At 32.2% G+C, this 115,343-nt stretch carries 112 protein-coding genes, 1 tRNA gene and 13 pseudogenes (1 of these 126 only partly in view); 52 read left to right on the top strand and 74 right to left on the bottom strand.

Going from position 1 to position 115,343, the window contains the following annotated elements; translation table 11 throughout:
• Positions 1 to 167: 167 nt before the first annotated feature.
• The 3 genes from ACZZZT_RS08960 to ACZZZT_RS08950 all read right to left on the bottom strand — a co-directional run bounded on the left by ACZZZT_RS08960 (position 168) and on the right by ACZZZT_RS08950 (position 2,267).
• Complete coding sequence (locus ACZZZT_RS08960) at positions 168 to 764, bottom strand: L,D-transpeptidase family protein (RefSeq protein ID WP_463460104.1); 597 nt, start codon at positions 762 to 764, stop codon at positions 168 to 170.
• Between the two features lie 247 nt (positions 765 to 1,011).
• Positions 1,012 to 1,662, bottom strand: coding sequence for a L,D-transpeptidase scaffold domain-containing protein (locus ACZZZT_RS08955; protein ID WP_463460103.1), 651 nt, complete (start codon positions 1,660 to 1,662; stop codon positions 1,012 to 1,014).
• 188 nt (positions 1,663 to 1,850) lie between these two features.
• Positions 1,851 to 2,267: a DUF1573 domain-containing protein gene (locus tag ACZZZT_RS08950; RefSeq protein WP_463460102.1), complete on the bottom strand. Its 417-nt coding sequence runs from the start codon at positions 2,265 to 2,267 to the stop codon at positions 1,851 to 1,853.
• Between the two features lie 172 nt (positions 2,268 to 2,439).
• On the opposite strand from ACZZZT_RS08950, the gene ACZZZT_RS08945 reads away from it, so the two are divergent.
• The 4 genes from ACZZZT_RS08945 to ACZZZT_RS08930 all read left to right on the top strand — a co-directional run bounded on the left by ACZZZT_RS08945 (position 2,440) and on the right by ACZZZT_RS08930 (position 5,204).
• Positions 2,440 to 3,702 (top strand): sensor histidine kinase, encoded by a 1,263-nt coding sequence (locus ACZZZT_RS08945; protein WP_463460101.1) that lies wholly within the window; start codon positions 2,440 to 2,442, stop codon positions 3,700 to 3,702.
• Complete coding sequence (locus tag ACZZZT_RS08940; RefSeq protein WP_463460100.1) at positions 3,699 to 4,382, top strand: response regulator transcription factor; 684 nt, start codon at positions 3,699 to 3,701, stop codon at positions 4,380 to 4,382. The genes ACZZZT_RS08945 and ACZZZT_RS08940 overlap by 4 nt, the downstream gene beginning before the upstream one ends.
• Before the next feature lie 58 nt (positions 4,383 to 4,440).
• The gene (locus ACZZZT_RS08935) at positions 4,441 to 4,686 is read left to right on the top strand and encodes an MBL fold metallo-hydrolase (protein ID WP_463460099.1); all 246 of its coding nucleotides are present in this window, start codon (positions 4,441 to 4,443) and stop codon (positions 4,684 to 4,686) included.
• Between the two features lie 80 nt (positions 4,687 to 4,766).
• Positions 4,767 to 5,204 carry a hypothetical protein gene (locus ACZZZT_RS08930; RefSeq protein WP_463460098.1) on the top strand — a complete coding sequence of 146 codons (438 nt, stop codon included), beginning with the start codon at positions 4,767 to 4,769 and terminating at the stop codon, positions 5,202 to 5,204.
• Between the two features lie 166 nt (positions 5,205 to 5,370).
• On the opposite strand, the pseudogene ACZZZT_RS08925 reads toward ACZZZT_RS08930, so the two are convergent.
• The 4 genes and pseudogenes from ACZZZT_RS08925 to ACZZZT_RS08910 all read right to left on the bottom strand — a co-directional run bounded on the left by ACZZZT_RS08925 (position 5,371) and on the right by ACZZZT_RS08910 (position 9,434).
• Positions 5,371 to 5,684 (bottom strand): annotated as a pseudogene (locus ACZZZT_RS08925) (GIY-YIG nuclease family protein).
• Positions 5,685 to 5,759: 75 nt separating this feature from the next.
• Complete coding sequence (locus tag ACZZZT_RS08920; RefSeq protein WP_463460097.1) at positions 5,760 to 7,994, bottom strand: B12-binding domain-containing radical SAM protein; 2,235 nt, start codon at positions 7,992 to 7,994, stop codon at positions 5,760 to 5,762.
• Positions 7,995 to 8,157: 163 nt separating this feature from the next.
• Entirely contained in the window at positions 8,158 to 9,192 is a 1,035-nt protein-coding gene (locus tag ACZZZT_RS08915) for an MFS transporter (protein ID WP_463462402.1), read from the bottom strand.
• A complete protein-coding gene (locus ACZZZT_RS08910; protein ID WP_463460096.1) occupies positions 9,171 to 9,434 on the bottom strand; it encodes a hypothetical protein in 264 nt (87 codons plus the stop codon). Before ACZZZT_RS08910 ends, ACZZZT_RS08915 begins: the two co-directional genes overlap by 22 nt.
• 272 nt (positions 9,435 to 9,706) lie before the next feature.
• Between ACZZZT_RS08910 and bshC the strand changes: the two are divergent.
• From bshC to ACZZZT_RS08895, 3 genes and pseudogenes are all read left to right on the top strand, one after another.
• A pseudogene (gene bshC / locus ACZZZT_RS08905) lies at positions 9,707 to 11,295 on the top strand (bacillithiol biosynthesis cysteine-adding enzyme BshC).
• A 163-nt stretch (positions 11,296 to 11,458) separates the two neighbouring features.
• On the top strand, positions 11,459 to 12,730 hold the full coding sequence (locus tag ACZZZT_RS08900; RefSeq protein WP_463460095.1) for an acyltransferase family protein: 1,272 nt from the start codon (positions 11,459 to 11,461) through the stop codon (positions 12,728 to 12,730).
• Positions 12,731 to 12,947: 217 nt separating this feature from the next.
• Positions 12,948 to 13,367, top strand: coding sequence for a nucleoside-diphosphate kinase (locus ACZZZT_RS08895; protein WP_031456090.1), 420 nt, complete (start codon positions 12,948 to 12,950; stop codon positions 13,365 to 13,367).
• A 128-nt stretch (positions 13,368 to 13,495) separates the two neighbouring features.
• Here the strand turns inward: ACZZZT_RS08895 and ACZZZT_RS08890 are convergent, their stop codons facing one another.
• Complete coding sequence (locus tag ACZZZT_RS08890; RefSeq protein WP_042565220.1) at positions 13,496 to 13,792, bottom strand: DciA family protein; 297 nt, start codon at positions 13,790 to 13,792, stop codon at positions 13,496 to 13,498.
• Positions 13,773 to 14,213 carry a hypothetical protein gene (locus tag ACZZZT_RS08885; RefSeq protein WP_463460094.1) on the bottom strand — a complete coding sequence of 147 codons (441 nt, stop codon included), beginning with the start codon at positions 14,211 to 14,213 and terminating at the stop codon, positions 13,773 to 13,775. Before ACZZZT_RS08885 ends, ACZZZT_RS08890 begins: the two co-directional genes overlap by 20 nt.
• Before the next feature lie 230 nt (positions 14,214 to 14,443).
• Between ACZZZT_RS08885 and ACZZZT_RS08880 the strand changes: the two genes are divergently transcribed.
• Positions 14,444 to 15,508: a serine hydrolase domain-containing protein gene (locus ACZZZT_RS08880; RefSeq protein ID WP_463460093.1), complete on the top strand. Its 1,065-nt coding sequence runs from the start codon at positions 14,444 to 14,446 to the stop codon at positions 15,506 to 15,508.
• A gap of 198 nt (positions 15,509 to 15,706) precedes the next feature.
• Here ACZZZT_RS08880 and ftsY read toward each other — a convergent pair.
• From ftsY to ACZZZT_RS08825, 11 genes and pseudogenes are all read right to left on the bottom strand, one after another.
• Positions 15,707 to 16,658 (bottom strand): annotated as a pseudogene (ftsY, locus tag ACZZZT_RS08875) (signal recognition particle-docking protein FtsY).
• A gap of 265 nt (positions 16,659 to 16,923) precedes the next feature.
• On the bottom strand, positions 16,924 to 17,076 hold the full coding sequence (locus ACZZZT_RS08870; RefSeq protein WP_007805819.1) for a DUF4295 domain-containing protein: 153 nt from the start codon (positions 17,074 to 17,076) through the stop codon (positions 16,924 to 16,926).
• A gap of 77 nt (positions 17,077 to 17,153) precedes the next feature.
• Positions 17,154 to 17,335 (bottom strand): annotated as a pseudogene (gene rpmG / locus ACZZZT_RS08865) (50S ribosomal protein L33).
• Positions 17,336 to 17,362: 27 nt separating this feature from the next.
• Complete coding sequence (gene rpmB, locus ACZZZT_RS08860) at positions 17,363 to 17,599, bottom strand: 50S ribosomal protein L28 (RefSeq protein WP_008468080.1); 237 nt, start codon at positions 17,597 to 17,599, stop codon at positions 17,363 to 17,365.
• A gap of 71 nt (positions 17,600 to 17,670) precedes the next feature.
• Positions 17,671 to 18,923, bottom strand: a pseudogene (locus ACZZZT_RS08855) (CinA family nicotinamide mononucleotide deamidase-related protein).
• A gap of 226 nt (positions 18,924 to 19,149) precedes the next feature.
• Entirely contained in the window at positions 19,150 to 19,494 is a 345-nt protein-coding gene (locus ACZZZT_RS08850) for an Hpt domain-containing protein (protein WP_463460092.1), read from the bottom strand.
• On the bottom strand, positions 19,494 to 20,105 hold the full coding sequence (locus ACZZZT_RS08845; protein ID WP_463460091.1) for a fumarylacetoacetate hydrolase family protein: 612 nt from the start codon (positions 20,103 to 20,105) through the stop codon (positions 19,494 to 19,496). Before ACZZZT_RS08845 ends, ACZZZT_RS08850 begins: the two co-directional genes overlap by 1 nt.
• A gap of 93 nt (positions 20,106 to 20,198) precedes the next feature.
• Positions 20,199 to 20,969: a 3'-5' exonuclease gene (locus tag ACZZZT_RS08840; RefSeq protein ID WP_073395416.1), complete on the bottom strand. Its 771-nt coding sequence runs from the start codon at positions 20,967 to 20,969 to the stop codon at positions 20,199 to 20,201.
• Between the two features lie 165 nt (positions 20,970 to 21,134).
• Positions 21,135 to 22,514, bottom strand: a complete 1,380-nt coding sequence (locus ACZZZT_RS08835; RefSeq protein ID WP_463460090.1) for a dihydrolipoamide acetyltransferase family protein — start codon at positions 22,512 to 22,514, stop codon at positions 21,135 to 21,137.
• Between the two features lie 84 nt (positions 22,515 to 22,598).
• Positions 22,599 to 23,762, bottom strand: a complete 1,164-nt coding sequence (locus ACZZZT_RS08830) for a glycosyltransferase family 2 protein (RefSeq protein WP_463460089.1) — start codon at positions 23,760 to 23,762, stop codon at positions 22,599 to 22,601.
• Between the two features lie 30 nt (positions 23,763 to 23,792).
• Positions 23,793 to 24,974, bottom strand: a complete 1,182-nt coding sequence (locus tag ACZZZT_RS08825) for a hypothetical protein (protein ID WP_463460088.1) — start codon at positions 24,972 to 24,974, stop codon at positions 23,793 to 23,795.
• A 142-nt stretch (positions 24,975 to 25,116) separates the two neighbouring features.
• Between ACZZZT_RS08825 and ACZZZT_RS08820 the strand changes: the two genes are divergently transcribed.
• Both ACZZZT_RS08820 and ACZZZT_RS08815 read left to right on the top strand, forming a co-directional pair.
• A complete protein-coding gene (locus ACZZZT_RS08820) occupies positions 25,117 to 25,335 on the top strand; it encodes a hypothetical protein (protein WP_463460087.1) in 219 nt (72 codons plus the stop codon).
• An 11-nt stretch (positions 25,336 to 25,346) separates the two neighbouring features.
• On the top strand, positions 25,347 to 25,694 hold the full coding sequence (locus ACZZZT_RS08815) for a hypothetical protein (protein ID WP_463460086.1): 348 nt from the start codon (positions 25,347 to 25,349) through the stop codon (positions 25,692 to 25,694).
• A gap of 7 nt (positions 25,695 to 25,701) precedes the next feature.
• On the opposite strand, the gene ACZZZT_RS08810 is transcribed toward ACZZZT_RS08815, so the two are convergent.
• Positions 25,702 to 26,892: a DUF5009 domain-containing protein gene (locus ACZZZT_RS08810; protein ID WP_463460085.1), complete on the bottom strand. Its 1,191-nt coding sequence runs from the start codon at positions 26,890 to 26,892 to the stop codon at positions 25,702 to 25,704.
• A gap of 147 nt (positions 26,893 to 27,039) precedes the next feature.
• Between ACZZZT_RS08810 and ACZZZT_RS08805 the strand changes: the two genes are divergently transcribed.
• Entirely contained in the window at positions 27,040 to 27,777 is a 738-nt protein-coding gene (locus ACZZZT_RS08805; protein ID WP_463460084.1) for a tyrosine-protein phosphatase, read from the top strand.
• 52 nt (positions 27,778 to 27,829) lie between these two features.
• Here the strand turns inward: ACZZZT_RS08805 and ACZZZT_RS08800 are convergent, their stop codons facing one another.
• From ACZZZT_RS08800 to ACZZZT_RS08685, 24 genes and pseudogenes are all read right to left on the bottom strand, one after another.
• Positions 27,830 to 29,104, bottom strand: coding sequence for a tyrosine-protein kinase family protein (locus ACZZZT_RS08800; protein WP_463460083.1), 1,275 nt, complete (start codon positions 29,102 to 29,104; stop codon positions 27,830 to 27,832).
• A 50-nt stretch (positions 29,105 to 29,154) separates the two neighbouring features.
• Positions 29,155 to 30,033: a hypothetical protein gene (locus ACZZZT_RS08795; protein ID WP_463460082.1), complete on the bottom strand. Its 879-nt coding sequence runs from the start codon at positions 30,031 to 30,033 to the stop codon at positions 29,155 to 29,157.
• Entirely contained in the window at positions 30,000 to 30,242 is a 243-nt protein-coding gene (locus ACZZZT_RS08790; RefSeq protein WP_463460081.1) for a Wzz/FepE/Etk N-terminal domain-containing protein, read from the bottom strand. Before ACZZZT_RS08790 ends, ACZZZT_RS08795 begins: the two co-directional genes overlap by 34 nt.
• Before the next feature lie 14 nt (positions 30,243 to 30,256).
• Complete coding sequence (locus ACZZZT_RS08785; protein WP_463460080.1) at positions 30,257 to 31,048, bottom strand: polysaccharide biosynthesis/export family protein; 792 nt, start codon at positions 31,046 to 31,048, stop codon at positions 30,257 to 30,259.
• Between the two features lie 80 nt (positions 31,049 to 31,128).
• Entirely contained in the window at positions 31,129 to 31,248 is a 120-nt protein-coding gene (locus ACZZZT_RS08780) for a sugar transferase (protein WP_463460079.1), read from the bottom strand.
• Positions 31,233 to 31,613 carry a sugar transferase gene (locus tag ACZZZT_RS08775; protein ID WP_463462401.1) on the bottom strand — a complete coding sequence of 127 codons (381 nt, stop codon included), beginning with the start codon at positions 31,611 to 31,613 and terminating at the stop codon, positions 31,233 to 31,235. Before ACZZZT_RS08775 ends, ACZZZT_RS08780 begins: the two co-directional genes overlap by 16 nt.
• A complete protein-coding gene (locus ACZZZT_RS08770) occupies positions 31,547 to 32,296 on the bottom strand; it encodes a nucleoside-diphosphate sugar epimerase/dehydratase (protein WP_463460078.1) in 750 nt (249 codons plus the stop codon). The genes ACZZZT_RS08775 and ACZZZT_RS08770 overlap by 67 nt, the downstream gene beginning before the upstream one ends.
• A 271-nt stretch (positions 32,297 to 32,567) precedes the next feature.
• Positions 32,568 to 33,311 (bottom strand): glycosyltransferase family 2 protein, encoded by a 744-nt coding sequence (locus ACZZZT_RS08765; protein WP_463460077.1) that lies wholly within the window; start codon positions 33,309 to 33,311, stop codon positions 32,568 to 32,570.
• A 25-nt stretch (positions 33,312 to 33,336) separates the two neighbouring features.
• On the bottom strand, positions 33,337 to 34,164 hold the full coding sequence (locus tag ACZZZT_RS08760; protein ID WP_463460076.1) for a glycosyltransferase family 2 protein: 828 nt from the start codon (positions 34,162 to 34,164) through the stop codon (positions 33,337 to 33,339).
• An 18-nt stretch (positions 34,165 to 34,182) separates the two neighbouring features.
• A complete protein-coding gene (locus tag ACZZZT_RS08755; protein WP_463460075.1) occupies positions 34,183 to 34,761 on the bottom strand; it encodes an LbetaH domain-containing protein in 579 nt (192 codons plus the stop codon).
• 13 nt (positions 34,762 to 34,774) lie between these two features.
• Positions 34,775 to 35,470 (bottom strand): polysaccharide pyruvyl transferase family protein, encoded by a 696-nt coding sequence (locus tag ACZZZT_RS08750; protein ID WP_463462400.1) that lies wholly within the window; start codon positions 35,468 to 35,470, stop codon positions 34,775 to 34,777.
• On the bottom strand, positions 35,434 to 35,928 hold the full coding sequence (locus ACZZZT_RS08745) for a polysaccharide pyruvyl transferase family protein (protein WP_463460074.1): 495 nt from the start codon (positions 35,926 to 35,928) through the stop codon (positions 35,434 to 35,436). Before ACZZZT_RS08745 ends, ACZZZT_RS08750 begins: the two co-directional genes overlap by 37 nt.
• A 36-nt stretch (positions 35,929 to 35,964) precedes the next feature.
• Positions 35,965 to 36,945 carry a nitroreductase family protein gene (locus ACZZZT_RS08740; protein ID WP_463460073.1) on the bottom strand — a complete coding sequence of 327 codons (981 nt, stop codon included), beginning with the start codon at positions 36,943 to 36,945 and terminating at the stop codon, positions 35,965 to 35,967.
• A 246-nt stretch (positions 36,946 to 37,191) separates the two neighbouring features.
• Positions 37,192 to 37,356, bottom strand: a pseudogene (locus ACZZZT_RS08735) (DapH/DapD/GlmU-related protein); the annotation flags it as partial.
• Positions 37,357 to 37,679: 323 nt separating this feature from the next.
• Complete coding sequence (locus ACZZZT_RS08730; RefSeq protein ID WP_463460072.1) at positions 37,680 to 38,471, bottom strand: glycosyltransferase; 792 nt, start codon at positions 38,469 to 38,471, stop codon at positions 37,680 to 37,682.
• 38 nt (positions 38,472 to 38,509) lie between these two features.
• Complete coding sequence (locus ACZZZT_RS08725; RefSeq protein WP_463460071.1) at positions 38,510 to 38,782, bottom strand: hypothetical protein; 273 nt, start codon at positions 38,780 to 38,782, stop codon at positions 38,510 to 38,512.
• 69 nt (positions 38,783 to 38,851) lie between these two features.
• On the bottom strand, positions 38,852 to 40,057 hold the full coding sequence (locus ACZZZT_RS08720) for a hypothetical protein (protein ID WP_463460070.1): 1,206 nt from the start codon (positions 40,055 to 40,057) through the stop codon (positions 38,852 to 38,854).
• 88 nt (positions 40,058 to 40,145) lie between these two features.
• A pseudogene (locus ACZZZT_RS08715) lies at positions 40,146 to 41,998 on the bottom strand (glycosyltransferase).
• 335 nt (positions 41,999 to 42,333) lie between these two features.
• Positions 42,334 to 42,909, bottom strand: a complete 576-nt coding sequence (locus ACZZZT_RS08710) for an acyltransferase family protein (protein WP_463460069.1) — start codon at positions 42,907 to 42,909, stop codon at positions 42,334 to 42,336.
• Between the two features lie 166 nt (positions 42,910 to 43,075).
• Entirely contained in the window at positions 43,076 to 43,984 is a 909-nt protein-coding gene (locus ACZZZT_RS08705; RefSeq protein WP_463460068.1) for a polysaccharide pyruvyl transferase family protein, read from the bottom strand.
• Positions 43,985 to 44,058: 74 nt separating this feature from the next.
• Positions 44,059 to 45,567, bottom strand: coding sequence for an oligosaccharide flippase family protein (locus ACZZZT_RS08700; RefSeq protein ID WP_463460067.1), 1,509 nt, complete (start codon positions 45,565 to 45,567; stop codon positions 44,059 to 44,061).
• 57 nt (positions 45,568 to 45,624) lie between these two features.
• Positions 45,625 to 46,736, bottom strand: a pseudogene (gmd, locus tag ACZZZT_RS08695) (GDP-mannose 4,6-dehydratase).
• A 40-nt stretch (positions 46,737 to 46,776) separates the two neighbouring features.
• Positions 46,777 to 47,727: a GDP-L-fucose synthase family protein gene (locus ACZZZT_RS08690; RefSeq protein WP_463460066.1), complete on the bottom strand. Its 951-nt coding sequence runs from the start codon at positions 47,725 to 47,727 to the stop codon at positions 46,777 to 46,779.
• A gap of 16 nt (positions 47,728 to 47,743) precedes the next feature.
• The gene (locus tag ACZZZT_RS08685) at positions 47,744 to 48,169 is read right to left on the bottom strand and encodes an adenylyltransferase/cytidyltransferase family protein (protein WP_042565194.1); all 426 of its coding nucleotides are present in this window, start codon (positions 48,167 to 48,169) and stop codon (positions 47,744 to 47,746) included.
• A 417-nt stretch (positions 48,170 to 48,586) separates the two neighbouring features.
• Between ACZZZT_RS08685 and ACZZZT_RS08680 the strand changes: the two genes are divergently transcribed.
• From ACZZZT_RS08680 to ACZZZT_RS08665, 4 genes are all read left to right on the top strand, one after another.
• Positions 48,587 to 48,883, top strand: coding sequence for a hypothetical protein (locus tag ACZZZT_RS08680; RefSeq protein ID WP_463460065.1), 297 nt, complete (start codon positions 48,587 to 48,589; stop codon positions 48,881 to 48,883).
• Positions 48,884 to 49,143: 260 nt separating this feature from the next.
• Positions 49,144 to 49,551 (top strand): hypothetical protein, encoded by a 408-nt coding sequence (locus tag ACZZZT_RS08675; RefSeq protein ID WP_463460064.1) that lies wholly within the window; start codon positions 49,144 to 49,146, stop codon positions 49,549 to 49,551.
• A gap of 93 nt (positions 49,552 to 49,644) precedes the next feature.
• Positions 49,645 to 51,507, top strand: a complete 1,863-nt coding sequence (locus tag ACZZZT_RS08670; protein ID WP_042565192.1) for an ABC-F family ATP-binding cassette domain-containing protein — start codon at positions 49,645 to 49,647, stop codon at positions 51,505 to 51,507.
• A 104-nt stretch (positions 51,508 to 51,611) separates the two neighbouring features.
• The gene (locus tag ACZZZT_RS08665; RefSeq protein ID WP_463460063.1) at positions 51,612 to 52,403 is read left to right on the top strand and encodes an O-methyltransferase; all 792 of its coding nucleotides are present in this window, start codon (positions 51,612 to 51,614) and stop codon (positions 52,401 to 52,403) included.
• 55 nt (positions 52,404 to 52,458) lie between these two features.
• Here the strand turns inward: ACZZZT_RS08665 and ACZZZT_RS08660 are convergent, their stop codons facing one another.
• Positions 52,459 to 53,115 carry a DUF6565 domain-containing protein gene (locus ACZZZT_RS08660; protein WP_042565190.1) on the bottom strand — a complete coding sequence of 219 codons (657 nt, stop codon included), beginning with the start codon at positions 53,113 to 53,115 and terminating at the stop codon, positions 52,459 to 52,461.
• A 312-nt stretch (positions 53,116 to 53,427) separates the two neighbouring features.
• Here ACZZZT_RS08660 and ACZZZT_RS08655 point away from each other — a divergent pair, with 312 nt between their 5' ends.
• The 7 genes from ACZZZT_RS08655 (at position 53,428) to ACZZZT_RS08625 (ending at position 63,222) form a co-directional block, all read left to right on the top strand.
• Entirely contained in the window at positions 53,428 to 54,114 is a 687-nt protein-coding gene (locus ACZZZT_RS08655; RefSeq protein WP_463460062.1) for an ABC transporter ATP-binding protein, read from the top strand.
• Between the two features lie 77 nt (positions 54,115 to 54,191).
• On the top strand, positions 54,192 to 54,761 hold the full coding sequence (locus tag ACZZZT_RS08650) for a cob(I)yrinic acid a,c-diamide adenosyltransferase (protein WP_463460061.1): 570 nt from the start codon (positions 54,192 to 54,194) through the stop codon (positions 54,759 to 54,761).
• 263 nt (positions 54,762 to 55,024) lie between these two features.
• Positions 55,025 to 55,246, top strand: a complete 222-nt coding sequence (locus tag ACZZZT_RS08645) for a DUF2795 domain-containing protein (RefSeq protein WP_007138072.1) — start codon at positions 55,025 to 55,027, stop codon at positions 55,244 to 55,246.
• Positions 55,247 to 55,334: 88 nt separating this feature from the next.
• Positions 55,335 to 58,679 (top strand): preprotein translocase subunit SecA, encoded by a 3,345-nt coding sequence (gene secA / locus ACZZZT_RS08640; RefSeq protein ID WP_463460060.1) that lies wholly within the window; start codon positions 55,335 to 55,337, stop codon positions 58,677 to 58,679.
• A 128-nt stretch (positions 58,680 to 58,807) separates the two neighbouring features.
• On the top strand, positions 58,808 to 59,185 hold the full coding sequence (locus ACZZZT_RS08635; RefSeq protein ID WP_463460059.1) for a hypothetical protein: 378 nt from the start codon (positions 58,808 to 58,810) through the stop codon (positions 59,183 to 59,185).
• A 97-nt stretch (positions 59,186 to 59,282) separates the two neighbouring features.
• Positions 59,283 to 61,442: a TonB-dependent receptor gene (locus ACZZZT_RS08630; protein WP_463460058.1), complete on the top strand. Its 2,160-nt coding sequence runs from the start codon at positions 59,283 to 59,285 to the stop codon at positions 61,440 to 61,442.
• A gap of 172 nt (positions 61,443 to 61,614) precedes the next feature.
• Positions 61,615 to 63,222, top strand: coding sequence for a PepSY domain-containing protein (locus tag ACZZZT_RS08625; protein ID WP_463460057.1), 1,608 nt, complete (start codon positions 61,615 to 61,617; stop codon positions 63,220 to 63,222).
• Between the two features lie 76 nt (positions 63,223 to 63,298).
• Here ACZZZT_RS08625 and ACZZZT_RS08620 read toward each other — a convergent pair whose 3' ends face one another.
• The 6 genes from ACZZZT_RS08620 to cysC all read right to left on the bottom strand — a co-directional run bounded on the left by ACZZZT_RS08620 (position 63,299) and on the right by cysC (position 66,640).
• The gene (locus ACZZZT_RS08620; RefSeq protein ID WP_463460056.1) at positions 63,299 to 63,961 is read right to left on the bottom strand and encodes a TrmH family RNA methyltransferase; all 663 of its coding nucleotides are present in this window, start codon (positions 63,959 to 63,961) and stop codon (positions 63,299 to 63,301) included.
• A gap of 59 nt (positions 63,962 to 64,020) precedes the next feature.
• Complete coding sequence (locus ACZZZT_RS08615) at positions 64,021 to 64,302, bottom strand: hypothetical protein (RefSeq protein ID WP_463460055.1); 282 nt, start codon at positions 64,300 to 64,302, stop codon at positions 64,021 to 64,023.
• A gap of 137 nt (positions 64,303 to 64,439) precedes the next feature.
• Positions 64,440 to 64,913 carry a hypothetical protein gene (locus ACZZZT_RS08610; protein ID WP_463460054.1) on the bottom strand — a complete coding sequence of 158 codons (474 nt, stop codon included), beginning with the start codon at positions 64,911 to 64,913 and terminating at the stop codon, positions 64,440 to 64,442.
• A gap of 41 nt (positions 64,914 to 64,954) precedes the next feature.
• Entirely contained in the window at positions 64,955 to 65,398 is a 444-nt protein-coding gene (locus ACZZZT_RS08605) for a hypothetical protein (protein WP_463460053.1), read from the bottom strand.
• Positions 65,399 to 65,406: 8 nt separating this feature from the next.
• Positions 65,407 to 66,090, bottom strand: coding sequence for an aspartyl/asparaginyl beta-hydroxylase domain-containing protein (locus tag ACZZZT_RS08600; protein WP_463460052.1), 684 nt, complete (start codon positions 66,088 to 66,090; stop codon positions 65,407 to 65,409).
• Between the two features lie 16 nt (positions 66,091 to 66,106).
• A complete protein-coding gene (gene cysC, locus ACZZZT_RS08595; RefSeq protein WP_302097261.1) occupies positions 66,107 to 66,640 on the bottom strand; it encodes an adenylyl-sulfate kinase in 534 nt (177 codons plus the stop codon).
• Between the two features lie 121 nt (positions 66,641 to 66,761).
• Here cysC and ACZZZT_RS08590 point away from each other — a divergent pair, with 121 nt between their 5' ends.
• The 4 genes from ACZZZT_RS08590 (at position 66,762) to ACZZZT_RS08575 (ending at position 71,979) form a co-directional block, all read left to right on the top strand.
• Complete coding sequence (locus ACZZZT_RS08590; protein ID WP_463460051.1) at positions 66,762 to 67,463, top strand: SIR2 family NAD-dependent protein deacylase; 702 nt, start codon at positions 66,762 to 66,764, stop codon at positions 67,461 to 67,463.
• Positions 67,460 to 68,152 carry a sterol desaturase family protein gene (locus tag ACZZZT_RS08585; RefSeq protein ID WP_463460050.1) on the top strand — a complete coding sequence of 231 codons (693 nt, stop codon included), beginning with the start codon at positions 67,460 to 67,462 and terminating at the stop codon, positions 68,150 to 68,152. The genes ACZZZT_RS08590 and ACZZZT_RS08585 overlap by 4 nt, the downstream gene beginning before the upstream one ends.
• Before the next feature lie 90 nt (positions 68,153 to 68,242).
• Positions 68,243 to 69,589, top strand: coding sequence for an adenylosuccinate lyase (gene purB / locus ACZZZT_RS08580; protein WP_463460049.1), 1,347 nt, complete (start codon positions 68,243 to 68,245; stop codon positions 69,587 to 69,589).
• Positions 69,590 to 69,741: 152 nt separating this feature from the next.
• Positions 69,742 to 71,979 (top strand): cation:proton antiporter domain-containing protein, encoded by a 2,238-nt coding sequence (locus tag ACZZZT_RS08575; protein ID WP_042565175.1) that lies wholly within the window; start codon positions 69,742 to 69,744, stop codon positions 71,977 to 71,979.
• 85 nt (positions 71,980 to 72,064) lie between these two features.
• Here ACZZZT_RS08575 and ACZZZT_RS08570 read toward each other — a convergent pair whose 3' ends face one another.
• The 3 genes from ACZZZT_RS08570 to ACZZZT_RS08560 form a co-directional block, all read right to left on the bottom strand.
• Positions 72,065 to 72,703, bottom strand: coding sequence for a peroxiredoxin (locus ACZZZT_RS08570; protein WP_463460048.1), 639 nt, complete (start codon positions 72,701 to 72,703; stop codon positions 72,065 to 72,067).
• Positions 72,704 to 72,814: 111 nt separating this feature from the next.
• The gene (locus tag ACZZZT_RS08565) at positions 72,815 to 73,024 is read right to left on the bottom strand and encodes an AEC family transporter (RefSeq protein WP_463460047.1); all 210 of its coding nucleotides are present in this window, start codon (positions 73,022 to 73,024) and stop codon (positions 72,815 to 72,817) included.
• Positions 73,025 to 73,044: 20 nt separating this feature from the next.
• The gene (locus ACZZZT_RS08560) at positions 73,045 to 73,725 is read right to left on the bottom strand and encodes an AEC family transporter (protein WP_463460046.1); all 681 of its coding nucleotides are present in this window, start codon (positions 73,723 to 73,725) and stop codon (positions 73,045 to 73,047) included.
• A 105-nt stretch (positions 73,726 to 73,830) separates the two neighbouring features.
• Here ACZZZT_RS08560 and ACZZZT_RS08555 point away from each other — a divergent pair, with 105 nt between their 5' ends.
• The 5 genes from ACZZZT_RS08555 to meaB all read left to right on the top strand — a co-directional run bounded on the left by ACZZZT_RS08555 (position 73,831) and on the right by meaB (position 77,436).
• A complete protein-coding gene (locus ACZZZT_RS08555; RefSeq protein ID WP_463460045.1) occupies positions 73,831 to 74,397 on the top strand; it encodes a Crp/Fnr family transcriptional regulator in 567 nt (188 codons plus the stop codon).
• 53 nt (positions 74,398 to 74,450) lie between these two features.
• Positions 74,451 to 74,915, top strand: a complete 465-nt coding sequence (locus ACZZZT_RS08550) for a DoxX family protein (protein WP_463460044.1) — start codon at positions 74,451 to 74,453, stop codon at positions 74,913 to 74,915.
• A 143-nt stretch (positions 74,916 to 75,058) separates the two neighbouring features.
• On the top strand, positions 75,059 to 75,403 hold the full coding sequence (locus tag ACZZZT_RS08545; RefSeq protein ID WP_463460043.1) for an Rrf2 family transcriptional regulator: 345 nt from the start codon (positions 75,059 to 75,061) through the stop codon (positions 75,401 to 75,403).
• A gap of 117 nt (positions 75,404 to 75,520) precedes the next feature.
• The gene (locus tag ACZZZT_RS08540) at positions 75,521 to 76,162 is read left to right on the top strand and encodes an NAD(P)-dependent oxidoreductase (RefSeq protein WP_463460042.1); all 642 of its coding nucleotides are present in this window, start codon (positions 75,521 to 75,523) and stop codon (positions 76,160 to 76,162) included.
• 176 nt (positions 76,163 to 76,338) lie between these two features.
• Positions 76,339 to 77,436, top strand: a complete 1,098-nt coding sequence (meaB, locus tag ACZZZT_RS08535) for a methylmalonyl Co-A mutase-associated GTPase MeaB (protein ID WP_463460041.1) — start codon at positions 76,339 to 76,341, stop codon at positions 77,434 to 77,436.
• Between the two features lie 60 nt (positions 77,437 to 77,496).
• Here the strand turns inward: meaB and ACZZZT_RS08530 are convergent, their stop codons facing one another.
• Both ACZZZT_RS08530 and ACZZZT_RS08525 read right to left on the bottom strand, forming a co-directional pair.
• Positions 77,497 to 79,434 (bottom strand): LTA synthase family protein, encoded by a 1,938-nt coding sequence (locus ACZZZT_RS08530; RefSeq protein WP_463460040.1) that lies wholly within the window; start codon positions 79,432 to 79,434, stop codon positions 77,497 to 77,499.
• 47 nt (positions 79,435 to 79,481) lie between these two features.
• Positions 79,482 to 79,709, bottom strand: coding sequence for a hypothetical protein (locus ACZZZT_RS08525; RefSeq protein WP_017495128.1), 228 nt, complete (start codon positions 79,707 to 79,709; stop codon positions 79,482 to 79,484).
• A gap of 368 nt (positions 79,710 to 80,077) precedes the next feature.
• On the opposite strand from ACZZZT_RS08525, the gene ACZZZT_RS08520 reads away from it, so the two are divergent.
• Positions 80,078 to 80,596, top strand: a complete 519-nt coding sequence (locus tag ACZZZT_RS08520) for a hypothetical protein (protein WP_042565167.1) — start codon at positions 80,078 to 80,080, stop codon at positions 80,594 to 80,596.
• Between the two features lie 219 nt (positions 80,597 to 80,815).
• On the opposite strand, the pseudogene ACZZZT_RS08515 reads toward ACZZZT_RS08520, so the two are convergent.
• Positions 80,816 to 81,696: pseudogene (locus ACZZZT_RS08515) on the bottom strand (PPK2 family polyphosphate kinase).
• Positions 81,697 to 81,831: 135 nt separating this feature from the next.
• Here ACZZZT_RS08515 and ACZZZT_RS08510 point away from each other — a divergent pair.
• The 9 genes from ACZZZT_RS08510 to ACZZZT_RS08470 all read left to right on the top strand — a co-directional run bounded on the left by ACZZZT_RS08510 (position 81,832) and on the right by ACZZZT_RS08470 (position 90,515).
• Positions 81,832 to 82,668: a DUF6929 family protein gene (locus tag ACZZZT_RS08510; protein ID WP_463460039.1), complete on the top strand. Its 837-nt coding sequence runs from the start codon at positions 81,832 to 81,834 to the stop codon at positions 82,666 to 82,668.
• 88 nt (positions 82,669 to 82,756) lie between these two features.
• Positions 82,757 to 83,389: a hypothetical protein gene (locus ACZZZT_RS08505; RefSeq protein ID WP_463460038.1), complete on the top strand. Its 633-nt coding sequence runs from the start codon at positions 82,757 to 82,759 to the stop codon at positions 83,387 to 83,389.
• 219 nt (positions 83,390 to 83,608) lie between these two features.
• Positions 83,609 to 84,109, top strand: coding sequence for a sigma-70 family RNA polymerase sigma factor (locus ACZZZT_RS08500; RefSeq protein WP_115846903.1), 501 nt, complete (start codon positions 83,609 to 83,611; stop codon positions 84,107 to 84,109).
• Between the two features lie 2 nt (positions 84,110 to 84,111).
• Positions 84,112 to 85,077, top strand: a complete 966-nt coding sequence (locus ACZZZT_RS08495) for a hypothetical protein (protein WP_463460037.1) — start codon at positions 84,112 to 84,114, stop codon at positions 85,075 to 85,077.
• An 81-nt stretch (positions 85,078 to 85,158) separates the two neighbouring features.
• The gene (locus ACZZZT_RS08490; protein WP_463460036.1) at positions 85,159 to 87,324 is read left to right on the top strand and encodes a vWA domain-containing protein; all 2,166 of its coding nucleotides are present in this window, start codon (positions 85,159 to 85,161) and stop codon (positions 87,322 to 87,324) included.
• Positions 87,325 to 87,559: 235 nt separating this feature from the next.
• Positions 87,560 to 88,261: an SIMPL domain-containing protein gene (locus tag ACZZZT_RS08485; RefSeq protein ID WP_463460035.1), complete on the top strand. Its 702-nt coding sequence runs from the start codon at positions 87,560 to 87,562 to the stop codon at positions 88,259 to 88,261.
• A 37-nt stretch (positions 88,262 to 88,298) separates the two neighbouring features.
• The gene (locus ACZZZT_RS08480; protein ID WP_463460034.1) at positions 88,299 to 88,886 is read left to right on the top strand and encodes an LURP-one-related/scramblase family protein; all 588 of its coding nucleotides are present in this window, start codon (positions 88,299 to 88,301) and stop codon (positions 88,884 to 88,886) included.
• 115 nt (positions 88,887 to 89,001) lie between these two features.
• A complete protein-coding gene (locus ACZZZT_RS08475; RefSeq protein WP_463460033.1) occupies positions 89,002 to 89,718 on the top strand; it encodes a 3-ketoacyl-ACP reductase in 717 nt (238 codons plus the stop codon).
• A gap of 287 nt (positions 89,719 to 90,005) precedes the next feature.
• Entirely contained in the window at positions 90,006 to 90,515 is a 510-nt protein-coding gene (locus ACZZZT_RS08470) for a hypothetical protein (protein ID WP_463462399.1), read from the top strand.
• 102 nt (positions 90,516 to 90,617) lie between these two features.
• Here ACZZZT_RS08470 and mtaB read toward each other — a convergent pair.
• Positions 90,618 to 91,940: pseudogene (mtaB, locus tag ACZZZT_RS08465) on the bottom strand (tRNA (N(6)-L-threonylcarbamoyladenosine(37)-C(2))-methylthiotransferase MtaB); the annotation flags it as partial.
• Positions 91,941 to 92,454: 514 nt separating this feature from the next.
• On the opposite strand from mtaB, the gene ACZZZT_RS08460 reads away from it, so the two are divergent.
• Positions 92,455 to 92,985: a hypothetical protein gene (locus tag ACZZZT_RS08460; RefSeq protein WP_042565155.1), complete on the top strand. Its 531-nt coding sequence runs from the start codon at positions 92,455 to 92,457 to the stop codon at positions 92,983 to 92,985.
• A 108-nt stretch (positions 92,986 to 93,093) separates the two neighbouring features.
• Here ACZZZT_RS08460 and ACZZZT_RS08455 read toward each other — a convergent pair whose 3' ends face one another.
• The 12 genes and pseudogenes from ACZZZT_RS08455 to hisS form a co-directional block, all read right to left on the bottom strand.
• A complete protein-coding gene (locus ACZZZT_RS08455) occupies positions 93,094 to 93,621 on the bottom strand; it encodes a GNAT family N-acetyltransferase (RefSeq protein WP_463460032.1) in 528 nt (175 codons plus the stop codon).
• The gene (locus tag ACZZZT_RS08450; protein WP_073395465.1) at positions 93,605 to 94,432 is read right to left on the bottom strand and encodes a Cof-type HAD-IIB family hydrolase; all 828 of its coding nucleotides are present in this window, start codon (positions 94,430 to 94,432) and stop codon (positions 93,605 to 93,607) included. The genes ACZZZT_RS08455 and ACZZZT_RS08450 overlap by 17 nt, the downstream gene beginning before the upstream one ends.
• Positions 94,433 to 94,505: 73 nt before the next feature.
• Positions 94,506 to 94,724, bottom strand: a complete 219-nt coding sequence (locus ACZZZT_RS08445) for a putative signal transducing protein (RefSeq protein ID WP_042565152.1) — start codon at positions 94,722 to 94,724, stop codon at positions 94,506 to 94,508.
• A gap of 19 nt (positions 94,725 to 94,743) precedes the next feature.
• Entirely contained in the window at positions 94,744 to 95,559 is an 816-nt protein-coding gene (locus ACZZZT_RS08440; RefSeq protein ID WP_463460031.1) for an alpha/beta hydrolase, read from the bottom strand.
• A gap of 84 nt (positions 95,560 to 95,643) precedes the next feature.
• Positions 95,644 to 96,306, bottom strand: coding sequence for a DEAD/DEAH box helicase (locus ACZZZT_RS08435; RefSeq protein WP_073395467.1), 663 nt, complete (start codon positions 96,304 to 96,306; stop codon positions 95,644 to 95,646).
• 152 nt (positions 96,307 to 96,458) lie between these two features.
• Positions 96,459 to 97,621: pseudogene (locus ACZZZT_RS08430) on the bottom strand (sigma-54-dependent transcriptional regulator).
• A gap of 189 nt (positions 97,622 to 97,810) precedes the next feature.
• Complete coding sequence (locus ACZZZT_RS08425; RefSeq protein WP_463460030.1) at positions 97,811 to 99,127, bottom strand: ABC transporter permease; 1,317 nt, start codon at positions 99,125 to 99,127, stop codon at positions 97,811 to 97,813.
• A gap of 78 nt (positions 99,128 to 99,205) precedes the next feature.
• Positions 99,206 to 100,132, bottom strand: coding sequence for an ABC transporter ATP-binding protein (locus ACZZZT_RS08420; protein WP_463460029.1), 927 nt, complete (start codon positions 100,130 to 100,132; stop codon positions 99,206 to 99,208).
• Positions 100,133 to 100,296: 164 nt separating this feature from the next.
• Entirely contained in the window at positions 100,297 to 101,409 is a 1,113-nt protein-coding gene (gene dnaJ, locus ACZZZT_RS08415; RefSeq protein WP_073395470.1) for a molecular chaperone DnaJ, read from the bottom strand.
• Between the two features lie 81 nt (positions 101,410 to 101,490).
• Entirely contained in the window at positions 101,491 to 102,069 is a 579-nt protein-coding gene (locus ACZZZT_RS08410; protein WP_042565144.1) for a nucleotide exchange factor GrpE, read from the bottom strand.
• 613 nt (positions 102,070 to 102,682) lie between these two features.
• Positions 102,683 to 102,753: transfer RNA gene (locus tag ACZZZT_RS08405), tRNA-Trp, on the bottom strand.
• A 300-nt stretch (positions 102,754 to 103,053) separates the two neighbouring features.
• Positions 103,054 to 104,481: a histidine--tRNA ligase gene (gene hisS, locus ACZZZT_RS08400; RefSeq protein WP_042565143.1), complete on the bottom strand. Its 1,428-nt coding sequence runs from the start codon at positions 104,479 to 104,481 to the stop codon at positions 103,054 to 103,056.
• Positions 104,482 to 104,693: 212 nt separating this feature from the next.
• Here hisS and ACZZZT_RS08395 point away from each other — a divergent pair, with 212 nt between their 5' ends.
• Positions 104,694 to 105,938, top strand: a complete 1,245-nt coding sequence (locus ACZZZT_RS08395; RefSeq protein ID WP_042565142.1) for an ABC transporter permease — start codon at positions 104,694 to 104,696, stop codon at positions 105,936 to 105,938.
• 146 nt (positions 105,939 to 106,084) lie between these two features.
• Here the strand turns inward: ACZZZT_RS08395 and prmC are convergent, their stop codons facing one another.
• Positions 106,085 to 106,948 carry a peptide chain release factor N(5)-glutamine methyltransferase gene (prmC, locus tag ACZZZT_RS08390; RefSeq protein ID WP_463460028.1) on the bottom strand — a complete coding sequence of 288 codons (864 nt, stop codon included), beginning with the start codon at positions 106,946 to 106,948 and terminating at the stop codon, positions 106,085 to 106,087.
• An 80-nt stretch (positions 106,949 to 107,028) separates the two neighbouring features.
• Positions 107,029 to 107,433 carry a GNAT family N-acetyltransferase gene (locus ACZZZT_RS08385; RefSeq protein WP_463460027.1) on the bottom strand — a complete coding sequence of 135 codons (405 nt, stop codon included), beginning with the start codon at positions 107,431 to 107,433 and terminating at the stop codon, positions 107,029 to 107,031.
• A gap of 209 nt (positions 107,434 to 107,642) precedes the next feature.
• Here ACZZZT_RS08385 and ribD point away from each other — a divergent pair, with 209 nt between their 5' ends.
• The 3 genes and pseudogenes from ribD to ACZZZT_RS08370 all read left to right on the top strand — a co-directional run bounded on the left by ribD (position 107,643) and on the right by ACZZZT_RS08370 (position 110,153).
• On the top strand, positions 107,643 to 108,692 hold the full coding sequence (gene ribD / locus ACZZZT_RS08380) for a bifunctional diaminohydroxyphosphoribosylaminopyrimidine deaminase/5-amino-6-(5-phosphoribosylamino)uracil reductase RibD (RefSeq protein WP_463462398.1): 1,050 nt from the start codon (positions 107,643 to 107,645) through the stop codon (positions 108,690 to 108,692).
• Positions 108,685 to 109,275, top strand: a pseudogene (locus ACZZZT_RS08375) (HAD family hydrolase); the annotation flags it as partial. The gene ribD and the pseudogene ACZZZT_RS08375, both read left to right, overlap by 8 nt.
• A 246-nt stretch (positions 109,276 to 109,521) precedes the next feature.
• Positions 109,522 to 110,153, top strand: a pseudogene (locus ACZZZT_RS08370) (IMPACT family protein).
• 31 nt (positions 110,154 to 110,184) lie between these two features.
• Here the strand turns inward: ACZZZT_RS08370 and ACZZZT_RS08365 are convergent.
• A complete protein-coding gene (locus ACZZZT_RS08365) occupies positions 110,185 to 110,589 on the bottom strand; it encodes an acyl-CoA thioesterase (protein WP_042565137.1) in 405 nt (134 codons plus the stop codon).
• Between the two features lie 186 nt (positions 110,590 to 110,775).
• Between ACZZZT_RS08365 and dnaA the strand changes: the two genes are divergently transcribed.
• From dnaA to ACZZZT_RS08335, 6 genes are all read left to right on the top strand, one after another.
• Positions 110,776 to 112,203 (top strand): chromosomal replication initiator protein DnaA, encoded by a 1,428-nt coding sequence (dnaA, locus tag ACZZZT_RS08360; protein ID WP_042565136.1) that lies wholly within the window; start codon positions 110,776 to 110,778, stop codon positions 112,201 to 112,203.
• Positions 112,204 to 112,212: 9 nt separating this feature from the next.
• On the top strand, positions 112,213 to 112,680 hold the full coding sequence (locus ACZZZT_RS08355) for a low molecular weight protein-tyrosine-phosphatase (protein WP_042565135.1): 468 nt from the start codon (positions 112,213 to 112,215) through the stop codon (positions 112,678 to 112,680).
• 72 nt (positions 112,681 to 112,752) lie between these two features.
• The gene (locus ACZZZT_RS08350; protein WP_073395476.1) at positions 112,753 to 113,466 is read left to right on the top strand and encodes an SAM-dependent methyltransferase; all 714 of its coding nucleotides are present in this window, start codon (positions 112,753 to 112,755) and stop codon (positions 113,464 to 113,466) included.
• Positions 113,467 to 113,484: 18 nt separating this feature from the next.
• Complete coding sequence (locus ACZZZT_RS08345) at positions 113,485 to 113,910, top strand: energy transducer TonB (protein WP_463460026.1); 426 nt, start codon at positions 113,485 to 113,487, stop codon at positions 113,908 to 113,910.
• Positions 113,911 to 113,958: 48 nt separating this feature from the next.
• On the top strand, positions 113,959 to 115,086 hold the full coding sequence (locus tag ACZZZT_RS08340) for a methionine aminotransferase (RefSeq protein WP_463460025.1): 1,128 nt from the start codon (positions 113,959 to 113,961) through the stop codon (positions 115,084 to 115,086).
• Positions 115,087 to 115,160: 74 nt separating this feature from the next.
• Positions 115,161 to 115,343 carry the start of an SDR family oxidoreductase gene (locus ACZZZT_RS08335; protein WP_073395479.1) on the top strand. Its footprint extends 699 nt past the window's final position, so the window shows 183 of its 882 coding nt (coding positions 1-183); it begins with the start codon at positions 115,161 to 115,163; the stop codon falls past the right edge of the window.

The raw sequence follows: 115,343 nt of genomic DNA, 5'->3' as shown, positions 1-115,343 counted from the left end.
CGAATTATCACAAATTAAATATCATGCTTTTCCGCCCATAAAAATTGGTGGAAATTCGTGAAATTCGTGGCAGAACTTTTTTTAAATTTATTCCTCAGTCAATAATTTGATTAAACTATCATCTCTTTTATAAACATCTTTATAAAAATTCAAATTTCCGTCTCGATCTACCCAGGCGGTAAAATAACCAATGTAAACGGGAACTTTCTTTTTAGACTCACCCAGTTTTCTTTTCCTGCGTGCATTGCTTTATCAATTCTGGCAGGCGTCCACGAAGGATCTTGTTTTAAAAGTTCGATTGCCAATTCTCTTGGTTTTCCTACACGAACGCAACCATGACTAAAAGCTCTGTTTTCTCTTTCGAACAAACTTTTTGCCGGTGTATCGTGTAAATAAATATTATTTGAATTTGGGAATAAAAACTTCACTAAACCAAGCGAATTATTTTTTCCGGGTAATTGACGAACAGCGCCGTTATTCCACTCCAGATTTTTCTGAGCCAGGTAATTCTTGTTCTTAGCCATTCCGGGTTTTATTTCACTTTTAATGATACTTGGAGGAACATTCCAATACGGGCTAAATACGATATTGTTCATCATTCCGCTAAAAATAACGGTTTTATTCATTGTTTTTCCTACCACGACCGGAGATACAAATGCAATATCATGATTGCGAATTAAATACAATCTAAATTCCGGAATGTTCACTTCGATATATTCTTTTCCTTTTTCAAGTTCAGGATCTATCCATCGGCAACGTTCCATATTAGCAATTATGGTTTTGATTCTATCTGAAACAGTAACATTTAGCTCGGCAATATGTTCTGGTAAAATGGTATTTTTTGGAGTTAAACCGTGGTGTAATTCGTAAGTCCTAATAGCTTTAATTAAAGTAGAATCACATATATTACTTTTAGTATCTTCTTTAAGATCTCCGGTTACGTAAAGTCTTTCTCTTATTTGCCCAATTGAAGCTACGGAATCTCCTAATTTAAAACTTTTAAAATCGACATCAGTCTGGATGGCTTTCCATCCTCCTTTTTTTCAATTTCTCTGTATTCATGCAGTGCGTCACGAAGCTTATAATATTGACTGAACATCTTGCTCTTTTTATCATCGCTAATCGTAGCTTTGTTATAAATAGAATCTGAAAAAACCTGATAATTGACTTTTTTCTAGGCAAAAGCCATTCCAGTGCTCTTGAAGTTTTTTCATCTACTCCGGAAACTTTCTGAACGTAATAAAAATACAAGTTTGAAATCATTAAATCGGTATCTGATTTTGATAACTTATTTTCAACAGTATGTTCAAAAACTGGACTAATTTGTTCTTTATACGGGAAATTAGCTTTTAAACCTTCCTGATCTAATCCTTTGTATTTATTGAATAAGGTATTTCCGTACTCTACAACCCCTTTGTTGTCCAGCCACAATTGAGTCGATTTATTTTTCTTGTATAAAGCAAAAACCTCATTCTGAAACTTAATCAATTTAGGATATGTTTTATAAAAAGCAGAAATACCAGAACTATCGATTTTAATTTTCAGTTCAGGAATTACTTCCTCTGAAGGTTTTTTTAATATTTCTTTGCTTTCTTCTTTCTTGTTACAAGAAAAAACAGCCATAAGAAGCACAAAAGCAACAATCGAGTAGAAAAATTTCATAGTGATTTTTTCAATAAAAATAGAAAAGTTTTGATACAAATAACACTTTTACAAAAAATAAAATCACACACTTACGAACAATGTTTTTGATTCTATTTTCTCAAAAAACAATTTAATTATTAGGCATAAAAAAATTCCGGATACATTACATATCCGGAGTTTTCCCCTTTATAATCAACCTTTTATTTTTAAATAACCGTTCCTTTTAATGTCAGGATTTTTGGTGTTTCTTCTGCACTTGTTGTTACAGTAACTGTTTTTGTAAATGCACCTTTATTTGCTGCATTATAAGTTGCTGTTACTTTTGCTGATTTACCTGGTAAAATTGGCTCTTTTGTGTAATCTGTTGCTGTACAGCCACAAGATCCTTTTACATTGGTAATTACAACGGCAGTTTTTCCAGTATTTTTAAATTCGTAAACAATTGCTTTTGGTGTTCCTTGCGGAATCTCACCTACATCAACCGTTTCTGCTTTCCAAACTATGGTTGATGCTGCAATTGTATTGTTTTCATTTGTGCAAACTAATGACTGAACTGGCGCTATAGCAGAGAAAGACATTAATCCTAAAGCTAAAGCCAGCATTGAAATTTTGATAATTTTCATAATAAATTTATTTAAAGTGGTTTATGGTTAAATTTCCTTTATCAAAAGTAGTTTAGATAAAAACAATTCGCTGTTAAGCGGTTTCAAATGTTTGTTAACGACTTGTTAACGGATATTTTTCATTTAGTTTCTTTTAATTTTTAACTATATTACACTATCAAAATACTTTTCATTGAAAATAAATAAACTCAACAGTATCATTCTTTTAGGACTTATTGCTATCATAGGTATTTTGGTGGCACAATTACTTTGGACCAGAGAAGCCTTTACTTTAGAGCAAAAAAAGCTAAGCCAAAAAACCCATATTGCATTGCTTGAAGTGGCAAAAAAGCTCTACGAAGGCACCAATCACGAGTTACCGACACAGAATCCTGTTCAGAAAATTGCCAATGACTATTATATAGTAAATGTCGAAAATGATTTTGAACCTGATATTCTGGAATTTTACCTGAAAACGGAATTCAAAAAAATGAATATCACCACTGATTTTGAATATGCTATGTACAATTGTCAAAGTGACGAAATGGTATATGGAAATTATATTTCATTATCTAAACAAGAAAAAGGAAAACAATCCGTTTATTTTCCGAAGCATAAAAATCTCGTTTATTATTTTGCTGTTCGTTTCCCCAATGAAACATCTTATCTGTTTAGTTCGATGCGTTTTTGGTTTGTACTTTCAATCGTATTGATTCTTATTCTGTTAATTTATGTCTATTCTATTTTTACGCTTTTACAACAAAAAAAATATTCTGAATTACAGCGCGATTTTATCAATAATATGACGCATGAATTTAAAACACCGCTCTCTTCGATTTTAATCGCCTCGAAGTATTTAATTGAACAAAATCCGATTAAAGAAGATAAAAAACTGCATACTTATACAGACATTATTATAAAGCAAAGTCATAAATTAAATCATCATATTGAGAAAATTTTAAATACTTCAAAGTCTGATTATAAGACTTTGGAACTAAAAAAAGAATCTATTTTGATTGTTCCTGTTTTGGAAGAAACAATTGAAAATATTATATTAAAGTACCCAGAAGCAAAAATAAAAATAAGCAGTAAATCAAATGATTATAAAATTGAAACCGACGTTTTTCATTTTACCAATTTGATTTACAATTTATTGGACAATGCAGTGAAATATTGTAATGAAAACCCTGAAATTACGATTGAGATTACAGAAGAAAATCAGGTTTTAAAATTAGCTTTTATTGATAACGGAATCGGAATTTCGATTAAAAATATATCTTTAATCTTTGATAAGTTTTACCGAATTCAAAATGAAAAAAGCAATGAAGTCAATGGTTTTGGCCTTGGTTTATACTATGTAAAAGAAATTTGCAATTTGCAAAACTGGAAAATAAAAGCCGAAAACAACGAAATAAAAGGTGTTACTATCACCATATCAATTCCTTATAAAAAATGAAAAATTTTAAAATTCTTTATACCGAAGATGATGAAACATTAGCGTTTCTGACCAAAGACAATCTGGAACAAAATAATTACGACGTAGTTCATTGCTGTGATGGAAAATCAGGTCTGGAAGCTTTTAAAAAAGAAGATTTCGACATTTGCATCCTTGATATTATGTTGCCCAAAATGGATGGATTTGAACTGGCAACCGAAATTAGAAAAAGTAATACCGATATCCCGATTATTTTCCTTTCGGCCAAAACCTTAAAAGAAGATCGCATTAAAGGACTGCGTTTAGGTGCCGACGATTATCTCGTAAAGCCCTTTAGCATTGAAGAATTATTATTGAAAATTGGAATTTTCCTGAAACGTTCGCAGAAAAATAATATAACAGAAAGCATTGTTTATACTATTGGAAAATATCAATTTGATTTCACGAATTTCTTTCTTTTTAATGAAGATGAAAAAATAGGCCTTACACAACGCGAAGCGGAACTTTTAAAATTATTTTTTGATCATAAAAATATGGTTTTAAAAAGAGAAAAAATACTTTCCGCACTTTGGGGAAATGACGATTATTTTACAGGAAGAAGTCTGGATGTTTTTATTTCGCGTTTACGCAAAATTTTAATCAATGAAGAAGGTATTTCTATAGAAAACATACACGGTGTTGGTTTTCGTTTTAAGATGTAATTTATTGCTACTATTTATTTCAAAATTTTGTATTTTTAATATCTAAACTTTTTCAGATATGAAATTTCATCATTTAAGAAATGCCACTTTAGTTATAGAAACAGATGAACATGTTATTTTAGTTGATCCGATGTTAGGAAAAAGAAAAACGATTCCGCCTTTTACCATCTTTCGATACAAACCTAAAAGAAATCCATTAGTTGCTCTTCCTAAAAATAGTAGAGATATTTTAAGTAAAGTTACACATTGCCTGATTACACATTTGCATCCAGATCATATTGACAAAGCCGGCGAAGTTTTTTAAGACGAAAAAACATTCCGGTTACCTGCAGCATTAAAGATGAAAAAACACTAACAACAAGAGGTTTAAATATTGTTCAAAGTTTGAATTATTGGGAACCACAAGAATTTTTAGACGGAAAAATTACTGGAATTCCTGCTATTCATGGTTACGGATTTATTGCAAAATTAATGGGAAATGTAATGGGGTTTCATATCGAATTAGCAAATGAAAAATCAGTATATATTAGTTCTGACACTATTTTTACAGAGCATGTTCAAAAAGTTCTTGTTGAATTTAAACCTGAAATTGCCGTTGTAGCCTGCGGAACTGCACGACTTGACATTGGTCAGCCTTTATTAATGCGAATGAACGATATTTTGAAATTTGTTGCTTTAGCACCAAATCAGGTTTTTGCAAATCATTTGGAGGCTTTAAATCATTGTCCGACAACTAGAAAAGAATTAAGAGAAGCTTTATCTGAAAATGATCTTTTGGATAAAGTTTCGATTCCTGAGGATGGGGAAAATGTTTCTTATTGAATTAAAATTTTGTTTTAAATTTTGTCAATCTTTGTCGAGCTACTTGCGGAGATTCCTCCTCCGTCGGAATGACAAACTTTGTGACAACTTTGTGTAATAAACTTAGATAATACGCTCTGTATGTCATTCCGACGGAGGAGGAATCTCCGCAAGCAACTCCGCAATACTATTCAAATAAATAATTCAAAAAATCGAAATCCGGATTACTTGTTTTTATCAGTTCTAATTTTTTTCTCTCCTCCATCCTTTAATTTCTTTTTCACGAGTAATTGCATCCTGAACCCATGTAAACTTTTCGTAGTAAAGTAAAAACTCAACAATATATTTTGAAGCAAAAGTTTTATTCTTTAATAAAATATTTTCTTTATGTTGATTCAGCCTTATCCTTAAGTTATTTGTAACTCCAGTATAAAAAACCGTTTTGGTCTTATTAGTTATAATATAAATATAATAAGTATGAAAACCTTCTTGAAATTGCATAATTAATGAATTCTTATTCTGATATAAAAATAAGAAAATTCTTTAATTTAAAATTTTATTTACGATTAAAAAAATCTACAAAATCAGCAACCCAAACTCACGTAAAGTATTAATTGGTTTTGAATACCAAAACAATTCAAAATCATCTAATTGAGTTTCAAAGTCGGCTTTTATTTCCTGGAAAGTATAATTTTTACCGTTTGAGATAGCGATCTTTTTTAAGATATCAACCAGCCATTCTCCTTCATTTTTATTGGTTTGAATGTTGAAGCTTTCTTTTTTATCATGAAAAGTAAAAGTCATCATTTCCCAGGTTTGTCCTTTTTTTGATTTTGTGAAATATTCAACAGAAGGTCTTCCGCCCAACCAAATCACTTTTGCATTTGGTTTTGTGTTGAAATCGGCATTCTCTTCTAACGCATTGAAAATAAAATAGGGATCAATTTTAGTTTTCGGAATTTTAAAGTCGAACCAATCCTGAAGTTCATAATCAAAACAAATTCCGTGCATGAAATTAAAAAGTGATTTCTTTAATCCAAAACTAAATTTATCGTGGTTGATTCCTGTAGAATCGGTGTAATCAATATCATTATTGGCAAAAGTTCCAATGGCTTCTGTTGTTTTTGTTACACCAAATTTCTCCGGATATAAACCAACCGGACTATGTGCTGTCATCGCAAATTGATGCCAAAAACCAGATTGCAGAATTCCGGCTTCGAATAACTGACGAACCATTTCTAAACTGTCAATTGTTTCCTGAACAGTTTGTGTTGGATACCCATACATTAAATAAGCATGAACCATGATTCCGGCTTCGGTAAAATTTCGGGTTACCTTTGCAACTTGTTCAACCGTTACGCCTTTGTCAATTAATTTTAATAATCGGTCTGAAGCCACTTCTAATCCTCCGGAAACGGCAATACAGCCTGAAGCTTTTAGCAATAAACATAAATCTTTAGAAAAACTTTTTTCAAATCGAATGTTTGTCCACCACGTTACGGCTAATTTTCTGCGTATAATTTCTAATGCCAGAGCACGCATTAAAGCTGGTGGCGCAGCTTCGTCAACAAAATGAAAGCCATTTTGACCCGTTTGCTGCATCATATCTTCCATTCGATCACACAACAAATTAGCCGCAACAGGTTCATACACTTTGATATAATCTAAAGAGATATCACAAAAAGTACATTTTCCCCAATAACATCCGTGCGCCATTGTGAGTTTGTTCCAGCGTCCGTCGCTCCACATTCTATGCATTGGATTTACGATTTCGATAACAGAAATGTATTTATCCAAAGACAAATCAGAATAATCAGGCGTTCCGACTTGTGCTTGTTTATAATCGTGTTTTAAGGAATTGTTTTTATAAACCACTTTTCCATCTTCTAATAAAAAAGTTCGCTTATATGAATTGGCATTTGGGTTTTCCAGATTGAAAATTAATTCTTCAATTGGCACTTCGCCATCATCTAAAGTAATAAAATCAAAGAATTCGAAAACGCGAGCGTCAGAAAGAGAACGTAATTCGGTATTTGGAAAACCGCCGCCCATTGAAATTTTAATTTCCGGATGGTTTTGTTTTATCCATTGTGCACATCGAAAAGCGCTGTATAAATTCCCCGGAAAGGGAACAGAAATCAGGAAAAAAGTTGGTTTTATAATTTCAATTTTTTCTTTTAAAATCGAAATTAAAATTGAATCTATATAAGTTGGTTTCTGCTGTAAAGCTTCATAAAGTTCATCAAAAGAATTGGCGCTTCGGCCTAAACGCTCTGCATATCGGCTAAAGCCAAAATTTTCGTCGACACATTCTACAATAAAATCCGAAATATCTTCAAGGTATAAAGTCGCTAAATGTTTTGCTTTATCCTGCGTTCCCATTGTTCCAAAAGCCCAGTCAAGTTCTTCCAATTGGGCAAAACGAGAAGCTTCGGGCAGAAAATCTTCCTGACAAATTTGCAATGCCAAAGTTGGATTTTTTCCCTGCAAAAACTGAATTACAGCATCAATCGTTTTAATGTATTCATCTTGTAAAGCAAAAATACGTTTTGAATTATCGGAGATTTCGTTTCCAACAACCTGACCCGAGACTGAAAGTCGAACTGGCGGAGCAAACCTGAAACCTGAAAATTCAAACAAATCAATTAAACCTTTCTTCGAAAACAATTCTAAAATCACATCAATACCCAAATCTGCCTGAACCGATTCGATATTTTTGGTATTTAAAAACCCTTTTATATACGCAGTCGCCGGATACGGAGTATTCAGCTGTGTAAAAGGAGGTGTAACGATGAAGAGTTTGCTTTTCAAAAGAATTATTTTTTTTGCAAAAATACGGGATATTTGGAGACTTTTTGTGAAAAGATTAAAAGGAGTTTTTAGTTTCATTTTTAAACCACAAAGTCCGCAATCCCTATAGTTATCGAAGTTGTGGACTTTGTATATGTTTTTGCAAAACTTTGTGGTTAAGATCCTAAAACTTATGCTCCTCTTTACTAATTACCAAAAATGAGATCAAAGAAATAAATCCTGCTCCCATTAAATAAAAACCTACATAACTCACATTATATGTTGATGCCAGCCAAATTGCAATCATAGGCGCAAATGCCGCACCCAAAATTCCAGCCATATTAAAAGTTAATGATGCTCCCGAATAACGAACATTTGTTGGAAACAACTCTGACAGAAAAGTTCCTAACGGGCCATAAGTAAATCCCATTAAAGACATTCCGATACAGGCAAAAGTCGTAACCAAAACAATATTACCAGAACTTAAAAAGTAAGAAAAGAAGAAGCCAAAAACAGCTATAGCTGCTGTAGCTATAATAAGCATTTTACGACGGCCTATTTTATCTGCAACTACAGCCGAAACCGGAATAAAAAGGGCAAAAAACAATACCGAAAATAATTGTATTAATAATCCATTTCTTTTAACAATTCCTAAATCTGATGTAGCCCAGCTCAATGTAAAAACGGTCATTAAATAAAATACCAAAAAGGTTGTAATGGCAGAGAATGTCCCGAAAATCAATTGGTTTTTATAGGATTTAACCAGCGTTAAAAACGGAATTTTCACTTCTTCATGCGCATTTTTCGAATTTTCAAAAGAAGGTGTTTCTGTAATTTTAGTTCGGATATAAAAACCTACTACCACCAAAAGTGAACTGGCAATAAACGGAATTCTCCATCCATAATCCATAAAATCTTCATTGCTCATTGAATCTGTTAACAATAAAAAAGTTCCTCCTGAAAGCAGTAATCCTATTGGAGCTCCCAATTGCGGAAACATTCCATACCAGGCACGTTTATTCGGCGGTGCATTTTCGATGGCCAATAAAACAGCTCCTCCCCATTCGCCTCCTAAACCAACACCTTGTCCAAATCGGCAAAGCATTAACAATAAAGGAGCTGCAACACCAATACTGGCATAACTTGGCAAAAACCCAATGGTAACTGTTGAAATACCCATTGTTAGTAAAGCAGCTACTAAAGTAAATTTACGTCCAATTTTATCTCCATAATGCCCAAAAAAGCAGAACCCAAGGGACGCGATAAAAAGGCAATTGAAAAAGTAGCTAAAGATTCCAGAGTTGCCATCGTCGAATCTGCACCCGGGAAAAATAATTGTGGAAAAACCAATACTGCTGCATTGGCATAAATATAAAAATCAAAAAACTCGATTGTGGTTCCAATTAAGGATCCAAAAAGAATATGTTTTAAGGAATTCTTTTGGGCAGGATTATTTTTCATGCAAAATTAGGTATATCTTTTTTTGATTACAAAAATATAGTTTCGTTATGAATATTTCACATTTAGAACAATTAGTTTCAACACACTTATGCTTTTTTAACAAATTAGACTTATTTTACATTTTAAATAAATTTGAATTTAATCAAAACTAAAAACTTGATTAGATGAACTTTAAAACAAAAAACGAAAATCAAATCTTAAGCATTCGTTAAAAACACTTTTAAGTATATATTTTCATTAAATTTACAGCTGTCAAAAATAAATCTAAAATTATGCCCACCGACTGTATCAGCTACCAAAACTCAGGATATTTCTCTAAATTGATACAAGATTACTTAGATCAAAAACCCGAACTACAACCTCTATACAATCATTTTCCAACACTGGAAAACTTTGAAAAACAAATCGTTGAAAAACAATCGAATTTTAATAACAACAACCGAATTCCGCTTGTTGCCACTTTAAAAAAGCAACATCAAAACATTGAAATTTCTGATTCTACGAAGCAAAATATCGAGCTTCTGTCACTAGAAAATACTTTTACAATTACTACAGGACATCAATTAAATTTGTTTAGCGGTCCGCTGTATTTTTTATATAAAATTATTTCAACGATTAATCTTACCAAAGAATTAAAATCAAAATATCCGACATATAATTTTGTTCCCATTTATTGGATGGCAACGGAAGATCACGATTTTGAAGAGATCAATTATTTTAATTTTAAAGGAAAAAATTCAGATGGAATAAAGAAAGTACCGGTCCTGTTGGCAGACTTTCGACAGAAGGTTTGGCAGAGTTTTTCGAAATTTATTCCTTAGAATTAGGTTCAAGTACGAATGCCGGCGTTTTGAAAAAACTTTTTGAAGAAGCTTATTTAAAACACGAAAACCTTGCTGATGCTACACGTTTTTTGGCCGATAAATTATTCTCTAACTACGGTTTAGTAATTCTTGATGCTGATGATGCCGATTTAAAACGTGCTTTTATTCCTTTTGTAAAAGAAGAATTAGAAAATCAAACTTCTTTTAAAGCTGTTCAGCAAACGATAGAACAATTTCAGGATTATACTGTTCAGGTTAATCCACGTGAAATCAATCTATTTTATATTGAAGATGTTTTGCGTGAGAGAATTATTTTTGAAAATGATAAATACTTTGTAAACAACACTAAAATTTCATTTTCAAAAGAAGAAATTTTAAAATTATTAGAAAGTAATCCTGAAAAATTTAGTCCAAACGTAATTATGCGTCCGCTATATCAGGAAATTATTCTGCCTAATTTATGCTACATTGGCGGAGGCGGAGAAATTGCATATTGGCTGGAATTAAAATCATTTTTTAATGCCGTAAACATCACTTTTCCGATGCTTTTGGTTCGAAATTCAGTTCTCTTAAGCACCGAAAAACAAGCTAAAAAAGCTGATAATTTAAATTTAAGCTGGAAAGACCTGTTTACAAAACCTGCTGATTTAGTTAATACAATCACACATAAATTATCTGCTTTTCCTATTGATTTAACGTCACAAAAAGAAACGTTGGAAAAGCAATTTGAATATCTTTACGAATTAGCACAGCAAACCGACAAATCATTTACCGGAGCTGTAAAAGCACAGGAAGTAAAGCAAAAAAAGGGTTTAGAAAACCTTGAAAAAAGGTTGTTAAAAGCACAAAAACGAAAATTAGATTCAGAATTACAGCGCGTTACAGATTTACAATGCGAGTTATTCCCGAATCAAAGTTTACAGGAACGTCAAGCTAATTTTTCTGAATTTTATTTAGAAAAAGGCGAACAATTAATTCCGCTTTTAATTCAAAAACTAAAACCATTAGAAACGAATTTTAATATAATTATGATATAAAAAGTTTGCCACAAATTACAACTTATTCATTCTTGTAATTTGTGGCAAACAAAACAATAAAGTAATAATCATCAGAATAAATAACCACCTCTTCTGAAATTATTGCCTCTCTAAACCAAATAGTAACCTTTTAAAACAAAAACTAACCTATTACAAAAAAACTATGACCAGAGAGCGCTTGATTTCATTGGATGTCTTCAGAGGATTAACTATTTTATTAATGACTATTGTAAATAACCCCGGCGATTGGGGGAATGTTTATCCACCACTTTTACACGCCGAATGGCACGGCTGCACCCTAACAGATTTGGTGTTTCCTTTTTTTGTTTTTATTATGGGAGTTGCAGTTCCGCTTGCAATGCCAGATAAAATCTACGACCAAACAACTTTCAATAAAATTTTGGTTCGTTCCTTACGAATGTTCTGTTTAGGGATATTTTTCAACTTTTTTAGCAAAATACAATTATTTGGACTGGAAGGAATTCCACTTCTAATCGGTCGTTTAGCGATTACAATTGCAGTTGGTTATGCCTTAATGGGGAATTTTAGTTCAAAAGTCAAAAACATTCTGGCTTTTTCTATTCTATTTATATACTTATTTTTAGCCTATAGCGGAATTGAAGCGTATCACGACGTACGTCTTCCAGGAGTTTTACAACGAATTGCCATTGTGTATTTTGTAGTTTCTCTGTTGTATTTAAAAACCTCTCAAAAAACACAAATTATAACAGGAGCTGTTTTATTATTGGGTTATTGGGCGTTAATGACGTTAATTCCTGTTCCGGGAATTGGTTTTGCCAATCTGGAGAAAGGAACCAATTTAGCAGCATGGCTTGATAGCGTTTTATTAAAAGGTCATATGTACCGCGGAACCGTAACTTGGGATCCGGAAGGAATTTTAAGTACAATTCCTTCAATTGTAAACGGAATTATCGGTTTATTAATCGGCCAAATATTAATGCGTGAAATATCTAAAACGCAAAAAGCTACAAAAATGGCCATTGCTGGTATAGCACTTATTATTGCTGGTTTACTTTGGAATATTGTTTTTCCAATCAACAAATCAATCTGGACAAGCAGTTACGTTTTATATACCACAGGATTAGCAGCCACATTTCTATCAATCTTATATTATGTAATTGATATTGCTGATTATAAAAAAGGATTTAAACCATTTTTAATTTGGGGTGTAAATCCTATGATTGTGTTTTTTACTTCTCAGATTATTCCACAGGCATTAGTAATGATCGAATTCCAAAATCCGCATAATCCTGAAGAAAAAATTAATCTTTTAAGTTATCTGTACGGTTTCGGAATTGCTCCATTCTTCAGTAATCCAATGGCAGCTTCTTTGGCAGGCGCATTGGTTTACGTTTGCATCTGGACATTCATTTTATGGATATTCTACAAAAATAAACTGATTTTCAAAGTCTAATTATTTCTTTTCACCATATAAGTTATATAAGTTCATTTTAGTAATGCTGCATATTTTTTAGATCTACAATCTATACGCAAGTAATTAAATGAACTTATATAACTTATATGGTTTAAAAAAATTACTCAAAACATCATTCTGTAGTGTTTTAATTATGAATTTATTAAAATCAATTCATAAAAAAGTCTATTTTTGCACAAAATTTAAAAACACAAAAATGGCAACAAATAGAACTTTTACAATGATTAAGCCAGATGCTGTAGCAAATGGACACATCGGGAATATCTTAGCAATGATTACAAACGGAGGTTTCAAAATCGTTTCATTAAAATTAACTCAATTAACTGTAGCTGATGCTAAAGCATTTTACGCAGTTCACGCAGAAAGACCTTTCTACGGAGAATTAGTTGAATTCATGTCACGCGGACCAATTGTTGCTGCAATTTTAGAAAAAGACAACGCTGTAGAAGATTTCAGAACTTTAATTGGAGCTACAAATCCAGCTGAAGCTGCTGAAGGAACTATTCGTAAAGCATATGCAACTTCTATTGGAGAAAATGCAGTTCACGGTTCTGATAGCGACGAAAACGCTGCTATCGAAGGTGCATTTCATTTTGCTGGAAGAGAGCAGTTCTAAATTTTAGATTTCTGAATTTAGATTTTAGATTAAAATAAAAAATCCCGTTTCAAATTGAAACGGGATTTTTCTTTATAAGCTATTTACAAAGTTCAGCCAATCTAAAATCTGAACTCTAAAATCTAAAATTATCTAAGAACAACCTCTTTAACAACCTCTCGTCCTAATTCCTCATTAATCATTTTAACGATTTTCGATTTTCCGTGACTCAATTCTTCTCTTAAAACTGCCGATCCAAGTTCAACATACAACGTACTTCCCTTTAAAACTACATTTTTTGTATATGTGTTTACACCATTCCCCATCAATTGTCTCCAGGCTTCTTTTACATCAATCTGATCCATTCCCGGCTGCAATTTATTCACCTGGATAATCTGTTGCAAAACAGCCCCAATCGTACTTTCGTTATTTAGTCTTTTTGCCATCGTTTAAAATATTTATTGGTCCTGCTTTTTTATAATGATATTCTTTATCCTGATCATTCTTTACCACAAACGTTTCATCAGAAATTGAAATTAATTCCTCGCTCCACTTTGCGTAATCTGTTTTATAATCCAGAAAAGTTCCTTTATCTGTAAATCTAACCGAAACATTTTCAAATGTATCCGTTGTTAAAAAGGTTCCGTCAAGCTGCGCCATCACTTTCGTTCGGGTTCCTTTATTTCCTTTCATCTGAAAAAAATCAAAGTTCTCATTCATTCCATACGCCTTTTCTTCGCCTTTATCAAAAACCACTTTTTCAATTTCCCAATAACCATTTAGTTTTGCAATATCCGCAGGTTTAATTTCTTGCTTACAGCTTACAAACAAAAGCGACAAAACCAAAATAATAAAGGTATTTTTCATATAATAAATATTTATAAGGAGCTATTTCCCGCTGTCCTTCCAATCTTTTGTGCTGAACCCCAGCACAAAAGGATTTTCCCTCCCATCGGGGCTAGGGCTCCAGTTTTCAAAATAAAATTTAGTGAACTACAAAGTTAACTTTATATCACTCTAAAAGAAATAAAAATTCACAAAACCCATTAAACTATTTTACATATTTTTGGTCAAACCCCAAACCAAAACCAAAAAACATGACCAAAACTATTTTTAGCGTCCTGGCAATCTTATTTTTAGCAGGATGCAGTTCAGATCCAACGGAACAAACACCGGCAGAAACTCAAACCATGTACTTTCCTCCTTTAACAGGCAATACTTGGGAAACAAAATCTATTTCAGATTTAAAGTGGAATCAAAACGCTGTTCAGCCGCTATTAGATTATTTAGAACTCAAAAATTCTAAATCCTTCATCATCCTTGTAAATGGCCGAATTGTTATGGAAAATTACTTTAACGGACATTCTGCCGCCACAAATTGGTATTGGGCAAGCGCCGGAAAAACTTTAACTTCTACAATAACAGGAATTGCTCAGCAGGAAGGTTTATTAAATATCAATAATAAAGTTTCACAATATATAGGCACAGGCTGGACAAGCGAAACATTAGCAAAAGAAAACCTGATTACCTGTAAGCATTTATTAACCATGACATCAGGTCTTGACGATAGTACAGATGATGTCGATCCCGCAAGCTTAATTTATAAAGCAGATGCAGGAAGTCGTTGGGCATATCATAATGTATATGTAAAATTGCAGGATGTTGTCGCTGCAGCAAGCGGACAAACCTGGAGTAATTATTTCAACACCAAATTAAGAGATAAAATTGGCATGAATGGCAATTGGGTTCAGATTGACGTAAATAGTGTTTATACCAGTACATCAAGAAGTATGGCACGTTTTGGACTTTTAATGCTTAACAAAGGAAAATGGGATAATACCCAAATATTAAATGAAACTTATTTTAATGAAGCAACAACAACTTCACAAAACGTCAATTTAGGATATGGTTATTTATGGTGGCTAAATGGCAAAACTTCTTATCATTTACCACAATCACAACTCACTTTTTCCGGAAGTATAATACCAACTGCACCAAACGATATGTTTATGGCTTTAGGCAAAAACGATCAGAAAATATATGTTGTTCCAAGCAAAAACATGGTCATTATCAGAATGGGAGACGCTGCAGACGATGTCAACTTAGCCTTATCTGATTTTGACGAAACTTTGTGGGAGAAAATTAGTGCGCTATATCAGTAATTAACGTTTAGTACGTAATCTTTTCAGGATTCCCATAAAAAATAAAATCAAACCTAAAACCAATAAAACGTAGTAAAAAGACAAACTTTTGTCTCGCAAAACGTTTGCTAAAACAAAACAAACAACGCTTCCGAAATAAAAAGTAAGAGGCGTTATATTTTTTAAAGAAGAAAAACTCATTGAATTATCTGAAAAATATTATTTGAAAAAACTATCTACAAATTCGTATTTATTAAAGACCTGTAAATCCTCAATTCCTTCACCAACACCAATATATTTTACAGGAATTTGAAACTGATCTGAAATACCAATAACAACACCGCCTTTTGCAGTTCCGTCAAGTTTAGTTACAGCTAAAGATGTTACTTCTGTTGCTGCTGTAAATTGTTTGGCTTGTTCAAAAGCATTTTGCCCAGTAGAACCGTCTAAAACCAAAAGCACATCGTGAGGCGCATCAGCAACAACCTTTTGCATTACGCGTTTTACTTTGGTTAACTCGTTCATCAAATTGATTTTATTATGTAACCTTCCGGCAGTATCAATAATAACAACATCTGCATTTTGAGCAACTGCTGATTGCAATGTATCAAAAGCTACAGAAGCAGGATCACTTCCCATATTTTGTCTTACAATTGGCACATCAACACGATCTGCCCAAACTTGCAATTGATCTATCGCAGCAGCACGAAAAGTATCTGCAGCACCTAAAACTACTTTATAACCCGCTTTTTTGAACTGATAAGCCAATTTACCAATAGTAGTTGTTTTACCAACTCCATTAACTCCCACAACCATTAAAACATAAGGTTTTTTATCTTTCGGAATTTCAAATTCGGTTGCTTCGCCTCTATTGGTTTCAGATAATAACGCACCAATTTCCTCACGAAGAATCTGGTTTAATTCTTCTGTTCCTAAATATTTATCTTCGGCAACACGTTTTTCAATTCTTGAAATTATTTTTAAAGTTGTGTTTACACCAACATCAGATGCCACAAGAATTTCTTCAAGATCATCTAAAACATCGTCATCGACTTTAGATTTTCCGGCAACAGCTTTACTTAACTTTGAAAAAAGTAGTTTTTGATTTTTCAAGACTTTTGTCTAAAGTCTCTTTTTTATCAGTAGAGAATAATTTTTTAAAAAAACTCATTATTGTATATAGTATTAGATTGTTAGACTTTCGGATTATTAACGATCCAAAGCCTGAAAACTTAAAAAAGGCAATTTTGTTTTTAAACTAATTTAGATATTGTAAAATCTTTTATCCTAATAAAGTTAAGAATAAAAGATTGAAGTAAAATCATAATTTTTTGTTTAAAAAACCCAATTTGGGCTTCTCTAAATTTTAGACAAATATAAAAATAAAAAAGCTACTTTCGGAATGAAAGTAGCTTTTCTATATACTGTAATTGTTATTATTTCTTTTTCAAGAAAGTATCAACTTCTTCAGGAGCCATAATAGATTCTACGAATGTATATGCACCAGTTTTTGGAGATTTTACCATTTTGATGGCTTTTGATAATCTCTTAGAAGATGTTTGTAACGATGCTACGGTTTTCTTTGCCATGATTCAAATGTTATTTGAAGTTTCTTATAAAACTCGAAATGGCTAAACCATTTGAGATTTACAAAAATCTCTAATTATTACTTAATTTCTTTGTGAACAGTTACGCGTTTCAAGATTGGATTAAATTTTTTAATCTCTAATCTGTCCGGAGTATTTTTTTGTTCTTAGTTGTAATGTATCTAGAAGTTCCTGGAACACCAGAAGTCTTGTGCTCAGTACATTCTAAAATTACTTGGATTCTATTACCTTTCTTTGCCATCTTGCTATATATTTATTTAGGAAAAGATTATTTGATAAATCCTTCTGACTGTGCTTTTTTCAAAACAGCAGTGATTCCATTTTTATTAATTGTTTTTATCGTAGATGCTGCTACTCTAAGAGTAATCCATCTATCTTCTTCTGGAAGATAAAAACGCTTTTTAACTAAGTTTACAGAAAATTTTCTCTTAGTTTTGTTCATAGCGTGAGAAACGTTATTTCCTACCATCGCTCTTTTACCTGTAAGGTCACAAACTCTTGACATTATACTTATCTTTTATCGTTATTCAAAATCAGGGTGCAAAGAAAAGAAAAATAAACCATTGTAGCAAAAATTTATTGCACATTTTTTAAAATTTCTTTCTGTAATATTTCTAAACTCTTAATCGAAGCTCTATCTATCACTTTTTCACGTGGTTGGCCAAAATTAAATTCTTCAACAATTATGTCATCCGGGGTAGCTAAAGCGATAAAAACAGTTCCAATTTCAGCATCTGCATCACCTTTTGTCGGTCCGGCGTTCCCGGTTGTTGCAATTGCATAGTCTGTTTTAAGCATCTGTTTCACATTCAAAGCCATAGCCGATACCACTTGTGCACTTACTACCGAAAATTCGTCTACTAAATCTTGCGAGATACCGAGAACATTAACCTTTGCCTCTGTCGCATATGAAACAACACTGCCTTTAAAATATTTTGAAGCTCCGGGAACTCCCGATAAAATCGAAGCAATTTTCCCTCCAGTAAAACTTTCAGCCGTTGAAATTGTTTTCTTTTGCCTCGTTAAAATCTTCCCAACCACAGATTCTATGGTTTCATTTTCTTCGTAACCTACTATAATATCGTGAATTATCGAATCTAAAGATTTTACATTAGATTCGATTGCTTCTTCTAATTCTTCTTTATTAGTTCCTCTTGCCGTTAATCGTAAACGCACTCTGCCCGGATTTGGCAAATAGGCTAATTTGATAAAATCAGGCAAATTATTTTCCCAATCCTCAATACGTTCTGCAACTAAACTTTCACCTTGTCCATACGTTAAAATTGTTTTATGAATGATATAAGGTCGTTTATATTCACGAACTATCTTTGGTATTATTTCCTCTTCAACCAAATATTTCATTTCATACGGAACTCCCGGAAGCGAAATAAAGACTGTATCTTCTTTTTTCATCCACATTCCCGGCGCCGTGCCCACTTTGTTATGCAAAACAGTACATTTTGACGGAACTAAAGCCTGATCTTTATTTAATTGTGAAATTGGTCGTTTATAAAACCCTTCGATTAATTCCGTTACGTGAGCCAAAACTTCAGGATTTACAACTAACTGATCATCAAAATATTCGCAGAAGGTTTTTTTGTAACATCGTCTTTTGTTGGCCCTAATCCGCCGGTTACTATTACAACATCGACTTTGTTTTGAAGTTGTGCGAAAGTATCTAAAATATGTTTTTTATCATCGCTTATCGAAATCATTTCTTTGGTTTCGACTCCAATTCGATCGAGAGATTTTGCAATAAAACCAGAATTTGTATCCACAATCTGACCTATTAAGATTTCATCTCCAATTGTAATAATAGTTGCTTTCATATGAGTAGAGTGTTTTACTTACAGCAAGGTAAGTCATTATTAGAAAGTAGGTTCTCCTTATAGAAACGATTTGCGTGAGGGGTAGAAACGGCATCCTTTTGTAGCACAAGAGACAACACGTTAAACGAAAATTTTTCGGAACAAAAGATATAGTGTCCCTGAAATTTCGGGACGTCCCTATTTTTTACCTAAATTAAAAAAGGGCAAAAATAGGAACACGCCCAAATTAAACATCAAAGTCTTTTTTGATTTCTTTGATGGCATCTTTTACTTGTATTTTTATACTTTTAAAAGTTTCAACAATTTCTTTTTTCTTGCCTTCAGCTTTTGTCCAGGCTTCAACCTGAAGAATTTCTTCAAAAGCAACATTTAAACCCAACAAATCTAATGTTGGTTTAATTTTATGCGCATAAGCATAAGCATATTTATGATCCTTCTTTTTAATTCCTTCTTTGATTTGTTTTAGATCTTCAGGAACTTCGGTAACAAATAATTTAAGAATTTCGTTTACAAATTCAGGATCATTATCTGAAAGCGCATACACTTTCGAAAGGTTATATTTTAAAGCCATTATTTTACTTGTATTCTAAATAATTTTTTATCTTCTAAAAAGCCTTCTAAAACATCGTTTGGTTTAACTGCCGCAACACCTTCCGGCGTTCCTGTAAAAATGATATCGCCTATTTTTAATGTAAAGAATTGTGACACATATGAAATAAGCTCATCAATTTTCCAAAGCATATGACTTGTATTACCTTTTTGAACTGTTTTTGCATTATTTGTCAGTTCAAAACTAAGATTTTCCATCGAAATAAAATCAGTTTTAGGTAAAAAATCTCCAATAACTGCGGAACCATCAAAGGCTTTTGCTTTTTCCCAAGGTAATCCTTTTTCTTTTAACTTAGCTTGTAAATCTCTGGCAGTAAAATCAATACCTACACTAATTTCATCATAATATTTGTGTGCAAACTTAGGCTCAATATATTTTCCTACTTTGTTAATTTTTACAATTATCTCAATTTCGTGATGAATTTCTTCAGAAAATTCAGGAATTACGAAAGGATGTTGCTTTAACAAAACTGCTGAATCAGGCTTCATAAAGATCACTGGTTCTGCCGGTCTTTCGTTTTTTAATTCCGCTATATGATTGGCATAATTTCTACCGATACAGATTATTTTCATTTCTTTATAAGTTACTAAGGTTCTAAGTTGCTAAGATTCTAAGAAAATATGCAAAAAAAACTCAGCATCTTAGAACCTTAGCAACTTAGAATCTTACTTCGTATTTAATCTTCTTAATTTAATTGCAGTCAGAACTTTTTTGGTATATAATGGAAAATCAGCATTTTGAATCCAACTGAAATAACCTGGTTCTGTTTCTAAAACCTTATCTACTTTTGCTCCTTTGTGTTTTCCAAAGGTAAAAATTTCTTCTCCATCCTGATCAAAAGCAATCATTCCTGCAAAATCGGCAATTTTTTTACGAGTTGTAAATTCAGACAATACTTTCATATCGTTTTCCAATTCCGGATAGCGATCTAATTGTGCTTTTAAAATTTCATAGGTTGCCATTGTATCCGCTTCTGCTGAATGCGCATTTTCAAGACTTTTTCCACAATAAAATTTCAAGGCCGCACTTAAGGTACGCTCTTCCATTTTATGAAAAATAGTTTGTACATCTACTGAAACTTTGTTTTTCATATCAAAATCAACTCCCGCACGAAGTAATTCTTCTGCCAATAACGGAATATCAAAACGATCGGAGTTAAATCCACCCAAATCACTGTCTTTTATCATATTATGAACCTGTGGAGCTAATTCGGCAAAAGTAGGCTCATTCGCTATTTTTTCATCAGTAATACCGTGGACAGCTGTAGTTTGCGGCGGAATTGGAATGGTTGGATTCACTAACCATGTTTTACTTTCCTTGTTTCCGTTAGGAAAAACTTTAAATATTGAAATTTCTACTATTCGATCTTTCCCAATGTCAATACCTGTAGTTTCGAGGTCAAAAAAGCAAATTGGTTTGTTGAGTTTAAGTTCCATATTTAAATTTTATAAGTTTACAAATATAAATTTTAAAGACGAATTTTCCTTGTCTTTTTTATAAAGTTAAGCATTCTTGTTATTGATTAAATAAATAATAATAAAAGAAAACCCTTTCAACATTAAAAATGTTAAAAGGGCTAATTATTTATAAAATTATGATTTTTAAAAGTCTCTGTCTACATCAAAAGCTTCTAAATATTCAGCAACACGTTTTACAAAACTACCTCCTAAGGCACCATCTACAACTCTATGATCGTAAGAATGCGATAAGAACATTTTTTGGCGAATTCCAATAAAATCACCTTCAGGCGTTTCTATAACAGCTGGCACTTTACGAATTGCGCCCAAAGCTAAAATTCCTACTTGCGGCTGATTGATAATTGGCGTACCAAAAACACTACCAAAAGTTCCCACGTTTGTTACAGTATAAGTTCCGCCTTGTGTATCGTCTGGTTTTAGTTTTCCTGCTTTTGCACGGTTCCCTAAATCGTTAACTGCTTTTGCCATTCCAACAAGATTCAACTGATCGGCATTTTTAATAACCGGCACAATTAAATTTCCGTTTGGTAAAGCTGCAGCCATTCCTAGATTTATATTTTTCTTTTTGATAATATAATCACCATTAACAGAAATATTCATTCCCGGAAAATCTTTTAGCGCTTTTGCAACGGCTTCCATCATAATTGGCGTAAAAGTTAGCTTCTCGCCTTCTCTCTTTTCAAAAGCAGTTTTAACTTTGTCTCTCCATTTTACAATGTTGGTAACATCAACTTCAATAAACGATTGTACGTGTGCAGAAGTTTGTACCGATGCTATCATGTAACCTGAAATCAGTTTACGCATTCTGTCCATTTCGATGATTTCATCACCTCCGTTTACAGAAACCGGAACCGCCTGCTGGCTTTTTTGAATTGCTGTTTCAGCAACTTTTGGCGCAACCGGAGTTGTAGTATCAGTCACAGTATCAGTTTGAGCCTGAGTAGCAGTCTCAGTTTTTTCAACTGCAATTGGCTCAGCTTTTAGAGTTATAACGCCAGCTTTACGATCTTCTACATATTTTAAAATATCTTCTTTGGTAACTCTGCCATCTTTTCCTGAACCATTAATACCGTCTAATTCTGCAGTAGAAATACCTTCTTCTTTTGCAATATTTTTAACTAATGGAGAAAAGAATTTATCTGATCCCGAAAAATCCTGAGGGGCAGCAACAGTCTCCTGAGCTGTTTCAATTGTTTTTTCGATTTCAGTTACTTCTGCCGGAACCGCAACCTGTTCTTCAACTTTTGCTTGCGGAACATCTCCTTCTGTTTCAATAATTGCAATGGTTTGACCAACCTGAACTAAATCATCTTTGCCAAATAATTGTTCAACTAAAATTCCCGAAACCTCACTTGGTACTTCGCTATCTACTTTATCAGTCGCGATTTCAAGTACTGCTTCATCAGTTTCAATTTTGTCTCCAACTTCTTTCAACCAGTTTGTAATAGTTGCTTCAGCTACACTTTCTCCCATTTTGGGAAGTTTTAATTCAAATCTTGCCATATTGTTAACCTCAAGGGTGATTTTGATTTTCAGATTGCGAAATTACTGAATATTTTAAATATAAATTATATTTAATATAATTTTTTACTCAATTTTTATAATTTGACCTCTATCATTTCTTGAATTACTTCCAATAACAAAATTTGCTCTTTTGGGCAAAATCTTAAAAGTAATACTCTTATCTTTAAGAGTTTCTATGATTTTGATACATTTTTTGAACGAAACATAGTGATTATCCAAAATAACCTCAACTCTTTTACCTCTCGAAATCTGCGACGAATTTACCATTTTTTCTTTTTTGAAATCGAAAATAGCAACTTTATTTTTCAGAATAAAAGTCAACTTTTCAGACAATTCTGTATTTAAAGAATATAAAAAATAGATATCTGGCAATGGTTTTACTTTCGGTTTTCCACGAAACATTTTAATGAAAGAAAAAAACACGATTCCAACTTTAATGAAAATAGAAAAAAATAAGGACTTTTTAAAATGTTTCTGATAAAAAAAAGTCATTGCTTCCTGAAAACGCTTCATATATTTTTCATCTTTTACAGTACTCTCTCCTTTATAATGTAAAACTGCAGTGTCATGAAAATAGAAATTTGTTTTTTTCATTTTCAAAGCACGATACGACAAATCAATATCATCGGCATACATAAAACAATCCTCGTCAAAACCTTTTAAATTAAGATATAAATCTCTTTCCATCAACATAAATGCACCAACTAAAATCTCAACTTCTCCGGTTTCATTCTCATCCAAATGCTGAGCATAGTATTGATTGAAAAGTTTTGATTTTGGAAAAATTTTATAGAGTCCAAAAAACTTGGTAAAAGCTACCCAGGGTGTTGGAATCCCGCGTTTACTTTCCGGCAGAAAATTTCCTGTTCCATCAATTAATTTACAGCCAATAATTCCGAGGTTAGTTTGCCTTTCGGCGAAAGCCAAAATCTTTGTAAAAGTATCTTCTGCAACAACCGTATCAGGATTTAAAATGCATACATATTTTCCTTTTGCCTCGTCAACCGCAATATTATTTCCTTTGGGAAAACCAAAATTTTCTTTGTTTTCAATCAGTTTTACGTCAGGAAATCGCTCTTGCATCATCAAACAACTATCGTCATCAGAATTATTATCTATTACAATAATTTCTGCATCAAGATTAGAAATCGCTTCCTGAACACTTAAAACGCATTGTTCCAGAAAGTAACGCACATTATAATTAAGTATAATAACAGATAATTGCATGAATTTTTGATCAGTTGATTTTTTGGAAAGTTAGAAATTTTCCGCTAAACCCAATCGCAAAGACCAATCGTTTTTACTAACTCCAAAATCCAGAACCAAATTACTGTTGTTTTGCTTGTTCCATTTAATACGAATTCCGGTTCCAATGGCAGGATTCCATTTGCTGAAATTATAAGTATCTAGTTTTGAAACAGAGGAAATATTAGTAAAAAATACTGCTCCAAGAAAACCGTTTTTAGTAATGTCGGTTCTATATTCTGTTTCGAAATAAATAAGTGCATTACTTCGAAATCTGTTTCTGGTAAAACCTCTTCCAGTTTTACCGTCACGATCCCAACCAATACTTGGCAAATCGAGATAATGTGGTTTCCCGCCAAAAGTCGACCAATAAAAAACTCTGGAAGCTAAAACTCTGTGTTTGGTTTTATGGAATGAATAATATTTTCGGGCATCAAAATAAATAGATTTCCATTTTTCATCATTTACTCCGCTTGTATTTATTCTGTAATCTGCTTCTACATACAAACCTTGTTCAGGATTTACATTGTTTTCTCTAGAATCATACAATCCCTGAATCGCAACTCCAAAAGAATTTTCATCATCAAAATTTCCATCCATATATTTAAAATAATCTGTTTCTTCGTCAATATATGATTCTTCAGAAATATTTTGGTAATTATCTAAAAGGAAACCTAAACCAAGCCTAAAATTTCCAATTATTTTTCGGGTTGCAAATTGATAAAAACGCCATTGCTGATAATCTAAGGTCGACATTTTTTCATCTGTATTATGTCCTCCTAAACCATATGTTGGCTGGGGATAAATCATATAACGATAATCTCCGATAAAATTCCAGTTATTATTTTTGGTATAAATATAAGACTGAATTGGAAATACATATTGTTTGGTAAAACTGAAATAGGGAGAAAAAGTAACCTGAGACATTTTTGTAGTTTCTCTGTCTCCAAGATAAAATGTTGTTAAAAAAGACACTACTAAACCAGCATTTTTATCTGAATCTATTGGAACGGGAAGCAGTGAAAATGCTACTTTTTTATCAGAATTCCTGGCTATGGAATCATTTTTATTAAAAAGCTTATAGAGAACATCTAAAATATCTTTTTTATTATTTTCAATGGTATCGTTTTGTGAATAACAAAATGACATCATTAAAAAGAAAAATAAGGTAAATATAAATTTCAGACTTTTCATTCTGTAAGATTTTAAGAGACAACTTCTTACAAATTTAAAATTTAATTCAGAATAGAAAGCTGATTTTACAAATAATAAAAAAAGGGAAACGAAAATCGTTTATAAAAAGTATATTTTTGATTTTGGATAAAAGGATTTTAACATGAAAAACAAAATAGTGGTTCTGGTCATTACAATTGCTTTTTTTAGCTCAGGTTTTGTTTTCTTAAAAAAACAAACCGATTCTGATAAAGATTTAATCAAAACCTCAACCTGGTATATTGCCGGACCTGCTATAGAAAATCAGAAAACAATTAATAGGATTCGTCAAAAAAAGGAATCGTTAAGGTTACCGCTAAAAACAATCCTGTTGGAGAAATAGAATTAAATGTCATGATTACGGCATCTGATTCAAATGATGGCGTTTCAACAAATTTATCTGACCATTCAAAATTTGTGATCATTACTTATAAATCATCTCATTTAATAAAAATTCAGGCTCGTGAAGGAAATCCGGAAGGAACTGGCTGTATACACGGTGGTTCTCATCCAAGAGTTGATTTAGCACCTTCGCCAAGCAAATTTACAACAACTAAAATTCCATGGTCAGAATTTAAACAGGACGGATTGCCTGATGGAAAACTTTTAAACATTCATAATCTTTGTAAGTTCAATTTTGTGAATTACAGTCCTGTTTCAGGAGCATTTTTAGAAATAAAATCTGTTATTGTTGAAAAATAAAAAAACGCTATAAGTGCAATTGAATTTTATACTTATTACAAATCTTCATTACCAATAACATAATTGTTGAAAATAGTAATGACCAAATTATTCCTGGAAGCCCTTCACGAAAATACTCCGGAATAATTTCAATTTTAAAAGCAAGATTGAAATAATAAATAATACCCGGCAAAATATAAATCAATAAAGGATTTGCAGCTGCCGGCATAAAAAAGTCACTCCATTTTGTTTGTTTTTTAATTTCCATTAACCAATACAAAAAGTAAAACAAAACGGTACAAATAGCTGCAGAGAACATCGTCCACGAAGGTGTTCCTTTTATTTTTGATATTCCGAAATAAGGCCTTAAAAGATACCCTGTTACAAAAAATAAAATTGCAAAAAAGATAACCGGCCAATTGATTTTAAGTGGAATTTTTCGATCAAAAAACAATAAAGAAATAATTACGCCAGCAGTAACTAACGAAGCATGGGTTAAATGTCCTGCAATAAAATTAAGCCATGAATACTGTTGTAATATACTTCCCTCTATTAAATTGATCGAGTTTGCGGCAACACAAACTACTAAAAAGAAAATCATTGCCCATAATTTCCCGTTAACAAGCCAATAATATACTACAGTAAAAAGATATGCCCAACCGATTAGACCCAGAATTCCCCACCATTTTGGTGTCATACCTATTTCACCTGTATCCTGAATATATAAAAAGTAAAGTATTATCAAAACTAATATTCCGCCATATTGCAGTGTGTTTTTTAGCCAAAGAGGAAAATCTTTTGGGTATTTATTCCAAATAGGAATTGGCATTGAGTATGCTAAAAGTCCCCAAAAAGCTGGCGTAATTAACATTTTTGTGGCATCATAACCATATTCCGCATTCACCATAAAAACACCAATTATAATTAAGGCCAATGCTCTTTTAAAAGTATGTGTCCAGATTGTTCGTGTACTATCTTCTTTTAACAGTCTCGCATTAAATGCAAACGGAACTGACATGCCAACAATAAATAAAAATGCAGGAAATACGAGATCTACGAAAGTCATAGCATCGGCATCTGCAGGCATGTGTTTCATCCATTGAGGAACATTCCTCACGCTTGCCAATTCATTTACAAAAATCATCACAAAAATCGTAATTCCTCTTAAAGCATCTATAGAAATTATTCTTTTGTTATATAAATTTTCTTTAATTTTCATAAAATACTTATTTTTTATCAATGCAAAATATAACATAATTAGCAAAGAGCAAAAATTATATTGTAACAACTTATATCTACCACAATCTTAATAAATAAAATTCCTAGAAGAGTAAGAAAATATCACTATTTATTTTACATTTGTAATATGTTATCATTTTTCAAGTCTAAACCATATTTAAAAGATCTTCTGTCTGAAGATTATGTTGATATCCATTCTCATTTATTACCAGGGATTGATGATGGCGCACGAACTATAATTGAAACCAAAAATCTTGTTAAATCGCTACAGGAAATTGGTATTTATCAATTTATAACTACTCCGCATATTAGCCACTATATCTGGAATAATTCTCCTGAGGCTATTATTGCGAATCATTCAGAAACCAAACTTTTATTAAATGATCTGGATGTTAAAATTCCATTTCATGCTGCCGCAGAATATTTTATGGACGATTGGTTTGAAAGTCATTTTAAATCGGAAAAGCTTCTTACTTTAAAAGATAATTATGTTTTGGTCGAAATGTCCTATATGAATGCTCCGGTACAATTATATAAAATTCTTTTTGACTTGCAGGTAGCAGGATATATTCCCGTATTAGCCCATCCGGAAAGGTATTTGTTTTATCATAAAAACCTGAATGAGTATGAAAAGCTAAAAAAGGCAGGATGTTTATTTCAATTAAATTTACTTGCTTTAGTAGGTTATTATGGTGAAACAATTACCAAAGTTGCAGATCATCTTCTAAAAAAAGGAATGTACGATTTTACGGGCACAGATGTTCATCATAGTAAACATATAGCTTCATTCAATAAAAGAATAAAAGTAAACAACATAGCTAATTTAAAAGAAATAATATCTAACAATCAGTTCTTTAAATTTTAAAACATCAATATTTAAAATTTAAAACAGTTGTAAAACAAAAAAACGGTTCAACTTATTGAACCGTTTTTTTATATAATTGTTTTTTTCTACTAAGAAAAAAGTTTTTTGTGCCAAGATTTTTTTCTTCTGTAGTACCATAGCCATAGCCATAACCATAGCCTTTTGTAGAGTCAGTATCGTTAAGAAGAATACACATATTTGGTAATTTGCCCTCTTTATAAAAAGTATTTGCAATAGAAAGCATACGTTTTTCTAAAACATTTGCGCGCATTACATATACAAATGTGTCAGCATTTTTAGCCACTAATAAAGTATCTGTAACCAAACTTACAGGAGCTGTATCAACAATAATATAGTCATATTCTTTTTTAAATTTTTCAAAAAGCTGATCTACTTTTTTACTCATCAACAATTCAGCAGGATTTGGCGGAACTACACCTGAAGGAAGAATAAAGAAATTCTCGTAACCTGGGTGTTTTACAATATAATCCTCAATATTACTTTCACTAGATGATAAATAGTTCGTTAAACCTAAAGAAGAAACATCTATATATTCTGCAAATTTTGGATTCCTAATATCCATACCAACTAATAAAACCCTTCTGCCTGAGAGAGCAAATGTTGCAGCCAAATTAACAGATATAAATGTTTTACCTTCTGATGAAAAAGTAGACGTAACAAATAAAGTTTTAGCAGTTCCTTCTGGTACTTTATTAAGCATGAACTCCAAATTGGTTCTCACAATCCTGATAGCCTCCGCAGAACTGGTTCTGCTTTCAGATTTTATTAATTCACCAATGTCATTAGATGTTGGTATATCTCCAATAAATGGAATTTGTGTTTTCCCTTCTAAATCTAATTTACTTTTAATTTTTGTATCTAATAAATCATCTACATAAATAAATCCAAAAGGAATTAGTAATCCCATTAATATTCCAGCTAGATATATTATTTTTTTCTTAGGACTTACAGGAAATTTTCCTGCTTTAGCCATATCTATAACACGAGCATTTGGTTCTGTAGCAGCTAAGGAAATGGCAGTTTCTTCTCTTTTTTGCAATAAATACAAATACAATTCTTCTTTTACTTTTTGTTGTCTTGCAATTACCCTGAATTGACGTTCCTGAACTGGGATTTTACCAATTTTATTGTTTAAAAGATTTTCCTGATTCTGGATGTTCCTATTTTGAATTTGTAAATTAGACTGCATACGTTTTAAACTCGCAGTCATGTTTGATTTTAAAGAGGAAATCTGCTGATCTAATTTTATTACCGACGGGTTTTCTGTTGTTGCCGATTTTAAAATACGATTACGATCTAAAACCATTTGGTTATAAGAGGTAATCAATCCGCTAGTGTCGTCGCCATCTGCTGTTATTAAATTAGTAGGTAATAAATCAGAATTAGTGCTTTTTTTATAAAATCTAACAAAGACGAAACCACGTTTAATTGAATTTCTGTTTCTACTCCTTTTTTGTCATATTCACTTGAGCCTTCTATAAATAATTTCGCTTCAGATTCAATATCGGTTAATTTGTTTGTTTGTTTAAAGCTTTCGACATCTTGCTCAACTCCGTCAAGTTCTTTTGCGATTAAAGCTAACCTGCCTGCTATAAATTGTGACGTGTTTTCAGAAATAAAATTCTTATCCTGAGCTGCATCCTGATTATAAATTTGAATCATATTGTCCAGAAAAACCTCTGCTCTTCTCTGTACAGGATCAGTAATTGAAATATTTACTACGCTACTTGTTTTACTAATAGGCTCAACATCAATTCTGCTTTTATAGCTCTCGGCAACACTTTCAATCGAATTTAAGAAAATCTTTATGGACTTATAGTGTACAGAGGTCTTAGCTACAATATTAATGGTTTTATCTATAACCATAATCCCTAAACTAGTTGGGATTTGTTCACCATAATTAAATACTTTTTTTGCTGCTAAAATTATGTTTTCACTATCTAATTCATTTGTTAATTCAAAAGTATTAGCTGTTAAGGAATTATAATTTAAAACTGATTTAGCATCATTAAATAAATGTGTTTTGCTAATAAAATTAACTCTTATTGGAGAATCTTGATATATATCCCGATCCACAACACTACCTTCTGCTACTAAATTAATATTTAGATTTAATCTTTTTACAGTACTTTCAATAATAGTTCTGGATCTTAATATTTCGATTTCATTATCAACGTTATTAACAGATCCTACTCCAATTCCTAAATCTGAAAAAGCTGATAGTTCTGAAAGCATTCCTCCTTTTTTTCATCTTTAACCAATATGGCGGTAGTAGCTTCATAAATTGGTGTCGAATAACGTAAGTATAAAAAGGCACCTATTAAACAAATCACCACACTTAATAAAAACCATAGCCAATTAATTATATATTTATCTAACTGTTCCCTAAGATTTACCTCTTCGCTTTTATTATCTATCTCATTGTAAAAGTCCTGTGTATGCATTTTTTTATTTAATTTTATTTAAAGATTAGAACAGAAAGTGATATTAAAATAGAAACAGCTGATATTATTACAGACGTATTAGGTCCTACAGCAGAAGCATTCACTTTAGTCCTATTTGGTTCTATATAAACTACATCATTTTGTGCTAAATAATAAAATGGAGAATTTATAAAATCAGCTTTTGTAATATCTACTCTATTATACGATTTAACACCATTAACTTCTCTAATTACCAAAATATTATCTCTCTTGCCATATATAGTCATGTCTTTTGCCATACTCAAAGCTTCAATCAAAGTAACTCTTTCTGATGTAACGGTATAAGTTCCGGGAATATTGACTTCACCTTGCATGGAAATCTTAAAATTCATTATTCGCATATTGATAATTGGGTTTTTAATATAAACCGCTATCTTATCTTTTAAAAGCTGTAATGCTTCTGTGCGGGTTAATCCTCCTATTTGTAATTTTCCCAAAACAGGAAATTCAATATTTCCATTTTTATCTACCAGGTATGACTGAATTACACTCTGACTTGTAGCAGCTAGTAAATTTGCGTTGTTTTGCGTAGCAACAGTTGTCAAATTAAAAGGAAGTGCAATTTCAGGATCTTCAGCTGAAACAATTATCATTAATAAATCATCCGGCTGAATTTTCACTTCATAAGAATTTGTATTTTGACCTGCTTTAATTGTATCAATATTTTGATAATAAACTATATCTTTTCGTGAAGCACAGGAAAAAAGCAAAAATATAAGGGATAAAAGACATGTTGTTTTTATAAAAACAGGTGATTTATATTTCATTAGGATTGTAATTTGACTTAACATATATTAAGATTAAAAATATTGATTATAATTGTGACGTATTGTTTGTTCTTAAATTTTCAATAAGCATTTTCTTCTCCCTGAAATATATTGACAACTGTTTTTATTATGATTCTGATATCTAATAAAAGACTCCAGTTTTCAATATACCAAATATCAAATTCTACTCTATTTTCCATATCAAGAACCTTTTTGTCTCACCTCGAAAACCATTTACCTGAGCCCAACCAGTGATTCCAGGTTTTGCATACTGCCTAACCAAATAATTATTAATCAAGTCGGTATATTGTTTTGTATGATTTATCATATGAGGTCTTGGCCCTACAACAGACATATTTCCAAGGAAAACATTAAAAAACTGAGGAAGTTCATCAATAGAAGTTTTACGCATAAAAGCTCCGAACTTAGTGATACGACTATCCCCTTTACCGGCTTGCTTAGAGTCTGATAAATCATTAACACGCATGCTTCTAAATTTTAAACATGCAAAAGCCTGATTATCTCTTCCTGAACGTTGCTGCTTAAAAAAACTGGCCCTGGTGATTCTAATTTAATAATCAGTACTAAAATAGGAAATAACCACGGAAATATCAATAAAATTACTGCTAGAGAAAAACAAACATCAAATCCTTTTTTTAGTATTCTGTTTACTGTAAATTCTAAAGGTTCACGTCGAAATGTAAGTACAGGTGTATTATCGTGAAATAAAATTTCGACTTTACTTGATTTCGTATAGAGCTGAAAATCCGGAATGAATTTAATTCGAACCATATTATGCTCACAAATTCGTATCAAATTATTTATTACCGAAATATTATCAATATGCAATGCTACATACATTTCATCAACATTTCTTGCAATAATAAATTCTTCAACATCATTAAAATCACCTACAACTGGTCCCGAAATAAAAGCAAATGGATCGACTTTCTCGTCAAAAAAACCTAGAAAACGATATCCATACGTAAGATTCGTTGATAATGTCTTACGCATTCTTTCGCCTGTATCATTCGCTCCTACAATAATATAACTTTTAAAATTATACCCTTGGGCTCTTATATACATTAAAAGTCTTATAGATAAATAGCGTGATATTATAATTAAAGAAAAGAAAAAGTAATAAAAATAAATTAAACACCATTTTGAAACATCTGTATAATTTAAAAAAACAACAAAGATTGTGATAAAAGCAGAGTGAATAGCGATTTTTTTAATTGTTCTCTTCAATATAGATTCTATAGATTCTATCCTTACAATCCTAAATGAATCATTATATAAAAGCAAAGTAATCCAAACTAAATTACTCAGTAATGAAACTGTTTGAACCTGTGTTAAAAAAGTTTATCAATACTACCAAAGCCAGCAACTCCGGATAACAGTATAGATATATTCAATAAGACTAAATCCCAAACTACAAATAAGAGCTTAAAATAACGCGAAAAATTGTGACCAGATAATTTATTTAAAGTTTTCATCTGTGAGAATCTTATATTTTATATTATTTTAAATACTGTGTTAATGCTAAAAATTTTTTCTGAAAAACAGCTTTAAAAGCTGAAAGATTATGATATTTATAAATCTTATAATCTTCAGATAGAACATGAAATACTCTTTTATAGTCAGTACTTAATCCTCCCATTTTCATCTTCACCACATATTCATTCATATAAATAATATTTATTTTGTATTTGAACAGGTATCGTAATAAAAATTCAGTATCAGAAGCTATTTTAAAATCCAAACTATAATAACCGTATTTTTCAATAATTGATTTCTTAATATAGACCGTTGGATGCAATGGTAACCAACCCGATTTTAATTTTTCAAAATTATATTGTCCGCCAATTCTATTTCGAATTATTTTTTCTTCAGCATCATTTGTAACATAAATACCATCTCCATAAACAGCATCAGCATTAGAAGACATTAAAAATGTATTGACTATTTTAGAAACAACATTACTATCATAAAAGGTATCATCAGAATGCATTAATCCAATAATATCTCCCGTAGCTAATTTTAAACCTTTATTAATTGCGTCATACATTCCTTTATCGGATTCAGAAATATAATGAGCGATTTTATCTGAGTAAGATTCAATAATAGACTGAGTACCATCTGACGAATTACCATCTATGATTATATACTCTATATTTGGATAATCCTGATCTAAAACACTGTCTATAGATTGCTTAATGGTTGCCTTTCTATTGTAGCAAACTGTTATAACTGAAACCTTCATAAATTACGATTAGCTAAGAATTATTTTATTTCTTTTTTTGACTGAGTAATTCTTTGCTTTTCAAAACAATAAAATACTCATAAATCGATTGTAAAGTCGCATATGTTAAACCTGCACTTCCATCTAAAAATGCTCTTCGTATAATTACCATATAGAGCCATTTTATTATAGGACGCCCCGGTAATTTGTAAAACAATCCTTTTTGATGGTATCTTTTCTCTGTAAAATCTTTACTAAATAAAGCTTTTCTGAAAGAAAAAGTAACCTCCTGATCCAAATCTTTTACTCTTGTTAAAGCTTCCATATCGGCATAACTTAAGTGTCGCTGTATCCAAAATTTAAATCCTTTAGAAAAAGGATAATGATCTAAAAAACCATCAATTTTATCAACCGGACCATCCGGAATAGAAACCGGATTTACTAATCTTTCATAGCGCATTTTATCTGGGCGGAACAGTCTTAAATAGAAAGGGGACATTTGTGCATGTTTTAGCCATTTTCCATTCCATGCAAAATCTCTTCTCCTAATCTCATAGGCAACAAAATTTGAGTCTTTATCCGGTTTAAGAGCTTTTATCGAATTTAGTAAAGATTCTGAAACCCTTTCGTCTGCATCAATATAAAGTACCCACGGATATTTGAATTTTATATTAGATAAACCCCAGTTTTGATGTGCCGACCAATTATCAAAAACACGTTGTGTAACTGTAGCACCTGCATTTTTAGCGATTGCTACAGTTTTGTCATCACTAAACGAATCGAATACATGTATGTCATCACTCCACGCTATTGATGCTAAGCAACCTGGTAAATCTTGTTCTTCGTTTTTAGTGAGTATTAGTATTGAAATCATAAATATCTATAACGTAAATTATATTAGTATTCTTTGTTTTATAAATTTTGCAGGATTTCCACCCACTACTGTCCATGGCGCAATATCTTTAAAAACTGCAGATCGTGCACCTACAACTGCCCCACTGCCTATACTGACTCCAGGCCCTATAAAAGCATCAGCAGCAATCCAAGCTCTATCTTCAATAATGATTTTTTTTAAAATTAAGGTATTACTTATCGATGTATAGTCATGGGTTGAAGCACACAAATATACTTTTTGAGATATTGTTACATTAGAACCAATACAAATTTCACCTTGATTATAACAATCTACATTTGGTCCTAAACAAGAGTAATCTCCCATTTGTAGGTTCCAAGGTGCCCAAATTTTTACACTGGAATTGATCATACTCGTCCAACTTAGTTTTGCACCAAAACATTTGAGAACTAATACGCGCCATTTTTTAAAAACCCTAAGTGAAAAAGGACGAAATAAAAAAACTGAAACAATTGACCAAATTACTCTCATCATTTTATTTTTGAGAGAAAATTTGTGTCGCGTATTTTTCATATTTAAAGTTTCAACTACATCATTGTATTCTATATCATTTTTCATTTTAACAATTATTTTAAAGCCTTAATCTATGTTTCAATGCATTCTCTAAAAATAAAATTGATTTCTGTCTTTCATCATCTAAAATATTTTTTATTAATTTAAAATCTATGTCAAAATATTTTCCATCGGGAAAAGTATCGCCTTCCATTATAAGTCGTTCAGGGTGTTTAATTAAATTTAATAATCCCTGTTGTCTACTGTTATTATTTTTACTTTTAGGTGCAATTGTATAAAATGGTTTTTCAAATATTAAAGAAAACACTGTACCATGGAACGACGTGGTTAATACTATTGATGCTTTCGCATAAAGTCCCAAAAATTCTAATGGACCAAAATCCCGAATATTTAATATCTTATTATCCGATTCAACCCGCATCTCATTTTTACAAATTCTAATAATTTTGTAGCCTGTTTTTTTCTGTAAATCCAAAGCAAAATCAGTAACATACTTTGAATTTTTAAAAATGAATAAAAGAATATAGGGCTCATTACTTTCATAAGGTACCATAAGTCCTTCCCATTCTTTTTTTGTCAACAAAAGTGTAGGATCTACTACATGAGTTGCTTCTCTTTCTGTAATTTTTTTAATAATATTGACTCCATCCTGTTCCCGCGTAGCTAGAAAATCAATATTATTCAACCATTTTTTATATTGATTATGTAAAACTGGATTTATATCACTAACGCCAAAACTTGATGCATATGAGATTTTTTTACTCCGGATTTCGCAAATGTTAAAAAATAAGGGTCTAAATTTGTCCCGTTATTTGGGTTCCATACCTGATCGCTGCCCACAATCAGCGTATCGTATTGTAAGTCAGTATTATACAAAAAGGAGTAACTATTGTATACTTTTGACAAATCTGTATTTTCTTTATGAAAACTATCGAAACGAGCGCGCCTCGTTTTTGATAGTTTTGGATTTGTTATCCTACTAAAGATATCAATCCATTTTAAAATAAAATCTTTTATTTTATTAATCTTTTTAACTTTAACTAACGGAGAGGACAAAGATTCCTTTATGTATTTAGGGTTTTTATAATATAAATAATTAATTACTTCATTATCATATCCCATTATTTTGAGTTTATGATGTAAGGCAAAAGCTTGCAACTCTGCCCCATAATTATTTACATTTAGAATGGTTATAATTCCTATTTTTTTCATAAATACTCTTTATAATTTATTTTATTTATTTATTTCTTAATGAAAACTAGCTATTTCCTCTACCGGTTTTCTAGGAGAAGATGCAATTTTGAAAGTATCTGCTATATTACCAATACTAATTAACATTATAAATGTTTCTGATTCTCCTATTTTCCCATATTTTCTTAAAAGCTTGTCCTTTTTTATAGAATTACTACAGTTTAATGGACACGCAGCTATTTTGTAGTAATGCAACGCATATAAAAGGTTCATTGACCAAATACCTCCATCTACAAAAGCCTGGTTGCGTTCAAACAGGCCATGCATAGCTCCTAATTCAGCAGTTACAGCAATGACTTTATCTGCAAGATGGCCAAAACCCCGATTACCAGCCTGAACTTTCAACATATTTTGAACCGTTTCCTTATCTGAAAATACATGAACTCTAATTGACTGTCTATTACATACGGATGGTGCGTTACGTGCTAATGAAATAGCCTGCTCAATCAATTTAACGTCAAGTTCTTTTTCAGAATAGTTGCGAATACTTCTTCTTGAGTTAGAAAATAATTCAAAATCATTTTCAATGTCTTTAAAGTAAAAATCTTTAGATATAATTTGTTGTTGACTTGGTAAAATATCTTTATACTGAATTTCGAATCTATTTATCTCATTTAATAACTCTTCATCTAATCTATAATTCGCTTTCATATGAAAATATTTGTATTCCAATATAGTTGAAACTGCATGATGCACCTGACCATCGCAATAACCATAAGTTTTGACAAATAGACTACAATAACTCATCAAATCAATAACACGTGCTCTACCGAATCCTAATCGCGTATCTGCCATGGTAAGTCCTTTTTCTAATACATGATAGTCAGCTACAATACGACCTAACAATTTATTTTTACCTTTTAATCCTGTAGCTCCAGAATATCTAACATATCTATACCAATCATACATATAAACAGGGATTAATAATAAAAACATTAACTGGGGTATATACTTAGGAATAATAACTTTTAAATTCATTTTTTATTTCTATTATTAATTTTCTTGAAAAACTATTTCTCTTGAATTATGATTAAACTACAATTTGATTAAAAATTCATCACTCTAAAACAAAAAACGTTTTCATTATTTAGTAATTTGGTTAGATAATTTTTCAAAGAGAGTTTAAAGCATGATCGGGTTTATTAGCACATAAATCAGAATCTGTAAAATTAATTTGATTGATTTTTTTGAAAGAAATTTACTGTGTATCAATCTTTCTTCATCATTTTCAAATCTATATTTAATAAATTTAGCTGGAACACCACCTACAATAGCGTACGGTTCAATGTTTTTTGTTACAACGGAGCCTGCGGCAACAATAGCTCCATCGCCGATAGTAATTCCTGTTAATATAATAGAACTTGAACCTACCCAAACATCTTTACCAATTACAGTTTTTTCCAAAACGCCTCTTTCACAAAAAATAATTGGTATTCCAGGATGATTAAAAGTATGATCCCCTCCTAATATCTTAACATCGCCGGCAATCATTGAATATTCCCCTAAAGTAACATTTGGATATATTATACTTCTATTTCCTACGTAAGAATATGCTCCTGCTTTAAAATTTTTCCCGATATAACATTTTTTTCCTACATAAAATGTAGAATGTACGTCAGTTAAATTAAATTTAAACCTTATGTAGTACATCCGAAATGCTTTATATTTTTCTTTAAAAAACTATACAACTTCATTGTTTAATACTTTAGTTATTAATTTTTTTGTACAATCGGATTATACTTTTCATCAATAACGTTAATACAATAATTACTTATTTCTACCTTTTCTGTATGGGTTTTATTTAGCCACTTATGTAATACTAAAACTAAGTCATCAATATTATCTTTTTCAAAAAAATCTCCTGTAACTCCCTTTTCTACTGATTCAAATTCAGGCATTTGCTGTGAATAATCTGAATGAGTAATTACTGGTGTTCCATAAACCATAGAATGCATGGCTGTGAGTCCAACATTTCCTGGTGCTAAGCAAACATCAGCATTGAAATATAATTCCCCCATTTTGGACTCTTCGTAACATGAGCCAAAAAACCAATTAAAATTATCCAGATTATAATCATTAACAATTTCTTTAAGTTTAACTATTTCTGGACCATCGCCAACAAAAATTACATTAAAAAAAACATTTCTATCATGTAATACTTTTTGAGATTCAAGTATTAATTCTAATCTTTTAACTTTATTCAATCTTCCTGAAAAAATAACTACAGGGAAATCATTATTAAAATGGTTTCTATAGACATCCGATTTATCTAATTTATTCCTTACTTCAACTTGTTTATTATAATCCAATGAATTATATATAACATGCATTTTTTTAGGATCTATACCTTTAGAAATCATTTGCTTTTTAGCATAATTGCCATATAATAATATATCATCTGACAACATCCATAATGTTTTGTAAACAAGCAGTTTTAAACCATTTATTTCTTTTGTAATACCATGAGTCCAAATAAGAACTCTTTTTCCTGAAAATTTACACAAAATAATCGCAGTCCAAGTAGATAAAAAATATGGATTTCCTAAAAAATAAATGTTTTGTTATCTCTTTTCAAAATATATTTTAGCAGTCCTTTTTGATATAGAAACAAATTTCTGAATAGCCAAATGTTTTTTACCTTATGAAAATTGATTTTATTATTATGAAGATCATTTTCTAATGCTATTTTAATTCTTGCATCAGTTTCAAAACCTGTAACAATTTTAAGATCAAACTCATTTGATTTAGCTAATTCTTTAAAAATAGGCACACGATAGTGGGCTATATAATGATAAACTATTATTAGATTTTTCATTCAATTAATGTAGTGATATTTTACTTTTCTATTTAAAATTATATTAACCCTAAAAACTTGATAATGTATCTATGTTATTATATACTTCTTCTCTTTTAAATTCAATGTAAAAACTAAAAATACAACAGGAATGTGCTTCATATAAAGATATGGATTACCTGAACTAATAGATGCCATTATATTGTATATACATAGTAGAAAAGCAAAAAGTGTAAGAATATTGTTTATTTTGAAATAATTTTTGATTGGAAAAACCAATATTAGCAATACATACATAATAAAACCAAATATGCCCATATCCAGATAAGATTGTAAAAGAGGGTTATCAAGCCATCGGGTCATATAGCCTCCTCCGAAGATGTAATTAAAAAAGTCAAAATTATTATCTATGTAATTATAGGCCCACTCCCTGCTTCTATATCTTGCAATCGCAGAACCGGAAGTGTCTCTAATATCTGTATTTCCTAAGATATTAAGCACTCCACTATAGAAATCATATGCAAATTTATCGATGATTTTTTGTAAGGCTTCAATATTAATATAAGCAACCACAAAACCAACAATTATCAATAATAGAATCTTAAAATATTTAAGAACTAAGGCTTTATTTACAGAACCAGTTCGATATAAATACAATATTGCTATGATTATAGCAACGAATACCGGTGTTCTTTTTGTAGACATAAACAGAACGTAAATATCTAATGCAAATACAAGCAATAATAAAATCTTAACAAATTTATTTTTGAAACGCAAACATAAAATACTAGTGTAATTAATTATTGCACCATTAGCTATTGTAAAGGCTTCAAGGGCATAATCTTGTTGATCTTGTCTTAATTGCCAAGCTTCATCACCAGTTACAAGACCTTTCCAAATAAAATACGCCCCAAAAAATGTGCACAATGCTGAAACGTAAAAAGTAAACAATATAATTTTGTCATATGACACATCGTTTTTATTACTGGCTAGCGCAAATACTAGAAAAATAATATAACCATGAAAGCTTATATATTGGAAAGTTAATTTATCGGAAGGTAAGCCATAAATAAGCATTAGTAATTGGAAGGCAATTAGAATCGTAAACCATTTATTATACGATGGTAACTTTCCTAAAAATAAATTCTTATATGATATTATAAGGATCACAGATAGAAACATAAATATCGGTGACCATTTAACAAAAGGAAATAAATAATTAAAATACATGCCTAATGGCACTCCAATAAGAGACAATGCAATACCTAGATAGGTGAAATTTTCTGCTTTTATCATTAAGGATTAATTCAATAATAGAAAAAACACGTTCAATATTAGGTTAAATTTCGAACCGTTAATTTTGATGCTATTAGTTTTACCTCGTCTAGTTACAACCATCGTACATATTTTTCAATTTAAAATAGATACTCTTTGCAGAAAAATTTAAAAGCATATACTGATAAAGTTTTTCATCATTATTTTCCTTAAGAAGTTTAACAATTTTCTCACCGATATCATCAATATTATATGGGTTTAAGATTTCTACTGTTTTAATATTTGGATAATATTCTACTGGTCCCTTAAGGTTAGTCATTGCAATATTACATCCGTAAACAGCAGCATCCATAGCAACTATCCCCACTCCTTCATTTGTACTTGGAAGCGCAAAAACTTTTGCCTTTGAGTATATTTTTTTAATTCTTCATTAGACACAAACCCTAAAACCTTTATATTCGTTGCATTACCGATGGCTTGTTGAATTTTTAAGAATTCCGTATCACTACCTTTATTGCCTGCAAGAACAAGTTTAAAGTTATATTTTTTTGCAGCCTCAACTAATCTAATTACATTTTTTCTATCCTGATAAAGAGAACTTAAATGAAAACAAAAATTTTCTTTTCTTTCTAAAATACTTTGAATATTTTCTGGCGCTTCTACACCATAAGATAGCGGTATGTTAAAAACTTTTTTCGAATCGATTCCAAAAGATTCTTTATAAAATTTAGCTTCATGTTCGCTTCTGGCACATACTCCTTTTACTAAATGTAGCGCTTTACGCAATGCATAATTATTACTGTATAATCTTAATTTTTCAAAACCATTAAAGGTTGCCCATTTATAAATAGAATATGGCTTAGTAGAATCTATAATTGGCGATATAAATATATTTGGATTTTTAAATGATAATGTTTTAACAAAAGTATGTATAGCAGTATCATAACCATAAATATGAATTGCATCAAATGATTTCCAATCATAATGCTCCCATCCGTTTATTAAAATACATTCATCACCAAATTCATTCAAAATGTTACAAGCCGATAATGCCTGGCTTCTTACACCATTTGATCTACCAGATATTACACCAAACTGGTATAAAATAAAAGCAATTTTTCTTTTCCCCATATTAAAAAATATTTTTTTAAGTAAGAGATCAACAATCTGATCGGCTCCGTAAATCGTCATGTGATCATCATCAAACATGTAGGGTACTTTGTTTACGGGATCATAATGCTTAATTTTATTGTCTAAAAAAATATTAATATAGTTTTCCGGCGGAACGAGTTTTTTTAAATCATTGTTTAATATCACTGATTCTTGATTTACATATGATTTCCCAAGTTTCCCTTCTAAATTAAATGCAATAACTCTTGGATAATCAATATTGTACTCTTCTCCCTGCCCCATGACGAGAACTTTTTTTATTCCCATTTTTTTCAACTCATTAATTGTAGCATTAACATCATTAACTAATTCTTCATTAGAAGTATATCCCGCTGAATTAGGGTAATTCATCCAATTACATGAAAGTAAGATCACATCAATATTGCTTTTATGTTCTACAATAAATTTATTAAATATGCTTTTAAATTGTCGAGATGCTCTTTTCTCTCCTTTTGCATTAATCAACGGGAAACTGCCAACAACTGTATGTTCCATAAAGTTAAATTTTGTACTATCTAACTTTTTTCTAAAAGAGAGTGAAAATTGCCCGGCATGACTATCGCCCAACAATAAAATATTTTTCTTTTTTACGTTTATACATAAACATTTTTTATAATCTACTTTACTAACATTATGACATACACCAGAATGAAATTGTTTTCTCCTGTTTTCATCATAATGATCTTTATATTCTGAAAGTAACACTGCGTCTTTAGAAAACAAGTATTTATTTGGAGTTGCAAAAATTCCAATTAAAGAAATAAGAATAACAAATGAAGAGCCTATAATCATCTTTTTCAAAGAGATAAGTTTAGACCTTTTTTCAATAAACTCATAAGATATGCTAGCCAATGGCAAAGAAATAATTATCAACAATGCTGTTACCTCAACACCTTTATAATCAAAGTATCTTGCTATAACACATATAGGCCAATGCCACAAATACCAAGAGTAAGAAATATTTCCTATATACTGTATAGTTGAATTTTTATAAAAATTATATTCCTTATTTAAAGCAATCACCAGAAAAGTTCCAATTACGGGTAAAAGTGTTAACGAGGAAGGCCAGGAGTAAGTTTCATTTAAACAAATGATACTAATCGCAATAACGATAATACTCAGACCAATCAATATATTTTTAAAAAATCTGATATTTTGTTTTCAAAAAAATCTTTGTATAAAAATGCCATCCCGCCAAACATCATTTCCCAGGCTCTATGAGTAAATGAAAAAAAGCTGATTTTGCTATAAGAGGATGGCAAAAAATTATTAAAAACAATTACCAAAAGAAAAGAAAAGAAAGTAATAGCTAGAAATATGGCGTTAAATTCCTTTTTTCTCTTAAGATAAAACTTTTTTAATAGTACTAAAAAAAGTGGATAAATTATGTAAAACTGCCATTCTACAGAAAGTGACCAAGTATGTAATAATATGTTGGTTTGTGAAGAGGCATCAAAATAATCTGAATTAAATAAGTAATAATAATTTGATAAAAATAAACCTGAAAAAAATGTATATACAGAGACCTGCTTTAAATCGACAGGAAAATAAATAAAAAATGTTATTATTAAAACACAAAGCATCATTACTGCTAGTGCAGGAACAATTCTTTCAAAACGTCTTATATAAAAATCTTTAATAGAGAAAAAATCTCTGTCAAAACCCTTTAAAATTATACTGGTCATAAGAAAACCACTTATCACAAAAAAATATCAACCCCAATAAAACCACCCTGAAAAAACGGTATTTTATAATGAAAAAAACAACTATAAAAACGGCTAATGCCCGTAGGAATCCAATATCATATCTAAATCTCATTTACTTATTTCTTTACTTTATTTAATCAATTTTATAGAATCGTTTTATCAATTAAAGCTGATTAGCAAATTTTGGCAATACACTAAATGGAGCTACAGCAATAAGTTTGTCCTGAATAATTTTTAAATCCATATTAATATTAGCCTTGTCAAGATTTCTCTGAACATTCTCTATTTCACTATCTACATCAAACGAATCACTCTCTTTTAAAGGAAATGGTGCATATTCATCAATATCAACAGAAGAAAAATAATCCAAGAATTTAATATTTTCACCATGCCATTTTATTTTAGGATATTCATACCACAAAGCCGGAATTTTATAGGCATGTGCCACAATAACACCATGAAGTGATGAAGAAATAATAGTTTCACAGCTGGCAAAATCATCAATTATAGATTCGACATCACCAATTAAGTTAATTACTTTTATGCCGAATTTATCTTCAAAATGAGCAAAATGCTCAAATTGCGTATGGTGAGGAACCAATCCTAATTTATATTTTTTTGTCAAAGTCACCGGATATACTAACGGCAAAAGTAAAGCCGGATCACCAAAAACTTCAGGATAATTATATCCCAATTCTTTTAATCTGTTCTGAGTATATTTACCTCTAACAGCTAGAAATGTTCCATTGTCAACTTTTTCATTTGCAAATAAAATACCACTTCCCCAAACTATTCGTTTCCCACTTCCCCAGCCAATTATACTACCAACAGATATGATATACTTCCCATTTAGGAATAGTGTCTTTAAAACAGATTTAAATATATTTATACTGTGATATTTATAAAAAACTGCTTTTATATAAGCAAGGATTAACTTAATTGAGCTTCTTGGTATAGGTACTTGATAAACTTCTTTGTCTGAGAGTTTTTGTATGATATACGGCCCTAACTCATCTCCAAAGTTTCCGAATTTTCCTTTTTTATTAAACCAATATAGATAAATTTTACTCATTTTCTCTTTTAATATATTTAAGTATTACAACAATTTTATTTTTTCTTTAAGCTAATATTATAAGCTTCATCTTCTCAAAAAAGTTTTTTTAATGGGCCTCCAAATAGATCTTTCTCAAATTTATTCATACTAAATATCCAGAAAAGTGGTATATAAGCAATGCTAAAAAGTACTATTCCTAATAACAAATCCATGATTGTATTTATAATAAAAAATGTAGATAAATAATATACGGACGCGCCTAAAATTAAAGGAACAATAGACATTTTAGCAATCTCTTTCCAAAAGTAAGGGATATCAATTTTTTGTTTTTTATAATAATAAATGTTCATTATTACAATTTGCCCTAAAAACAAACCTGATGAAATTCCTATTCCCACACCTATTCCACCATATTTTTTCGCAAGTAAAAATTGCAATCCAAGGCTACAAAAAGCAATCCAGATATAAAGTAATGATCTAAATTTCATTTGGTTTCGAGCTTGCAGAATAGTAATCCCTATTGTTTGTATTAATGGAACTGTCAAGGGAATAAAAAACAATAATGCTATTATATAGGCCTCAACATAGCTTTTACCAGCCCACAGAACAACAAATTGTTGCCCGAAAATAATAAAACCCACCAAAACAAATGAAATAATAATAAATTGAATTCTTCCGGTCTTTATAAACAAATCTGAAATGGTTTTTTCAGATTGTCCTTCGGTAATCATTTTTGTGATTTTAGGTAAAAACACATTTGCAATTGAAGCTGAAAAGCTCATATACATATTTTGTAGTGAAATAGCGATTGAAAAGACAGCAATGGCAGCTGTACCAACATACATACCCAATATAAATTGCCCTGTGCCCCAATAAATACGATCCATAATCATACTTAAGAAGATATAAAATGAATACAATGCAACCTCTTTTAAGAAACTCCAATCAACTTTCTTATAGTATATTTTTATTTTTATTTTATACCTACAATAGAAATAATTAATCAACAACGTCACTAAATTAAAAATGGTCGTGACAACTACAATAGCGATTGCCTTATAACCAATTTTTAACAATAGGATCATAACACCTGTGTTGAGTATTATTCGAACAATCTGGATAATTCTTTGAAAAATAAAGTCTTCATAAGCAGTAATAATAGCACCAAAAATGCTTAATGGAAACGTAAAAGCTATATTAAATACCATTAGAAGCATCATAATCTTAGCCTTGCCCAGTTCCTCAATCGTCATTGTTTTACCAAACATAGAATCTACATTATAGTACAAACACAATCCTGCAATGAAAGCAATTACTCCAATAATCGAATATAGAATTATAAACATTCCAAACATGGAAAATTGCTCATCTAATTTGTCCTGAGCTCTAAATTTAGAAGTATACCTGATAATTGCATTTCCAAACCCAAAATCAAGTATCGTTAAATACGCTATAACGGAGGCTACTAAAGAATACAAACCATATTCACTTTGCCCCATCATACGTAGCATAAATGGGGTATATGCAAGCCCTACTATATTATTTAGTATTAGTACAACATAAGATAGTAATGCACCAACCTTTAATTGATTTACTGCCATAGATAAATACCGATGATTAAAACAACTCCTAAATAAAATACTTTTTCGGTAATTTGACTACTCAAAATAATTTAACGTTCTGTAGCCTCCATCTTTCAAATATTGATCCTTCTGCATTAGCTTCAAATCACTTTGCATCATATCCTGTACAAGACTTTGTAAATCATATTTACACTCCCAGCCTAGTTTGGTTTTTGCTTTTGTAGGATCTCCAATTAATAAATCAACTTCTGTAGGTCTAAAATATTTAGGGTCAACAGCAAGTACTTCCTTGCCTATCTCTATTTGAAATTCAGGATTATTACATGCTTTTACATATCCTTTTTCCTCTGCTCCTTCTCCTTTAAATTCAAGTTCTACACCTACTTCAGCAAAACTCATACGTACAAAATCTCTTACTGCTGTAGTTTTACCTGTTGCAATTACCCAATCTTCTGGTTCATCAGCCTGCAAAATCATCCACATCATGCGAACATAATCCTTAGCATGTCCCCAATCTCGTTTTGCATCTAAATTTCCAAGATATAATTTATCCTGTAACCCTAATGCAATTCTGGCTGTAGCTCTTGTAATTTTTCTCGTAACAAAAGTTTCTCCACGAATTGGAGATTCATGATTAAACAGAATACCATTACAAGCATACATACCATAAGCCTCACGATAATTTACTGTAATCCAAAAAGCATACATTTTTGCTACTGCATAAGGCGAACGTGGGTAAAAAGGTGTTTTTTCAGATTGAGGTACTTCCTGAACTTTTCCGTATAGTTCAGATGTTGAAGCTTGATAAATACGAACCTTTTTTCCATACCTAATAAACGAACAGCATCTAAAATTCGTAACGTTCCTAATCCGTCAGCATTTCCAGTATATTCAGGTGTTTCAAAAGAAACGGCTACGTGGCTCATTGCTGCCAAATTATAAATTTCATCTGGTTGAATTTCCTTGATCAAACGAATTAAATTCGTACTATCAGTCATATCTCCATAGTGCAAATAAAAATTGCGGTGGTCTACATGTGGATCCTGATATAAATGATCAATACGATCAGTATTAAATAATGAAGAACGTCTTTTTAGTCCATGAACTTTATATCCTTTTTTTAATAAAAACTCACTTAAATAAGCGCCGTCTTGGCCTGTTACTCCTGTAATAAATGCTACTTTCATATTTTTTCTATATCAAACGATTTTAGATCTATTTAATCTATTATAATTTTACCTGTTTAAAATTTTCCGTGTTTTCTAAAAACCAGTTGTATGTCTTTTGAATTCCATCTTTTAAATCAACCTGATGTTTCCATCCCAATTCATGCATTTTAGAAACATCCATTAATTTTCTTGGTGTCCCGTCTGGTTTGGTAGAATCCCAAATAATTTCTCCTTTGTGACCTGTAATTTCCTGAATTATCTCGGCTAATTCCTTAATTGTCAAATCTTCGCCTGTCCCAACATTATATAAATAATCCGGTAATTTATTTTCTAAGGCAAAAACTACTGCCTTGGCCATATCGTCTACAAATAAAAATTCACGCATTGGTAAACCACTTCCCCAAAGGGTTACCGGTGCGTGATTATTTTCTTTTGCTTCATGAAATTTCCTTATCATGGCAGGCAAAACGTGAGAAGTGTTTAAATCAAAGTTATCATATGTTCCATATAAATTTGTGGGCATAAGACTTACATAATCCTTCCCGAATTGATTTCTAATAGCCTGGCATGTTTTTACGCCTGTAATTTTCGCAATAGCGTACCACTCATTTGTTGGCTCAAGAGTATCTGTAAGCAGGTACTCTTCCTTTAATGGTTGTGGAGCTAATTTTGGATAAATACAAGAACTGCCCAGAAAAATAAATTTATCAACGTCATTTTGTAATGCAGAGTCAATTAAATTATTCTGAATTTGCATATTCTCCATAATAAATTGATATGGAAAATCATTGTTTGCTAAAATTCCGCCAACACGTGCCGCCGCATCAATAATAACTTCAGGATTTTCTTTTTTAATGAAATCGCGAACTGCTTGTTGATTTCTAAGATCTAATTCTTTACTCGAAGCACCAATTAAATTACTAAATCCATTTTCTGATAAAGTTCTCCAGATGGCACTTCCGACCATACCTTTATGACCTGCAATATAAATTTTCGTGTTTTTATTCATTCGTCTATTTCAAAAATTATTTAGCGATTGATAATTCTCTAAAAGCCACTTCCTTTCGCAAGCCACTACTAGAAAAACGATGATCGCGTACATTATAAAATAATTCAATCCCTTTTTCTTCGCAATAAGTACGTCCGGTAAAATCCTTTTCTTTGTACTCATCACCTAAAATTCTGACATCAATTTTAAAGGATGTTAAGATGTCATTTAAATCTTGTTCGGTTGCGTAGGGAACTATTTCATCTACAAATTTACAACCTTTTAGCTGTATATATCTCTCAACAACTGTTTGTGTTGGACGATTCTTTTCCGGGCGATCCAACGTTGGATCCGTCTGCAAACCTACAATCAAATAGTCACATTGCTGTTTAGCTTCTTCCAGCATTTTAATGTGTCCGGCATGCAATAAATCAAAAGCACTAAAGGTGATTCCTACTTTCATAATTTTACATTTTTTTAGTTAATAGAATTTTAATTACCATAACCTGTTTGTACAGCTTCGCTATTCCAACTCACATTTTTTATCATGAGTTAGAAATTGTAAGAAGACACAAAAAACAAAGACAATCTTTAAATAATAGATGTCAATTTACTAAAAATCAAATAAATAATTCAATTCTAAGACTAATATACGCATTATTTTCTTGCAAAAATAATACATCAAAATTGCCATAAAAAATCAAAATGAAGGAAATGCCTTATTTTGATATAATTAAAACGTAATATTTTTATTTATCATAATTTTACCTAAAAAAAATACACTATAAATAAAAAACATCGTATTCTTACAAACTGAAAAAAATAAAAAAATTATAATTATTTTACATTTATATTTAAAATAAAAAGTAGAAACCTAGTAATGAAAACATTAACATTCTATTTATTTTTGATTTTTACATCGACAAACGGTCAAATTATCGGATGTATGGACTCTTTTTCCAAGAATTACAATCCCATGGCTGTAGAAAATGACGGAAGTTGTTTGTATAAAAGCCTAAAAATACGATCTCAATACTCTATTAAACTAAGCGATTCGATAAGGGAAACATCAGGAATAATTGCTTTCGATAATTTATTATGGACACATAATGATGACCATGACAAAACGATTTACGGATTAGATTCTTTAGGAAAAATTCAAAAAAAGTTGTTTTAGACAAAGTTGTAAATCATGACTGGGAAGAAATATCACAAGACAGCTCATATCTATATATTGGTGATTTTGGTAATAATTATTCCGGAAACCGAACTGATTTACATATTCTAAAAATAGAAAAAAAATCATTTTTAGAAGAAACTCCAATTATCGAAACTATTTCATTTAGGTATTCAGACCAAAGTGATTTCAGTTTAAAAAAACATAACACAACAAATTTTGATTGTGAAGCTTTTATCGTTTCAAAAGACAGCATTTACTTGTTTACCAAACAATGGGAATCTACAAAAACCAGTATTTATGTTTTACCAAAACAATCAGGAAATTATATTGCACAATTCAAAGACAGTCTCGATATTAAAGGATTAGTGACCGGAGCCACGTATATAGAAGACAAAAAATTGATTGCGCTTTGCGGATATTCAAAAATGGGAAAATCTTTTTTATACTTATTATATGATTTTAAAAATCATGATTTTCTATCCGGTAATAAGAGAAAAATTGAACTTCAACTTTCTTTTCATCAAATCGAAGGAATTACCACAAAAGATGGTTTACATTATTACTTAACAAATGAATCTTTGATTCGAAAACCTGTTCTAAATACGCCGCAGCAAATTCATTATTTTGACTTAAGTCCAATATTGAATTCCTATCTCCATAAATAATTCGCAAATCGAGATATAATAACTTACTTTTGCAAAAAAGTTCCGTTTTGTAAAACATTCAGAACTTATAATTTATAACTCATATTTTACAAAGTGAATTACTTATCTGTCGAAAATATCTCGAAGTCTTTTGGTGAAAGAACCTTATTTGACAACATCTCATTTGGTATTAATAAAGACCAAAAAATAGCTTTTATTGCCAAAAATGGTTCTGGAAAAACAACTATTATGAGTATTATTAATGGTTTGGACGAACCAGATACAGGACAAGTTGTTTTGAGAAAAGGAATTAGAATGGCATTTCTTTCTCAAGATAATAATTTACAAGAAGAACTGACGATCGAAGAAAGCATTTTTGCTTCAGATAATGAAACTTTGAAAATAATTGAAGCTTACGAAAAAGCGCTTGAAAACCCAGACGACGAAGAAGCATATCAGAAAGCTTTTGACGGAATGGATCAGCATAATGCATGGGATTTTGAAACGCAATACAAGCAAATTCTATTCAAACTAAAACTGGAAGATTTTAAACTTAAAGTAAAAAATCTTTCGGGTGGACAAAAGAAACGTCTTTCATTGGCGATTATCTTAATTAATCGTCCGGATTTATTGATTCTGGATGAGCCAACCAACCACTTAGATCTTGAAATGATCGAATGGCTTGAAAGTTATTTTGCAAAAGAAAACATTACGTTGTTTATGGTTACACACGACCGTTTCTTTTTAGAGCGTGTTTGTAATGAAATCATTGAATTGGATAATGGAAAACTTTATCAATATAAAGGAAATTACTCTTATTATTTAGAGAAAAAAGAAGAACGAATTGCTTCTGAAAATGCAAGTGTTGACAAAGCTAAAAACTTATTTGTAAAAGAATTAGAATGGATGCGTCGCCAACCAAAAGCGAGAACGACAAAATCAAAATCGCGTCAGGATGATTTTTATTTAATTAAAGAAAAAGCACAAAGTCGTCGTCTTGAAAATAAAGTCGAACTTGAAATTAATATGGAACGTATGGGAAGCAAGATTATCGAGCTTCACAAAATTTCAAAAAAATTCAAAGATCACGTTATTCTGGATAATTTTAGTTTCGATTTTCAGCGTGGAGAACGTATCGGAATTATCGGTAAAAATGGAACCGGAAAATCTACTTTTTTAAATCTTCTTACCGGAACAATCCCTCTTGACAGCGGAAGAGTTGTAAAAGGCGAAACTATAAAAGTGGGCTATTATACGCAAAGCGGAATCAACCCGAAACCAAATCAGCGTGTAATTGATATTATTAAAGAATACGGAGAATTTATTCCGCTTGCAAAAGGCAGAATGATTTCGGCTTCACAATTGTTGGAGCGTTTTCTTTTTGATGCTAAAAAACAATACGATTTTGTCGAAAAATTAAGTGGAGGAGAATTAAAACGTTTGTATTTGTGTACGGTTTTAATTCAGAATCCAAACTTTTTAATTCTTGATGAGCCTACAAACGATTTGGATATTGTAACGCTAAACGTTCTGGAGAGTTTTCTTTTAGATTATCCGGGCTGTTTATTAGTGGTTTCCCACGACCGTTATTTTATGGATAAAATTGTAGATCATTTATTTGTTTTTAGAGGCAATGGCGAAATTGAAAGTTTTCCAGGAAACTATTCTGATTTTAGAGCTTATGAAGATAGTGCTGATGTTGCTCAAAAAGAAGAAAACAAAGCTGAAAAGAAAGATTGGAAACAAAATAATCCAACAGGAAATTTAACTTTCAACGAACAAAAAGAATATCAAAAACTGGAAAGAGAAATTAAAGATTTAGAAATCGAAAAAACTAAAATCGAACAATTATTCTCTGATGGTAAGGTAGCTGACGCCGATATCGAGAAAAAAGCAAACGAATTACAAAATATCATTAATAAAATAGATCAGAAAGAAGAACGCTGGTTTGAATTATCAGCTAAAATTGAGGGATAAGATTATTCCACAGAGATGCACAAAGAAAAACACAGAGTTACACTAAACTTTATTTTTTCTTTGTGAATCTTCTCTTTTCTTTATGAATCTTTGTGAAATAGATCATGTTGCACATCATAAAATCATACTTAAAATTTCTTTGGCATTCTAAAAACGAACATGCCGTTCATTCGCCATTTGTATTTAATTTATTGACGAAATGTTTTTATGATAAAAAGTCAAAACCAGAATATTCTATTTTAAAAAACTACAGAAAATCTCTTCTTCGAAATAAAAATCTCATAGAAGTTACAGATTTTGGTGCTGGTTCAAGAGTTTTTAAATCGAATAAAAGACAGATTTCAAAAATTGCATCAACTGCCGGAATTTCTTCAAAACGAGCAGAATTATTATTCCGCGTAACTCGTTATTTTGAGCCTAAAAATATTCTCGAAATCGGAACTTCATTAGGATTAGCAACTTCTGCCCTCGCATTAGGTTATCCAAAGGCCAAACTTATTACACTTGAAGGTTGTCCGGAAACTGCAAATGTTGCTAAAAATCAATTAACTGAATTTGATTGTAAAAATGTTGAAAACGTAGTTACAGAATTTGAAAGCTATTTTGAAGATCTGCAAGTGAGACTGAAAACTGAGACTGAGAATTTCAATTTAATATACTTCGACGGTAATCATTCTAAAAAAGCAACTTTAGCCTACTTTGAACTTTTATTACCAACAATAGACAATGATTCTGTTTGGATATTTGATGACATTCACTGGTCGGCAGAAATGGAAGAAGCCTGGGAAATCATAAAAAACCATCCAAAAGTAATTGTAACCATTGATACTTTTCAGTGGGGATTTGTTTTCTTTAGAAGGGAACAGGAAAAAGAGCATTTTACAATTAGGGCATAAAAAAATGGCAACCATTTCTGATTGCCATTTTTCAAATCGAATTTAAACTAATAACCTATTTTTTAGCTGCTGCTGTTTCTTCAGATTTGGCTCCCATTCTGTTAACAGTATACATTGGGGCAAATTTTATTTTTAAACCGGCAATTTTTCTGTTATCTTCAGATGAAAGTCCTTCTTTTTCAACGGTATTTTTACGGCTGTCAAGCGCTTCATACATCAATTTAATTTCATCCCAGTCTTCACGAGAATAACTGTCTTTATTGTCTTCTACAGTATGTACAAATTGTTGATATACACTATGAATATTTTGAGCATTTACCCAGGCAAAACTCATATCATCACCAATTTTTCCTTCACCAAACAACGCATTACGTAATTGTTGTTTTGCACTTACAGGAGGTGCGAGAGTTGCTGCCATTCCAGTTTTGAATTCTTCATATTTCATTTTGCTGGCATTTATTCTTTCGGTCTCAGCTGCATTATCTTTAATATCTGCAAGAGCCAATTGTGCATTTTCTGCTCTTCTGTTGTATTCAGCCTCAACATCTTTCCAATCGGCTTTTAAATCATCTGCCGCCACATTCTTTACTGAATCTACATATGTTACATATGAGTCGATTGTTTTTTTAGCCTGTTCCTGTTTTTCATCTTTACATGACGCAAAACCTAGTGCAATTAATGCAATTCCTGATACAATTTGTATATTTTTCATAATTTTGATTTTAAAAGTTATTACAACAAATATAGTTAAATATTCGAATTATTATACATAATTACTAAAAAATTAATACTTAAAATAAAAATAATTTAATATAAAATGAAAAATATGATAATTATATAAAAACAATCTAAAATCATATAACAACATTTTCTTGTATTGGTTTATACTTTTTAATAAATAATAATTAAGTAAGCTTATTAGTCATTTTACCAATTTTAATCTTGTAACAAAAATCAATTAAACACTACTTATTATATTATTGAAAAGTGTTTTGTACTTTTAAATCCAAAATTGTAAAACGAAATGGCAAATCCATTAATTAAAATAACAAACATTAAACGAAATTTTGTACTTGGTAATGAAATTGTTTATGTTTTGAAAGGAATTAATTTAGAGATTAATAAAGGAGAATATGTAGCTTTAATGGGACCATCAGGATCCGGAAAATCAACCTTAATGAATTTATTAGGTTGTTTGGACACTCCAACTTCGGGACATTATGTTTTGAACGGAAAAGATGTAAGCAAAATGAAAGATGATGAATTGGCCGGAATTCGAAATAAAGAAATTGGATTTGTATTTCAGACTTTCAATCTTTTACCAAGAACTACAGCTTTAGATAATGTTGCTTTGCCAATGATATACGCCGGACATTCAAAATCAGAACGTACTGTACGGGCTGAAGAAGTTTTGAAACAGGTAAATCTAGCTGACAGGATGGATCATCAGCCTAATCAACTTTCTGGAGGACAACGTCAGCGTGTTGCCATTGCCCGCGCTTTGGTCAACAAACCTTCTATTATATTAGCCGATGAGCCAACCGGAAACCTAGACAGTAAAACTTCTGTAGAAATCATGAAACTTTTTGGAGACATTCATGCACAGGGAAACACCGTAATTCTGGTAACGCACGAAGAAGATATTGCTGCTTATGCACACCGCGTAATCCGTTTACGTGATGGCTTAATTGAAAGCGACACAACAAGGTAATTTTAGATTGTAGATTTTAGATTTCAGATTGAATGCTGTAATCTAAAATCTAAAATCAGAAATCTAAAATCAAAAAAATGAAAGTATATACAAAAACAGGAGATAAAGGAACAACGGCTCTTTTTGGAGGCACTCGTGTTCCTAAAGATCATATCAGAATTGATAGTTATGGAACCGTTGATGAATTAAACTCTTATATAGGTCTCATTCGTGATCAGGAAATCGATTCGCATTATAAAACTATTTTAATCGAAATCCAGGATCGACTTTTTACGGTTGGCGCTATTTTGGCAACTCCACAAGAAAAAGAGGTTTTAAAGAATGGAGAACTTCGATTAAAAAACCTTGGAATAATTGATACTGATATTGAATTATTAGAAAATGAAATTGACAAAATGGAAGAAAGTCTTCCTCAAATGACTCATTTTGTTTTACCGGGTGGACATCCAACCGTGTCACATTGTCATATAGCACGCTGCATATGCCGTCGTGCAGAGCGTTTGGCAGTTCATTTAAGCCATAATGAACACGTTCCTGAAATCGCAATCATGTACTTAAACCGACTTTCTGACTACCTTTTTGTCTTGGCACGGAAGTTGTCGTTTGACTTAAAAGCGGATGAAGTAAAGTGGATACCTAGAAAATAAATTTTCTTAAAATTCCAATTTTTGAAATCCCAAATTCCAATTAAAAGAAATTAAAATTCTTTTAATTTTAAGATCACAAATTACAGTTCCAAATATTGGAATTTGGAATTTAAATACTGAGATTTCAAGAATATTTTTGGAATTTGGAGTTTAAATATTGGAATTTAACAAGAGACGTTCTTAAATTTTACTAAAATAAATCAAAATTTACTTGTCTTTTTCAGTAAAAAATTTATTTTTGCACAAACTAAACAAGATAACAGATGTATTGGACATTAGAATTAGCATCTTATTTAAGTGATGCGCCATGGCCTGCTAACAAAGACGAACTTATTGACTACGCTATTAGAGCTGGTGCTCCGTTAGAAGTAGTAGAGAATCTTCAATCTATCGAGGACGAAGGTGAGATATACGAATCAATGGAAGAAATTTGGCCTGATTATCCAACAGACGAAGATTATCTTTGGAATGAGGATGAATATTAAAAAATAAACCAAAGGAAAAAGTCTCATCACAGAGGCTTTTTTTTGGTTCTAAATACAACATTTACATATAATAGAAATACAATAAATCATGAGTTTCATAAACAGTATTATAAAAGTCTTTGTAGGTGATAAATCACAGAAAGATGTCAAAGCTTTACAACCTTATTTAAACAAAATTAAAACATTCGAAACTAGTTTAATGAGTTTGTCTCACGACGAATTAAGAGCCAGAACCGCATATTTTAAGGAAAAGATAAAAGAAGCCAGAGCTGATAAAGATGCTAAAATTGCTTCGCTTAAAGCAGAAGTAGAAAACATCGAAGACATCGATAAGAGAGAAGATCTTTATGATGCAATAGATGCTCTTGAAAAAGAAGCTTATGAAATTTCAGAAAAAACTTTATTGGAAATTCTTCCTGAAGCATTTTCTGTTGTTAAAGAAACGGCGCGTCGTTTTAAAGACAATTCTTTTATCGAAGTTACTGCAACTGCAAAAGACCGCGAACTTTCGGCTACTAAAACATACATCACTATTGAGGGTGACAAAGCAACATGGGCTAATAAATGGAATGCTGCCGGTAAAGAAATTACCTGGGACATGATTCATTATGATGTTCAGTTAATTGGTGGTATGGTCTTACACGAAGGTAAAGTTGCCGAAATGCAAACAGGTGAAGGTAAAACTTTGGTTGCTACACTTCCGTTATATTTAAATGCTTTAACCGGAAACGGAGTTCACTTAGTAACTGTGAATGATTATTTGGCAAAACGTGATAGTACATGGAAAGCACCTTTATTCGAATTTCATGGTTTAACTGTTGATTGTATCGATAATCACCAGCCAAGTACAGAACAAAGAAAAAAAGCATACGACGCCGATATCACTTACGGAACCAACAACGAATTTGGTTTTGACTACTTAAGAGATAACATGGCACATTCGCCAAGCGATCTTGTACAAAGAAAACATAACTACGCAATTGTCGATGAGGTCGATTCTGTATTGATTGATGATGCAAGAACGCCACTTATTATTTCAGGACCGGTACCGCAGGGAGATCGTCATGAGTTTAATGAACTGAAACCAAAAATCGAAAACTTAGTTGCACAACAACGTCAGTTAGCAAATGGTTTCTTAGCTGAAGCTAAAAAATTAATCAAAGAAGGAAACACTAAAGAAGGTGGATTCTTATTATTGAGAGCTTACAGAAGTTTACCTAAAAATAAAGCATTAATTAAATTTTTGAGTGAAGAAGGAATCAAACAATTGCTTCAAAAAACCGAAAACCAATACATGCAGGATAACAATCGCGAAATGCACAAAGTAGATGAAGCTTTGTATTTTGTAATTGAAGAAAAAAACAATCAGGTAGAATTGACTGATAATGGTATTCAATACCTTTCTGGAGATACTGATGCTGACTTTTTCGTACTTCCGGATATTGGAACTGAAATTGCTGCTATTGAAAAACAAAAATTAGATAAAGACGCGGAAGCGGAAGCAAGAGAAAGATTATTCCAGGATTTTGGAGTAAAAAGCGAGCGTATTCATACTCTTACTCAACTTTTAAAAGCATACGCTCTTTTTGAAAAAGATGTAGAATATGTAATCATGGACAACAAAATCATGATTGTCGATGAGCAAACAGGTCGTATCATGGATGGTCGTCGTTATTCTGACGGTTTACATCAGGCTATTGAGGCTAAAGAAAATGTAAAAATCGAAGCTGCTACACAAACTTTTGCAACTGTTACATTACAGAATTATTTCAGAATGTACAGCAAATTGGGTGGTATGACTGGTACAGCCGTTACAGAAGCTGGCGAGTTGTGGCAGATTTATAAATTGGATGTTGTTGAAATTCCAACCAACCGTCCGATGTCAAGACAAGACAAAGAAGATTATATCTACAAAACGACACGTGAAAAATTCAACGCTGTAATTGAAGATGTAACTGAATTATCAAACGCAGGAAGACCAGTTTTAATTGGTACAACTTCTGTAGAGATTTCAGAGTTATTAAGCCGTATGTTGAAAATGAGAGGCGTTACCCATAACGTTTTGAATGCTAAAATGCACAAACAAGAGGCACAAATCGTTGAAGAAGCTGGTAAAGCCGGTGTTGTAACTATTGCTACAAACATGGCTGGTCGTGGTACCGATATTAAATTATCTCCAGAAGTAAAAGCTGCCGGAGGTTTAGCAATCGTGGGTACAGAACGTCATGATTCTCGTCGTGTTGACAGACAGTTACGTGGTCGCGCAGGACGTCAGGGAGATCCGGGAAGTTCTCAATTTTACGTTTCTCTTGAAGACAACTTAATGCGTTTATTTGGTTCTGAAAGAGTGGCAAAAGTAATGGATAGAATGGGATTACAGGAAGGTGAAGTTATTCAGCATTCTATGATGACCAAATCTATTGAGCGTGCTCAGAAAAAAGTAGAAGAAAATAACTTTGGTGTTCGTAAACGTTTATTAGAATATGATGACGTTATGAACTCTCAACGTGAAGTAGTTTATAAACGTCGTCGTCATGCATTGTTTGGTGAGCGTTTAAAACTGGATATTGCCAATATGCTTTATGATACTTGCGAATTAATCGTAAGCAACAATAAAGCAGCAAACGATTTTAAAACTTTTGATTTTGATTTGATTCGTTATTTCGGAATCACTTCTCCAATTTCTGAAACTGATTTTACGAAATTATCAGATGTCGAAATTACAGGAAAAGTATACAAAGAAGCTCTGGCTTTTTACACCGAAAAAACAGAAAGAAGCGCAAGAGAAGCTTTCCCTATCATTAGAGGAGTTTACGAAGAGCCAAACAATCATTTTGAGCGTATTGTAGTTCCATTTACTGACGGAATCAAAACTTTGAATGTCGTAACTGACTTGAAAAAAGCTTACGAAAGCGAAGGTGCTCAGTTAATTGCTGATTTCGAGAAAAACATCACTCTTTCTATTGTTGATGAGGCCTGGAAAAAACATTTACGCAAAATGGATGAATTGAAACAATCTGTTCAGTTAGCCGTTCACGAACAAAAAGATCCGTTGCTTATTTACAAATTAGAAGCTTTCAATTTGTTTAGAGGAATGTTGGACAACGTTAACAAAGAAGTAATTTCATTCTTGTTTAAAGGTGATTTACCAGCTCAAAACGTTACTTCAGAAATTCACGAAGCAAGAGAAGTTCGTCAAAAAGAAAATTTCAAATTAAGTAAAGATGAAATTGTTAACAGCGAAGATATCAATCGTGAAGCTGGAGAAACACAACAACGTCAGGTTACAGAAACGATTGTTAGAGATATGCCAAAAATCAACCGTAATGATACTGTAACAGTTCAGGAAGTTGCTACAGGCAAAACTGAAGAAATGAAATTTAAAAAAGCAGAATCTTTAATCGCTTCTGGCGAATGGGTTCTTGTGAAATAATATTTACATCTTAAATAGAAAATCCGCAACTACTTTGTAATTGCGGATTTTTTTTGCTAAAAATCTAATATTTATTCTTTCTAAATTGAATAAAGAGTACTTTTGCAATCGTAAACAATAAAAAAGCTTTGAAGCGAATTTTCATCATATTTCTTTCCTGCATGCTTTTAGTGCCATCTTTTGGCAGTTTTTTTGTTTATACCTCATTCAAATTAAACCAGGAAGAAATTTCAAAAACCATCTGTGTACAACGAAAAATGGTTTTTAACAGCTGTAACGGTCGATGCGAACTTCAAAAAAGTTTAAAAAAGTATTCTGATAACGAAAAAAGAATGCAAAACAACCTGAAAGAAAAAGCAGAAGTTGTTTACATTCAGAGTTCATCCATAAATAACTTCAAATTAGTAGCACTAATCGAATCACAAGCAAAGCTTTTTGATTCTTTCGATACTAAACCTATTTCGGTTTCAAATGCTACCTTTCATCCTCCATCCTATTTTATATAAATTTTAGCTACACTTTTCAGTTCAAACCTGAAAAGATTTTTTCTTGTCTTAAAGTCAGGAAAAACACATGTTACTTTTAAAATTTATATAATTTAAAATGAAAAAAATATACTTTACCCTATTAATCATAGGGCAATGTGTTCTTGCACAAAATGAAGTAAAGCAAGACACTACAAAATCTCAAGAATTGGAAAACGTTTTTATAACAGCCAATCGTACAGCTACTTTACGCAAAGAAACTCCTGTTGCCATTAGTAAAATAACGGCAAAAACAATCAACGAAACCAAAGCAACAGCTGTTTACGAGATTATAAACAAAACACCCGGAGTTTTAATGGTCAATTTAGGAAACGAACAGCACATGATGTCGATTCGTCAGCCAATGACAACAAATGCGTATTATTTATATCTGGAAGATGGCTTGCCAATTCGCCCAATGGGAATTTTTAATCATAACGCATTATTAGAAATAAATCAATATAACTTACAAAGTATTGAAGTGGTAAAAGGTCCGGTTTCTTCTTTATATGGCCCTGAAGCAGTTGGCGGAACGATTAATTTAATTTCACTAAAACCACCTGTAGATCCAGAATTCAAATTTGGAGTTCAGGCTGATAATTATGGCTACCATAGATTTCAGGCTGCCGGTGGTGCAACAATTGGAAAAGTTGGTTTTCATATTGCCGGAATTTCAAGTCTGCAAGAAAATGGCTGGATGACGTATTCTGATTACAACAAAGATAATCTGAATGCGAGAATCGATTATAACATCTCTTCTTCTACCCGATTAATCAGCAATACTATGTATGGAAAATATTATTCTGACATGAGCGGAAGCGTAAACGAAGATGCTTTTAATAACAGAACTTATAAAAGTACAACCGATTTTACTTATAGAAAATCTGATGCGTTAAGAACACGATTGACATTAGAACACGACTGGAATAGTAATTCAAGCAGTTACATTACAGCCTATTTGCGTGACAATAAATTAGGTCAAAATCCTTCATATGGCATTAAATGGAGCCCGACTGTAAATCCTACCACTGCAAAAGGAGAAGTTAATTCTAATAATTTTAAAAGTTATGGAGCAATAGGACAGCATACTCAAAAATTTGATTTCTTGAATACTAAAATTGTTGCAGGAGCCTTATATGACTATTCACCTGTTACCTATTGGTCTTATGTAATTGATTTGAAAGCGAATTTAAATCCTGGGGAAACAGGAAAGCAAACTGTGGATTCTTATGAAATTATTGCAGAACGTCCTGATTCTAAATTAGCAGATTATACAGCCGATATCTTCAACACGGCCGGTTATGCACAAGTAAGTATTAATCCAATAGAGAAATTAGTTATCACTGTTGGCGGTCGTTATGACAATATGAAAGTGAATTATGAAAATGCATTAGATAATTCTACAGGAAGCAAAGTTTACGACAAAATGACTTTTAAAGCCGGTGCAAATTATAATCCATTTGAATTTGCCGGTTTTTATGGCAATTATTCACAAGGTTTTGCCCCTCCCGGAATTACCTCTATTTTTAGAACAAAACCCGGAACTGGCGGAACAACTGGTGTTCCTGCTGATTTCTATTATAATCTGGAACCGGCAACTTTCAACAATTATGAAGCTGGCGGATGGTTTTCTTTTCTTCAAAATAAATTAAATTTTGATTATGCTTTCTATTATATGGAAGGAAAAAACGAGCTGTTAAACATCAAACTTGCTGATAATTCAACTGATTATCGCTCGGCTGGAGAAACCCGTCATAAAGGAATTGAGTTTGGAGTCTCTTATCGTCCTTCAAAACAATTCAATTTTCGCCTGGGCGGAACTTATGCTCAACATACTTATATTGATTTTAAACTTTCTGACAAACCATCAGATCCGGTTCAGGATTTAAACGGAAAGGAAATGCCGGCAGCACCAAAATGGTCTGGAAATTCAGAATTAAGTTATTACCCAAACTGGCTTCCGAATTTAAGAACTTCTGTAGAATGGCAACTTGTAGGAAGCTATTTTCAGGATCAAATCAACACTATAAAATATGGCGGATACAATTTGTTTAATGCAAGAGTTGGCTATCAATGGAAGGGAATAGAAGTTTACGGAAATGTATTAAACTTAACCGATAAATTATATGCTTATAATGTTTCAAGAGCAAATACCACAAATGCACAACCAACATATACAGCTGCAGCACCAAGAACTTTTGTGTTTGGAATTCAGTATAATTTTTCATTAAAAAAATAATACTTAGCCACAGATTTTAAAGATTAAAATAAGTTTAAAAAATTGAACCATTAAGATATTAAGTTTCATTAAGCAAAACTTAAGTTTTCTTAATTTCTTAATGGTAAAAAAATCCTTTTAATCAGTGAAATCAGTGGCAAAAAAAACATTAGACAACCATAAGAACGCGAATATGAGCAAAGAAATAAAAGAGAAAAAGTCTAAAAAGATCCCGAAGACTATCGGGACTAAGATTGTCAAGAAAATCAAACAACATATGTACAAATGGCATCGTACAATTGGGTTGATTACAATTATTCCTGTAATCTTCTGGACATTATCTGGTTTGATGCATCCGTTTATGGCACATTTTTTCAAACCTGAAATTGCCCATGACAAACTTGAACAACAAATTATTGATAAAAATCAATTGCATTTTTCAATTCAGGAAGTTTTACAGAAAAATGAGCTAACACAATTCAAAAATTTCAGAATCGTCACCTTCAACAATAAAACGTATTATCAGCTTAAAACTATAATTGGCGAGTTATGGTATTTTGATACCTCAACATCTGAAAAACTAGACAATGGAGATCAAAAATATGCCGAATGGCTCTCAAGATATTTTTTAGATGATCAAAAAAGTACCATAACAAAAAGTGAAGTTGTTACCGAATTCACTTCGCAATATAAATATGTAAACCGCTATTTACCAGTTTACAAAATGACTTTTGATCGTCCTGACACGATGGAGGTTTATGTAGAAACTTCTTCGGGTAAACTGGCAACTTATAATCCAACTTCAAGACAATGGTTTATTTGGTTTTTTGATACTTTTCATAACTGGTCGTTTATAGATGCTATTACAAACAATAGTATTAGAATTATTACGATGATTTTTTTATTATCCATCATTGGATTTTCTGCCCTGAGCGGCATCTTAATTTATGGTTTATTATGGAAACAATTCAAAAAAACGGATAGCTTGCAACCTAAAAAAGGGCTTAGAAAATACCATCGCCAAATTGGGATCTGGGTTTCACTTTTTACTTTGACATTTGCTTTTAGCGGTGCATATCATGCCACAACAAAATGGACGCCGTATACTTTATCGCAAATGATTTACGAGCCCACTTTTAAAACCAAAGAAATCTCTGTTGCAAATAATATTTTAAATTTAGATTGGAATCGTTTTCAAAACGCAAGTATTATTACTTTAAACGACACAACATATTTCCGTTGTCAATTATTAGAAAAAGAAAGGTTTAAAAAGCCAAAAGGAGATTCAAATTCAAAATGGAACAAAAAAGGCGATAAAAAATCTGAAGTAGTTTATATTAATGCTACTACAAATAAAAGTACGCCCAATATGGATCTGGAATACGCTGAGTTTTTGGCTTATTATTTTACAGATGGCGCTCCAAAAGCAGCATGCTGTGAAATGATAAAAAGTTCAGACGAACCTGAAACGTCATTGGAAAATGCAAAATTATTAGAATCAAAAGTTTTAACTGATTTTGAAAGTCGAGAATACGGTTTTGTCAACAAAAGATTACCAGTTGTAAAATTGGCATATGATACTCCCGAAAAAACAACTTATTTTATAGAAACCGCCACTTCAAGACTGGCTGCTAAAATTGAAAGTTCTGATATGGTTGAAGGTTATTCGTTTGCTATTCTCCACAAATTTTTATTTATGGATTGGGCCGGGAAAAATATTCGCGATCTAACAATGGTTTTAGCCGCTTTAACCATTTTGATTGTTAGTATTCTTGGTTTTATTTTATTCCTGAAAAAGTAAAAATATTGTCAAATCGAGCGGAGTCGAAATTCTTTTGAATTCATAAGGGTTTCGACTCCGCTCAACCTGACAACGATTATCTTGGGTTTTCTTCGAAATAACGCGCTTCAATTCGTTTAATATCTTTAATCGAATTTTTCGCCCAGGCCAAACGTTTTTCCAGAATTTCATTTTCTGATAATTGCCAATTGATATCTGAATTACGCAATCTGTTTGTCAGGTTTTGAATTATTATTGCTGCCGAAACCGAAATATTCAGACTCTCTGTAAAACCAACCATTGGTATTTTAAGAAAACCATCTGCTTTTTCTAAAATTTCTTCTGATAAACCATCTCTTTCTGTTCCAAAAAACAACGCACTTGGTTTTGTAATATCGAAATCCTCCAGTAAACAGTCATTTTCATGCGGAGTTGTCGCTATAATTTGATAACCCTGATTTTTTAAAGTCAAAATACAATTGGTTACCGAATCAAACTGATTGATGTCAACCCATTTTTGAGCACCCATTGCAATTTCTTTGTCGATTTTTTTTCCGTAACGCTGCTCGATCACATTGAGTTCCTGAATTCCAAAAACCTCACAACTGCGCATAACGGCACTTGTGTTGTGCATTTGAAAAACATCTTCTACAACAATTGTAAAATGTTTGGTGCGGTCTCCAAGTACTTTTAAGAATTTTTCCTTACGATTGTCTGTTAATATATTTTCAAGAAAAACGAGGTAATCTAAATCAATCATTTTAAATCTTATTTAAAGCAAAAATACATTTTAAAAGAAGTATTTGAATTGCTTTATTTCTATTTTTTACTAAAAATCCCATCTATTATACCTTCAAAAATAGCATCTCTCACTGTTTTATTTTTTTGTTGTTCCGGATAAATGGGCTCTGGTTTTATATTACTCAATTCTCTTTTTAGAAGTCTATTAGTATTGGTAAATGAATAATATCTATGCGATTCCATTTTAGTCGGAGTAAAACCAGGTTTGGGATTGTAAATAGAAAACTCAACAGGAAAATTTAAGTATTTATGATAATCTACTGTATAACTATCGTTTTTTAAAAATTCAATTTTTTCCATATTATCATTATAACTAAAGGAATGAATTCTATTAATTTTTGATTGTGCAAATAAAACGGTATTCAAAAAAAAGACTAGTAATACAATCAACTTTTTCATGGAATAAAAATACTATAAAAAGTGACGGAAAAAACACATTATAATTCAATAAAACTATTATTGAGCTTTTCATGCAAAAGATTAACTTCTGTAAAATCAACTTGTAATTCTTCTTCCTTAAAAGAATCACCTTTAAAAACAGTGTTTTCATTTTTTGAATGCTTCTCTAATCTTTCATACATTTTATCAAGTTCATTATTAGCATAATCAACATTAATAAAGGAGGTAAATTTCTCAACGACATTTTTCATTCCTTCATTATAATTCAGTTTAATTACATTTTGATCTGTTTGGGAAAAGTCGAGAAATCCCTGAAAATATTTCTCTAAAACCAAAGCTCCATATTGATGAAAACTAATTTCGTTCATTTCTTCTTCGGAAATTCCAAAAACCTGAAAAGACAATAAATTCGGAACCATGTGCATTCCCGTCAGTTTTTGATGCGACTTTAAAACCTCTACCGGATTTCTGTAAAGCAATGCAAAAGGTATGTCAGAAAAAATGGATCGCAAATAATCGGCATTAAAAATATGCCAGGCATCTAGTTTTATAATTAAATTCTTTTGTTCCGGAAATCTTTTTGTCCTAATAATGCTATTACAGCTTTTAAAAGAGACGCTTTTTTATCCAGATCAAATTTATCACTTCTTAAAATTTCATCGATAATGGGCGCTTCTGAGATCATGATATTTTCAGAAGAAGTTGCCAAAGACTGACTCAACATTGTAGAACCGCATCGTGATACATGAAATACAAGCGATTTTAGTTCGACAGAAATTAATGCAGCAGACCAATTCAGGAGATTTTCTGCAGTTGTAATTACTTTAAACGGCTTTGAATTATAAGCATGACTTCGGCATTTTGCTATTGTTTCATCAAAAAAAGGTTCTACATATTTTATATCGGCCAGATAAATCCATTCAAAATAAATTTCGTTGTCTTTTTCTACCAACTTATATGGAATCCAATTTAAAAGAGGGTGATTTATATTTTCCATTCTATATTTTATTCTGCTAATAAATCAGCAATAATTTTAGCGTTAACTTCTGATGGATTTCGGGAAAGTTCATCAATAATTTGCTGTTTTACTCCATCAGAATATGAAGTAGTTTCTGGAGAGAAATGGAGATCAAAACCCATTTCTGCAAATAATTTATCAGACCAATCGTTTCTGATACAATCAAGTGTAAGATGAATGCGCGGTTCTGTACTTTTATTTTCGACGCTATGCGGAAGCTGAAAATTGGCATACCAGCACTCGCCCATTTTCATCGGAACCCGTTTTTTATCCACATAAAAAAACACTTCTTCATTTGTTATAATTGGAATGTGAATTCTAAAAAAACCATCTTCATAAGAAGTATCATTGTCTACATGTTCTTTTATTTCGCTTCCTGGTCCTAATCTCAATAATCGAACGGCTTCTTTTTCGCATTGAAACCAATCCATAATTTCTTTAAAATAATGACAGCGATCCAGCAGATTAGTGTTTTTATGTTCCGTATTTGCAAAAGAAGTAATATCGTTTACCAAACCAGATTGCGATCTTAAAGAAACGCTTGTCCAATTTCCTTCGTAACGATTGGTGTTAAAATGTGGCGTCCATAAATCATTTTCGCATATAGCGAGTTCTTTTTGTAATTTATCAATCGAAAAAGAAATTGGGAGTTTATTAGAAGACGGATTCATATGATTTTAAATTAGATTAGGCCAAACCAGCTATGTTGTCAATTATAAAATTATAGAGTTTATTTGTCGAAAAAGGAACCGTTTCAAAATCGGTTTTTAATATTAAATCGGCACTTGAAGGAATTTCAAAAACATCGCTTATTCCTGTAAAGTTGTTTATCTTATTACGATCATGATCTGGCAATAAAGCTTTTTTATACAGCCCTTTCGGATCTCTTTCGATTAAATTATTTATAGAACAATCCAAAAATACAGTTCTGACAAATTCATGCGTTCTCAATTCATTTCTCAGGTTTTCGTATGGATTTATTACTGACATTAAAACAATCGTATCTGTTTTAATAAAATTTTGTCCTACATTAAAAAGGCGCCTGACATTTTCACATCTGTCATCTTTAGAAAATCCTAAATCTTTGCAAATCGTTTCTCTGTAAACATCACCGTCAACAATTTCGGCTTTATAACCATTTTCAATTAACAAGCCACGAACATTTTGCGCCAATGTCGTTTTTCCTGAACCTGATAATCCTGTAAATTGTATTAAAATCATGGCGAATTTTCTTTGATTTTTTTAACCTTAAAATTAAATAATTTGTAAGAATGAAACAATAAGTATAAATACCCTTTTATTGTTTGGCTAAATCATTATTTTTATCTTTTAATTAAATAAAATGAAAAAGAAACTTGTTGTTTTAACCGGAGCAGGAATTAGTGCCGAAAGCGGAATAAAAACTTTTCGTGACAGCGATGGTTTGTGGGAAGGTCATGATGTTATGGAAGTGGCAACGCCGGAAGGCTGGCATAAAAACCAGGAATTGGTTTTGGATTTTTATAATAAAAGACGTCAGCAGCTTAAGGAAGTTCAGCCGAATTTAGGGCATCAAATTTTAGCCGAATTAGAACAAGATTTTGATGTTCATATTATTACGCAAAATGTAGATGATTTGCACGAGCGCGCCGGAAGCACAAAAGTGTTGCATTTGCATGGAGAATTATTAAAAGTAAGAAGTACAAAAAATCGTGATTTAATTCTCGATTGGACAGACGATTTATATACAGGCGATTTTGACGAAAACGGGCATCAATTGCGTCCGCATATTGTATGGTTTGGCGAAGAAGTTCCTGCACTCGAAGAAGCGATCACAATTACAGAAACCGCAGATTATTTTGCCGTTATTGGAACTTCATTACAAGTTTATCCGGCAGCTGGATTAATTTCATATACGTATAGCATTACGCCGGTTTTTTATATTGACCCAAAACCAATTTCGATTCCAAATATTCAAAACAAAGTCGAAGTTATTGCTAAACCGGCATCTGAAGGCGTTGCAATTTTAAGAGAGAAATTATTTGAAATAGAAAAGAAAATATGATCTTCCAAAGTTGGTTACAACAATTATCGCATTACAATTTGCTGAGTTTGTTTATTTTCTTTTTAATTGAAAATTTAGTTCTCATTTATCTTTCTGTCATTTTGGCTAAAATCATCGAATTCGAAAACACCAAATTGAGTAAAAAAGACCGCAAATGGATTATTGCTACTTTGTTTTGCAACACATTAATAACCCTTTTAGGATTTGAATTGTATCAATATGAAATTATCAAAATAGATTTTTCGCCATCTCTTTTCTCCATATTATTCGACACTTTAATATTGATTGTAGTAATGGATTTTTTCATGTTTTGCTTTCATTTTCTGGCGCACTATTTAAAATGGTTCAGCCCTATTCATAAGCTTCATCATACACATGTCGAAACGAGTGTTTACAGCCTGTATGTACTTCATCCGATAGAAACTTTGGGTTTTGGATGCATCTGGTTATTTTCGATTACAATATTGGATTTCAATTATATCAGCATCATTATTTACCTGATTTTAAACTTGGCTTACGGTATATTTGGTCATTTAAAAACAGATATTTTTCCTGAATTTTGGTATAATAGTAACATCACAAAATGGATATCGACAACCAAATTTCATTCGAATCATCATAAAAATGAAGCTCATAATTTTGGTTTCTATTTTACAATTTGGGATAAAATTTTCAAAACAATCATTTAATTTTAAAGTTCATATATAATAACGCTTCGGTAATTTTCAGAAGTTTTAACAATACCTTATATTTGCAACTTTCGAACAAACAACATAACAATGACTACTTTAAACGAATTGAATGCTATATCGCCAATTGACGGAAGATATAGAAGCAAAACCCTTTCATTAGCACCTTTTTTCTCAGAAGAAGCTTTAATCAAATACCGTGTATTGGTTGAAATTGAATACTTTATTGCCTTGTGCGAAGTACCATTACCACAGCTTTCTGGTGTGAATCCAAGTTTATTTGACAGTTTAAGAGACATCTACAAAAAATTCTCTACTGAAGATGCACTTTGGATTAAGGAAACTGAAAAAGTTACCAACCATGATGTGAAAGCAGTAGAGTATTTCATTAAAGATGCTTTTGAAAAATTAGGTTTATCTCAATATAAAGAGTTCATTCACTTCGGATTAACTTCTCAGGATATTAACAATACCGCAATTCCGCTTTCTACAAAAGAAGCGTTTGAGCAGGTTTATATGCCATCTTTAATTGCTTTAATTTCTAAATTGAAAGAATTAAGCGTTGAATGGAAAGATATTCCAATGTTAGCTCGTACGCACGGACAACCGGCCTCTCCTACTCGTTTGGGTAAAGAACTTTTGGTTTTTGTAGAGCGTCTTGAAGAGCAAATGCGTTTGTTATTTAATATTCCGTTCGCAGCTAAATTTGGTGGTGCAACAGGAAACTACAATGCACATCATGTTGCTTATCCGCAAATTGACTGGAAACAATTTGGTAGTAAATTTGTTCAGGATGAACTTGGTTTACACCATTCTTTTCCAACTACTCAAATAGAACATTACGATCATTTTGCTGCATTTTTTGATGCTTTAAAAAGAATCAACAATATCATTATCGATTTAGACCGTGATATCTGGACGTATGTTTCAATGGATTATTTTAAACAAAAAATCAAAGCAGGCGAAATTGGATCATCTGCAATGCCACATAAAGTAAACCCAATTGATTTTGAAAACTCTGAAGGAAACTTAGGAATTGCAAATGCTATTTTTGAACATTTGGCTGCTAAATTACCAATTTCAAGATTACAGCGTGATTTAACCGATAGTACTGTTTTACGTAATATCGGCGTTCCGATGGGACATACCATCATTGCTTTTGAAGCATCTCTTAAAGGTTTAAATAAATTACTTTTAAACGAAGGGAAATTTGCTGAAGATTTAGAAAAAAACTGGGCAGTTGTAGCAGAAGCAATTCAGACTATTTTACGTCGTGAAGCATATCCAAATCCATACGAAGCCTTAAAAGGTTTAACGAGAACCAATGAAGCTATTGACAAAAAAGCAATTCACAATTTTATTGCGACTTTAGAGGTTTCTGATGCAATTAAGGAAGAATTAATGCAGATAACACCTAGCAATTTCACAGGAATTTAGATAAAACACAAAATATTTTGCTAAAAAAAGCTATCTTTATCGAGATAGCTTTTTTTATTTACCTCGGGAAGCCAGACCAGATTAAAATGTAAGCTTTTTAGTAAAAGCTCATAATCAAACTGGAGGAAGCTCCGAACTAAAACACCGTTTTTATGATTGCCTTAAATGCCGCCGCAGAAACTTCACACCACTTAGAACCTTTGATTAGCGACTTGGGATTGATCCTGATGACCGCCGGAATTGCTGTATTGTTATTTAAAAAAATGAAACAGCCTTTAGTATTAGGATATTTAATTGCCGGATTTTTAGCCGGTAACCATTTTGATTTTTTTCCGTCGGTTACAGACATGAAAAGTGTTGAAGTCTGGGCTGAAATTGGGGTTATATTTTTGCTTTTTAGTTTGGGACTCGAATTTAGTTTTAAAAAGCTGATGAAAGTGGGCGGAACATCCTCCATAACAGCCATTACTCAAATTTTATTCATGGTCGTCATTGGATATTTTATTGGCCAATGGATGGGCTGGGGAAAAATGGACAGTATTTTTCTGGGTGCAACACTTTCAATTTCCTCAACCACAATTATTATTCGTGCTTTTGATGAACTTGGCGTAAAAGGAAAAAAGTTCGTTGGAATTGTTTTTGGAGCCTTAATTGTTGAAGATATAGTTGCCATTTTGATGATGGTTTTACTGGCAACGGTTGCCGTAAGCGATCAGGTTTCAGGCGCTGCATTATTACAATCTGTTTTAAAATTAGTTTTCTTTTTAATCATTTGGTTTTTGGGAGGAATTTTTATTATTCCCACAATTTTGAAAAAAGCAAAGCATCTTTTGACAGATGAAATGTTGCTAATTATTTCATTAGCGCTTTGTTTGATGATGGTTATGTTCGCTGCAAATGTTGGTTTTTCTCCAGCTTTGGGCGCCTTTATAATGGGATCTATTATTGCCGAAACAACTCAGGCTGAAAAAATCGAACATTTGATTCAGCCCGTAAAAGACTTATTTGGTGCTGTTTTCTTCGTATCGGTGGGTATGTTAATTAATCCCGAAACATTGGTTACGTATGCACTCCCTGTTGCTATTATTACATTGGTAACGATTTTTGGAAAAGCATTCAGTTCTGCAACCGGAGCTTTATTATCCGGTCAGCCTCTTAGACAATCTGTTCAGACGGGAATGAGTTTGGCGCAAATTGGGGAATTCTCGTTTATTATTGCGACTTTAGGAATGAGCCTAAAAGTAACAAGTGATTTCTTATATCCGATAATTGTTGCCGTGTCAGCCATTACAACTTTTACGACACCTTTCTTAATTAAATATTCAGATCCTTTTTCACAATATTTAGAGGAAAAATTACCTAAAAAATGGGTTAAAAACATTAATCGTTACAGTCTTAATGCACAAGCTATAAAATCAGTTAGTACCTGGCAAAAAGTACTTAATACTTATATTATACAAATTGTTTTAAATACGATTATTATTGCTGCCATTATTCTATTGTCATCAAAATTTGTTGCTCCATTAGTCGCAGATACAAGATTTGGAAATACATTGGCTGCACTTATTACATTAGTTATAATTGCTCCTTTTTTATGGGCACTTTCATTACGACGCGTTGCTGTAGAGGAAGTAGAATTACTTTGGGAAGAACGTAAATATCGCGGAGCTCTTTTAATGATGATTTTAATCCGAATGAGTTTAGGATTATTTTTTATTGGATTTTTATTAAATATTTTCTTCTCTCCTTTAGTTGCTTTTGTTGCCTTAATCATAGCTATTGTAGCTTATCAAATATTCCCGAAAAAACTCAACGAACAATATCATAAAATTGAAAATCACTTTTTAAAGAATTTCAATGATCGTGAAAACAAAAAAATTGACAGACGTTATGCTAATTTAATGCCTTGGGATGGTCACATGTCTATTTTTGAAATTGGAAAAGAGTCGAATCTGGCTGGTAAAACATTACAGGAATTACGTATTCGTGAACAACTCGGAATTAATATTGCCTACATAAGACGTGGAGAAGTAACAATCCCTATTCCGACCAAAACCGAGCGATTGTTTCCAGGTGATGAAATTTGTGTAATTGGTACTGATGCACAGGTTACGGAGTTTACAAAATACCTGAATCAGAATGAAACCGAAACGGCCAAATCTGTAGAGGAATCTCAAATTGTATTACGCCAGTTAGAAGTTGCTGACGAAGAATTTATTCAAAAAAGTATCGGACAATTCAGAACAAAAACTAACGGAATGGTTGTTGGAATAGAACGAAACGGAAACAGAATATTAAATCCAGAATCGCATTTGGTTTTAGAACAAAACGATATTATCTGGGTTGTTGGTGATAAAAAAAGAATGAATGAGTTGATGAAGAAAGCTTAGTAAAGTTGCTAAAGTACTAAGGCTCTAAGTTGCTAAGAATTTAACCTTAGAAACTTAGAGCCTTAGCATCTTATAACCTAAAAAATTATTTATTCGGTTGCGGTGTCATTCTCAAATAAGGTTTTATTGAAGTATGCCCTTTTGGAAATTTTGCAGGAATATCACTATCCGGAACTGCTGGCGTAATTACAACATCTTCACCATCTTTCCAATTTGCAGGTGTTGCAACGCTGTAATTTGCTGTTAATTGCAAACTATCGATAACACGAAGCAATTCATCAAAATTTCTTCCTGTCGAAGCTGGGTACGTAAGCGTCAATTTTATTTTTTTATCGGCACCAATAACAAATACAGAACGTACTGTAAATTTGTCACTTGCATTTGGATGGAGCATATCGTATAAAGTGGCTATTTTTTTATCCTCATCAGCAATTATCGGAAAATTTACTGTTGTATTTTGAGTTTCATTGATGTCTTTTATCCACTCTTTGTGTGACTCTAAACCATCAACGCTTAAAGCAATAACTTTTGTATTTCTTTTAGTAAATTCAGGAAGGTAATTAGCAACTGTTCCTAATTCAGTTGTACAAACCGGTGTAAAATCTGAAGGATGCGAAAATAAAACTCCCCATGAATCTCCTAACCATTCGTGAAAATGAATTGGTCCTTCTGTAGTTTCTGCAGAAAAATCCGGAGCTATATCGCCTAATCTTAATGTTGACATAATTGTATTTTTTTAGTTCATCTAAAATTAGTCAAAAAAAGAACAAGGAAAACATTCAATTCCGAAAAAAAAGTTAAAATTCTATCTTTTCTATCTAATTACTATTCTAAGCTAAATAAAACTAACGACAAAGTACCATATAGCAAGGGTTACAAACGAAACTGGAATTCCGAAACCAATCATCATACTGCTCAATTTTGGCTTTAAACCATAAGTCGAAGCCAAAATTGCACCTGTTATCATCGGTGCCATTGCAATTTCAATAATGGTGATTTTTATAGCTTCAGAATGCTGATTAAAAACAAAAACGTATAAAATCAAAATGATAAACGGAGTGACAATTAGCCGAAAAAAAGTCCTAGTCGCAAAAATTGCCAGTGCTGACTTTTTCGATCAAAACTCAATTGCAATCCAACTGAAAATAAAGCTAATGGCGTAACTAAACTTCCCAATTTCAATAAAAGAGATTGAAGATTAAGTTCTAAATCGTACTCAAAAACATTCATCAAACAAGCGACAACAAATGTAATAAACGGTGGAAAAAAGATGATTTTCTTAAAAATACTCAAAGCATCGGGACTTCCCTTAGAATAAAAAGCGGCAACGAAAACACCTAAAGTGGAAACAACAACAAAAGTTCCTGGCTGATCTACCAAAACAGCTGTTTCTAAACCTTTTTTCCCAAATAAAGCTTCAACAATTGGATATCCAAGAAAAGATGAATTGCTTAATCCTGCAGTCAGAATTAAACAGCCAATCAATTTATTTGACCAGCCTAATCTTTTTCCTAAGAAATGAAAAAAAACAAAAGCCAGTAAAAAACTAATCCAGCCCGCTCCTATTGGAAACAATAACTCATTGCTCCATTTTATTTTCGGAATATGATATAAAGTGATTGCCGGCAGACATAAATAAATGACAATTTTATTAATACTCTTATAAATATGCGTTGGAAATTGCTTTATATTTTTCAAAAGCAATCCTAGAAACAAAAAGAAAAATATTATAATAAAGTTGTTCATATCGTTAAGTATCCACAAAAATAGGCATTTATAAGCTGATGTATAAAACAAATTATACCGCTTCATAAAGTTTTTATTACTTTTAATCTGTAATTTAAAAAATCAATGCAGCGAATACGAGATAATTTTGAGCGAATGGCAAAACTTTCAGATGAGGACTGGAATACTTTTTCGTCAAAGCTAATACGTCAGGAATTTTCAAAGAAAACGCCTATACTTGAAACGGGGCATGTCGAAAATTATCTTTCGTTTATAGAGAAAGGATTAGTTCGGTATTATATTCCGGGTGAAGATAATGATCTCACTTTTACGTTTGTGTTTGATGGAGAATTTGCAAGTGGATATGATTCGTTTATTACAAGACAACCGGTAAATTATACCATTGAAACTCTTGCTGACACCATACTTTGGCGCATATCATATAGTGATCTTCAGGATATTTATGCCAAAACAAAAATTGGTAATACTCTTGGGCGTCTTGCAAGCGAAGGATTATTTCTAAAAAAATCGAAGCGGGAACTTTCGCTCCTTAACGATTCTGCTGAGCAACGGTATCGCAATTTATTTACAGAACAACCACAATTGATTCAAAAAATTCCTCAAAAATACCTTGCTTCTTATATTGGCATTACTCCACAAGCTTTGAGCAGAATAAAAAAACGCATTTATTAACCCAGGTTCATTGTTTTAGGTTTCTTTAGGATGCAACTTTGCATAAAAAAGATATGGAAACCTTAATTATTTTATTCGGAGTTTTTGCAAGTGCGTTACTTATTATAAAATTAACAACTAAAAGATTTGAAATTTCACAGGCTGGCAGAATTGCTATGGCTGCCATGCTTGTATTTACGGCAATTGGTCATTTTGCGTTTGCCAAGGGAATGGCAATGATGATCTCTTTTTTACCTTCGCCTATCACAATTGTATATATTACTGGAATCATAGAACTAGTAGCGGCGGCAGGACTTCTAATACCAAAAACAACATCACTTACAGGCAAACTACTTATAGTATTTTTTATAATGTTGCTTCCTGCAAACATCTATGCTGCATGTCACAATATAAATTTACAAACCGCCGATTATCGCGGCAAAGGCATTTCGTATCTATGGTTTAGAATACCGCTGCAACTTCTTTTTATACTTTGGGTTTATTATTTTTCGATCAGAAATCAATCAAAAATCAAATAGTCAATCAAAGGAATGCACATTGTTTAAACAAATGATATGCACAACTTCCCGTTTCATCTTAGCTTCTATTTAAATTAAATTTTAGTTAAAACTTTTTTTTATTTCATAAAACAACTTACATTTGTAACATATTTTATTACAGTATGCTTTCAGGTAAATTTGCCATAACGATTCACATTCTTACTTTGCTCACTAAATTCCCAAATGATTATTTATCATCGGAGTTTATTGCGGGAAGCATTAATTTGAATCCTGTTTTGGTTAGAAAAGAAATTGCCAACTTAAAATCACACAACGTTGTAGAAAGTAAAGAAGGTAAAAATGGCGGAACAAAATTGTCTGTTGATCCAGGTAAAATCACCTTAAAAGAGATTTTCGAAATGACTTTTGAAACCATTAATTTAGGTTATGCCAAAAATCAGCCCAATCCGGATTGTCCTGTTGGAAAAAAATCAATCAAAATCTATCTGCTTTATATGCAAATATGAATCAAAAAGTTAGTTTACAACTTGAAGGAATTTCTTTGGAAGATTTTTCGAATCAGTTCTAAAACTATTTTTTTGCATAAAACTGTAACATTTTTTATTACTATTAAATTATATATTATGAAAATCGCAATTATTGGAGCAACAGGATTTGTTGGCTCAGCTATTTTAAACGAATTGGCAAACAGAAATCACAACATTACTGCTATTGCAAGAAACCCGAAAGAAACATCAAACGCAACATGGATTGCTACAGACATTTTTAATGTTGAGGCATTGGCAGATGTTTTAAAGGGACATGACGTTATTATAAACGCTTACAATCCAGGTTGGACCAATCCTAATATTTATGATGATTTTCTGGCAGGCTCTAAAGCAATTCAGGAAGCTGCAAAAAAATCTGGTGTAAAACGTTTTATCACGATCGGTGGTGCCGGAAGTTTATTTGTTGCACCAGATTTACAAGCAGTTGATACTCCTGATTTTCCTAAAGAAATCTATCCGGGAGCAAGCGCCGCAAGAGATTATTTGAATATCATTAAAAAAGAAAAAGATTTAGACTGGGCATTTTTTAGTCCGGCTTTTGAAATGCACGCGGGAACTACAACCGGAAGAACAGGAAAATACCGTTTAGGTTTAGAAAATCCGGTTTTTAATGATGAGCAAAGAAGTATTCTTTCTGTAGAAGATTTAGCAGTTGTTATTGCTGACGAAACAGAAACTCCAAAACATCATCAAGTACGTTTTACAGCGGGTTATTAATTTCTTTTAGCCACGAATTCACGAATGATTGCGCATAATTTAAACTGTATTCTATATACTAACAGATTTAAAATAATTCGTGAATTCGTGGCAAAACCTCAACAGTTTCAAAAGCAATTATAGTTTTTTGAAACTGTTTTTGTTTTCTGTACTTTTACAATACCAAAAAAAGTATTTTGTCAAGTCCAAATAAACAATCGAGCAGTTTACAAGAAAAAGCCGGAATTTCGCCCCCAGAAATTACCAGTATTTCTGCTATAAATCAAATTCAGAAAAACAGGAAAAAGCAACCTTCTTCAGATGAATTGATTAATGGAATTCTTAACGGAAACAGAACTTCTTTAAGCCGTGCCATAACTTTAGTAGAAAGTACCAATCCCGAACATGCTGAAAAAGCAAATGAAGTTATTAAAGGATGTTTGCCATATGCCAATAAATCGATCAGAATAGGAATTACAGGTGTTCCAGGCGTTGGAAAAAGTACTTTTATCGAAGCTTTTGGAACTTTCCTGACACAGCTTGGTAAAAAAGTTGCTGTTTTGGCCGTTGATCCAAGCAGTTCGCTTTCGCACGGAAGTATTCTGGGTGATAAAACCCGAATGGAAGAACTCGTGAAAGATGAAAATGCTTTTATCAGACCAAGTGCTTCCGGAGATACTTTGGGCGGCGTAGCCAGAAAAACCCGTGAATCAATTATTTTATGCGAAGCTGCAGGTTTTGATACGATCATTATAGAAACCGTTGGTGTTGGGCAAAGTGAAACTGCTGTACACAGTATGGTAGACTTTTTTCTATTATTAAAGATTTCAGGTGCCGGAGATGAACTTCAGGGTATTAAACGCGGTATTATGGAAATGGCAGATGCTATCGTCATTAACAAAGCTGACGGCGATAATATCAAAAAAGCGAATCAGGCGAAACTGGAATTCAACAGGGCTTTGCATTTATTTCCTCCAAAAAAATCAAACTGGCAGCCGAAAGTTACCACTTGCAGTGCAATTACAAAAGAAGGTATATCAGAGATTTGGAACACAATTTCTGCTTATTTTGAAATGACAAATAAAACAGGCTTTTTTCAGGAAAAACGAAAAGAGCAGAATCATTTCTGGATGATGGAAACCATAAACGAACAATTGAAACAGAATTTCTACAATCAGCCAGAAATCATTTCACAATTAGAACAAAACAAAAAAGCAGTGCAAAACGATGAAATTTCACCTTTTGCAGCTGCTCAGAGTTTATTAAAATTGTATTTTAATAAAGACACAAAGTAGCAAAGGTTCAAAGGGACAGAGTAAAAACCTTTGTCGCTTTGAACCTTTGTTCCTTTGTACCTATTTAGTTCCTCTCAACTTATACTTATTCTCCTTATATAAATTACCTGCTGTAATAACATGCGCCAAAGCATCTTTTGCTAATTCTTCATTTAATTTTACAGGAATTAAGGTTGTATCATTTTTGATTTCGAATTGCAGAGGTTTCAAATTTGGCTGCATAATTACAACCTGATTTTCAACTCTAAATGCGTTGATATCATTAAACTGCATAATCGATCTTCCTTGTGTTTTTGGATCCAGTTGATTTAGGTTTCTTCCCACCATTGGCGTTTCAAAAGGAATTCCTAAATAACCCAATAATGTTGGTGGAATATCAATTTGACTTGCCAGTTTGCTGTACGAAACTCCTTTTGCAACTCCTGGCCCCATAATTAAAGCCGGAATATGGAATTTGTTTATTGGTACTAAATTTTTACCGTAGGTTCTTGTATTATGATCTGCAATTACGATGAAAATCGTGTTTTTGAAATAAGCTTCTTTCTTTGCCATTTCGAAGAATTTACCAATCGAAAAATCGGCGTATTTCATTGCATTATTTACTGTCGCAGCCGTTTTGTCATACGTTTTAATTCTTCCTGCCGGATATTCAAAAGGTTCGTGATTTGAAGTCGAAAACATTAAAGAAAAGAAAGGCTTATTCCCTTTTGCTTTAAAATAATTATTTGCTTTTGTTACCAAATCTTCATCAGAATAACCCCAGGTTCCTTTAAACGCATATTTATTTCCGTCTGATTCAAAATCTGTTTGATCTACGATATCTTCAAAGCCATTTCCGTTAAAAAACGAAGCCATATTATCAAAATTTGCCATTCCACCATAAATAAAACTAGTGTCATAACCTTTTTGTTTTAAAGCATCTGCAAGCGTGAAAAATCCTTGTTGAGAGTTCCCTAACTTCACAACACTTTCAGACGGTGACGGCAAAAATCCGGTTACAACCGCTTCAATTCCGCGTACGCTTCGGGTTCCTGTGCAATATAAGTTAGTAAACAACAAACCTTCTTTGGATAATTTATCAAATTCCGGTGTTAATGGTTTTCCGCCTAAAATTCCAACATATTCAGCTCCTAAACTTTCTTGTAAAAAGATTACTAAGTTATATGGTTTCTTCATCAGAGAATCCGGCTGCTGCACATGTAAAAACGGAATATCAGCATCATTAAAATCACCTTTTCCAGCTATCATGTATTTTTTTACACGAGCGATTGCTTCGGCTTCGTCCATTTTACCATACATTTTTGTGTTTCCTTCGTTTTTAATCGAATAGGCAGCAAAAGCAACAGTATAAAATGAATTCAATCCCAAACAATTTGTCAATTGATCTGTAGAAAAAACAGCATTACTGGCGTTAATTGGACGTTTTGAAACCAAACTTGAACGTGCTCCAAAGAACAATAAAAAAGCCACTAATGGAAAAATCATCAGTTTGAATTTATATTCAGCACTTGTAGAATGAAAAAGCTGTTTTCCTTTTTTGAAAGCAAAATAAATCACAACTCCCAAAATCAGGAAAGTCACAATAATCGAAGTCAGGTAGCTTTTTAAAAGCATTCCAACTACTTCTTTAGGATAAATCAGATAATCTAAGAAAATTTTATTCGGACGTGTATCGTATTGTTTTACAAAATCCGGCGACGCCAATTCTACAAACAAAATCAGAAACAGGAATAAAAAACTATAAATTACCAAAAAAGTATTCGTAAACTTAAGCCATTTATTAGGCAAAAATGTAATTAGTACAGCGGGAAGAAAAGACAAATAACAAAGTAAAATCAAATCCATTCGAAGACCGATTGGAAAAATATACCAGAAATTAGGCGTTTCGACAACTCTATCTTTAAAAAGAAAAAATAAAAAGATTCTACTTAAAGTGGTAATTAGCAATCCGATTGCTATAAAATTAAAAACAGGTTTTAAAAAACGTAAATTTTTCATCAAAAAGATTTAAATGTTTTGGGCTCAGGCCGATACTTACAGATTCTCTATTCTTCGTAACGGTTTATTTCTCTATCGTAAAACTCATTAGCCAAAACAATTAGTCCTTCCATTTCAGCATTCAATTCAGCTTCATCAAGATCTTCGGCTTCTTCCATAAATTCAACCTCATCATCTTTTAAATTGATTATAAACCTTGGGTAATCAAGGTGAATGATGAAAATATCATCCGGGAAATCAGTATTATCTCCAAGTAAAAATTTAGGTAATTCCATTTTTATTTAATTTATTTTTTTGTTTATATTTTTTTGTCACAGATCAAACAGATTAAAGTGTTTCAAAAATAATCTGTGAGAATCTGTTACTTATATTTTAATCTCCAAATTTAGTTATTTGAAGATGAATTATGGATTAATTTTTTGGTTACGTAATGAAAGCGAATATACACAAATATTGCTGCTGTCGTTAATCCCGGCAAAGATAATCAGAAGCTTTGAATTCTTAGGTATTATTAAAATTATAAGCAAATATTAAGCATTTAATAGCTCAATACGAGATTATATAAAAAATTCAAAAAATTATATAACAAACACCAAATGCCTTGCGTTTAATTTTACACTATTAATAATTAAAAAATATTGTCATGAGAAAATTACAATTTATATGCCTTGCTGCTTTTGCTTTTTTATACACCAACACAACATTCGCTCAAGACAGTGAAGTAAAAAATTACGATCAGGGATTTAGATTAGGTTTTGGGGTAAACGGTGGTTTGCCAACTGATAATGCTTACGATTGGTCTCTTGGTGGTGACGTTCGTTTACAATATGATTTATCAAGAAGAACTTCACTTACATTAACTACTGGTTTCACCAATTTATTTATGGGAAAAGATGAAAATGGAGTTGATGTAAATGATCTTGGATTTATTCCGGCAAAAGCTGGTTTTAAAGCTTTTGTATGGGAAGATCAATTTTATGTTCTTGGTGAAGTTGGTGCCGGTTTTGCCGTAACAAATGGTTATGACGATACTACTTTTTTATGGGCACCCGGAATTGGATATGCTAACAAATACATTGATATCAGTGTACGTTACGAAGATTACAATAAATTCAAAACAAATCAGGTAGCGCTTCGTTTAGCGTATGGATTTGATTTGTAAAAAATACTTTCATTTTTATTCTTTTGTTTTTGGTAATAATCCCGGCAGATCCTCACAATCTGCCGGGATTATAATTTTATGGAATAGCAAATCGCTCTTAAAATAAAACCCGACAGGTTTCTGAAACCTGTCGGGTTTTATTTTAAAAATTTAGAAAGGGTTTCGACTAGTTCAGCCAGACAAGAATTATCTAATTATCTCAATTGACAAATTATCTAATTATTTATTCCCCGATAATTCCTTCTTATACATTTCAAAGTTGGCTTTTATTTTGTCGTCTAATTCCGGTTCTTTAATATCCGTGTATTTTTTCATTTCTTCCCAGATAATTTTGGCCACAATATAGCGGGCCATTTCTTTATCATCGGCAGGAACTACAAACCAAGGCGCGTGCTCTGTCGAAGTTCTGTTTATAGCTTCCTCATAATATTGTTGGTATTCGTCCCAATGCTCGCGTTCTTTCAGGTCGCCTGGAGAAAACTTCCAATTGTGCTTTCCTTCTTCCAAACGGCGTAACAATCGTTCTCTCTGCTCTTCTTTGCTCAAATGCAGAAAAAATTTCATGACAATCGTTCCGTTTTCGGCAATATGACTTTCGAAATTATTGATTTGTTCAATTCTTTTTTCCAAAATTTAGGCGTAATATCATCCACAGAATTTATTCCCGGTAAATTCTCTGCCAAAATATATTCCGGATGCACGCGCGTAACCAAAACATTCTCATAATGCGTGCGGTTAAAAATCGCAAATTTTCCTTTTTCGGGCAAAGCGATATAATGGCGCCATAAATAATCGTGCTCCAACTCAGTCGAATTGGGCGTTTTAAAACTATGCACCACTACTCCACGCGGATTAAATTCTTTAAAAACTTCCCGAATCAAACTATCTTTTCCGGATGTATCCATTCCCTGCAAACAAATTAAAACGCTGTATTTATTATGCGAATACATTACGTCCTGCAAATCGCTTAATTTGTCTCTCACTTTGTCCATTTTTTCTTCTTTCTCTTCATCATCAGCTTCTATATCTAACAAGGTTGGAATCTTGGATAATTTTATTTTATCTGTAACTTTAAAATCATTCGGATCTATAGATTTCATATGTTTTTATTTTTTGTATTATAAATATACTAATTTTACGAATTCCGATAGCTATCGGAACTGCTATTCATTGCAATAGTTTTTCCCGGAGTTTCAGGACTATTAAGGCTACATTTAGTTTTCAAAACAACATTCATGGAAAAATTCACTTTAGAAATATTATTTCAAATTATCGGAATCGGTTCGGCATCAGGATTATTTTTTAATAATGATTCATTGTATATCATTGGCGATAACAGCGGATTTTTATACGAATACAATATGCAGAATCAGCAATTAAGCCATCATCCATTAATTGATAATCCGTCGCAAAATATTCCGAAAAACATAAAACCAGATTTTGAATCTGTTACGCATCATAATGATACGCTTTATGTTTTTGGTTCCGGTTCAACCGAAAACAGAAACAAAATGATTGCTTTTGATTTGAAAACCAAAACAATTTTACAAAAAAACAATCTAGTCGATTTATATGCTGTAATGCAAAATTTCGGCGCTATAAAACCGGAAGATTTTAATTTGGAAGGCGCTATTTTTGATGGTGAAAACTGGTATTTATTCAATCGGGGCAACGGAATTTCAAATAAAAACACCATTTTTACGATTCACGCTAAAAGTCTGGGTGAAGAATTTGCTTTGGTGGCAACCAATTATAAACTGCCAAAAATAAAAGGCGTTCGCTCTAGTTTTACCGATGCTATTTTGGTCGAAGACAAAATTTATTTTCTCTCAACTGCCGAAGACACAAAATCAACTTACGACGACGGCGATATTCTCGGAAGCTTCATTGGAAGAATAGATCTTAAAACCATGAAAATCGATTTTACTCAAAAAATAACGTCCACAAATAAATTTGAAGGCTTGACTTTATATAAAAAATCAAATGATAAAATCGAGTTTTTATTGTGCGAGGATAATGATACGGAACTTTTAGAAACTAAGATTTTTAAGTTGAGCCTGCCAATTAAGTAATTCACCATATTTCGATTACCATATTAACGTAGAGACGCACTGCACTGCACCTCTACAATAAAATTTTTCATGAAATCAAAACTCACTAATGAAAAAACTTTATAAAATCCTATTTATTCTACTTGTAATCTGCCTTAAAACCTACTCTCAAACACAAGAAGCGATAATTTATTTTAAAGACGGAGATTCTATTGAAGGTTTTGCTTCTTTAAAATTTAATAAAATAAAATTTAAAGTGGCTCAGGAGGATAAACCAGATACTTGGGATGATGAATTCGTTAAAAAAATTACATTCCTCGATTTTGGTGATGCCAGAACTTTTGAATACGTAAAATTAAATTCATTAGACAAACCAAAACTGGTAGAAATTATTACTAAAGGAGAAGCAACTTTATATAAAAAACTAGGTTCCGATTATAATCTTCTTGATCAGATTTATAATCCTCATGACGGATATCCCACAATTACTAGTACAAACCTCAATCCTGCTGGGATAAACTATGCTCCTCAACAAGTTTCAGAATACTATTATGTAAAAAAAACAAAAGACAAATACCCAACTTGTTTAAACTGCGGTGTTATAAACGCGTGGAGAAAAAACACTTCCAAATTTTTCGCTGACTGTGATTTCATCGTTAAAAAATTAAAAGTCGATAAATGGGTTTTTGAAGACATTGAAGAAATTGTGGAATTTTATAATGATATTTGTTTAGGAGAATAAATTTTTTATTTAATTAGAAAATTCCGGATTCACTGACGTTAGATGCACTGCAGTGCGTCTCTACAATAAAAACCTCTGAACCTTTGTACCTTTACAACTTTGAACCTTTAAAAAAAAACTTTTTTTTAACCTCGTCCCAACCTTTTTATCTTTTTATCTCTCTATATAAGAAAGACACCAATTGTGATAAACGAAAATCAAATATCCGGCTGCAAAAAAATGAACCGCGACGCACAGCGTCAGGTTTATGAGCATATGGCTCCAAAACTGTATCGCGTTTGCAAACGATACTTAAAGAAGGAAGAAGAAATTGAAGAAGCCATGGCTGATGCTTTCTATACCATCTTTACAAAAATAGAACAGCTAAAAGAAGATAAAGCTTTTGAGGCATGGGCAAGAAAAATAGCGGTTAACCATTGTTTGGCAACGATCAAGAAAAATACAAACTTTAATATGTATTTGGATGATGTCAAACTGCTTTCGCAACCTTTTACTGACGAGATCAATTCGCTCGAAGAAGAAGATTTGCTCAATTTATTGAATCATATTCCGGATGGCTGTAAAACTGTTTTCAACCTTTTTGTTATAGAAGGTTACGGACACAAGGAAATAGCCAGCATGCTCAACATTTCTGAAGGAACATCAAAATCACAATTGAACGCTTCTAAAACCAAGTTGAAGGAATTAGTAAACAAATTGTATTACCAAAAAGCAAAGTAGTCATGGACAATCAAGATAAAATATTCGATAAATTTAAAGAGGCAGCGCAAAATTCTGAGCTGAAAGATTTTCCGGGAATGGAAAAAGTCTGGTCGCGCGTTGAAGAGAAACTCGACAAAAAAGAAGATAAAAAAACAATCGCGTTATGGAAAAAAATTGCCATTGCAGCGTCTCTTTTATTATTAATTTCTTTAGGATCGCAGTTTTTCCTATCAGATAAAACAAAAGAGATTCAAAATAATCAAGTTGTCGTTACTGATTCTGTTGAAACGAAAACTCAGAATGCTGTTGTAGAAAAAGATGGTGTTGCTGTTGAAAATTCTGAAATAGTTCCGAAAGAAGATGCTGTTAAAATTCTGGACAAACAAATTCAACAACAGCAAAAAGTAGCGGTAAACGAAATACAACGTTCTTTTAGCGAAGGAACTGCAGATGCAGTATCGGCAGCACCAGTTCTTAATGAGGTCGTTGTGGCAGCTCCGGTTCAATCTGCACCAAAATACGCAGAAGAAGAAGTTGCTGTCGAACAAGATAAAAATGAAAGTTTCGGTTATTCAAAAGCAGTACAAAAAGAATCTGCCCGAGTAGCTTTCGCTGAAAAGCAATCTTCTGTAAAAGCTAAAAAAAGTGCTCCGCTTGTGGTTATAAACGGAAATGCGATGGCCAATAGCGATGACGCCAAAAAAGACAAAATGATGTCGGCCGAACTTTCAAATCTTGAACCTTCAAATGTAGATTCATTAGTAATTCTGGACGAACCTTTATATATTATTGACGGAATTTATTATTCTGAAAATGATTTATATGGTCCAAATCCAACAAGTCCGTATGCGCCTTTAGACAAACAGGAAATTAAAACCATTACAATACTTCAGGATCTGGAAGCCACATCAAAATATGGCGAAAAAGGAAAAAAAGGAGTTGTAATCATCACCACGAAAACAGGAAAACCGATCAACAAAAAATAATTCTTACTTCAAAAAATCTTTGCCAGAGGTTGAGGCTTTGGCAAAGATAAATTCCGAACATTAATTTAAAAAATCACTATCATGAAAAGTCTAAAACTTATTTCATCAGCCATTACTATGCTTATATGTTTCGTAACATTCGCGCAGGAAAAAACGATTACGGGAATAGTAACCGATAATGTTAATGTACCACTTCCAGGAGTTACAGTAACCGTTAAAAAAACTACAAAAACAGCACTAACAGATTTTGATGGAAAATATTTTATTCAGGCACAAACCGGAGATGTTTTGGTTTTTAGCTATATCGGAATGAAAACCCAAAATATCTCAGTTAAAAAATCAAATGTCATCAATGTAAAAATGGCAGATGACAGTAATCATCTAGAAGAAGTTGTGGTTGTAGGTTATGGAACTGCTTCAGAATATGAAGATAATAGTTATCGATCTGAGAAAAGAAAGATGGCGACGAAATCAGTCAGCCAATCTGTTCAGGGAAGAACTTTAATTGCGCCAAGTGTACAAAATAGTTCGCAATATATTTCCGGATCGACTATTGCAATTCGTGGTACTCAATCTATTTCATCTAAAAATGAACCAATGTATATTGTAGACGGAGTTGCCATAAAAGCGGACCAAATGGCACAAATAAACCCGAACGATATTCAGGATGTAAAAGTTTTAAAAGATACTAACTCAACTGCTATTTATGGAACTAAAGGTGCAAACGGCGTTGTAGTTATTGCTACTAAAAATGAAATGTATAAAAATCTTTCTGAAAAAGAGGTTAACGACAAATTAAAACCTGTCAATACAATTCAACCAACTGAACCAAATAACGAAGATTATGACGCTTTTGTAGAAAATGCTTTTGAAAGCCCGAAAACAGCTCCGCTTTCTACTTTTTCGATTGATGTTGACAATGCTTCTTACACGAATGTGAGACGTTTTATTAATAACGGACAAGAAGTTCCTAAAGATGCTGTTCGTGTGGAGGAAATGGTCAACTTCTTTAAATACACTTATCCGCAACCGCAAGATCAAAATCCTTTTTCTATTAATACAGAAATAAGCGAATCTCCGTGGAATGCTAAAAACAGAGTTTTGAAAATTGGTTTACAGGGAAAAAACATTCCAACAAACGATTTACCGGCATCCAATCTTGTTTTTCTAATTGATGTTTCGGGTTCAATGAGTGATCCTAATAAATTGCCTTTGCTGAAACAATCTTTAAAAATATTGGTAAACGAGTTGCGTAATAAGGACAAAGTTGCGATTGTAGTTTATGCGGGCGCTGCTGGATTGGTTTTAGCTCCGACATCTGGAGATGAGAAAAAAACAATTGTTGATGCGCTCGAAAACTTAAATGCCGGAGGAAGTACTGCCGGAGGAGCCGGAATTGAACTGGCATATAAAATTGCTGCTGAAAATTTCATTAAAAATGGAAATAACAGAGTGATTCTGGCAACGGATGGTGATTTTAATGTAGGCAGTACTTCTAACTCCGACATGGAAAAACTGATTGAAGAGAAAAGAAAATCAGGCGTTTTCCTTACTTGTTTGGGTTACGGAATGGGCAATTACAAAGACAGTAAAATGGAAACGCTGGCTGATAAAGGAAATGGAAATTATGCGTATATCGATAACATTCAGGAAGCAAATCGTTTTTTAGGAAAAGAGTTTAAAGGTTCAATGTTTGCGATTGCAAAAGATGTAAAAATTCAAATAGAATTTAACCCAAAACAAGTTCAGGCGTATCGCTTAATTGGATACGAAAACAGAAAATTACGTCCCGAAGATTTTAAAAATGATGCGATCGATGCAGGCGAATTAGGAAGCAATCATACCGTTACGGCTTTGTATGAAATTATTCCGGCCGGAGTTACGAGCGACTACCTAAACCAACAGCCTGATGCTTTAAAATATACTACAGTTCCCGAAAGCACGAATAACTATGCTGGTGAATTGGCTACGGTAAAATTCCGTTACAAAAAACCAGATGGCGATAAAAGCATAGAAATGGTAAAAGTGATCGAAAATAAATCGGTTTCTTTAGAAAAATCAAGTGATGATTTTAAATTCAGTACGGCGGTTGCGTGGTTTGGACTAAAATTGAGAGATTCAAAACTAATTACAAATAAATCATCCGAAGATATTTTAAAATTAGCCAAACAAGGAACAACAAACGATTCTGAAGGCTATAAAGCAGAATTTATCCGACTTATTGAAAGCGCAAAACAGGTTTATTAAATCAATATCTTATTACATATTAGTCACTATTTAAACTGTTGAGATAAAATATTTTAACACATAGAAACATAGATTTTTGCAAACCTAAAAAGGCGTTTCACTTGCATTAACACACAGAGCTATTTTTGAGAAACTAGTTTCTTTTATATTCTTTTCAAAAATAGAGACCTATGTTTCTATGTGTTTAATTAAACTTTACAACTTACACTCATTTAATTATTTAATTTTTATACAAATGAAAAATCTACTTTTTGCACTATTAATATTCATCACCATAAATGCTTTTTCTCAAACTAAAAGTATTTATGAAAAACCTTTTATTGAAGTTTCCGGTCAGGCTGATACATTAGTTTTACCGAATAAAATCTGGATTAATGTTTTATTAACCGAAAAAGATTCAAAAGGAAAAAAATCTGTAGAAGATCTTGAAAAAGAAATGATCCAGAAATTAAAGGAAATTGGAATCAACACAGATAAAAACGTGAGTGTGAGCGATATGTCGAGCAATTTTAAATTTTATCTTTTAAAACAAAATGACGTTTTCAAAAGTAAATCCTATTCTGTTTTAGTTGGCGATGCTAAAACGGCTTCAAAGGTTTTTCTGGGATTAGAAAAAATTGGCATCTCGAATGTTCAAATTGAGAAAATTGAAAACGACCAGCAAAAAAATATTCGTCTTTTGATAAACGAAAAAGCCATTCTCCGTGCCAAACAAATTGCTGAAAGTTTAACGAAACCTTTAAGCCAAAAAGTTGGAAATGCCATTCAAATCAATAACTTTGAAGATATTTCAAATCAATTAATGGGCAACGTCGCCGGAATAGCAATTAGAACAGGAGGAAGCTATTATTCTGAAGAATCAATTAATCAACCTAACATTGAATTTGAAAAAATAAAAATTGTAAGCAATGTGCAAGTGCGCTTTCTCTTAGAATAAATTAAAATATTTATAAATCAATTTCAAACAAAACTTAATGAACCCAATCTTAAATCAAAATCTATTTCTTGTAAAAGAACACGTTGGAATGTTCAAGGCCGCAAACAATTATGACATTTATGATACTGAAAGCAATCAGATTATCATGAATTGCCGTGAAAATAATCTTGGTTTTTTTACCAAAGTTTTCCGTTTCACCGATTATAAAAGAATGACACCTTTTGATATTGAAATTACAACAGCTTCCGGAGAAAAATTAATTTCGGTAAAACGCGGAATCGCCTGGTTTCGTTCTACTGTTGAAGTTTTGGACGAAAAAGATCGTTTGGTGGGAACTTTTAAACAGAAATTCTTTTCATTTGGAGGGAAATTTGAAATTTTGGATAAAAACGAAAAACCGGTTGCAACGCTTCAGGGAAAATGGACAGGTTGGGATTTTAAATTTTCGCACGAAAACAAACAGCTTGCTCAGGTTAGCAAAAAATGGGCAGGAATGGGAAGAGAGCTTTTTACAAGTGCTGATAATTACGTACTTCAAATAGAAGAAACTGTAGCACCTGAGAGTCCGTTAAGACAATTAATTCTTGCAGCTGTAATGTGCATTGATATGGTTTTAAAAGAATAAAAACAGTTTGTTAAACTTAGTTTAAGAAAACTTCTAAAAGCATCATTTTAGTTATCAAAAGCTTTATTTTTGTATGACTTAAAATGATGCTTTTTGCATTTCTAACATATAAATCATGACGGACTTAAAAAATAAAAATGCACTAATTACTGGAGCAGGAAAAGGAATTGGAAAAGCAATCGCGATTGCATTAGCCAAAGAAGGCGTAAATGTAATTTTAGTCTCAAGAACACAAACAGACGTTGATCAGCTTGCGATTGAAACTTCAAATTTGGGTGTAAAATCATTAGCTCTTTCTGCAGATGTTTCAGACATTAACTCTATAAACAAAGCTGTTGAAAAAACTTTGGCAGAATTTAAGACCATCGATATTCTAATCAATAATGCGGGAATTGCTTCTTTTGGGAAATTCCTGGAATTAGAACCGGATGCGTGGGAAAAAATTATTCAGGTAAATTTAATGGGGACATATTACACAACTCGTGCCGTTATCCCCAATATGATTGAAAGACAAACGGGAGATATTATTAATATTTCATCTACTGCGGGATTAAACGGAAATGCGTTAACAAGTGCTTACAGTGCTTCAAAATTTGCTCTTTTAGGATTAACAGATTCTTTAATGCAGGAAATGAGAAAACACAATATTCGCGTTACTGCCTTAACGCCAAGTACAGTTGCGACTGATATGGCAAAAGATTTGAACCTGACAGATGGTAATCCTGAAAAGGTTATGCAATCTGAAGATATTGCTGAATTAATTATTGCACAACTGAAATTAAACAGCAGGGTTTTTATAAAAAATAGCAGTATTTGGTCGACAAACCCATAAGGTGAATTAAATTCCAATATTTTTAAATTCCAAATTCCAATTGCTTGTGGAAATTTTAATTGAATTACGGGAATTGGAATTTGGAATTTAATTATTTATTGGAATTTCATAAAAACTATCGTACCTTAATCTTTGTCAAAGTTTGAAACTTTGACAAAGATCTAAAAGCCTTAAAAACATAAATTCTAAAAAACAAATTCCAAATTCCAATTATTTGTTGAAATTGGAATCGAGCAGCGAGAATTGGAATTTGAGTTTTAAAAAATTGGAATTTTAAAAAAATTATGATGGAACAATATTTAAGACAATTAATTGCAATAGAATTTAGCGACAAAAAAGAGCTTTTTACGGGCTTTCTTATTGACTATTCTGATGACTGGATTTTATTAAGAAACAATCCGGTAGATTTTATTTTGGATGGATTTGTGATTTTAAAAAACAAGAATATCGAAGCTGTTCACAGAGATGAAGATCTGGAATTTACCGAAAAAGTAATTCGCCTGAAAGGTTTAAAAACAAATGCCGAAGATATTATTCCGATAAGGGATTTGGCGTCGATTGTAAATTTCATAAACAATAAATATGGCATTTTACAGATCTCCAAAAAATCAGCAAAATCAGCTTATTTGGGTAAATTGATCGAATTGAACGAGGAAGAACTTACAATTGATTTTTTAGACACAAAAGGTCAGTTTGGTGGTGAATTAAGTTTTAACCCCGAAAAAATCAGAGTAATTGAATTTGACACAGATTATATTAATTCATTGAAATTAATGCTTCAGCAAGAAAAGAAATAGAATAATTTTATAGAAAATGAAAAAGCCCTTTTTAAATAAAAAAGGGCTTTTGTGTTTTTTACCATCGCTTCGTTCCTTACAATAACTCACTTATGTATATTGCTACGCTTCTGCTAATTTGTTTAAAAATTCTAATCGAACACTTCCGTCTTCGTCAATTTTTGTTAAATTGATTTCTTGCAATGTATTAATCAATTCAGGGTTCCATGGTGTTTTTACTTTTACGTAGTTTTCGGTAAAACCGTGTATATATCCTTCTTTATTTTCACTTTCGAACAAAACGGTTCGGTTTGTCCCTAACTGACTTTCGTAAAAAGCGCGACGTTTTTTTACTGATAATCCTCGCAACATTTTACTGCGTTTTGCTCTAACATTTGCAGGAACACTTCCAGGCATATTGGCAGCTTCAGTATTATCTCTTTCAGAATACGTAAATACATGTAAATACGAGATATCCATTTCATTCAGGAAATGATATGTCTCTAAAAAGTGCTCGTCAGTTTCTCCGGGAAAGCCAACAATTACATCAACTCCAATACAAGCGTGCGGCATCACTTCACGAATTTTATTCACGCGTTCTGTATATACTTCACGTAAGTAACGGCGTTTCATCAATTTTAAAATATCATTGCTTCCGGATTGCAGCGGAATATGAAAATGCGGTACAAAAGTTCTGCTTTTAGAAACAAATTCTATCGTTTCGTTTTTCAGTAAATTAGGTTCGATGGACGAAATTCTCAAACGTTCGATTCCTTCTACTTTATCCAAAGCCTGAACTAAATCAAGAAAAGTATGTTCGTGTTTTTTATTTCCGAACTCTCCTTTTCCGTAATCTCCAATATTTACTCCGGTCAAAACAATTTCTTTGATGTTTTGCTTCGAAATTTCTTTGGCATTTTCTAAAACATTTTCTAAAGCATCACTTCTCGAAATCCCTCTTGCTAACGGAATTGTACAATATGTACATTTATAATCGCAGCCATCCTGAACTTTCAGGAAAGCGCGCGTACGATCGCCAATAGAATAACTTCCTACATAAAAATCGGCTTCAGCAATTTCGCATGAGTGCACTTCACCCATATCGTTTTTGCTTAAATCGTGAATATAATCGGTAATTTTAAATTTCTCGGTAGCACCCAAAACCAAATCAACACCATCAACAGCGGCTAATTCTTCCGGTTTTAATTGTGCATAACAACCCACGGCGGCAACAAAAGCCTTTTCGTTTAGTTTCATCGCCTTTTTTACAACCTGCTTAAATTGTTTATCTGCATTTTCAGTTACAGAACAGGTATTGATCACATAAATGTCGGCTACTTCTTCAAAATCAACACGATCAAACCCTTCATCATTAAAGTTTCTGGCAATTGTAGAAGTTTCTGAGAAATTCAATTTGCATCCAAGCGTATAAAAAGCAACTTTTTTCTATTTTCCATAGGAATACACTACGTTTTAAGTAGTAAGATATTATATTTACATCTCAATTTAGAGAGTTTGCAAATTTACATACAATATTCTTTAAAATAAAATCAATAATATACTATATATCAATATTTTGCAGTAAACATCTATTAAAACAGGACTAAAAAAACATTAAACTGTATTCGTAGAATCAAAAAATAAGTTTTATTTGTAAAGAGAAAAAATAATTCAATAAGAATAAAATGACAAAACATCGATTAAAAGCAAATTTTGTCGGTTAAGTACATTTTTTTACAGTTAAATTAAATTTTTCTTACATTTAGCTTTAAAAAAATCATCGTTTGAAGTTATGCTATTATTAGATAAAAATTTTAACATAAAATAATTTAATAAACCGTAGATTTAACCATAACAATTTTGAAATTTAGTCGTTATATTGTTGTTTTGTTATAAATAAAAATGGGTAAGCCGAAAACCATAAAGAGTAGGCAAAAAATTAAAAAAATCCACACTTATTATGAAAGCATTTTTACCCACAATCTGCTTGATGTTCTTAACCTTTTTCACTTCGCAAGCGCAAACGCAACAACCTGCTGCTCCCGCTACTACTAATCCATTCCCATCTATTAGTACTTTGACAAATTGGGCGAGTTTAAACTCTCAATCACAATTTGACATTGCTATTCGTGCGGTTGGTTTTAAGTTTGAAGTAAAAGAACCAGGTGAAGGATCAACTGCTTATACCTACATTCGTAAAGTAACTGTAAACGAAGTAAACTATACTGATAGAATTGTATATAGAATTGCGAACAACAATTCTGCAAGTATAATTTCTTTAGTAACGGCTTCTACAGATTTAGTAAGCTTGTATACGCCGCAATTAGCTACTTTTAAAAACAACAATTGCAAAACTGAAATGTCTAAAGATAAAAACACTACTTGCAGCTGTTACGAAAGTGTGAATTTTGCTATTGATCTTTGCGACGAACGTGTAAAACTAACAATGGGTGATGGAAATAAATATTTTGTTTCTGTAGCTAAAAAATAATAAAGAATTAATTTCTCAGAGAATAAAAACAACGAGCTGTTTTCCAAATCTTTGCAAACTCATTACGAAAGTTTATAAAGATTTGGGACACATTTCTCTGATTTAATATTATTTGTTCGGATTTTTAAATTCGTACCAAACTTCTAATTCGTCTTCATACAAAAACGAATTTATGTACTGAAAACCCAGTTTTTCAAGAATCTTTCTTGAGTTTTCATTTCCTTCATCTGCATAAGCATAAAGAGAGTCTACCTTCATTTCATTAAAAGCATATGCTATAAAAGCTTTTCCTGCTTCGGTTGCGTATCCTTTTCCCCAATGTTTTTCGATGAAACGATAACCAATTTCATAAAAATCTTTATGATTATTGATTTCATTTGTAATGAATTTTATTCCTGACCAGCCTAGAAACTCATTGGTTTCTTTTAGAACAACAGCCCAGCGGCCAGTTCCAAAATCTGCATATTGCTGTTGGATATTTTCAATCTGACTTATACTTTCCTCAATATTCTTTACTGGTTTTTTTACCAGAAAAATATGCACATTTGGGTTAGAATCCAATTCAAACATTCCAGCTGCATCTGAAAGGTTTAATTCTCTCAAAAGCAAACGTTCTGTCTCAATTGATTTCTTCATGAATGTAATTATTTAAGATATAACGTTGTACCACTTCAGCAACTCCGTCATTGTTATTTGAAGCCACAATTACATTGGCTCTGTCACGCAATTCTGGTGTCACATTATCAACCCAAACACCTAAACCGGCATATTCGATCATTGTTAAATCATTTCCTGCATTTCCAACAGCAATAATTTCACTTTGGTGAATATTTAGTTTTTCTGCCAAAAGTTTTAAGCTGTTTGCTTTATCAATGCCATTTTGAGCAGCTTCCAGGAAAAAAGGTTTAGACATAGCGACACTCAAATGTGGCATTGCTAACTTTAAATCTTTTTCTACTTCTTTTAAGTATGAAGGTTCTGCCAATAAAATACATTTTACAGCAGGTTTAGTTACTGCAGCTTTAAAATCAGACACTTTATTATGAGGCAATCCTGTGATATCTTTTTCGATTTCGATATATTCAGAGTCTGTCTCACTGACTATTTCACCATCAAGATAGGTGATGATATGTGTTTTCATCTTTACACTATAATCGTATAAATCATGAATTTGCTCCGGAGTTAAACACTGTTCAAATAATATAAGGTCATCTTTTGCCGTACTAATTACAGCGCCATTAAACGAAATAATATACGAATCGTTTAAGTCTAATTCTAATTCTTTGGCATAAGCCGTCATTGCCGATGTTGGGCGACCTGAAGCCAAAACAACATGCACCCCTTTTGCCTGAGCTTCAAGAAGTACTTTTTTATTTAATTCTGAAATTTTATGATCGTCTGTCAACAAGGTATCATCCATGTCGAGTACCAGCATTTTATATTGCATATTTTGTAGTTTTTCAGTTTTCAGTCGCGGTTTTCATCTTTACTGAGACTGTAAACTGCGACTGAAAACTAATTTAGATACTCATTCTAAAATCTTCAATAACCGGATTTGCTTTTGCAAAATCTGTTTCCTGAATAAAAACTTCTACCGCAACGTCTGACATAGGAAAACCTCCCATACGCGCTGATTGAATATTATCTTTTTTTACGGTTTCTACTCCCGCTTGTTCTAATCTTTCCTGTAAAGCAATTGCTAATACTTCACTTCCTGAAAACACCTTCATTAGTCCCATAACATTTAATTTTAATTTTTTATTGTAATATTATTTTTAGCTGATTTTGAAAATCTTCATTTTCATTTATTCCTATATGATCCTGGTTTTTCAGCAGAAACAAATTTTTATCTGACTTCAATAATTCATTCAATCGAACTGAATTTTTAAATGGAATCAATTGATCTTCTATTCCGTGAAAAATATAAATGGGTCCTTTTATTTTTGGCAAATAATCACTTGTTTCTAAACTAAACTTCTTCATGAAATTAGGAAAAAACGGAACTCTCGAACTCGATAATTCTGTAAAACTATAATAAGGCGCCTGAAGAATTAAAGCTTTGGGTTTGTTTTGAGAAGCTAAAATAGTTGCCAATCCAGAACCTATTGAATAACCCGTAATAATGATTTTATCTTCAGGATATCTTTCAAGCATTTTTTTATAAACAACAGAAACATCCTTATTTAATTGATCTTCATTTTCGATTTCTCCTTCACTTTTCCCAAAACTTCTGTAATCCAAAATAAAAATATCATACCCCAGTTTGGTATACACTTTTCCAATTTTCCCCCAGGTTTCTAATGTTCCGGCGTTTCCATGGAGATAAAAAATCAAACCTTTAGAGTTTTCAGCTTTGAATAACAAACCGTTCAAATTAATTCCGTCAAACGATTTAATATTTAATTCTTCAAATTTTTGCTGATAATCAAACTTAAAATCTTTTGGAAGTCTTGCACTTTGAAAAATCATTCCAACCTGATTAAAATATACATAAGAAACTACCAAAATATAAATAACAACAAAAAATAGTAAAAGCACAATTGTTAGAAATTTAAAGGTCTTGAGTATTTCCATATAGTTTAGTTTCTAATTTGCAGTTCTCAGTTCCCGTCTCAGTTTATAGTATAGAAAACTGAGACTGAGAACTGAGACTATAAATTACTCCTCTTCGATAAAACCTTCTTCTTCGTCCAATTCTTCTTCACCTTCTTCATCCATGTCAAATAAAAAAGGTTCAAGCAACATTTTATCTGCTAAAATTTCTATACGTTCTGTTAGTATTTCAGCAAAAATGATTCGCTGTGTTTTAGGAATACTATTAGAAATACGCATAATTTTAGTTTCATGACGCAATTTCAAAATAGGATCTGCATCATCCAAAATGAACATTTTCAAACGGTTTACATTATAACCCGCTGTTGTAAACATATCACTTAATTTATTTGGCGTACCTATTAAAACATCAATTCCGGTTGAAATATAATTTTTATCATAATCCATATCGCCTTTGTCGTGAACTCCGTACACTTCAAGATTGGTGTATTTTCCGTATTTCGCGAAAAGGTCTACCATTTCTAATACTTTGGTTTTGTCTTCGACAAAAATCAAAGCACGTGGCGATTCTTCTGTTTGACCCGCTAATTGCTGAATCACATTCAATACAATTGTCGTCGATTTTCCACTTCCCTCCGGAGAAAGAATAATACAATCGGCACCACTTTTTATAGTCGAAAAAGTTTCTTTTTGCAGAATATTAGCTTCTGTTAAACCATTTTCGATTAATGCGTCTTGTAACTTCTCGTTTATCTTCTTTAATTTCATCTCTTTTATGCTTTAAGCTTTAGGCAATAAGCCATAAGCAAAAATTATTTATATTTTAAAATGCTATAAGCTTTAAGCAATAAGCTATAGGCAAAAATTCTACATCATTAATAGCTTAAAGCTTATTGCCTAAAGCCTATTGCGCGAAGCACCTACTTGCTTGCAAACATTTTCACGTCTGTTTCAGAGATTTCATTTCCTCCCAGAATAATTAGTCTTTCGACTACATTTCGAAGTTCACGAATATTTCCTGTCCAGTCGTATTCCTGCAATAATTTTATGGCTGGCTGCGAAAAAACTTTAACAACATTTCCTTGTTCCGAAGCAATTTTCTCTGCAAAGTGTCTTATCAACGCCGGAATATCATCACGTCTCTCGTTTAATGGCGGAACTTTAATCAAAATTACAGCCAAACGATGGTATAAATCTTCTCGGAAACGACCTTCGGCAATTTCTGTTTTTAAATCTTTATTAGTTGCAGCCACAACGCGAACATCCACTTTGATATCTTTTTCTGCCCCAACTCTGGTAATCATACTTTCCTGCAAAGCACGTAAAACTTTGGCTTGCGCCGAAAGGCTCATATCGCCAATTTCATCTAAGAAAATAGTTCCCTTATCTGCTGCTTCAAATTTTCCTGCACGATCTTTCACTGCCGATGTAAAAGCACCTTTTACGTGACCAAATAATTCGCTTTCAATCAATTCACTCGGAATCGCAGCGCAGTTTACTTCTATTAAAGGAAAATTAGCACGCTCGCTTTTTTCATGCAATTGATGCGCTACCAATTCTTTTCCAGTTCCGTTTGGTCCCGTAATTAAAACTCTGGCTTCGGTTTGCGCAACTTTATCAATCATTAATTTAATATGACTGATGGCTTCGCTCTCACCTACCATTTCGTAATTCTTACTAACTTTTTCTTTAGGATTTTATTTTCAACTACAAGTTGTTTTTTATCTAAAGCATTACGAACTGTATTCAGTAAACGATTTAAATCCGGCGGTTTCGAAATATAATCAAAAGCTCCCAAACGCATTGTATGAATCGCCGTTTCCATATCGCCATGACCGGAAATCATCACCATAGGAATTTCGGGCTTAATCTTTTTTACTTCTTCCAAAACCTCAACGCCGTCCATCTTTGGCATTTTGATATCACACAAAACCAAATCGTAATCGTTGTTTTTTATTTTGTCAAGTCCCGCCGCACCATCTTCCGCCTCATCTACCTGATACGTATCATTTTCTTCTGATAAAATCTTTACCAAAACTCGTCTGATCGCCGCTTCGTCTTCTATAATTAGTATTTTACTCATTCTTTTTGAGGTTCAAAGTTGCAAAGGTTCAGAGGTACAAAGTTTAAATCTTTGTCAACATATACTTTTGAAACTACGTTATTTTATTAATTTATGCTTTTCCTAAGATATTTTTGTTCTAAATTACGAAAGTGAGTGTTCAAAAAACCTTTGTTCCTTTGCATCTCTGATCCTTTGTAACTACAAAAACTAATATTTCAGCCATCTATACAATTCTTTCCAGGTTGGTTTTTTGCCGTACATTAAAATACCTACTCGGTAAATTTTTGCAGCGAACCAGACAACAAGGAAAAAGGTTGCAAACAATAATGATACCGAAATTGCAATTTGCCACCACGGTACGCCAAACGGAATTCGCATTAACATTACAATCGGCGACGTTAACGGGATCATTGAAAACACAATTGCAACAGTTCCGTGTGGATCGTTTACTACGGTAAAAAATCCGATGTAAACACTTAAAATAAGCGGCATTATAATAGGCAGCAAAAATTGCTGTGAATCGGTTTGATTGTCGACCGCTGCGCCAATTGCGGCATAAAATGAGCTATATAAAAAATATCCTCCAATAAAATAAACCACAAAACCAATAATAATACTGGCAATTGGTAAATTCCATAATTCGCTAATATACATTTGTGCTGTCCCCGAAAATTCCTGTTGTGCCGAATGCATTAATCCTGGTGGAATTTTGGCTGTTGGACCAACATTTACTCCAAAAAATGCTGAAGCTGCAAACATTAATCCCAAACCAATTATGGCCCAGATTATAAATTGCAATAATCCGGCAAGGGAAGTTCCAACAATTTTACCAATCATTAACTGAAATGGTTTTACTGATGAAATGATGATTTCGATAATTCTATTAGTTTTTTCTTCGATCACGCTTCGCATTACCATATTTCCATAAATGATAATGAACATCATAATTAAATATCCGAAAGCACCGCCAATTCCGATTTTTATTTCGTTCAGTCCTTTTAAACTTTCTTCTCCTGAAGCTTTTGCCAAATGGATATTAACCTCAGCATGTGCTTTTTGAATGGCTAATGTATCTAATTTTGCCTCTTCGAAATTTAGCTTTGTAATTTTATCCGCAATAACATCCTGCGTGTTTTCTATAAAAGCAATACTTGGACTATTATTCGAAATAAAATCTATTTTACTTTCTAAGTCTTTTAAATTACTCGTTTTGGGAATAATAATTAAACCTGTAAAATTCTCTTTGACAATACTGTCTTTCAAAGATTTTGTATCAATTTGAGAAAGATCTAAATATCTGTATTCTCCGTCTTTTTTATTCTGTTTTACAAAATCATCTGCAAACAAACCTGTTTCGTCATGAATTGCGATTCGTTTGGTTTCAGCTTTCATTGAACTTAAATAACCAATAAATCCGGCAATTGCCACAAACAGTAACGGACTCAAAAAAGTCATAACAACAAAAGATTTATTGCGCACTTTGGCAATAAATTCTCTTTTTATAATCAGCGAAATGATGCTCATTTTTTTATTTTTTATTTTAGATTGTTGACTTTAGATTTTAGATTCCAGGTTTTCACTCTAAAATCTGAAATCTGAAATCTAAACTTTTTCAGTAACTGTCTGAATAAAAATATCGTTTACACTCGGGATTTTTTCTACAAAATGTGTTACTTGTCCGCGTTGTGTCAGAATATGCAATAACTCGTTTGGAGCTGCATTTCCTATCTGAATATTTAGTTTTAAATCGTCATTTAAAGATTTAAAATTAGCCGGCGAAACTGTAAACTTTTGTGTAATGTCATACATCAAACCTTCAACATTATTAGTCAGGATTCCAACTTCAAAACTATTGGTTTTAAACTCGCGTTTTACATCGCTGACTTTTCCTTCGATTAATTTATTTGATTTATGAATTAAGGCAATATGATCACAAAGTTCCTCAACGCTTTCCATACGGTGTGTCGAAAAAATGATTGTGGCACCTTGTTCTTTTAATGCCAAAATTTCATCTTTAATAACATTAGCGTTTACAGGATCAAAACCGGAAAATGGCTCATCAAAAATCAGCAATTTAGGTTTATGCAATACACAAACTACAAACTGAATTTTTTGCGCCATTCCTTTAGAAAGTTCCTGAATTTTTTTGTTCCACCAACCCTGGATTCCCAAACGATCAAACCAAAAATCGAGTTGCTTTTTAGCTTCTGCTTTAGAAAGTCCTTTCATTTGTGCCAAATACAAACATTGCTCTCCCACTTTCATAGAAGTGTACAAACCTCTTTCTTCCGGAAGATAACCGATATTCTGCACATGTTTTGGCTGCAATTTTTCTCCATCCAAAATAATCTGACCGCTATCCGGCAGTGTAATTTGATTGATGATTCGAATAAGGGAAGTTTTTCCAGCTCCATTTGGACCTAACAATCCGTAAATGCTGCCTTTGGGCACATTTAATGAAACTTCGTTAAGCGCTACATAATCGCCATATTGTTTTACGACTTTATGTACTTCGAGTAAGTTGCTCATGCTGTTTTTAGAATTTTCTACGTCAGTTTGACCATTGTGGCCTAGCGACTGTAAAAGTAAATAATTAGTAGCGATTCTAAGTAATAATACATAAAAAACCCATTCTAAATTTACTTCAGAATGGGTTTTAAAAATTTATTTTCTCTTTTTAGAAAAAGTTTCTGTTATGAAAACATATCTTTTACTTTTTCAAAAAATGATTTTTCTGATTTTTCAGGACTTGGAACAAAGTGTTCGTCATTAAGAGCATTTTCAAAAAATTGTTTTTGCTCTTTATTTAGTGTTTTAGGCGTCCATACATTTACATGAACCAGTAAATCTCCGCTTCCGTAACCGTTAATACTTGGAATACCTTTTCCTTTTAATCTTAATATTTTTCCTGATTGAATTCCTTCTTCCAGTTTAATACGAACTTTTCCGTTGATTGCTTCAATATCTTTAGAAACTCCTAAAACTGCTTCAGGGAAACTGATATATAAATCGAAATGAATATTTTCGCCTTCACGTTTCAAAAATTCGTGTTCCAACTCTTCAATTGCAACAATTAAATCACCAGGAACACTGTTTCCGGGAGCATCGTTTCCTTTGTTAGAAACTTTAAGCTGCATTCCGTCAACAACTCCTGCAGGAATTTTGATTGAAACTGTTTCATCTTCCAAAACCATTCCCTGAGCATCTGCTTCAGAAGGTCTTTTATCTAGAATTTGTCCAGAACCACCACAAGTAGGGCAAGTTGATGCAGATTGCATTCTACCCAAAATTGTGTTTGTCACACGCATTACCTGTCCCTGACCATTACAAGTCGAACACGTTTTGTATGTAACTCCTTTTGCCTGAACTTTACGTTTTACTTTTACTTTTTTCTCAACACCATTTGCAATTTCTTCTAAAGTCAATTTAACTTTAATTCGAAGATTGCTTCCTTTAGCGCGACGAGGACCGCCTCCACCTCCACCGAAACCGCCAAATCCTCCACCAAAAATATCACCAAACTGGCTGAAAATGTCATCCATATTCATACCACCGTGACCACCACCGCCAAATCCGCCAGAACCATCAAAAGCCTGATGTCCGTATTGGTCGTATTTAGCTTTTTTGTTAGGATCACTTAAAACTTCATAAGCTTCTGCCGCAAGTTTAAAGTTTTCTTCTGCCTCTTTGTCGCCTGGGTTTTTATCCGGGTGATATTTTAAAGCACTTTTTCGGTAAGCTTTTTTTATTTCGGCAGCGTCAGCATTTTTTGAAATGCCTAGTATTTCGTAAAAATCTTTTTTCATAATTTAGGTTAAATTCCAAATCTAAAAATTCCAAATTCCAATACTTAAAAAATTGACTTTCAGAATATTTAATTTGTTTTTTTAGTTTCCGATAACCACTTTAGGGAAACGAATAATTTTGTCTCCTAATTTGTAGCCTTTTTCAATAACATCAACAATTTTCCCCTTTAATTTGTCAGACGGAGCCGGAATTTGGGTAATTGCCTCAGCAAAATCAGCATTAAAAGCATCACCTGCTCTTACTTCAACTTGCTCTAAACCTTTAGAAACCAAAGTGCTTTTCAATTTTTCGTGAATTAACTCAACACCTTTTTTCAAATTTTCATCGTCAGATTTGTTGATTTCTACAGTTGCTCTGTCAAAATCATCCAAAACAGGAAGCATTGCTAACAAAACTTCTTGGTTTGCTGTTTTAAACAAATCCATACGCTCTTTTGAAGTTCTCTTTTTGTAATTTTCAAATTCGGCAAATAATCTCAAAAACTTATCTTTTTCTTTTGCCAAGTCTTGAGCCAATTGCTCTTCAACACTTAATTCTTCAACAATTAACTGCTCACCGTTGGCATTGTTTTCTAACGTTACATCATCTAATTCCTGATCGAATTCTGTATTTTCCGTAGTCATATTACTTGTATTTTTAAAAATATTCTTAAACTTCATTTTCAATTTCTTTCTTTTGGATTGCAAAAGTACTGCCAAATCTTATAAAATGTCAAATTGTCACGCTATTAAAATTTGGCTGTTTATATAAATAATTTTCTTACTTTAAAATTTAGTATAATTTTAAGACTATTACGTTTTAGTTTGTGGTATATTTGAAGACAAAATTATAATCTAAATTATTACCTATCAAAATTGAATTTAAGGGTTGGCCTCGGCCTCAAAATAATTATTAATTCAAATTTACCTTATATTAAAAAAAGCTTCGCCTTATGAGACGAAGCTTTTTTTGTTGAACGAAAAAATTTACCGCAGAGAACGCAAAGTTTTTTTACTCTTAGCTTTATAAAAAATACAAAGTTCGCAAAGCTTTGCGCACTTAGATTGTGTAAACACAACTTTAAATCTTAGTGAACTCTGCGAAAAACCTTTGCGTTCTTTGCGGTAAAAATACTTTGTATGTATATTTTTTAATGTTCTCCAAAAAAATTAGCCTTGATCTTCAAAAACGAAAAGTTCGCAAAGCTTTGTATTATTTAGCTTGCAAACTTTTATGATTTTAAAATTATTCTTAGATATAAATCTTTGCGTTCTTTGCGGTAAAGAAATATTGCACGGGCGGAGGGATTCGAACCCCCATCAACGGTTTTGGAGACCGCTATTCTACCCTTGAACTACGCCCGTAACTTAAGGTCGGCAAATTAAAAGTTTTTTTTCTTCCCCGGCAACTATTTCAGGCAGAGATTTAAAAAGAAAATCCTTTAAACACGCACGATCCGAAGCAAAAACCTTTGCTTCAAATAGTTAACCTATAATTTTTATTTCACGAAGATTTCAAAAAAGATTTTGGCAGATTAAAGCAGATTTATTTATATAACAATCAAATAAATCTGCTCAAATCTGCAAGATCTGCGTGAAACAAAAATCTAAATAATCCTTTTATCCCGATAGCTATCGGGAGTAGCAAAACACTTTACCATTCAATTATGCTAACAAAGCATTTTTCAATCCTTCAAAATCAACTGAAACCTGTTCGCCCGAAACTAAATTTTTAAGCGAATATGAATTTGAAGCAATTTCCTGATCGCCAGCAATTACTGCAAAAGGAATCAAGCGCTTGTCTGCATATTGAAATTGTTTCCCTACTTTTACATTATCAGGATACAATTCTACTTTTATATTTTCTTTTCTCAATTTCTGAATCGCCTGCGAAGCGTATAAAGCCTCAGCATCTCCATAATTTATAAATAATGCCTTTGATGTTGCCGCAACAGTTTCAGGAAATAATTGTAATTCTTCCAAAACCAAATAAATTCTGTCTAGTCCAAAAGAAATTCCGACACCGCTCATATTCTTCAAACCAAAAATACCAGTCAAGTCATCGTATCTTCCGCCACCGCCGATAGAACCCATCGAAACCGTTTTTGGCGCTGCTACTTCAAAAATAGCTCCGGTATAATAATTTAGTCCGCGCGCTAATGTCACGTCAAGATCTAATGTCGCAGTCGCTAAACCTAAAGTTGCCACATTGTCACAAATAAATTTCAATTCTTCAACACCTTTCATTCCTTCTTCTGATGAAGCTAATAAATCTGAAAGCTGATTGATTTTATCTGCAAATGTTCCTGTAAAATTGAAAAGCGGCTGTACTTTAACCAATGCTTCTTCGGCAATGCCTTTTTCAATCATTTCTTTTTTAACGCCGTCTTCACCAATTTTATCCAGTTTATCCAACGCCACCGTAAAATCGATCAATTTATCTGAAGCGCCAATAACTTCTGCAATTCCGGATAATATTTTTCTGTTATTGATTTTAATGGTTACGCCTTCTAAACCTAAAGAAGTAAAAACAGTGTCATATAACTGAACCAATTCAACTTCCTGCCAAAGTGATTTTGAACCTACAACATCGGCGTCACATTGATAAAATTCTCTGTAACGACCTCTTTGTGGGCGATCTGCTCTCCAAACTGGTTGAATCTGATATCTTTTAAAAGGAAATTCAATTTCGTTTTGGTGCTGTACCACATATCTTGCAAACGGAACTGTCAAGTCATAACGCAACGCTTTCTCAGAAATTTTTCCGGTAAATTTATTTAGTTCAATTCTTTGATTCAAATCAATCGTTTCTGCAGAATTAACTTGTAAAGATGCTATTGATTCCGGTAATTCTATTTTATTTTTATTGAAGAAAAAATTACCTGAATTCAGTATTTTAAAAATCAAGCGATCTCCTTCTTCACCATACTTTCCCATTAAGGTATCTGAATTTTCAAACGACGGAGTTTCAATTGGCTGAAAACCAAATTTCTCAAAATTACTTTTTATCGTCTGAATAATATATTGACGTTTTGACACCTCTGCAGGCGAAAAATCTCTTGTTCCTTGTGGTATGCTTGGTTTTGAAGCCATCTTTTTTTGATATTTTAGATTTCTGATTTTAGATTTTAGATTGCTTTTGAAATCTCATTTAAAATCTTTGGATTATTTATTTTTTTGATTTTCTAATTTACATTCGAAATCAAAAATTCTAATGGACTGCAAATATCTTATTTTTTAAAACAAATATTGGCAGTTCGAAAACAAACTTGTAACAAAAAACGTATTTTCGTGACAAATTGGTCATGATGCTAAAATTATTTAAAGAAAATATCCGAATTGCTTTTGGTTCAATCAAAACACAATTGCTGCGCACCATTCTTACCGTATTAATTATTGCTATCGGGATTACAGCTTTGGTTGGAATTTTGACCGTTGTAACAGCGCTTGAAAATACTGTTTCTACCAATTTTGCTTCAATGGGAGCTAATACTTTCAACATCAATCAATACGAAAATAATGTTAAAAACAGAGGAGGAAATGAACGCGAAATTATAAATCCGATTATTTCATATCCTGAAGCGGTTGCTTTCAAAAACAAATTCAAATATCCTTTTACCGAAACATCGTTGTCTTTTACCGCAACTACAACGGCAGAGGTAAAATATTCAGATAAAAAAACAGATCCGGAAATTACCATTGTTGGTGTCGACGAGCATTTTATTTCAAATTCAGGGTTAGAAACCACTTTAGGGCGTTCTTTCAACCAATTTGACATTGACAACAATACTTATTCCTGTATTGTAGGTTCTGATTTTGAAAAAGGCTTATTAAAAGACATTAACCCGATTGATAAAGTTATTTCAATTCGCGGAGCGCGTTTTAAAGTTATTGGTGTTTTAAAAGAAAAAGGATCAACGTTTGGAAACAGTCAGGATTTACGTGTTTTGATTCCGATTCAGGTGGCGCGTTCTTTATTTACAGCTCCAAACATCAATTATACAATGAGTGTAATGGTTTCTAAAAAAGAACTTTTAGACGAAGCTGTTGACAATGCAACAAGTACCATGCGAAGAGTTCGTAAACTGAGTCCGGTTCGTGATAATAATTTTGGCATTGGCCGAAGCGACGATTTAATTAATAGAATTCTCGGCATCACGAAATATCTGGGTTGGGCTTCCTGGATTATTAGCGTTATTACGATTTTAGGCTCATCAATTGCCTTAATGAATATTATGATTGTTTCGGTTACAGAACGTACGCGCGAAATTGGTGTTCGAAAAGCTTTGGGCGCAACAAAAATTACAATTTCAGTTCAGTTTTTTATCGAAACTTTATTGATTGGACAAATTGGCGGTTTGGTCGGAATTGTATTGGGAATTCTAATTGGCTTTGCTTTTGCGGCCGCAATGAGTTTTGCATTTGTGATTCCGTGGATGGCGATTTTTGCTGCTTTTGCGACTAGCTTTATGGTTGCAATTGTTTCCGGATTATATCCAGCGATAAAAGCTTCGCAACTTGATCCCATTGAAGCTTTGCGATATGAATAATTTTATTTATTTAAAGCAGAAATAATCGTTTCATAAAACCAATTGTCCCGCTATTCGTTTCAATCTTTTTTGTTGAACCCCAACAAAAAAGGATTTCCACTGCTATCGGGGCTAGATTAGAAATTTTTAACTTTAATGATCTTCTTCTACAAGTTTTTAGAAACCTTGCAGGAAATCATACGGTCATTATCGTAAATATCTTTTCTTAATTCGATGTTTTTAAAATCCATTTTCTCCAGTAAATCAGTCATTTCATTTCCTAAATACTGATTGATTTCAAAAAACAATTGTCCCTTATCTTTAAGTCCGCTTTTTGCCAAAGCAGCTATTTTTCTATAAAAAATCAAAGCATCATTATCATCTACAAAAAGTGCCAAATGCGGTTCATAATCCAAGACATTTTTTTTGATTTCTTCTTTTTCTAAGTTACGAACATAAGGCGGATTAGAAACAATAATATCAAAATTACAGGTAAGCACATCTGTATCTAAAATATTCTGATACATAAAAGTAACATCTACATTGTTATTGATGGCATTCCTTTTTGCGGTTTCTATCGCTTTTTTTGAAACATCGATTCCGTAAACTTCGGCATTTGGGAGATTTTTTGCCAAAGAAATTGCAATACACCCACTACCGGTTCCGATATCTAAAATTTTTATTTTTTTAGATTTCCCTTCTTTGTTTTCATTAATAATCCATTCGACCAATTCTTCCGTTTCGGGTCTCGGAATCAAAACATTTTCATTTACTTCAAAATCCAAACCGTAAAAATTTGTTTTCCCAAGTAAATACTGAATTGGGACTTCTTTTTTCAACTCATTTAAAAAACCACCCCAAATGGCCAAATCACCATCCGAAAAAGTTAATTCATGATTGAGCGCCAAATCAATTTGCCTAAGCTTGTGTTTATTTTCTAATATTAAATAAAAAAAACTCTCTGCTTCATAAGCATCATAAAAAGGAGAAAGTTCTTTTATAAATTGAGTTCTATATTGTTTGATTCTCATTTCGTTTTGAGCATTTTTTAGCTAAATCCAACCCTGTTCTACAATAAGTATTGCAAATTAAAAATTGTTACAATCTTATTTTACAATTCCTTCAACATCCAAACCGGACAAGAACTATGTCCAGTACAACCTAACGGAGCATCTAAATACTCAAAACCTGATTTTTTATATAATTTTTGAGCGGCATGCATAAAAGGCATCGTCTCTATATAACATTTTTCAAAGCCAAAATCTCTGGCCTGCGACAGGCATTTTTCCATCATTTCACTTCCAATTCCTAATCCACGTGTTTTAGGCAAAAAATACATCTTTTGCAATTCGCAAATTTTTGGATCACCATTTTCTAAAGGCGCAATGCCGGAACAGCCTACAATTTCACCTTCATTTTCCACAACAAAATAAACAGATTGTGGTTTGTTATATTCTTCAAACATCAAATCTAAATACGGATCTGCATAAGCTGTTCCTACTTTCGGAATTTCCATTTCGTCAAAAACCGATCTTATTAACTGGGCAACTGCCTGATTGTCTTCTTTTTTTAATTCTTCTGATAATCCAATTTTCCATATTTCAAATTCGTCTGATATATTACAAAAGTAGAAATACTTTTCCGATAGTTTTATAACAAATCAGAATGTTTCACAACTACACCAAATCTATCGGCAATAAAGGCAAAAATAACTACTTTTGTAAAGTGAATATACATGAGAAATATATAAAGCGTTGCATTGAATTGGCCCGAAATGGCTTTGGAACTACATATCCAAACCCAATGGTGGGAAGTGTAATCGTTTATGAAGATAGAATTATTGGCGAAGGATGGCATAAAAAAGCCGGAGAACCTCACGCTGAAGTCAATGCCGTTCGATCTGTAAAAGACAAATCACTTTTAAAAAAAGCAACAATTTATGTGAGTTTAGAACCTTGCAGTCATTTTGGAAAAACGCCTCCGTGCTGTGATTTAATTATTGCAAATGAAATTCCGAATGTTGTAGTGGGAACTGTCGATCCCAATGAAAAAGTATCCGGAAACGGAATCAGGAAATTAATTGCCGCCGGAGCCAATGTTACGGTTGGTGTTTTAGAGAAAGAATGCAACGAACTTAATAAACGCTTTTTTACTTTTCATAATAAAAAGAGGCCTTATATTATTTTGAAATGGGCAGAAAGTCAGGATGGTTTTTTAGCACCCGAAAAAGATATAAACCAAGGCAGAAAACCCGTTTGGATTACCAATCAATATTCGAGACAATTGGTACATAAATGGCGAAGTGAAGAACAGTCAATTTTAGTGGGAACACAGACGGTTATTGATGACAATCCAAAATTAAACACAAGAGATTGGGCTGGTAATAATCCGGTAAGAGTAGTTTTAGATCAAAATAATAGAATTTCTAAAGACAGTTTTATTTTTGATGACAGCGTAAAAACGATTGTGTTTACAAAATCTGAAAGCAACTCTTCTACAGAAAACACAACTTTTGAAATAATTGATTTTGATCAAAATATAATTCAGCAGATTTTGGATGTTTTATATCAAAATCAAATTCAATCGATAATTATTGAAGGCGGCTTAAAAACTTTACAATCTTTTATAGATGAAAACGTTTGGGATGAAGCGAGAATTTTTATCGGAAAAACTTCTTTTGAAAAAGGAACTAAAGCTCCAATTATTCTGAAGAAAAATGCAGCCAAAACTTTCATTCAAGACGATGAATTAATATACGTTAGAAATCATGATTGATACTATAATTTTTGACTTTGGAGATATTTTTATCAATTTAGATAAACAAGCCACTATTTCGGGATTACAGAAATTAGGAATGACAGAATGGAATTCTGAATTTGACCGGTTAAATCTTTTGTTTGAAACGGGAGATATTTCGTATGATGATTTTTTGGCAGGTTTTCAGGAACAGCTTCCAAATGCCTCTAAAGAAGAAATCCTGCAGGCATGGAATGCCGTTTTGGCTGATTTTCCATTGTACCGATTAGAATTTTTGCAAATGCTTTCGAAAAAATACCGTTTGTTTTTATTGAGCAATACCGATTCTATTCATATTGAAACTTTTCAAAATACAACCGGGATTTCATTCTACAGCGATTTTTACCAATGCTTTGAAAAGGTTTATTTTTCATTTGAAATTGGAAAACGAAAACCAAATCCTGAAGCTTATCAATACATTATTAACAAACACGAATTATCTCCAAAAAGAACTTTGTTTGTAGATGATAAAAAAGAAAACACAGATGCCGCTGCAGCTTTAGGTCTTCATGTCTGGAATTTGCAGGTTGGCAAGGAAGATGTTGTAGATTTATTTGATAAAAAATATTGTAGTAAAGTGAATTTGGCGAGAATTTACCGCAAAGACGCAATCCCGATAGCTATCGGGATACGCAAAGTTCACCAAGATTTTAACGAATTAAGAATACAAAGTTCGCAAAGCTTTGTATGATTTAGCTTTGCGAACTTTCAAAGCTTGCAAACAGACAACTAACAATAAAACCTTCGCGAACTTTGCGGTAAAATTAACTCAGTAAAAAAACAATAAACATAATTTAGAAATATACTTTTGGAATATAACGATACGTATCAAACCATTGCTTTAGAATCTGAGGAAGTACTTTTTAAGGAAAAAGGAAGTAAGTTCTTTGGTTATGCTTTTCCTATCGAAAATGAGGATGCCGTAAAACCTATTATCGAAAACTTAAAAAAGCAGCATCCGCATGCGGTACATTATTGTTATGCATATCAAATTGGTACGGCTCCAAAAATTTCTTATCGAGCTAATGATGATGGCGAACCAAGCAACACGGCCGGAGCACCAATTTACGGACAAATACAATCTTTTGGCCTGACTAACGTTCTTGTAGTGGTTGTTCGCATTTTTGGCGGAATAAAATTAGGCGTTGGCGGATTAATTGCAGCTTACAAAACAACAGCACAAATGACATTGGAAGTTTGTGAAATTGTAGAAAAAACAATTGATGTGCATTTTTTAATTTCTTTTGATTATAAAAACATGAATAAAGTAATGCGGGTAATTAAAGAAAAGAAGCTTGAAATTGTTTCTCAGGAAATGGAAATTGATGAAGAATCAGGTTTGCCAATTGGAAAAATTAGTACAAAAACGCGAAAAAAAATGCCGAAATGATATTCGACATTTTTGATTTAATGTTTGAAATCGACATCAAAATTATATAATTTGATATAAAAACACAGTGCGTTTTAACAATTATACAAGCGTTTTAAATAATTCTAAAATATAATCCGGAGGAGCTGTTGGGCGACCTGTTTTTAACGAAATAAATACTAAAATAAACACCGCAGTTGTTAATAACTCATTCGCTTCATTATAGATTGCACAGTCAAATTCAATCTTAACAGAAGACTGACTTTTGAAAGTTGTATGAATTGTAAGAAGCTCATCGTAACGGGCCGATTTTTTATAATTTATTTGCATTGAAACAATTGGCAATCCAATTCCGCTTTCTTCCATGCTTTTATACGAAATCCCTTTATTTCTAAGCCATTCCACGCGTCCTATCTCAAAATAAGGGATGTAATTTCCGTGATAAACGACTCCCATTTGATCAGTTTCAGAGTAACGAACACGCACTTGCGTTTGATGATTTTTCATTATTTATATATTAAAAAAAATTAATTTTCAAAAGCCGCCTTACAACATTTTTTTATAAAATTAGAGGGCAAAATATTTTTTTTACAGAAATTTGTTCACATATTTGTTATCCCGAAATACGGAATAAAATTGCTCCTTTTTTATTAGGAGAATCTTTATCAATAATAAAAAAATTTATCTGAATTTATGACTAAAACTGCTCAATCGGTATGGGAAAACTGTTTGTCCTTTATAAAAGACAATATTCAAGATCAAGCCTATAAAACTTGGTTTGAACCAATCAAATCAGTTGAGCTAACCGACAACGCGTTATATATTCAGGTACCAAGTAAATTTTTCTACGAATGGCTCGAAGAGCATTACGTTAAATTATTGAAAGTTGCGCTTACCAAAGAACTGGGAAAAAACGCAAAGTTACTCTATAAAATTAAAATGGAAAACACTTATGGCAATAAACAACCGTTTACCGAACAGTTGCCAAGTGCCAACAGAGTGCCAATGAAACCGCAAGAGGTTGATGCTCCGTTTAAAAACTTAAATCCAGAACTTAAAAATCCGTTTGTAATTCCGGGAATTAGAAATTTAAAAATTGAATCGCAGTTAAATGCAAACTACAGTTTTGATAATTTCTTAGAAGGAGATTCAAACCGTTTGGCTCGTTCTGCAGGTATGGCTGTAGCCAATAAACCTGGAGGAACTTCATTTAATCCGTTATTGATTTTTGGTGGAGTTGGTTTAGGAAAAACACACTTAGCACATGCAATTGGTGTTGAAGTAAAAGATAAATACCCTGAAAAAACAGTTTTATATATTTCTGCCGAAATTTTTACACAACAATATATTGATTCTGTAAAAAAGAATAATCGTAATGATTTTATCCATTTTTATCAGTTAATCGACGTTTTGATTATTGATGATGTTCAGTTTTTATCAGGAAAATCAGGAACTCAGGACGTATTTTTCCATATTTTCAATTATCTGCACCAAAACGGAAAACAGGTAATTTTAACTTCAGATAAAGCTCCTGTTGATATGCAGGATATTGAGCAACGTTTGCTTTCTCGTTTTAAATGGGGATTATCTGCAGAGTTACACCAGCCGGATTACGAAACCCGTATTTCGATCTTAAAAAACATTCTATACCGCGATGGTGTTGAAATACCGGAAGACATTATTGAATATGTTGCACGCAATATCAAAACCAATGTTCGTGAACTTGAAGGTGCAATTATTTCCTTAATCGCACAATCTTCTTTCAATAAAAAGGAAGTTACAATTGAGCTGGCTAAAAGCGTTGTAGAGAAATTTGTTAAAAACGTAAAGAGAGAAATCTCTATCGATTATATTCAAAAAATTGTGTCAGATTATTTTCAGTTGGATATTGAAACACTTCAATCTAAAACAAGAAAAAGACACGTGGTTCAGGCGAGACAATTGGCTATGTTTTTTGCAAAGAAATTTACTAAAGCTTCTTTGGCAAACATTGGTTCGCAAATTGGAGATCGCGATCATGCTACCGTATTACACGCTTGCAAAACAGTTGACAATTTAGTTTCGACAGATAAACAATTCAAGAAATTTGTAGAAGACATCAACAAAAAATTAACGCTATAAACGCGCATCATGCCAGTAAAAATTTTAATGGTTTGTTTGGGAAATATCTGCAGATCGCCTTTGGCCGAAGGTATTTTAGCATCAAAACTACAAAACGAAAAATTTATTGTTGATTCGGCCGGAACTGGTTCCTGGCATGTAGGTCATTCGCCAGATAAACGCTCTATCGCTGTTGCCCAAAAAAATGGTTTGTGCATTGATGGCCAAAAAGGAAGACAATTTAAAATTTCTGATTTTGACGAATTCGACTATATATATGTAATGGACAATTCTAATTATCGGGATGTTATCCATCTTGCCAAAACACCAGAACATAAAAATAAAGTTCATTTAATTCTAAATGAATTATTTCCAGATGAAAATGTAGATGTACCCGATCCTTACTTTGGCGTTTCTAACGGTTTTGATACTGTTTATCAAATGTTGGATGAAGTAACAGATATCATTGCAAAGAAACTTATCGAAAAACATTCTTAACTTATTTATTTTCAATTATTCATTGCGTAATAATTGAAAATTTTTCATTTTATAATCTATAATATACAACACATGAAACTTCAAGGAAAATTGTATTTAATTCCAACTACTATGGGCGAAAGCGATCCGATGGATGTTTTACCGCAAACAGTAAAAAGAAGTATTGAACTTATAGATTATTATATTGTTGAGAATGATAAAACCGCAAGAAAGTCAATAAAAGCGGTTTATCCTGAAAAAAAGCAGTCTGAACTTGTTCTTTTTACTTTGAATAAACGTACTGAACCAAGCGAGCATTTAGATTTTATTAAACCTTTATTAGAAGGAAAAAATATGGGTTTAATGAGCGAAGCCGGCTGTCCGGGAGTTGCAGATCCAGGTGCTGTAATTGTAAAATTAGCCCACGAAAAAGGAATTCAGGTTGTGCCTTTGGTTGGTCCTTCTTCTATATTATTAGCAATGATGGCTTCTGGAATGAATGGCCAAAGTTTTACTTTCAACGGATATTTGCCAATTGATAAAGACGAGAAAAAATCGGCTTTAAAGCATTTTGAGAAACTATCTCAGGATAAAAATCAATCACAAATTTTTATTGAAACACCATACAGAAACAATAAACTGGTTGAAGATCTTTTACAAATTTTAAACCCTGCAACACATCTTTGTATTGCAACAGATATTACGCTACCTACAGAATTTATTAAAACAATGCGCGTTGCCGACTGGAAAAAAATTAAGATTGATTTGCATAATCGACCAACAATTTTTATCCTTCATAAAATGTAAATCTTAAAACCATCCGTTATGAAAAAGTTTCTGCTTCTGATCTTGATTTGCTTTGCCCAAATTACATTTTCACAAACAACTAAAGAAGTTGGAAAACCTAACGTGGATGAAGTGTCAGACATAAATAATGAAAATTTAGTTTATAATACTCAAGGTGTAGATGAAAAACCTGAATTTCCTGGCGGCGTAGCTGTGTTTAATAGTTTTCTTGATAAAAATTTTATCAAGCCAGCAGACAAACCGAAAATGAAAGGAAAAATCTATTTTACTTTTATCATCGAAAAAGACGGTTCGCTAAGTGATATAAAAATTTTAAGAGACCTTGGATATGGTACTGGCGACGAAGCTCTTCGAGTTATCAAATTAGCTCCAAAATGGAATCCCGGCAAATATAAAAATAAAGAAGTGAGAACTTTAAATGCCGGACTGATAACTGTAAGCTAAACATATCTTCTATTTCGCTCACAAGTTTTTCCTTAATTAAACTTTATAATGAGTAAACTTCCCAACATAACTACAAGCATATTCACGGTAATGTCTAAAATGGCATCTGAATATAATGCAATTAATCTTTCGCAGGGATTTCCTAATTTTCCTGTTGATGAAAGATTAACAGATATTATTGCAAAACTTGCCAAAGAAAATGTGCATCAATATACCCCAATGTCGGGTTATCCGCCTTTGCTGAACCAGATTTCAAAATTGGTTCAAAGTTCTTATAACAGAACTATTGATCCTGAAACAGAAATTTTGGTAACGGCCGGCGCTACTCAGGGAATTTTTACTTCGATTTTGGCTTTGGTAAAAACTGACGATGAAGTGGTTATTTTAGATCCGAGTTATGATTCGTATGAATCTCCGGTTTTACTTTGTAACGCAAAACCTGTCAGGGTTGCTTTAAATGACGACTATACCCCAAATTGGGAAACGATCGAAAAAGCGTGTTCGGAAAAAACGAAAATGATTATTATTAATAATCCGCATAATCCAACAGGGAAAATCCTGACTCAAAATGATTTTTTGCAACTGGAAAAATTACTTTCAAAATATCCTGATATCCTTGTTTTATCTGATGAAGTTTATGAATACATTACTTTTGAAGAAAAACATATTTCTGCACATACTAAAAGTTTTCTTTTAGATCGTTGCATAATGGTTTCTTCTTTTGGAAAATCATTTCATATTACCGGCTGGAAAATTGGCTATACGGTAGCGCCGGAATATTTAATGAAAGAAATTAAAAAAGTACATCAATTTTTGGTTTTTAGTGTAAATAGTATTTCACAGATTGCTATTAGTCAGTATTTAAATATCGTCGATGTAAATTTACTTGGAAAATTCTATCAGGAAAAACGCGATTATTTTCAGAAACTGCTTCAAAACAGCCGATTTGAATTAAAACCATGTGAGGGAACTTATTTTCAGGTCGCTTCATATGCCAGCATATCGGATGAAGATGATGTCACTTTTTGCAAAAAACTAATTACCGATCATGGCGTTGCCGCGATTCCTATTTCTACTTTTTATTCTGATCATAAAGATCAAAAATTAATTCGTTTTTGTTTTGCCAAAGATGATTTCACACTAGAATCTGCAGCAAAAAAATTATCCAAAATATAAAGTTTTTTAAAATTTTATAACAATATTATGCGTGCATCCTATTTTATTTAATTAATATTGTAAAAAAGAAAAGTATGAGTTATACAGATAAAATGTTACGCGACGATGCTTTAAAGGGCAAAGTTATAGTGGTTACAGGCGGCGGAAGCGGTTTAGGAAAAGCAATGACTAAATATTTTTTAGAATTAGGAGCTCAGGTAGCGATTACTTCGAGAGATTTAGAAAAGCTGAAAAATACTGCTACTGAACTTGAAACT

Source organism: Flavobacterium sp. AC274 (genome assembly GCF_979258275.1).
The sequence above is the reverse complement of the archived record's forward strand: the minus strand, read 5'-3'. Positions and strand labels throughout refer to the sequence as shown.

Bases quoted from the DNA above. Each gene is read 5' to 3' on its own strand.
- ACZZZT_RS08960 (WP_463460104.1), bottom strand. From the start codon at position 764: ATGGAACGTTGCCGATGGATAGATCCTGAACTTGAAAAAGGAAAAGAA.
- ACZZZT_RS08955 (WP_463460103.1), bottom strand. From the start codon at position 1,662: ATGAAATTTTTCTACTCGATTGTTGCTTTTGTGCTTCTTATGGCTGTT.
- ACZZZT_RS08950 (WP_463460102.1), bottom strand. From the start codon at position 2,267: ATGAAAATTATCAAAATTTCAATGCTGGCTTTAGCTTTAGGATTAATG.
- ACZZZT_RS08940 (WP_463460100.1), top strand. From the start codon at position 3,699: ATGAAAAATTTTAAAATTCTTTATACCGAAGATGATGAAACATTAGCG.
- ACZZZT_RS08935 (WP_463460099.1), top strand. From the start codon at position 4,441: ATGAAATTTCATCATTTAAGAAATGCCACTTTAGTTATAGAAACAGAT.
- ACZZZT_RS08910 (WP_463460096.1), bottom strand. From the start codon at position 9,434: ATGAAAAATAATCCTGCCCAAAAGAATTCCTTAAAACATATTCTTTTT.
- ACZZZT_RS08900 (WP_463460095.1), top strand. From the start codon at position 11,459: ATGACCAGAGAGCGCTTGATTTCATTGGATGTCTTCAGAGGATTAACT.
- ACZZZT_RS08895 (WP_031456090.1), top strand. From the start codon at position 12,948: ATGGCAACAAATAGAACTTTTACAATGATTAAGCCAGATGCTGTAGCA.
- ACZZZT_RS08890 (WP_042565220.1), bottom strand. From the start codon at position 13,792: ATGGCAAAAAGACTAAATAACGAAAGTACGATTGGGGCTGTTTTGCAA.
- ACZZZT_RS08885 (WP_463460094.1), bottom strand. From the start codon at position 14,213: ATGAAAAATACCTTTATTATTTTGGTTTTGTCGCTTTTGTTTGTAAGC.
- ACZZZT_RS08880 (WP_463460093.1), top strand. From the start codon at position 14,444: ATGACCAAAACTATTTTTAGCGTCCTGGCAATCTTATTTTTAGCAGGA.
- ACZZZT_RS08870 (WP_007805819.1), bottom strand. From the start codon at position 17,076: ATGGCAAAGAAAACCGTAGCATCGTTACAAACATCTTCTAAGAGATTA.
- rpmB (WP_008468080.1), bottom strand. From the start codon at position 17,599: ATGTCAAGAGTTTGTGACCTTACAGGTAAAAGAGCGATGGTAGGAAAT.
- ACZZZT_RS08850 (WP_463460092.1), bottom strand. From the start codon at position 19,494: ATGGCTTTAAAATATAACCTTTCGAAAGTGTATGCGCTTTCAGATAAT.
- ACZZZT_RS08845 (WP_463460091.1), bottom strand. From the start codon at position 20,105: ATGAAAATAATCTGTATCGGTAGAAATTATGCCAATCATATAGCGGAA.
- ACZZZT_RS08840 (WP_073395416.1), bottom strand. From the start codon at position 20,969: ATGGAACTTAAACTCAACAAACCAATTTGCTTTTTTGACCTCGAAACT.
- ACZZZT_RS08835 (WP_463460090.1), bottom strand. From the start codon at position 22,514: ATGGCAAGATTTGAATTAAAACTTCCCAAAATGGGAGAAAGTGTAGCT.
- ACZZZT_RS08830 (WP_463460089.1), bottom strand. From the start codon at position 23,762: ATGCAATTATCTGTTATTATACTTAATTATAATGTGCGTTACTTTCTG.
- ACZZZT_RS08825 (WP_463460088.1), bottom strand. From the start codon at position 24,974: ATGAAAAGTCTGAAATTTATATTTACCTTATTTTTCTTTTTAATGATG.
- ACZZZT_RS08820 (WP_463460087.1), top strand. From the start codon at position 25,117: ATGAAAAACAAAATAGTGGTTCTGGTCATTACAATTGCTTTTTTTAGC.
- ACZZZT_RS08815 (WP_463460086.1), top strand. From the start codon at position 25,347: ATGATTACGGCATCTGATTCAAATGATGGCGTTTCAACAAATTTATCT.
- ACZZZT_RS08810 (WP_463460085.1), bottom strand. From the start codon at position 26,892: ATGAAAATTAAAGAAAATTTATATAACAAAAGAATAATTTCTATAGAT.
- ACZZZT_RS08805 (WP_463460084.1), top strand. From the start codon at position 27,040: ATGTTATCATTTTTCAAGTCTAAACCATATTTAAAAGATCTTCTGTCT.
- ACZZZT_RS08800 (WP_463460083.1), bottom strand. From the start codon at position 29,104: ATGGTTTTAGATCGTAATCGTATTTTAAAATCGGCAACAACAGAAAAC.
- ACZZZT_RS08795 (WP_463460082.1), bottom strand. From the start codon at position 30,033: ATGCTTTCAGAACTATCAGCTTTTTCAGATTTAGGAATTGGAGTAGGA.
- ACZZZT_RS08790 (WP_463460081.1), bottom strand. From the start codon at position 30,242: ATGCATACACAGGACTTTTACAATGAGATAGATAATAAAAGCGAAGAG.
- ACZZZT_RS08785 (WP_463460080.1), bottom strand. From the start codon at position 31,048: ATGAAATATAAATCACCTGTTTTTATAAAAACAACATGTCTTTTATCC.
- ACZZZT_RS08780 (WP_463460079.1), bottom strand. From the start codon at position 31,248: ATGGAAAATAGAGTAGAATTTGATATTTGGTATATTGAAAACTGGAGT.
- ACZZZT_RS08765 (WP_463460077.1), bottom strand. From the start codon at position 33,311: ATGAAGGTTTCAGTTATAACAGTTTGCTACAATAGAAAGGCAACCATT.
- ACZZZT_RS08760 (WP_463460076.1), bottom strand. From the start codon at position 34,164: ATGATTTCAATACTAATACTCACTAAAAACGAAGAACAAGATTTACCA.
- ACZZZT_RS08755 (WP_463460075.1), bottom strand. From the start codon at position 34,761: ATGAAAAATGATATAGAATACAATGATGTAGTTGAAACTTTAAATATG.
- ACZZZT_RS08745 (WP_463460074.1), bottom strand. From the start codon at position 35,928: ATGAAAAAAATAGGAATTATAACCATTCTAAATGTAAATAATTATGGG.
- ACZZZT_RS08740 (WP_463460073.1), bottom strand. From the start codon at position 36,945: ATGAATTTAAAAGTTATTATTCCTAAGTATATACCCCAGTTAATGTTT.
- ACZZZT_RS08725 (WP_463460071.1), bottom strand. From the start codon at position 38,782: ATGAAAAATCTAATAATAGTTTATCATTATATAGCCCACTATCGTGTG.
- ACZZZT_RS08720 (WP_463460070.1), bottom strand. From the start codon at position 40,057: ATGATAAAAGCAGAAAATTTCACCTATCTAGGTATTGCATTGTCTCTT.
- ACZZZT_RS08705 (WP_463460068.1), bottom strand. From the start codon at position 43,984: ATGAGTAAAATTTATCTATATTGGTTTAATAAAAAAGGAAAATTCGGA.
- ACZZZT_RS08700 (WP_463460067.1), bottom strand. From the start codon at position 45,567: ATGGCAGTAAATCAATTAAAGGTTGGTGCATTACTATCTTATGTTGTA.
- ACZZZT_RS08690 (WP_463460066.1), bottom strand. From the start codon at position 47,727: ATGAATAAAAACACGAAAATTTATATTGCAGGTCATAAAGGTATGGTC.
- ACZZZT_RS08685 (WP_042565194.1), bottom strand. From the start codon at position 48,169: ATGAAAGTAGGAATCACCTTTAGTGCTTTTGATTTATTGCATGCCGGA.
- ACZZZT_RS08680 (WP_463460065.1), top strand. From the start codon at position 48,587: ATGAAAACATTAACATTCTATTTATTTTTGATTTTTACATCGACAAAC.
- ACZZZT_RS08665 (WP_463460063.1), top strand. From the start codon at position 51,612: ATGTTGCACATCATAAAATCATACTTAAAATTTCTTTGGCATTCTAAA.
- ACZZZT_RS08660 (WP_042565190.1), bottom strand. From the start codon at position 53,115: ATGAAAAATATACAAATTGTATCAGGAATTGCATTAATTGCACTAGGT.
- ACZZZT_RS08655 (WP_463460062.1), top strand. From the start codon at position 53,428: ATGGCAAATCCATTAATTAAAATAACAAACATTAAACGAAATTTTGTA.
- ACZZZT_RS08650 (WP_463460061.1), top strand. From the start codon at position 54,192: ATGAAAGTATATACAAAAACAGGAGATAAAGGAACAACGGCTCTTTTT.
- ACZZZT_RS08645 (WP_007138072.1), top strand. From the start codon at position 55,025: ATGTATTGGACATTAGAATTAGCATCTTATTTAAGTGATGCGCCATGG.
- secA (WP_463460060.1), top strand. From the start codon at position 55,335: ATGAGTTTCATAAACAGTATTATAAAAGTCTTTGTAGGTGATAAATCA.
- ACZZZT_RS08630 (WP_463460058.1), top strand. From the start codon at position 59,283: ATGAAAAAAATATACTTTACCCTATTAATCATAGGGCAATGTGTTCTT.
- ACZZZT_RS08625 (WP_463460057.1), top strand. From the start codon at position 61,615: ATGAGCAAAGAAATAAAAGAGAAAAAGTCTAAAAAGATCCCGAAGACT.
- ACZZZT_RS08620 (WP_463460056.1), bottom strand. From the start codon at position 63,961: ATGATTGATTTAGATTACCTCGTTTTTCTTGAAAATATATTAACAGAC.
- ACZZZT_RS08615 (WP_463460055.1), bottom strand. From the start codon at position 64,302: ATGGAAAAAATTGAATTTTTAAAAAACGATAGTTATACAGTAGATTAT.
- ACZZZT_RS08605 (WP_463460053.1), bottom strand. From the start codon at position 65,398: ATGGAAAATATAAATCACCCTCTTTTAAATTGGATTCCATATAAGTTG.
- ACZZZT_RS08600 (WP_463460052.1), bottom strand. From the start codon at position 66,090: ATGAATCCGTCTTCTAATAAACTCCCAATTTCTTTTTCGATTGATAAA.
- cysC (WP_302097261.1), bottom strand. From the start codon at position 66,640: ATGATTTTAATACAATTTACAGGATTATCAGGTTCAGGAAAAACGACA.
- ACZZZT_RS08590 (WP_463460051.1), top strand. From the start codon at position 66,762: ATGAAAAAGAAACTTGTTGTTTTAACCGGAGCAGGAATTAGTGCCGAA.
- ACZZZT_RS08585 (WP_463460050.1), top strand. From the start codon at position 67,460: ATGATCTTCCAAAGTTGGTTACAACAATTATCGCATTACAATTTGCTG.
- purB (WP_463460049.1), top strand. From the start codon at position 68,243: ATGACTACTTTAAACGAATTGAATGCTATATCGCCAATTGACGGAAGA.
- ACZZZT_RS08575 (WP_042565175.1), top strand. From the start codon at position 69,742: ATGATTGCCTTAAATGCCGCCGCAGAAACTTCACACCACTTAGAACCT.
- ACZZZT_RS08570 (WP_463460048.1), bottom strand. From the start codon at position 72,703: ATGTCAACATTAAGATTAGGCGATATAGCTCCGGATTTTTCTGCAGAA.
- ACZZZT_RS08560 (WP_463460046.1), bottom strand. From the start codon at position 73,725: ATGAACAACTTTATTATAATATTTTTCTTTTTGTTTCTAGGATTGCTT.
- ACZZZT_RS08555 (WP_463460045.1), top strand. From the start codon at position 73,831: ATGCAGCGAATACGAGATAATTTTGAGCGAATGGCAAAACTTTCAGAT.
- ACZZZT_RS08550 (WP_463460044.1), top strand. From the start codon at position 74,451: ATGGAAACCTTAATTATTTTATTCGGAGTTTTTGCAAGTGCGTTACTT.
- ACZZZT_RS08545 (WP_463460043.1), top strand. From the start codon at position 75,059: ATGCTTTCAGGTAAATTTGCCATAACGATTCACATTCTTACTTTGCTC.
- ACZZZT_RS08540 (WP_463460042.1), top strand. From the start codon at position 75,521: ATGAAAATCGCAATTATTGGAGCAACAGGATTTGTTGGCTCAGCTATT.
- ACZZZT_RS08530 (WP_463460040.1), bottom strand. From the start codon at position 79,434: ATGAAAAATTTACGTTTTTTAAAACCTGTTTTTAATTTTATAGCAATC.
- ACZZZT_RS08525 (WP_017495128.1), bottom strand. From the start codon at position 79,709: ATGGAATTACCTAAATTTTTACTTGGAGATAATACTGATTTCCCGGAT.
- ACZZZT_RS08520 (WP_042565167.1), top strand. From the start codon at position 80,078: ATGAGAAAATTACAATTTATATGCCTTGCTGCTTTTGCTTTTTTATAC.
- ACZZZT_RS08510 (WP_463460039.1), top strand. From the start codon at position 81,832: ATGGAAAAATTCACTTTAGAAATATTATTTCAAATTATCGGAATCGGT.
- ACZZZT_RS08505 (WP_463460038.1), top strand. From the start codon at position 82,757: ATGAAAAAACTTTATAAAATCCTATTTATTCTACTTGTAATCTGCCTT.
- ACZZZT_RS08500 (WP_115846903.1), top strand. From the start codon at position 83,609: ATGAACCGCGACGCACAGCGTCAGGTTTATGAGCATATGGCTCCAAAA.
- ACZZZT_RS08495 (WP_463460037.1), top strand. From the start codon at position 84,112: ATGGACAATCAAGATAAAATATTCGATAAATTTAAAGAGGCAGCGCAA.
- ACZZZT_RS08490 (WP_463460036.1), top strand. From the start codon at position 85,159: ATGAAAAGTCTAAAACTTATTTCATCAGCCATTACTATGCTTATATGT.
- ACZZZT_RS08485 (WP_463460035.1), top strand. From the start codon at position 87,560: ATGAAAAATCTACTTTTTGCACTATTAATATTCATCACCATAAATGCT.
- ACZZZT_RS08480 (WP_463460034.1), top strand. From the start codon at position 88,299: ATGAACCCAATCTTAAATCAAAATCTATTTCTTGTAAAAGAACACGTT.
- ACZZZT_RS08475 (WP_463460033.1), top strand. From the start codon at position 89,002: ATGACGGACTTAAAAAATAAAAATGCACTAATTACTGGAGCAGGAAAA.
- ACZZZT_RS08470 (WP_463462399.1), top strand. From the start codon at position 90,006: ATGGAACAATATTTAAGACAATTAATTGCAATAGAATTTAGCGACAAA.
- ACZZZT_RS08460 (WP_042565155.1), top strand. From the start codon at position 92,455: ATGAAAGCATTTTTACCCACAATCTGCTTGATGTTCTTAACCTTTTTC.
- ACZZZT_RS08455 (WP_463460032.1), bottom strand. From the start codon at position 93,621: ATGAAGAAATCAATTGAGACAGAACGTTTGCTTTTGAGAGAATTAAAC.
- ACZZZT_RS08450 (WP_073395465.1), bottom strand. From the start codon at position 94,432: ATGCAATATAAAATGCTGGTACTCGACATGGATGATACCTTGTTGACA.
- ACZZZT_RS08445 (WP_042565152.1), bottom strand. From the start codon at position 94,724: ATGGGACTAATGAAGGTGTTTTCAGGAAGTGAAGTATTAGCAATTGCT.
- ACZZZT_RS08440 (WP_463460031.1), bottom strand. From the start codon at position 95,559: ATGGAAATACTCAAGACCTTTAAATTTCTAACAATTGTGCTTTTACTA.
- ACZZZT_RS08435 (WP_073395467.1), bottom strand. From the start codon at position 96,306: ATGAAATTAAAGAAGATAAACGAGAAGTTACAAGACGCATTAATCGAA.
- ACZZZT_RS08425 (WP_463460030.1), bottom strand. From the start codon at position 99,127: ATGAGCATCATTTCGCTGATTATAAAAAGAGAATTTATTGCCAAAGTG.
- ACZZZT_RS08420 (WP_463460029.1), bottom strand. From the start codon at position 100,132: ATGAGCAACTTACTCGAAGTACATAAAGTCGTAAAACAATATGGCGAT.
- dnaJ (WP_073395470.1), bottom strand. From the start codon at position 101,409: ATGAAAAAAGATTTTTACGAAATACTAGGCATTTCAAAAAATGCTGAC.
- ACZZZT_RS08410 (WP_042565144.1), bottom strand. From the start codon at position 102,069: ATGAAGTTTAAGAATATTTTTAAAAATACAAGTAATATGACTACGGAA.
- hisS (WP_042565143.1), bottom strand. From the start codon at position 104,481: ATGGCTTCAAAACCAAGCATACCACAAGGAACAAGAGATTTTTCGCCT.
- ACZZZT_RS08395 (WP_042565142.1), top strand. From the start codon at position 104,694: ATGATGCTAAAATTATTTAAAGAAAATATCCGAATTGCTTTTGGTTCA.
- prmC (WP_463460028.1), bottom strand. From the start codon at position 106,948: ATGAGAATCAAACAATATAGAACTCAATTTATAAAAGAACTTTCTCCT.
- ACZZZT_RS08385 (WP_463460027.1), bottom strand. From the start codon at position 107,433: ATGGAAATTCCGAAAGTAGGAACAGCTTATGCAGATCCGTATTTAGAT.
- ACZZZT_RS08365 (WP_042565137.1), bottom strand. From the start codon at position 110,589: ATGAAAAATCATCAAACGCAAGTGCGTGTTCGTTACTCTGAAACTGAT.
- dnaA (WP_042565136.1), top strand. From the start codon at position 110,776: ATGACTAAAACTGCTCAATCGGTATGGGAAAACTGTTTGTCCTTTATA.
- ACZZZT_RS08355 (WP_042565135.1), top strand. From the start codon at position 112,213: ATGCCAGTAAAAATTTTAATGGTTTGTTTGGGAAATATCTGCAGATCG.
- ACZZZT_RS08350 (WP_073395476.1), top strand. From the start codon at position 112,753: ATGAAACTTCAAGGAAAATTGTATTTAATTCCAACTACTATGGGCGAA.
- ACZZZT_RS08345 (WP_463460026.1), top strand. From the start codon at position 113,485: ATGAAAAAGTTTCTGCTTCTGATCTTGATTTGCTTTGCCCAAATTACA.
- ACZZZT_RS08340 (WP_463460025.1), top strand. From the start codon at position 113,959: ATGAGTAAACTTCCCAACATAACTACAAGCATATTCACGGTAATGTCT.